The following is a 114,586-nucleotide window of genomic DNA, read 5'->3' as shown; positions in this document are numbered from 1 at the left end:
ATCGAGCTTCACTTTGGCCTGCGCGCGGATCGCGGCTTTCGGATCGTTCAGGTCGGCGGCGATGCGCTGCGTGTCGCCATCCAGCTCGATGCGGATCGGTCCGGCGAAATCCGTCGGGCGCAGCGTCGGCTCGATCGCGTTCAAATCGAGCTTCGCGACCTTGAGGTCGAACTTGCCCTTGCCGCTTTTGAGCGCGCCGCCGCCCGTCACCGACGCGTTCTTCAGGAGCCGCACATCGAGATCGGTGATGCTTTGCTCGGACGCGTCGAGCCGCACGTTCGCGTGCGCGTCGATGAGCGGCAGCAGCTTCTTGTCGATGGAACCGGGCTTCGCGTTCACGATCGACACCGGCCCGGCGACGACGAACGCGTTCGGGTCCGCGCCTTCGACGGGCTTCACTTCGGCGCGCACGGCGAGGTCGGCCTCGGGAGCGCCCGGCGCGAACGCCTGCGGATTGACGTGATCGAACGTGACGAGCGCCGACTTGAGCGGCACGTCCGCGAACGGCAGCGCCTCGACGTGCGCGCGTCCGTTGAGTTTCAGGCCGCTCGCATCGACGTCGGCGATCAGGTCTTCGAGCGAGCCCGAGAGCCGCGCGCTCACGTTCACCGTTTCGTCGTTGACCTTGCCGGCATAGCCCGCATCGCCGGAAAGCGGAAACGGACGCGCGCCGCCATCGAGCTTCGCCGACGCCGTCACCGCGCCGAACGGCGTGTCGAGCCGCTCTACCGCCGCTTCGTGATGCTGGCCGTCGCTTCGGCCGTGGAAAAGCAGGCGCGAGAATTCGGTCGTCGCCGTGCCCTGATGCAGACGCAGTTTCCCGACGGAAAGATCGTTGATCGCAAGTTGAATCGGAATGCGCAGATCCTTGGGCAGTTCCGTTTTCTTGCTCGGCTCGTTCGACGGCGCAATGCGCGCATCGACCGTCCCGATGTGCAGATAATCGATCGTGAAGCGCAGCGGCTCGCGTGTGAGCGCCCAGCGGCCCGACACGCTATCCACTGCGATATCCGTGCCCTTGCCGTCCTTCCAGCGCACGTCGCGCAGTTGCAGGCCGGTCGCGATGGCGCCGCCGTCGAGCTTGCCGGTAAGTTGCCCCTTGAGCAGCTTCGTTGCCGCGTTCCATGCGTAGCGCGTGCCGCGCTCGGTCGTCAGCACGTAAAAGACCGTGCCGATGGCGATCCCGGCGATCAGCACGACGACGAGCACGAGCGCGCCGATCCACCGCGCCAAACGGCGCCAGCCGCTTTTGCGCGGCGGCGGTTTCTGCGCGCCGCCGTCGCCGCCGCCAACGTTTTCGGGCGGCGGCGCTTCGGCGTCCGCCTGCTTGTTCGGGTCCGTCATGCCGATTCAATGTCCTTCATCGTTCTCACGCATCAGAACGCGATGCCGAGCGTCAGATACGGTTTGATGCTCTTGTTCTTCAGCCCATACGCCAGGTCGACGTTGACCGGGCCGACGGGACTGCGCCAGCGCGCGCCGACGCCCACGCCCGGATCGAACACGCGCTCGCTCCAGTTGTCGGTCGCGGTGCCGATGTCGAAGAACACCGCGCCGCCCCAGTCGTGCGTGAACCAGTGCTGATATTCGCTGCTGGCCGTCACCATGTATTTGGTCGGCAGGATCGAGCCGGCCACATTGTTGCCGATGCTCAGATAGCTATAGCCGCGCACCGAATTCGCGCCGCCCGCGCGGAACAGCAGCGAAGCCGGCACGCCGCTCGACGGCCCGCTCGTGAACACGCCGCCAAACTCCGCGCGAAACACGAGCAGATCGTTCTTGCCGAGCGGCACGTATTGCAGCGCGTTGGTGTACAGGCGCGCGAAAGTCTGATCGGCCATCACGCCCTTGACGGCGAAACCCGCCTCCGCGCGGATGATGTTGCCGCGGCGCGGAAACAGCGGATCGTCGACGTCGCGGCGCACCCAGCTCCACGCGGGCACGAGCGCACGCGCCGTCGACGGATTCGGCTCGTTCTGCGTCAGGCGGTCGTCGTAGAAGGTCAGCGAATACGTCGTGTCGATGTTCTGACGCGAGCGCGAACGCTGCACGCCGACGCGCCCGCTATAGATCTTCGTGCTCGAGACGTCGGTGATCGTGTACGAGCCGAACACGGCGTTGACCCAGCCGGACGAATCGGGCGGCATCGCGAGTTGCACGCGGCCGTATTGCTGCGTCTGGTCGAGCCGCCCGGAAATCGTGAACGGGTACGCCGCGCCAAACGTATTGAGATAGCTGTAGGCGCCCTGAATGTGGAAACCCGTGTCCGTCGCGTAACCCACGCCGTAGCGGATGCTGTTGTACGGATACTCGCTCACCTTCACATGCAGCGGTGTGTCGACCGGCTTGTTCACGTCGCTGTCCGCATCGATCGCGACGCTCGCGTAATACGGCGTGTTCTGGATCTGGCGCTGCAACTCGTTCAGGCGCGCGATGTCGTAGACCTCGCCTTCGCGGATCGGATTCACATGGTCGATGATCCACGCGGGATAGCGCTTCGGGCCGCTCACCTCGAGCTTGCCGAGCGTGAAGGTCGGGCCGCTGTCGAACGTCACGGAGAGATCGGCCAGATGCGCGCGCGGATTGATGCGCGCCTGCGAACGCACGATCTTCGCGCCGAGATAGCGTTTCGATTGCAGGGCCCGCAGCGCGGCGTTTTTAGCGTCGTCCCAGCCGCTTTGCGTGAAAGGATCGCCTTCGCTGACCGAAAAAGCGAAACGCGCCGCGTTCTCCTGCGCGCGATCTTCGGTCGTCACCGCGCCCGTGAAATTGAGTTGCACCGAGGCGACCATCGTGCGCGGGCCGGGATCGACGCTCACCTTGACGTTGCGCTTGTCGTCGACGGTCGTGACGTCCGTACGCACGATGGGCGTGAAATAGCCTTCCGTCGCGACGAGATCGCGCACGTCCTTCGGCGTCGCGGTGACGAGGAACTGGAACTGGTCGTCGCTGACGTCGTCGCGCTTGGCGAAACGGGAGAGATCGAGGTTCTCCTTCAGCAGCTTCTTGATGCTGCGCGGCGCGTCGATGTCGACGTCGTACTTGGCGCAAGCGGGCGCAGCGAAGCCGAACGCGACGAGCGCCACAATCAGGGCCGGCCAGCGGCTCATGCCGCGCGGCCTTACGCGCCACGCGCGCAGCGGATCAAACGAACGCCCCGCCAAACGTGACCTCCGGCATCGGGAAAAAGTGGGATTCGAGGTAAAACTTGCAGCCGACGCAATCGGACGCAGGCGCTATTTCACCACATCGGCATGGACGCACGCCGCAAAAGCGGCCATCTCGCGCCGGACGTGCGCCGTTGGACGGCTGCGCGCCGCGTGGGTTCCGCGAAAGCTGCACGCGCGTGCGCCTTCCGGGCGACGAAACTGCCGCGCGCTTGCGGTAAAATTGCGCGCACAGGCAAAATCACAGGCTCACGCCTCGACCTCAACGGAAGCCGGATCATGTATCAGTCGGATATCACCCAGTTCATCAATCAGTTGAAAGAGCAGAAGCCCTCGCTGGAAGAAGAACAGCGCCGCGGCCGCGCGCTACTGTGGGACAAGCAGCCGATCGACCTCGACGAGCGCACCACGCAGCAGCAATCGCGCGTGAACCAGACGCCCTACGTCTATTACCAGAACTTCTGAACGTGAGCGCAGCAGGCCGCGAGCCGCAATCGTCCGCGCATTCGCCGTCTGAGGCAAAGCGCGACGAAGCCCGGGAAGACCGTGCCGTGGCGCTCGCCACGCCCGCAACCGATTCGACGCCCGACACCATCGACGGCGTCGCGATCGCGCACCTGTACGGCGAGCCGCTCTGGAAGCTGCCGACCGACCTGTACATCCCGCCCGACGCGCTCGAGATCTTTCTCGAAGCCTTCGAAGGCCCGCTCGACCTGCTGCTCTATCTCATCCGCAAGCAGAACTTCAACGTGCTCGACATCCCGATGGCGGATGTCACCGCGCAATATCTCGGCTACGTCGATCAGATTCGCGAATCGAATCTCGAGCTGGCGTCGGAATATCTGCTGATGGCCGCGATGCTGATCGAGATCAAGTCGCGCATGCTGCTGCCGGTCAAGAAGGCCGACACCGGCGAAGAAGCCGAAGATCCGCGCGCGGAACTCGTGCGGCGTCTGCTCGAATACGAGCAGATGAAACTCGCCGCGCAGAAGCTCGACCAGTTGCCGCAACTCGGCCGCGACTTCCTGCGCGCGGACATTTACATCGAGCAGTCCGCCGAGCAGCGCTTCCCCGACGTCGACATGAACGACCTGCGCGCCGCGTGGGCCGACGTCATCAAGCGCGCGAAGCTCGTGCAGCATCACAAGATCACGCGCGAAGAGCTTTCGGTGCGCGAGCACATGAGCGTGATCCTGCGGCGTCTGCAGAACGCGCGCTTCATGGAGTTCACGGAACTCTTCGACACCACGCGCGGCGTGCCGGTAGTCGTCGTGAACTTCATCGCGATGCTGGAGCTGTCGCGCGAATCGCTGATCGAAATCACGCAGGCCGAACCCTACGCGCCGATCTACGTGCGGCTCGCGTATTCTCCTGCCTAGTCTTTCTTATCTTTTTCCGCGTGGCGGCGCACCGGCCGCTCGACAGGAGACACCCGCTCGATGAAAGTCATCAGCTCCATCCACGAACTGCGCGACCAGTTGCGCGGCCAGAACCGAACCGCCTTTGTCCCGACGATGGGCAACCTCCACGAAGGCCATCTCTCCCTGATGCGTCTCGCGCGCCAGCACGGCGATCCCGTGGTCGCGAGCATTTTCGTGAATCGTCTGCAGTTCGGCCCGAACGAAGATTTCGACAAATATCCGCGCACGCTGCAGGACGACATCGAAAAGCTGCAGAAAGAGAACGTCTACGTGCTGTTCGCGCCGACCGAGACGGACATGTATCCGGAGCCGCAGGAGTATCGCGTGCATCCGCCGCACAATCTCGGCGACATTCTCGAAGGCGAATTCCGCCCCGGCTTTTTCACGGGCGTGTGCACCGTCGTCATGAAACTGATGTCGTGCGTGCAGCCGCGCGTCGCGGTGTTCGGCAAGAAGGATTATCAACAGTTGATGATCGTGCGCGCCATGTGCCATCAGTTCGCGCTGCCGACGGAAATCGTCGCGGCGGAAACCGTGCGCGATGAAGACGGCCTCGCGCTGTCGTCGCGCAACCGCTTCCTGTCCGCCGACGAGCGCGCCGAAGCGCCGCAGCTCGCCGCCGCGTTGCAGCGCGTGCGCGAAGCCGTGCTGTCGGGCAATCGCGATATCGCCGCACTCGAACGCGACGCGATGAACGCGCTCGCCGACCGCGGCTGGAAGCCGGACTACATCAGCGTGCGCAAACGCTCGAACCTGATCGCGCCGGGCGCCGACGAAAGCGACGCGCCGCTCGTCGTGGTCGCGGCGGCCAAGCTCGGCGCGACGCGTCTCATCGACAATCTGGAAATCTGAAGGAAGGAAGCATCATGCAGCGCACCTTGTTGAAATCGAAGATTCACCGCGCGACGGTCACGCATTGCGAATTGCATTACGAAGGCTCGTGCGCGATCGACGAAGACCTGCTCGACGCCGCGAACCTGATGGAAAACGAGCAGATCGACATCTGGAACGTGAACAACGGCGAGCGCCTGACCACGTACGCGATCAAGGGCGAGCGCGGCAGCGGCATGATTTCGCTGAACGGCTCGGCGGCGCGCCGCGCGCAACTCGGCGATCTCGTCATCATCGCGGCGTTCGCGCAAGTCGACGAGGAAGAGATCAAGGCGGGCTGGAAGCCGAACCTCGTGTTCGTCGACGAGGACAATCGCATCAAGGGCAGCCGCGATCACGTCCCGACGCAGAACTGGACCTGATTTCCGGGCGGTTTTCGTCCGACGAAGCCGGCGTTCCTCAACGGACGCCGGCTTTTTTCATTTCTTCGACACCCAGTCGATGATCGGCTCCCACTGCTCCAGATCCTTTTCGACGCGGCTTTTGGCCACGTCCCAGATCGTGAGGCCGTGCGCGGCGAGCTGCACGTAGTTCTGCGTATCGCGCAAGAAGCCGAGCACCGGCAAATCGAGTCCTTCGACGAAACGATGCAACTGTTCGGCCGAGCGCGTGCGTGCATCGACGCGCATGCCGACCACGCCGACCTGAATCGCGCCCTTCCTCACCGCCTTCTCCTTCGATAGCCGCGTGAGAAAGTCCTGCGTCGCGAGGATATCGAACATCGACGGCTGGAGCGGCACGATCACTTTATCGGCGAGATCCAGCGCGAGCGACAGGCGGTTGCCGTGCACGCCGGCGGGCGTATCGACGACGGCTTTCTCCAGACCTTTGGGCGGCTTCGCGGGAGAATCGACGTCGACGGCCCATTCCTCGATCTTCGGCAGCATATCGACGCGCAGCGAAAGCCACGCGTGCGACGAGCGCTGCTTGTCGAGATCCGCGAGCGCGACCCATTCGCCTTGCGCCGCGAAATAGCCGGCCAGATTGGTTGCGAGCGTGCTTTTGCCGACGCCGCCTTTAGGATTTGCCACCACGATCACGGTCATGAAGTGTCCTGGATTTTGTTGGGCGCGCTCGCGCAGTGTTTCCGCGCCGCGCAGGATTTCGTCTTGACTAGAACAGGTGCATGATTTCGAGCGTTGATATTATCGGCAAAACTCGCGCGGCCGGCATCTCTCCCGAACGGCCGTACGCCTTCCTCCATTTCAACCGACCGAACGCTCATGACGCCCCTTCGCCCCGATGTCACGCTCGATTTTCTTCGCAATCGCCAGAAAGGCCGCCTGCCCGAGCTGCTTGGCGTGCAACTGATCTCGCTCGATCAGGGCCAGTTGAGCGGCGAACTCACGATCCGCCCGGAATTGCTCGCGCCGAATGGCTTTCTGCATGCGGCGACGGTCGTCGGCCTCGCGGATACGTGTTGCGGCTACGCGTGCATCGCGCATCTGCCGGAGAAGGCGCAGAACTTCACGACGCTCGAACTGAAGAGCAACCACGTTTCGACGGCGCGCGAAGGCAGGATCGTCGCGAAGGCGACGGCCGTGCACCTCGGGCGCAGCACACAGGTGTGGGACGCGACGGTCACGAACGGCGACGGCAAGCTGATCGCCATGTTCCGTTGCACGCAGATGATTCTTTATTGACCGAAGGCAGCTTGTAGCGCGTCCAGATCGAGCGACTGCGCGAACGAATCGGCGAGGCGATCCAGCGACGCCTCGCGCAGCGCCGGATAATCGAGCAGCTCGGCGTCTTTTACGCCCGCCCATGCGAGCAGCGCGGCGCAGGCTTCGGGCGTATCGAAAACGCCGTGCAGATACGTCGCGGCGATCTGGCCGTCATCCGATACCGCGCCGTCGACACGCCCGCCGTCCAGCGCGACCAGCGGCCGCGCGAGCGCCGGTCCGCGCGTGCGGCCCATGTGGATTTCATAGCCGCGCACGGGCGCTTTGGCATCGCCGATGGTCAACCGTCCGGTGACATTCTCCAGTTGCTTCTGCGGCGTTAGCACGGTCGAGAGATCGAGCAGCCCGAGCCCGCCCACGCACCCCGCCGCGCCTTCGACGCCATCGGGATCGTCGATCTCGCGTCCGAGCATCTGCATGCCGCCGCATATGCCGAGCACCTTGCCGCCGTATCGCAGATGCCGTTCGATCGCGCGATCCCAGCCGTTTTCGCGCAGCCATGCGAGATCGCGCTGCACGCTCTTCGAACCGGGCAGCACGATCAGATCGGCGGGCGGCGGCGCAACGCCCGCGCGCACATAGCTGAAGTCGATCTGACGATGCGCCCGCAGCGCATCGAAATCCGTGTGATTGCTGATGCGCGGCAGCGCCGGCACGATCACCTTCAGCGCGGGTGCATCGCCCCGCGTGTGCGGCTGGCTCGGCAGCATGTCCTCGGCGTCGAGCGTCAGGCCGTGCAGATACGGCAGCACGCCGAACACCGGCTTGCCCGTCTGCGCTTCCAGCCAGTCGAGCCCCGGCTTCAACAAGCCGATATCCCCGCGAAACCGGTTGATGACGAAGCCGCGAACGCGCGCCCTTTCGCTCTCCGACAAACACGCGAGCGTGCCGACGAGATGCGCGAACACGCCGCCGCGATCGATATCGGCGACGAGCACGACCGGGCAATCGACGCGCTCCGCGAAGCCCATGTTGGCGATATCGCCGTCGCGCAGATTGATTTCGGCGGGACTGCCCGCGCCTTCGACGATCACCGCGTCGAAGTCCTTCTGCAAGCGCTCGTACGACGCGAGCACGGCGTCGAACGCGATGCGCTTGTACGCGTGATACGCGCGCGCGTCGAGGTTCGCGTGCGCGTGACCGTGGATGATGACCTGCGCGCCGCGATCGCTCGTCGGCTTGAGCAGGACCGGATTGAAGTCGATGCGCGCATCGACGCCCGCCGCGATCGCCTGAAGCGCCTGCGCGCGGCCGATCTCGCCGCCATCGACGGTCACTGCGCTATTGAGCGCCATGTTCTGCGGCTTGAACGGCGCGACGCGCACCCCGCCGCGCCGGGCGAGGCGGCACAATCCGGCGACGAGCGTGCTTTTGCCGGCATCGGACGTCGTGCCCTGAATCATCAGCGTGCCGCGTGGCGTGAATGGCATCGGAGGATTCCCATGAAGAGCGACGCGCTATCTTAGCCCGTCAGTACAATATCGCGATGACCCCCGACCTCACTTTCATCCTCGGCGGCGCACGCTCCGGCAAGAGCGCGCACGCCGAACGGCTCGCCGCCGAAAGCGGCCTGCCCGTGACGTATATCGCGACTGCGCGCGTCGGCGACGCGGAGTTCGCCGAACGCGTGAAGCTGCATCGCGGGCGCCGGCCCGCACACTGGGCGCTCGTCGAAGCGCCGCTCGATCTCGCGGGCGCGTTGCGCGAAGCGGATCGCGCGGGACATTGCGTGCTGATCGACTGCCTGACGCTGTGGCTCGCGAATCTGCTTTTCTCGAAAGAAGCGATGAGCGACGAAATCGCCGTTCTGCCCGACAGCGCCCGCGATGCCTTCGCGCAATTCGACGCGGCGCTCGGGCAGACGAAAGGCAAAGTGATCGTCGTGAGCAACGAAATCGGGCTGGGCGTCGTGCCGCTCGGCTCCGTCACGCGTCTTTATGTCGATGAACTCGGCCGGCTGAATCAACGCGTCGCGGCCGCGAGCACACGCGCGACGCTGATGGTCGCGGGCCTTCCGCTCGCGCTCAAGGGTTAGCGCGATGCTCCTTCTTTCCGCCTACGCAATGGCGCTTCTCGCCGTGCTCGGCGTGATCGTCGATCGCATCTTCGGCGAGCCGCGCGCGCGGCATCCGCTCGTCGGCTTCGGCAATCTCGCGACGAAGCTCGAAACGCGCGTGAACACCGGCTTTCGCGCGCGGCCGGCGGGCATCCTCGCGTGGTTCGCGCTGGTCGCGCCGCCGGTCGGCATCGCGTGGTTTCTGGTCGGCGCGCTGCCGTTGGCGTATGCGTGTCTCGTGCATGTTCTGCTGCTCTGGTTCGCCCTCGGCGCGAAAAGCCTGCGCCAGCACATCGCGCCGATCGCTCGCGCGTTGAGTTTCGGCGATATCGATCACGCGCGCGTGCTGACGTCGCGCATCGTGTCGCGCGATACATCCCAAGCCGATGAAAACGCGCTCTCGCGCGCTGCGGTCGAATCGGCGCTGGAAAACGGCAACGATGCGATCTTCGGCGCGCTCTTCTGGTTCGCGGTCGCGGGCGGCCCCGGCGCGCTGATGTTCCGCCTCGCCAACACGCTCGACGCGATGTGGGGTTATCGCACGCCGCGCTTTCTGCGTTTCGGCTGGGCGGCCGCGCGCTTCGACGATGTGCTCAACTTCATCCCCGCGCGCCTCACGGCCGCGACCTACGCGCTCGCCGGCGACACCCACATGGCGTGGCACTGCTGGCGCACGCAGGCGCGCTCGTGGGACAGCCCGAACGCGGGGCCGGTGATGGCCTCGGGCGCCGGCAGTCTCAACGTGCTGATCGGCGGCGCGGCGGTGTATCACGGCGTGCTCGAAACGCGTCCGACGCTCGGCGCGGGCCATCCGGCGACGGCGAAGCATGTCGTCGCGGCGTTGCGGCTCGTCGAGCGCGCGACATTGATGTGGCTCGCGGTGCTATTGATGATCGCGGTTCTGAGCGTAACGACGAGTGGCTGACTGACATGACGCAATCCATCCGGCACGGCGGCAATCTGCGCGAGGCCGCGCGCCGCTACGCGATATCTCTCGATGACTGGCTCGATCTGTCGACCGGCATCAATCCGCACGGCTATCCGGTGCCGCCCGTCGCGCCCGATGCGTGGCGGCGCCTGCCCGAAGACGACGACGGCCTCGCCGAAGACGCCGCGCGCTACTACGGCGCGCCGCTCGCGTTGCCGGTGGCGGGATCGCAGGCGGCGATACGCGCGTTGCCCGCGCTTTTGCGCCGCGGCACGGCGGCCGTCGCGCCGCTCACGTACGGCGAATACGCGCCCGCGTTCGCACGCGCGGGCCACGCGATCGCCACGCTCGACATCACGAAGCACGATTTGCCCGATACGTTCGATCACGTCATCGTCGCCAATCCGAACAATCCGACGGCCGAGCGCGTCGCGCGCGACACGCTGCTTTCCTGGCACGAACAGCTCGCCTCGCGCGGCGGCACGCTGATCGTCGATGAAGCGTTCGCCGATACCGATCCCGCATCGTCGCTGGCGAGCGAGACGGCGCACGACGGGCTCGTCGTGCTGCGCTCGGTCGGCAAGTTTTTCGGGCTCGCGGGCATTCGCGCGGGTTTCGTGCTGGCCGCGCCCGCGCTCGCCGACGCGTTGCGCGACGCGCTCGGCGCATGGACCGTGAGCGGCCCGGCGCGACATGCGGTCGCCGCCGCTTTCGCCGATATCGCGTGGCAGCGCGAAATGCGCGAGCGTCTGCATCGCGATGGCGCGCGCCTTGCCGCATCGATCGCGATCTACGGTTTCGACGTGCGCGCGACGCCGCTTTTCGCGTGGACAGCGACGCCGAAAGCGCCCGAACTGCAACACGCGCTCGCGTTGCGCGGCATCTGGACGCGTCTTTTCGATCTGCCCGGCATGACGCCGAGCCTGCGCATCGGATTGCCAGGCGCGGAAGGCGACTGGGCGCGCCTGTCGCTCGCGCTGCGGGAGATTTGCGCGTGAGGTTGCGCCGTGCGATTGCCCTGCTGATCGGCTTCGCGGTGACGCAAGCGCATGCGATCACCGTCGTCGATGACAGCGGCGCGTCCGTCACGCTCGCGAAGCCCGCCGAACGTGTCGTCAGTCTCGCGCCGCATGTCACCGAGTTGCTGTTCGCGGCGGGCGGCGGCGCGCGCGTCGTCGGCGCGGTGACGTATAGCGATTATCCGAAAGAGGCGCAGGCGATTGCCCGCGTCGGCGACAACAAGGCGCTCGATCTCGAGCGCATCGTCGCGTTGCATCCGGATCTGATCGTCGTGTGGCGGCATGGAAATGCGGCGCGTCAGATGGATCGGCTGCAGGCGCTCGGCGTGCCGATCTATTTCAGCGAGCCGAAGCATCTCGACGATATCGCGGCGAGCATCGGCAAGCTCGGCGCGCTGCTCGGCACGCAGAATGAGGCACGCGCCGCGTCCGATGCCTTCACGCGCGAGATTGCGCGATTGCGTGCGCGTTACGCGGAACGGCCGCGCGTGAGCGTGTTCTATGAGGTGTGGGACGATCCGTTGATGACGCTCAATCGCGACAACGTTTTCGACGAAGTGATCGGCTTGTGCGGCGGCGCGAACGTGTTCGCAGCTGAGAAACCGCGCGTGCCGACGATATCGACCGAAGCCGTGCTCGCGGCGAATCCGGAAGCGATCGTCACGGCGACGCCTGGCGCGACGAAGCCGGATCGCCCGTTGCCCGCGCTCGAAAGATGGCGGCGCTGGACATCGATGACGGCGGTGGCGCGCGGCAATCTTTTCGGCATCGACGGCGATCTCATCAATCGGCCGACGCCGCGGCTTGCGCTGGGCGCGGATGAGCTGTGCCGCGATTTGGAAATCGCGCGCGAGCGGAGGACGAAGTAGTCAGGCGTTCCACCGCACAAGCAGCCACTGCCCGCGCACGCGCCTGAACCACGCGATCCCGCCGAAATCGAGCGGCCATTGCAACGCCGATTCACGCGCGACGCCGAGCAGATGCGCAGCAAGCACGCGCACGACGCCCGCATGCGCGACGACATGCACGGCCCGTTCATCGACACACGTCGCATCGAACCACGCGATCACGCGATGCGCGAACTGCGCGAGACTCTCGCCGCCGTGCGGACGCGCATGGGCGATATCGTCGGCCCATGCATCGATCAGCGCGCGATCGATCGCGTCCCACGCGCGCCCTTCCCACGCGCCGAAGTGCATCTCGGCCAGACGTGCGTCGGGATGAACGTCGCCGCCCAGCGCACGCGCGATCGAAGCGCAACGCACGAGCGGACTCGCGTGCCATCCATCGACGCATGGGGGCACGTTCAGCGCCTTCATGCGCGCCGTCAACGCGCTCGCCGATTCGCGCGCATCGCGCTGCAAAGGCACATCGGTTTGCCCGTAGCAAACGCCCGCATCGACGGCGACTTCCGGATGCCGGATCAGGACGAGATCCATGCGAGCCCTATGAGATAGATCGCGATCTCGAACACTTGCTGCGCGAAACCGAGGCAATCGCCCGTGTAACCGCCAATGCGCCGCACGAAGTACCGTCCGATGAACAAGCGCAGAACGATCAGCGCGACGATCGTCACGCACGCGAGCTTCCAGTCGGTCACGAAGAGCCACGGCAGGCCGAACGCGAGCGCCAGCGCGAACGACGACACGCTCATGCGCTGCGCGACCGGCTTCGCCTTGCCTTCGGCGCGCACGTAATCGAGCGTGACGAGATAGCTGATTGCGAACGCGCGGCTCGCGGCGTGCGCGGCGATCATCGTCCACGCGACGCGTTGCGGCGGCAATGCGGCGAGCGTCTGCCATTTCAGCGCGAGAGCGATCATCAACGCAATCGCGCCGAACGCGCCGATGCGCGAGTCGTGCATGATGCGTAACGCGTCCTCGCGCGTGTATGCGCCGCCGAAGGCATCGACGCAATCGGCGAGTCCGTCTTCGTGAAACGCGCCGGTCAAGACGAGCGTCGCGGCCATCGAAAGCAGCACCGCGATGCCCGCCGGAAACACGCGCAACGCCGCGAGATACACCAGCGCCGCGACGCCGCCGACCATCGCGCCGACGAGCGGAAAATAGCGCGCCGCCGCGTTCAGATAGTCGCGCTCGAAGCCGACCCAGCGCGGCACCGGCACGCGCGTGAAATAGCCGAGCGCGGTGAAGAAATAGCGCAGTTCGTCGAGCGGGCGCATCTCAGTCGGCTTTATTCGAGACGCCCGCCGACTCGAAGCTCGCCATTTCGTCGACGAACGCGACGGCCGCGCGCAGGATCGGCAACGCGAGCGCCGCGCCCGTGCCTTCGCCCAGACGCAACTCGAGTTGCAGCAGCGGCGCGGCACCGAAATGCGCGAGCATCCGGCGATGCCCCGTCTCGTTCGATGCATGCGCGAACACGCAATAGTCGAGCACGTCAGGCGCGATCTTCGATGCAACCAGCAACGCGGAAGTCGCGATGAAACCATCGACGAGTATCGTCATGCCCGCGCACGCGGCGGCGAGATACGCGCCCGTCATCATCGCGATTTCGAAGCCGCCGAAGGTCGCGAGCGTGTCGATCGCATCGCCTTCATCGCGATGCAGCGCGAGCGCTTTAGACAGCACCTCGCGCTTGTGCGCGAGTCCTCGCTCGTCGAGACCGGTGCCGCGCCCGACGCATTCGTCGATCAGCAGATCGCACAGACGGCTCATCAGACATGCCGCCGCCGACGTATTCGCGATGCCCATTTCGCCGAAGCCGATCACGTTCGTGCCGAGCGACGCGTGATGCCGCACGCGCGCCGCGCCGCGCGTGATGCCTTCGAGCGCGGTCTCGCGCGACATCGCGCGTTCGTGCGCGAAGTTGCGCGTGCCGAGCCCGAGCGACAGACGCTCGTATCCATGATCGATGGGAATCGGCGTCGCGACGCCCGCATCGACGACTTCGAGCGTCATGCCGACCGAGCGCGACAGCGCGTTGATCGCAGCGCCGCCCGCCAGAAAATTCGCGACCATCTGCGCGGTCACTTCCTGCGGATACGAGCTCACGCCCTCTTTCGCGATGCCGTGATCGCCCGCGAAGACGATCATCGCGGGACGCTCGATGCGCGGCTTCGCCGTGCGTTGAATCAGGCCCATTTGCAGCGCGATGTCTTCGAGCCGCCCGAGACTGCCGGGCGGCTTCGTCTTCGTGTCGATGATGCGGCGCAGTTCGCCTTCGATGGCGCGGTCGAGCGCGCGGGGCATCGGGATGCCGTTATTCGTGGACATCGGAATTCCTTTCATGAGCGAGGGATGGAAGGCACGAGCGCTTCGTGCTCGCCATCGCGAATCAACGCGAGCGGATAGCCGAATGCGGCGCTCGCGCGTTCGGCCGTGAGCACGTCGGCGACGAGTCCCGCATGAGCGCCGCCGTTGCCGTCGAGCAGAAGCGCGTGCGTCGCGAAACGGCGCGCGAGATTCAGATCGTGGCACGAGAAGATTACGGTGCGCTTGTGCGCGCGCGCCGCGTCGCGCAACGCGTGCAGGCAATCGATCTGATGATGCAGGTCGAGATGCGAAAGCGGTTCGTCGAGCAACAGCAGCGGCGCGTTCTGGCACAGCACGGCGGCGAGCGCGACACGCTGGCGTTCGCCGCCGGAAAGCGTCAGCACGTCGCGCGACGCGAACGATGCGAGACCCAACGTTTCGAGCGCGGCGTGCGCGGCGGCGCGATCCTCGTCGCTCTCCCAGCCCCAGCCGGTGAGATGCGGAAAGCGGTTGAGCAGCACGGTATCGAGCACGCTCGCGCTGAAGGCGTCGTGCGCGGCTTGCGGCATCAAAGCGCGCGCGCGCGCGAGTTCCGTCGCGCGCCATGACGCGAGCGCGCGGCCGTCGAGCGACACGCTGCCCGATGCGGCTTTCGCAATCCCGGCGAGCACGTTGATGAGCGTCGTCTTGCCCGCGCCGTTCGGCCCGGCGATGCACCACATTTCGCCCGCTTCGATCGACTGCGTGAGCCCGTCGATGAGCGTGCGCTTACCCGCGCGAAGCACGATGGCGTCGAGCCGCAAAATCATCGCGGCCTCCGCAGCAGCATCCACAGGAACATCGGGACGCCGATCAATGCCGTGACGACGCCGACCGGCAATTGCGCGGGCGCGATCACCGTGCGCGCGACGAGATCGGCGGCCATCACCGCGAGTCCGCCCGCGAGCGCGGCGGCGGGCACGAGCATGCGCTGATCGTTGCCGAACGCGAGGCGCAGCAGATGCGGCACGACGAGCCCGACGAAGCCGATGGTGCCCGCCGTCGTCACGGCGGCCGCCGCCGCGATCGATGCGACGAGATACACGCGCAGACGCAAGCGCTCGACCGGCACGCCGAGCGCGCGCGCGGTCGTATCGCCGCGCAAGAGCACGTTCAGTTGCGGTGCGACGGGAACGATGACCGCGAGCACGACGGCGAGCGCGATCAGCGCGGGCCATGGCGCCGCCGCGCCGTTGAGATCGCCCGTCAGCCAGAAGATCATGCCGCGCAAACGGTTCTCGGGCGCGACGCTCAGGATCAGCGTGATGAGCGCGCCCCATCCCGATGCGATCACGACACCCGTCAGCAAGAGCCTCGGCGATGCGTCCTGTCCGCTTTGCCACAAGTCCTTGCGCGCGAGTCCGAGGACCAGAACGATCGATGCGAACGCGCCCGCGCAAGCCGCGATATCGACGCCCCACCACGGCAGCGACCCGAGCATCGCGGCAAGCGCGAAGGTCGCCGCGCCGCCGGATACGCCGAGCACGTACGGTTCCGCCAGCGGATTGCGCAACAGCACTTGCAGCAGCGCGCCGGCGAACGCGAGCAATGCGCCCGACGCGAAGCCCGCGAGCGCGCGCGGCAGACGCAAGGTCAGCACGATGTCATCGGCGATATCGGGCGTCGCCGAGTGCGCGTGAAAGAGCGCGCCGATCGCACGCGATACGGGCAACGCGACGCTGCCAATCGCGAGCGACGCGACCAGCACGACGAGCGTCGCTGCGCCGAGCGCGATCCAGATCGCGGTGGCGCGGCTCGCGTTCATCGCGCGCGGACGTTCAGCCACCCGGCTCACGACGGATGCCAGCCCAACGTGATGTACGCGCCGCGTCGTGGCGTGTTGTACGAGTACGCAAGTTCATAGTCCTTGTCGAACAGGTTGTCGATGCGCGCCGTGACGTACCACGACTTCGAGATGTCGTAGCGCGCCGACAGATTCACGATGCCGTAGCCCGCGAGCGTCGAATCGTAATCGCTGCGTTGACCGCTCACGATCCATTCGCCACCGACGCGCCACGGCCCGATCGTGCGATGCGCCGTCAGCGTCGCGAAATGCCGCGCGCGCCGCGTCAAATCCTCGTGATTCGTTTCGTCGACGGGATTCTGGAACGTGACGCCCGCGCGCACATCCGTTGCGCCGACGTGCCCCGCCCACGATCCCTCGATGCCCTGCACCTTCGCGCGCCCGACGTTCTGCGCGACATAGTAGAAGCCGCCGTCGGACACGTAATCGATCAAATTCGAATAGCGCGTCTGAAAAAGCGTCACGCGCACCACGCCGAGCGCATTCGATGCGTACTGCAACGCCGCCTCGACCGAATGACTCCGCTCCGGCTGAATCGACGGATTGCCGCTCAGCGGATAGTAGAGATCGTCGAAGCTCGGCGCGCGAAACGAGGCCGAATAGCTCGCGCTCGCCTTCCAGTGCGCGTCGAAGTCATACGCGTAGCCCAGATAGTAGCTGTTCGCGCCGCCGAAATCGGAATACTGATCGCGGCGCAGATTCGCCTGCAACTCGTTCGCGCCGATGTGCCCCACGTAACCCGCGAACATCGAATTCACATGACGGTCGGGCGCGCTGAACTGATCGGAATCGAGCGTCTGATCGAGATGCTCGTAGCCGAAGAGCAGCTTGTGCGCGTCGCTGATCCGCACGTCGTTCTGCCACGTATATTGCCGGTTCTCCGAATCGAAACGGCTCGTATAGACGCCGTTCTGCTCGATGTTCGCGCGGTCCTGCCCCTGCGCGATCGTGAAGTGCGCCGTCCAGTTATCCGTGACGCGGCCGTTCGCGAACACCGACGCCGAGCGCACGCGATCGTGCGTTTCGTTGATATCGGTCGGCTGGCCATAGGCATCGTCGAAACTGTTGATGCCGTTCGATTGCAGGAAGCGCACGCCCACGTCCCACTTGTCGCTGAACTTGTGACGCAGCGTCGCCGCGACGCTCTCGTTCAGATAGCCGTTCGCGTTCGGATTGGCGCCGGGCGCGATTCCCGGATCGATCGACGAGAAGCCGTCGGTTTTCTCGCGCGAGACGTTCACGCTGAAGGTCGTGCGGCCGTCCTTGTCGAGCGCGCCGCTCACGCCCGCCGATTGCCGCTGCGTGTGATAGCTGCCGTACTCGGCCTCGAAGTCGAAGCGCGGCGGATGCGCCTCGCCTTCCTTCGTGAAGATCTGCACGACGCCGCCAATCGCATTCGATCCATAGAGCGCCGACACGTTGCCGTTCACGACCTCGACGCGCCCGATCTGGTCGAGCATCAATTGCGATAGCTGTGCCGCGCCGAGCGACGCCGATTCGACGCGCACGCCGTCGATCAGCACGAGCGATTGCGACGACGCCGCACCGCGTATGAAAAGCCCCGAGTTCGAGCCCGGTCCGCCGTTGCGCGTGATCTGCACGCCGGGCGCGAGCGCGACGAGTCCGAGCGCGTCGCTTGCGTTTGCATCGGCGATGTCCTGCTCGTCAAAAAGCGATGTCTGCGGAATCGATTCGGCAAGCGGCTGCGGCGCGCGCGTCGATGTGACGACGACGGGCGCAAGCGTTTGCGTGCCGTCTTCCGTCTGGGCCGCCTGTGCAGCGCCGGCGAACGGCAAGGCGCCGATGGCCGCAACGAGCGCGCCATGACGGGAGAGACCGCTTCTGAGCGCGGCCAGTGGCAATACCATGTGTGAAGTGTTCCGTTTCGCGTGAGCGCAACCCCGCTCCCCGCGAGGACGATGCGCGACGAACGCACCGCGCCATGCGCGCCGATGCGTCGGACTCCGGCCGGTATCCGGGCTGGCGATCAATCGTCTCGCCTTCCCGCGCATGGCGCGCAGTGGCATCGACACGTTTCTTGCAGTCGCGCGCGTGCGACGAATTTCGACACGCTCGCGCGGCAAAAACGCGCATGAGACGACTTGCAACTTGCGTTGCGGTCGCTTACCGTTGCGGGGGCAGCACAGGTTGGCTCGTCGTCGATTGCGGCGACTTCGCTCCCTGTTTCCCGTTTGACTGCATCCACGAGATCGGCGGATGCGAGCACCAAAAGTGCGGCAAGTGTAGGAGCGCGGTTCGGGGCCGTCAAGAAAACCGCGCGGGCAGACTGGCGCGGCGCATGACGAATCGAACGAGAAGCGAAAGAGAAGCGGCCGGCCTGTCATCACGAGCGTTGCGGGGCGCTCGCGTTTTCTGCACACGAATGCATCGCGACATGCGCTTGATTCGAAGGATTAAGCGCTAGATCGCGTGTTGTTACGTCTCGAAACGAGACATTTATCGGAAGCTCCGTTGAACCGCGCTAAAATGCGAGGTCTTTAGAGGACGCAGCACATGCTCAACGAACTCGAATCACTGTCAGGAAACATCGGCCGGCTGATCCAGATCAGCGAGCGCCACAAGCAGGCGCATCAAGCGCTGCAGGAACAACTCGAACAGCTGCGCGCCGACTATGCGAACGTGCAGGCCGAGCTCGCGCAAGTGCGCGAAGAGCGCGATACGCTGCAGTCCGAACGCGATTCGCTGTCCGCGAAAATCGACGACGCGCAAATCCGCCTGAACGCGATTCTCGAAAAGCTGCCGCGCGGCAAGTCCGCGCAACATGCCGAGTCCGACAATCAACTCGATCTCCTCGAAGCCGATTCCCGGGAAGCACATGAAACGGAATTGCACGGCGAGCATCATCAGGGAGAGAAGGCATGACGACCACGCAGATCGAAGTATCCATTCTCGGGCAGCCGTATCGTCTCGCGTGCTCGCCGGAAACCGAAGGCGCATTGCGTGAAGCCGTCGCGCGCGTCGACGCCGAAATGAACAAAGTGCGCAATGCAAGCAGCGTGCGCGGCACGGATCGCATCGCGGTGATGGCGGCGCTTTCGCTGGCGTCGGAATTGCTTAAGCTGCAGGACAGCGTGCGTCACGGCGAGGCCTTCCCCGCCGAAGAAATCCGCCGCACGATGCATTCGATGAACGAGCAATTGGGCGCGGTCATTGCGCAACACGAAGCGCAATAAGGCAGATGCGCGTCGAGTCAATCAGCGCGCAATGTCAATCGAAAAAAGAAACTGCCGAAGTAGCGTGAAGAGGCTGCAGAAGGCAAACGATTGGTGTAGAGTGACGTTTCCCTGCCTGGTACGCCAAGGTCATATATTCCTTGAACCAATGCTACATTGGCACGGTTGCGGAACCTTGCAGCACGGGCGCGCGCGTCGCTAGTCCGATGTACCCGAAGTGTTGCTTACCGCGACCAATCTTGAACCCAGGTTCAGGATGCCGGCCTAGCGGCTGTGGCGGGGACCTCATTCAAGAAACGGCATCGGTTTTTCCGATGCCGTTTTCGTTTGTCCCTGCCGTTCGCTCTTCGATTCATGCACACGACCATGCGCTACTGGCTGATGAAGTCCGAACCGGACGAAGCGAGCATCGATCATCTCGCGCAGGCGCCGAAAAAAACCTTGCCGTGGACGGGCGTACGCAACTATCAGGCGCGCAACTTCATGCGCGATCAGATGCAGATCGGCGACGGCGTGCTCTTCTATCATTCGAGCTGCCCGGAGCCGGGCATCGCGGGCATCGCGAAAGTGTGCTCGACGGCATATCCGGATCCCACGCAATTCGATCCGAAGAGCGATTACTACGATCCGAAATCGACGCAGGAAACGCCGCGCTGGATGCTCGTCGACGTGAAGTTCGTGAAGAAGACGCCGCTCATATCGCTCGCCGCGTTGCGCGAACATCCAGAGCTTGCCGACATGCAAGTGCTCGCGCGCGGCAACCGGCTCTCGATCACGCCCGTGACCGAAGCGCAATGGCGATTTATTACCGAGCACCTCGTCTAACAAGGAACTTACGACTTCACGACTGCGACTAAATCCCGTCGCACGTACGCGATGTCACGGAGTCCTTCGATGCTCAATAAGAAAACCGCCGCCGCCTTCGCCCTGCTCGCGATGTCCGGTGCCGCGCTTACGTTGTCTCAAACCGCCGCTGCGCAGACGGTGATGACGCAGCCACAGCCCTCGGGCGTGCTCTCGCTCTCCGCACAAGCGAGCGCGCAAGTGCCGCAGGATGTCGTCAACATCACGCTCTTCTACGAACAGGAAGCGGCCGATCCGTCGTCGCTCACCAGCACGCTCAATCAGCGCGCCGAGGCCGCGTTACGCGAAGCCAAGGGTGTCGACGGCGTGACCGCGAAGAGCGGCTCGTTCACCGTCTATCCGTCGACGGATCGCGACGGCAAGATTTCCGCGTGGCGCGGGCGCACGGAAGTCGTGCTCGAATCGCATGACTTCGCGGCGGCATCGAAGCTCGCGGGCAAGATGAGTTCGTCGATGCAAGTGGGTAGCGTCGCGTTCTCGCTGTCGCCCGAAGCGCAGCGCGCGGCCGAGCAAAAGCTCGTCTCGCAAGCCATCGATTCGTTCCGCAAGCAGGCGCAAAGCGCCGCGCAAGGCTTCGGCTACAGCAATTTCACGATTCGGGAAGTGAATGTCGGACGGAGCGGCGCGCAGCCGCGTCCCGTCATGATGATGCAATCGCGCGCGATGAGCGCCGATGCGAAGATGGCCCCGATCGCGATGGAAGCCGGCACGACCACGGTGACCGTCGACGTTTCCGGCTCCGTACAAATGGGACGCTAAACGCCGTTCACGGTGTTCACGCGGGGCGGCGTTCGACCGCCCCGCTCTTTCCTCAAGCCTTTGCGGATTCGGGCGGCAGGCGCAGATTGCGCTTGTAGGCCCACACCATCATTACCACGCCGGCGACGATCATCGGCAGCGAAAGCCATTGGCCCATCGAGAGATTGAGCGCGAGCAAGCCGAGATAATCGTCCGGCTCACGCGCGAATTCCACGGTGAAGCGCGCGAGTCCATAACCGATCAGGAACAGCGCCGAAATCGCGCCGACCGGACGCTGCTTGCGCGAGAACGTCCAGATCACGATAAACAACACGAGCCCTTCCAGCGCGATTTCGTACAACTGCGACGGATGACGCGGCAGCATGTGGTAACGCTGAAAAATTTCCGTGAGGTGATACTGCGCGTCGAGCTGCGGATTCTTCGAGAGCCACACGGCGTCGTCGTTCGTCGAGTTCTGGAAGAGCATCGCCCACGGCGCGTTCGGGTCCGTCACGCGGCCCCACAGCTCGCCGTTGATGAAATTGCCGAGTCGCCCCGCCGCGAGACCGAGCGGCACCATCGGCGCGACGAAATCCGTCACCTGCAGCCACGTGCGCTTGCGGTGATACGCGAACAGCACCATCGCGAGCGTCACGCCGAGAAAGCCGCCGTGAAACGACATCCCGCCTTCCCATACCTTGAAGATATCGAGCGGATGCGCGGCGTAATAGCTGGCCTTGTAAAACAGCACGTAGCCGATGCGCCCGCCCAGAATCGTGCCGAGCACGCCGTAGAACAGCATGTCGTCGATGTCCTTCACGGTCCAGCCTTGCGCGGCGACATAAGGCAGCCGCAGCCGCAACCGGCCGATGACGATGGCCGACACGAACGCCACCAGGTACATGAGGCCGTACCAGCGCACGGCGAGCGGTCCGAGATGAATCGCGATGGGATCGAAATTGGGATGTATGAGCATTCTGATGTGGGAATCTTTAAGCGGGCTACAGGGGCGAATCATACAGAACCGGCGCTTTCGGCCCTCGAACGGACGATTTCGATGAACCCGGCGAGCACCGGACTCACTTCCGCGATCCGCCATACCAGCCCCGTTTCCACGAAAGGACCGGGATCGAGAAGCGGACGATACACGACGCCCGTGCGCCTTAGATGACGCAGCGATTGCGGCACGAGCGCGACGCCCATGCCGGCGGACACGAGGCTCACGATGGTCTGCATCTGGATCGCCTCCTGCCCGATACGCGGCGTGAGCCCGGCCGCGCCATAGCAGCCCATGATGATGTCGTGCAAGCCGGGCGCGAGACGCCTCGGAAAGACGACGAGCGGCGCGGCGGCGAGATCGTGCAGGTCGACGGGTTCGTCTTCGCCCGAGTTCAGCTCTTGCGCCTGCTTCTCGGACATCGCGATCATCAGCGGCTCGCGCGCGATCGGCACATACTCGAGCGACGACGCGTAACGCGGCGGCAGCGGCGGAATGACGAGGCCCGCATCGACGCGCCCGGCGACGAGTTCGTCGATCTGCACGTCGCTCGTCGCTTCGGTCAGTTGCAGACGCACGCCGGGATGACGCGCACCGAAATCGCGCAGCAGCGCCGGCAGAAGCCCGTAATCGGCGGTGGAGACGAACGCGAGCGACAGCACGCCCGCCTCGCCGCGCGCGAGCGATTGCGCGAGCGGACGCAGCGCATCGGCGGATGCGAGCAGGCGGCGCACTTCCGGCAACAGATCCTTGCCGACGGGCGTCAGCTCCACGGTCCGTTTCGTGCGCACGAAAAGCGCGACGCCGAGCGATTCTTCCAGCGCGCGGATCGCCTGCGAGAGCGGCGGCTGCGTCATCGCGAGGCGCGCGGCGGCACGGCCGAAGTGCATCTCTTCGGCGACCGTCACGAAATAACGCAGGAGTCGTAGTTCCATTGATATGTTTTGCGACCTAGTAAGCCCTGAATAATATATTGGACAGACACATAGCGCGGTTGCATTCTTGCTGCATCAAATCAAGAACATCCCCTCAGGAGCACACCATGGCCTTCAATCGCCGCTCGAAGCACATTACTCAGGGCGTCGCGCGCTCGCCCAATCGCTCGATGTATTACGCCCTCGGCTACAAGGAGGAGGACTTCGACAAGCCGATGATCGGCGTCGCCAATGGCCACTCGACGATCACGCCGTGCAACGCGGGCTTGCAGCGCCTCGCGGACGCCGCCGTCGAATCGATCAGGAAATCCGATGCGAATCCGCAGATTTTCGGCACGCCGACGATCTCCGACGGCATGTCGATGGGCACCGAAGGCATGAAGTACTCGCTCGTGTCGCGCGAGGTAATCGCGGACTGCGTCGAGACCGCCGTGCAAGGCCAGTGGATGGACGGCGTCGTCGTGATCGGCGGCTGCGACAAGAACATGCCGGGCGGCATGATCGGCATGGCGCGCATGAACGTGCCGTCGATCTATGTGTATGGCGGCACGATTCGCCCCGGCAACTGGAAGGGCAAGGATCTGACGATCGTGTCGTCTTTCGAGGCGGTCGGCGAGTTCACCGCGGGGCGCATGTCGGAGGAGGATTTCAAGGGCGTCGAGAAGAACGCGTGCCCGTCGACCGGCTCGTGCGGCGGCATGTACACGGCGAACACGATGAGCTCGTCGTTCGAGGCGCTCGGCATGTCGCTGATGTATTCGTCGACGATGGCGAATCCGGATCAGGAAAAGGTCGATTCCGCGGCCGAATCGGCGCGCGTACTCGTCGAAGCGGTGAAGAGGGATCTGAAGCCGCGCGACATCATCACGAAGAAGTCGATCGAGAACGCGGTGGCGCTCATCATGGCGACGGGCGGCTCGACGAACGCCGTGCTGCACTATCTCGCCATCGCGCACGCGGCGGACGTGGAATGGAGCATCGACGACTTCGAGCGCATGCGCAAGAAAGTGCCGGTCATCTGCGATCTGAAGCCTTCCGGTCAATATGTCGCGACGGACTTGCACAAAGCCGGCGGCATTCCGCAAGTGCTGAAGATCCTGCTCGACGCGGGTCTCTTGCACGGCGACTGCATCACGATCACCGGCCGCACGATGGCCGAAGAACTGAAGGACGTGCCGAGCAAGCCGCGCGCGGATCAAAAGGTCATCTTCCCGATCGAGCAGGCGCTTTACAAGGAAGGGCATCTCGCGATCCTGCGCGGGAATCTCGCGGAAGACGGCGCGGTCGCGAAGATCACGGGCCTGAAGAATCCGGTCATCACGGGTCCTGCGCGCGTGTTCGACGACGAGCAAAGCGCGATGGACGCCATTCTCAGCGACAAGATCAAAGCTGGCGACATTCTCGTGCTGCGCTATCTGGGGCCGGTCGGCGGTCCGGGCATGCCGGAGATGCTCGCGCCGACATCGGCGATCATCGGCAAGGGGCTGGGCGAATCCGTCGGCTTCATCACCGACGGGCGTTTCTCGGGCGGCACCTGGGGCATGGTGGTCGGCCACGTCGCGCCGGAAGCGTTCGCGGGCGGCACCATCGCGCTCGTGCAGGAAGGCGATTCGATCACCATCGACGCGCACAAGCTGCTTCTGCAACTGAACGTGGATGACGCCGAACTCGCGCGCCGCCGCGCCGCGTGGAAGCAGCCCGCGCCGAAGTACACGCGCGGCGTGCTGGCGAAATTCGCGGCGCTCGCGGGGCCGGCGAACAAGGGCGCGGTGACGGGTTGACGCGCAACCGGCGCGCGCGTCACCAGATGTAGCGCGCGCCGAGCAGCCCTTCGTAGCTCCGATAACCGCCGTCGCCTTGCTGATAGCCGAGATTGCCCCACACGCGCCACTGTTTCGCGATCTGGCCTTGCGCGCCGAGCTTGAACTCCATGCGATTTCTCGGGCCGTCCTGCGACACGCGCGCGTCGTTGAACGAAACCGAGGAAAGCTGCGTGTCGTGCCACCAGTTGATTTCCGCGTACGGCAGCCATCCGGGCGACGCCGCCGAGCCTGGCGCGTGAAAGATCCGCACGCCGACGCGCGTCGTGAATCCGCCGCCATCGTCGCTGTGAATCACCGTTCCGTTGTGCTCGACGTGATCGCCGGCGTGATAGTTCGTGTAGATCAACTGAAGCTGCGGCTCGACGAGCACCGGTCCCGTCGATGTCTGCCCGAGCGCAAAGGCCCAGCCGCCTTCGAGCGATCCCGCCCACACGCTGCTCGAATAATTCTCGCCCGGCAGATCCGCGCCCTTCACGGTGTTGTCGAAATGGGCGTACTGCAGCCAGGTGTCGACGTACGGGCCATCGGCTGACCAGGCATTGCCGCGCCACGTCGCGTAGACGCCCGCGCTCGCCCCGTTGACGTTGCCGCGCGCGGTCGCGGAACTGTTCTGCGCGGTCGCATCGGTGGTGGACGAGCCGTAGCCCGCCATCACGCCCGCCTGCCAGCGATGCCCGTCCGACACCCGATGCAGCAGGTCGATGCCCGCCTGCACGAGCGCGGTGTCCGTCGATTCGCCGATACGCCCGCTGGCCGCGTCGCTGTCGGTATGCGCGCCTCTCGTGCGCGCCCAGGCCGTCGCGTTATCGGCGTCCGGCGGCAGCGCGGCGTAGGAATCGGCGAAGCCTGCGCGATCGTGCAGTGTCATCGTGAACATCGTTTCGGCCGAGCGCTGATTGCCGAGGTAAGCGCCCGGCTCCGGGCGCGGCGTCGGCGCCGAACGCAGATACCAGTCGCCATCGCCCGGCGTCGCCAGGCCGCCTTGCCGCAGACTGTATTCGTACGGACCCGCGACCACGCGGCCGTCAAGCGTGAACACGCCGTTCGATTGCCCGTCCACCTGGACGATCTCGATGCCGTTCGCCGTTTGCGCGCCCGCGCCGCCCGCATTTGCGATTGCGACGCGCGTCTGCCCCGCCGTGCCGCCGTGTACGACAAGTCTGTCGGTCGCCGATCCGTCGCCCGCGAGCACCGTGGAGAGCGCCATCCGGCCGTTGTTGCCGGTGTAATCGCCCGCGACGGTCAGCGTGCTCGCGGGCGCGGCGCTCGCCATGCGAATCTCGCCGTTGTTCGTGAGCGCGCCGCCGATGAGGAATTGTCCCGCCGGACCGCCCGCGAAACCCGGCGCGGCATCGGCTATGGCCAGCACGCCGTTGTTGAGCACCGCGCCGCCCACCGAGCCATAGCCGCCGAAGGTCGCGCTCGGAGCCACGCTTACCTGAGACGTATTCGCGAGCCGCGCGCCGTCGGTCAACACCAGCGCGCCGGCATCGACGCGCGTGGCGCCGCTGTAGGTTTGCGCGTTGGTCAACGTGACGACGCCGCTGCCTTGCTGAACGACATCGCCCGTGCCGCTGATCGTGTTGCGGAAGATCACGTTGTCGGCGCGGTCGAAGACGAGCGCGCCGTCATCGACGACGTTCCCGGCGACGCTGCCCGTCGTCCCGCCCGCGCCGAGCCGCAGCGCGCCCGAAGCGATCGTCGTCGTGCCGGTGAACGTGTTGTCGCCGCTCAGCGTCAGCGTGGCCGCGCCGCTCTTCGTCAAACTGCCTGCGCCGCCGATCGTGCCGCTGAACGTCGAATCGGCCGCGCTGTTCACGCTCAGCGCACCGCCGGCGAGCGTCACATTGCCCGCGCCGGCGAGATCGCTGACGTGCTGATCGAAGCCGCGCAGATCGAAGGTCGCGCCCGCCGCCACCGCGAGCTGCGAACTTCCCGCGATCACGTCGCGCGCGCCTGCGGCGAGCGTGCCGGCATCGATCAGTGTCGCGCCGGTATAGCCGTTCGCCGCCGACAGGATCAACGTGCCCGCGCCCTTCTTCGTCAACGTCCGGCCGTCCCAGCCGCTCGCGAACCGGCCAGTCTGGTCGTTGAGCGCGACATCGGCATTGAAGGTATCCGCCGCGCCTGCGAGCGTGAACGCGCCGTCGCCCTGTGCCGCGCCTGCGAGCCAGCGCAGGCCGAAGCCGACTTCGTAGTCGAGCCCGTTGTTGGTCTTCGCGCCGGCGAGCGTCAGATAATCGACGGGACTCGCCGTGCCGCCGAACCCGACGCTCGCGAAATCGCCTGCGATACCGCCGCTCGTATGGATGATGTCAAAGCGCGTGCTCGTGAGCGCGCTCGCGGAATCCGGCGCGCTCGCGCCGAAGCCGCTCACGTTCAGCGCGCCGCCGAGACTCGCGCTCGCCGCCGTGATGATCGGCTGGGCCTGTCCGATGGCGATCGTCAGCGCTGCGCCCGGCGCCTGGCTGAAGTTCGTCGCGACGTTCAGCGTCGAATCCGCGGCGATGGCGGTCGTCGCGCCCGGCTGCGTCGCATAGCTGCCCGCATTGAACGCGCCCGGCTGATTCAGCGCGAGCGTGCCCGCTTGCGCGTTTACCGCGCCTTGCGACGATCCCGCTGCTGTCAGCGCGGCGGTGCCGCTGCCCGCCTGCACGAGCGTGCCCGTTCCCGTTATCGCGCCGTCGAACGAAAAGGCGTCGCTGCGATTGAACCGAAGCAGGCCGTCATTGACGACATTGCCCGTCACGATGCCGGCCGCGCCGCCCGTGCCGAGCGTGAGCGAGCCCGAAGACCTTACCGTCGTGCCGCCGCCGTTCTGAATGACCGCGCCGCCGAGCGTCAGCGCGCCTTCGACATCGAGCGCCGCTGAGGATGTCCCGCCCATCAGCACCGTGCCGTTGAGCGTCCAGTCGCTGCCCGCGCGCGGGTTCAGCCGGATGAAGCCATGTTCGGGACTTGCGAAGAAGTTCCCCGACTCCGTGTTGGTGCCCGTCAGGATGATCGAATTGTCTGTGCTCTGGCTGGTGATGGCGTTGCCATTGCCGCTTATCAGCCGCGAACCCGCGCCGAGCGTCACGACGTTGTGCGGGCCGAATAGCAGAATGGCCGTTTCCGACCCGCTGGCAATGACGCCGGCGTTATCGAGCGTGCTCCCGCTTTGGAGCCGCACGCCCGCCCCGATCGTGCTGCGGATCACGCCCGTGGCGCCATTGCGTACCTCCATGGGAAGGCGGCTTCTGCCGAGAATGCCTTCGTGATAGGCATCGATGAGTCCGTCATTGCCAATCAGCGCCGTTCCGGCACTCACGAGGATCCCGCTGCCGTTATCGTGATCGCCCATACCCGAGCGGATGACCGCCCCGGCGTGATTGTTCACGGTCACGTTGCCCGTCGATCCGAGGAGAATGCCGTCCGTGCTGGCCGTCACCGCCGAGTTGGCGTTGAGCGTTCCGAAGTTGTCGACGGTCCCGCTCGCCGCGCCCAAGTAGGTAATTGCATGGCTGATACGCGCGCTGACATCGCCGCGATTGACGATATTGTTGGCTGCACCGTTGTTGTTGAAGAGGATGCCGTGCGTATGGCCCAGCGCCGCGCCGGACACCTGATTGACGAGCGATCCGGGCACGTCGAACACAACTGCCGCCGCGATGTTGTCCGTAGAACTGATGATCGAACCCGCGTTCGACATGGTTACGGGCGCAATGCCCTCGACGTTGATGGCGTTGCCCGATGAGGTCGTGATCGCGGTGCCGGGCTTGATCAGGTAGGACGTGTCGGTGGAAACCGTCTGCGTGGCCGAGCTTGGCCCGAGTGTCGTGACGGCGTGCGCCGACATCGCGAAAAGAAGGAGCACGGCGGCGGAATGAGGACGCCGTTCAGTAAAGAATTGCCGGTCCCGCCCGCGATATCGTTGTTTGCTCATGCGCTGGACGACTCCGTTCCACCGACGTCCCAAGGCGTGCATCACGACTGCGAGTCACGCGCTCATCGCTGTATCTGGTCGAAGCATTGGCAGTATAGGTAAACGCCCGTCGAATTCCGGCGTCATCCTCTTTGTAACGATATGCGTGGCAGGCGAACATGATCAGTTCGCCAAAAGAAATAGCGCAACAATCGAACGCGCGCGTTCGACTGGAGAAACAGGGTGTCGCCGGGATCAGGTTATCGCGTGCCGGGCGGAGATACCGTCGCCGCGATAGAACTCATTCGCCGCGCTGACGGCGCAACTCTTCCTCGACTGCATCGCGCACCCATTCGCTCATCCGGCCTTCGAGCGCCATCGCGACTTCGCGCGTGATCGCCGAGACGAGTTGCGTCGAATGTTCGCGCAGCACTTCGCGGCAGCGTTCTTCGATGAGCGCGCGCGCATCGCCTGTCAGGAAGTTCGTGAAGCGGCCGCGCAGCCGCTCGGCGATCTGGTCCGCGTCGTATTCGATCGCGGCGTTGATCGACGGCGCGCGCGCGTATTCCGGCTTGCCGGGCACGACGACATCGGTCAGCGTCGGAATGGAGGAATCGAAGGATTCGGGCTTGTCGGTCATCTCGGGTGGTCTCCTTTGTCACTGCCAGCGTAGCGCACGCAACGCGCGCTTTCTGTTCGCTCAACCGCCCTGATTGTGCGTCTCGATCGCATAGCCGCGATCGCGATAGAAGCGATAACGCTCGCGGCCCGCGGCGAGTTCGTCGCCCTCGCTGCCGACGATCTCGACGAGCCGCTCGAAGCGCGCGAACTGCGCGGACACCGGCGCGCCGAGATTCACCAGCACCTGATGATGCGGCGCTTCATCCAGATTCGACGTGAGCACGACAGGCGTGTCCTGCGCGAGCGCGCTCTTCGCCATGCAGTGCGGCACGAATTCGAGCGGCTGGAAGGTCCACAACTGCTCGTCGAACGCGGCGAGACGCTGCGGTTCGGCGAGCACGACGAGCGGCTTGCCGCTCGCATACACCTTGCGCGCGAGGCGGCAGGCGTAGGCGAGCGGATCGCCGACATTCGTATGGAAGTCGATGCGTGTCATGCGCCCGCGCGATCGATCAGGAACTGCGAAAGCAGCGGCACGGGACGGCCCGTCGCGCCCTTCGCCGCGCCGCTCTTCCACGCGGTTCCGGCGATATCGAGGTGCGCCCACGGATACGCCGTCGCGAAGCGCGACAGGAAGCACGCCGCCGTCACGCTGCCGGCCGGACGTCCGCCGATATTCGCGACATCCGCGAAATTCGACTTGAGCTGGTCCTGATACTCGTCGTCGAGCGGCAGGCGCCATGCCGGATCGGACGCTTCGCGCGATGCGTCGAGCAACTCGCCCGCGAGCGCGTCGTCCTTCGAGAAGAGACCGGTGTTGTGATGCCCGAGCGCGATGATGCACGCGCCCGTGAGCGTCGCGATATCGACCACGGCGGCGGGCTTGAAGCGCTCCGCGTAGGTCAAGGCGTCGCACAGGATCAGGCGGCCTTCGGCGTCGGTGTTGAGCACTTCGATGGTCGTGCCGTTCATCGCCGTGATGATGTCGCCCGGCTTCACCGCGTTGCCCGCGGGCATGTTCTCGCAAGTCGGGATCACGCCGATCACGTTGAGCTTCAGGCCCATTTCGGCGACCGCGCGCATCGTGCCGAACACGGAACCCGCGCCGCACATGTCGTACTTCATCTCGTCCATCGCCTCGCCCGGCTTGATCGAAATGCCGCCCGAGTCGAACGTGATGCCCTTGCCGACCAGCACGATCGGCGCATTCTTGCCCTTCGTCTTGCTCGCTTCGACGCCCGCGCCCTGGTAATGCATGACGATGAACTGCGGCGGCTCGACCGAACCCTTCGCCACCGACAGGAACGAGCCCATGCCGAGCGCCTCGATCTGCTTCTGGCCGAGCACCTCGACCTTCAGCTTGAAGTCGCGGCCAAGCTTCTTCGCGGTCTGGCCGAGATAGGTCGGCGTGCAGACGTTCGGCGGCAGATTGCCGAGATCGCGCGTGAGATCCATGCCGTTCGCGATCGCGACGCCCTGCTTCACCGCGACCCTGGCGGCTTTCTCGTCCGCGGAATCGATGCTGAACACGATCTTCCTGAGCGAGCGCGCACCGTTGTCGGGCTTGCTCTTCATCTGCGTGAATTTGTAGGTCAGCTCGCGCAGCGCGAGGATCGCGGCGCGCACGGCCCACACGCCGTCGCGCTCCTGGACCGGCAGTTGAGCGAGCGTGAAGGTCGCCTGGCCGATCTTCGAGCCGAGCAGCACGCGCCACGCGGCGCGCACGGCTTCGCCATAGGCTTTCTGATTGAAGGCGTCCTGCTTGCCGAGCCCGACGAGCAGCACGCGCGATGCGCCGATGCCGGTCACTTCGGGCACGAGCAGCGTCGTGCCGGCGCGGCCGCTCATGTCGCCGGCTTTCACGACGCGCGAAATGAGGCCCTTGGTGGCGACGTCCATGTCGCGCGCGGCGCCCGTGAGCGTCTGCGCTTCAAAGATGCCGAGCACGATGACATCCGACTTTCCGGTAAGGAAACCATTTGCCTCGCCTTTGCTCCAATCACAGGCTTTTATGCTAAAGTCCATCGCGCTTATCCTCGGATAAAATCTAGGCTGAAGGATGAAAGCCGCAATTATCCGCTATTTTTTCCGCGGCGGTCACAGGCGCAAAGCGAGGATGAGCACGATGCCCTTCCCCTTCGCCACAAGATGCGTGCATGATTCCGCATCCCCGCCGGCAAATCGCAAAATTCAATGATCTTCGAACGCTCCCTGCAGCGCGAACTCGCGTATACGGCCGGCGCCGTGTTCATGGTCCTGCTCACGATCATGCTCACGACGATGATGATCCGCATCGTCGGCTTCGCGGCGCAAGGTCAGATCGACCCGAAAGACGTCGTCGTGCTGATCGGGCTCACCGTCATCGGCTATCTCGCGGTCATGCTGATCGTGACGCTGTTCGTCTCCATCCTCTTCGTGCTCACGCGCTGGTATCGCGACTCGGAAATGGTCGTGTGGCTCGCGTCGGGCGTGAGTCAGACGCAGCTCATCAAGCCGATCGCCGTGTTCTCGACGCCGATCATCATCCTCATCATGTTCTTCGCTTTCGTCGGCTGGCCGTGGTCGAATCAGCAGAGCAAGCTCATCAAGCAGCGCTTTCAGCAGCGCGATGAAGTGTCGCTGCTCGCGCCGGGCCAGTTCCGCGAATCGCCGGCGAGCCATCGCGTGTTCTTCATCGAGAAGATGTCGCAGGATCAGGGGCACGTCGAGAACGTGTTCGTCACGAGCACGGAAGGCGGCAAGGTCAACGTGATCGTTTCGAAGAACGGGCACACCGAAACGCGTCCCGACGGCGACCGCTTCATCGTGCTCGACAACGGCCGCCGCTACGACGGCGAGCCCGGCCAGCCGAACTTCCGGATCATGGAATTCGAGCGCTATGGTGTGAAGATAATGAGCCGCCAGGTCGTCAACACGCCGACGACCACGGGCATCTACACGCCCGATCTGCTCGCGGATCCGACCAAGGAAAATCTCGCGGAGTTCGCGTGGCGCGCGGGCTTGCCGATCATCGCCATCAATCTGATGCTGCTCGCCATTCCGCTTTCGTATCAAAACCCGCGCCGCAGCCGCACGATCAATCTCGTGATGGCCGTGCTCATCTATCTCACGTATTCGAACCTGCTGAACGTCGTGCAGTCGTGGATCGAGCAAGGCAAGCTGTCGTTCGGCGTGGGACTCGTCGGGCTGCACCTCGTCGTGGGGGCGCTCGTCGCGTTCATCTTCTGGCTGCGGATTCGCAACCGGCCGCTCTTCAGGCTCTCGTCGCTGACGGGTTCAAAGGGGGCCTGACATGTTGCGCATCTACGAACGATACTTCGCGCGCCAGATCTACCTCGCGTTCATCTTCATCCTGTTCGCCTTCTCGGGGCTGTTCTTCTTCTTCGACCTGATCAACGAGCTGAACACGGTCGGGCACGGCAAATACAACTTCATGCTCGCGGTGCTGCGCGTCGGGCTGCAGACGCCTTCGCGCTTCTACGAGATCATTCCCGTCGCCGCGCTCATCTCGGCCATTTACGTCTTCGCGCAGATGGCGGCAGCCTCGGAATTCACGATCTTCCGCGTGTCGGGGCTTTCGACCGGCGCGGCGCTGCGCTCGCTGATGAAGATCGGCATTCCGCTGGTGTTCATCACGTACCTCATCGGCGAAGTGATCGGGCCATACACGGACCAGTTGTCCGAGCGCGTGCGGCTTGAGGCGCTCGGATCGTCGGTGTCATCGAATTTTCAGTCGGGCGTGTGGGTCAAGGACACGTTGACGGCGAAAGAGAACGGCGAACAGGTCACGCGTTTCGTCAACGTCGGCACGCTGAACCCCGATACGACGATCGCCAACGTGCGAATCTACGAGTTCGATTCGAAGTTCCGCCTGACCAACGTACGCATCGCGAAGACGGGTGTGTACGCGCCGCCCGGCCACTGGAAGCTCACCGGCGTGACCGACACCCGCCTGAACGACGCGCCGCCGCAGGCCGTCAATCCCGGCGACACGTTGAATCCGGTGTATCGCGCGACGCAGACCACGCTGCCGGAGTACTCGTTGCGCTCCGAGCTGACGCCGCAGATTCTGTCGGTGCTGCTCGTGTCGCCGGACCGGATGTCGATGTTCAACCTCTTTCGCTATATCCAGCATCTGACGGAGAACCATCAGGACGCGCAGCGCTATCAGATCGCGTTCTGGCGCAAGATTCTTTATCCGTTCGCGGTGTTCGTGATGCTGATTCTGTCGCTGCCGTTCGCGTACCTGCATACGCGCGCGGGCGTGGTCGGCGTGAAGGTGTTCGGCGGCATCATGATCGGCATGAGCTTCCAGTTGTTCAACACGCTGTTCTCGCATATCGGCAATCTGAATACCTGGCCCGCGCCGCTCACGGCGGCCGCGCCCGCGCTCGCCTATCTGGCGGTCGGGTTGATCGGACTGAAGTGGGTCGAGCGGCACTGACGTTTCTTCTCTGACGGAGAACGCGCGATGAAGAAGCACGGCATCATCCTGTTCGGTCACGGCGCGCGCGATCCGCGCTGGGCCGAGCCATTCGAGCGGCTCGCGCAGAAGTTGCGTGGTTCGCGCGGCGATCAGCCGGTGGCGCTGGCGTTTCTCGAGTTGATGTCGCCGGATTTGCCGGCCGCAGTGGCGCGGCAAGCCGCCGATGGATGCGATGCCATTACAGTCGTGCCCGTGTTTTTCGGACAAGGCGGGCATGTGCGTCGCGACTTGCCGGAGATCGTCGAGAAGTGCCGGAAGGCACATCCCGACGTTGCGATTTCCTGCGCGACGGCAGTCGGGGAAGATGACGCGGTGCTGGAAGCGGTCGCGGGGTATTGTTTGCGGCAGATGGGCGCGTAGATCAACGCTGGCCGTTCGGCCGAATGGCACCCTCCGAATCGAGCGCCTCTACTTGGATTGACTTTTCCGTATATCCGATTGGGCTCCGTATGAATCTGCTCATTTCCAAGTGGGCAATAGCCTCGCAGTACGCATTCCCGCGCCAGCAACTCGAAAAAGAAGAAAATCAAGCTCGTCGACTTTTGAATTCCGAGATCCAAAGCAAAAGGAGCGCACCGTCTCCGGTGCGCTCCTTGCTTTGAGCCTGTCGAACGACATCAAGCCGCCGCCTGCATCCCCTTCAAATGCACCTTCGGCTTCACCGCCGACGCCCGTTCGCGAAACGCCTCACCGATCATCAGCAAGCTCGGCTGCGACGGATCCAGCCACTCCTGCGCCTCACCCAGCGCCATGCGCGCGAGCGTCAACGTCAGCGTGCGTTCGCGCGGCGTGCTGCACGCCTCGACGATCGCCACCGGCGTCGAGCCCGGACGTCCCGCATCGATCAACTGCTGCGCGATGTCCGGCGCGCTGTCGCGGCCCATGTAGAACACGAGCGAATCGGCCTTCGCCTGCTCGCGAATCTCGTCGCTGTCCGCCGCACGCGAATGCGTCGCCAGTGCGACGCTGCGCGCCACACCGCGCAAGGTCAGCGAGCGCTTCAGCGTCGCCGCGCTCGCGAGCGCCGCCGTGATGCCCGGCACCACTTCGAACTCGATGCCCGCAACTTCGAGCGCGCGCATTTCCTCGTCGGCGCGGCCGAAGAGCATCGGATCGCCGCCCTTCAGACGCACCACGACACCGTGTTCCAGCGCAGCATCGACGATCTGCTTGTTGATGAAGTGCTGCGCCGTCGAACGCTGTCCGCAGCGCTTGCCGACAGCAATCTTCTTCGCGTTGGGCGCGTAGTCGAGCATCGCCGGTTCGACGAGCGCGTCGTGCAGCACGACGTCCGCCTGCTCGAGCAAGCGCATGCCGCGCACGGTGATGAGATCCGCCGCGCCCGGCCCCGCTCCGATCAGATAGACCTTACCCATTGCAATCATCCGTCGCTAAATGTCGATCAAGCCGCGATCGAACGAATCATGCCGGCGGCGACCGTGTGATGCGTCGCTTCATCGATCAGCACGAACGCGCCGGTGCCCTGATGCGTATCGTACTCGTCCGCGACGATCGGCTTCTGCAACGTGAGCGCCACGCGGCCGATGTCGTTCATCGCGAGCGTGCTGCGATCGACCGAATGCGACAGCGTATGCACGTCCAGCACCTGCTTCACCGCGCCGATGCGCGCGAACACCGTGTTCGTCGTCTGTTTCAGCAGATATTTGCGCTGCGGCGAAAGCGGCTCTTCGTCGAACCAGCAGAGGTCCGCTTCGAGCTTCTTCGCCGGCTCGACCTTCGCCGCGGCGGGCACGAAGGTATCGCCGCGCGACACGTCGACGTCTTCCGTCAGGCGAATCGTCACCGTCTGGCCAGCGAACGCGCGATCCACCGGCGCGACACCACCCGGCACCGGCGCGATGATCTCGGCAACCGTCGCTTCGCGGCCGGCGGGCAGCACGGTCAGCGCATCGCCGACGCGCACTTCGCCCGCTTCGACGCGGCCCATGTAGCCGCGGAAATCGTCGGCTTGCGAGCCGTCCTGACGCGCGACCCATTGCACCGGGAAACGCAGCGCCTGATCGTTCGGCTGCGCGACCGGCAGCGATTCCAGCAGATCGAGCAGCGGCTCGCCTGCGTACCACGGCATGCGCTCGCTCGCCGTCACGATGTTGTCGCCCTTCAGCGCCGACACCGGCACGAAGCGCACGTTCGACAGCCCGAGCTGACGCGCGAGCACGACGTACGCATCGCGAATCTCGTTGAAGCGCGCTTCGCTGTACTCGACCAGATCCATCTTGTTGATCGCGACGATCACGTGCTGCAGACCGAGCAGCTTGACGATCGCGCTGTGGCGCTTCGTCTGCGGCAGCAGTTGCGCGACGCCGTCCTCGAACGTGACGCGCGTTGCGTCGACGAGAATGATCGCCGCATGCGCCGTCGACGCGCCCGTCACCATGTTGCGCGTGTACTGCTCGTGGCCCGGCGTATCGGCGATGATGAACTTGCGCTTCGCCGTGGCGAAATAGCGATACGCGACGTCGATGGTAATGCCCTGCTCGCGCTCGGCTTCGAGGCCGTCCGTGAGCAGCGAGAGGTCGATTTCATCGCCGACCGTGCGCTTGTTCTTCGCGCGCGAAATCGCCGACAACTGATCCGACAAGACGGCCTTGCTGTCATACAGCAGACGGCCGATCAGCGTGCTCTTGCCGTCGTCGACGGAACCCGCGGTGATGAAGCGCAACACGCCCAGATCTTCAGCTTGATAGATGCTCATGACTCGTTTCTTCCTGTGGCGTGATGCTTAGAAATAACCTTGCTTCTTGCGCTGTTCCATCGCGGCTTCGGAAGCCTGATCGTCCATGCGCGTCGCGCCGCGTTCCGTGATTTCCGTCACGGCCGTTTCCGCGATGATCTTCTCGACGTCATCGGCATCGCTCGCGACCGGGCACGTGCAACTGATATCGCCGACGGTGCGGAAACGCACTCGCGCGATCTCGGCGGTCTCGCCTTCGCGCACCGGCGTGAGCGGCGTTACCGGCACGAGCAGGCCGTTGCGGCGCACGATCTCGCGCTCATGCGCGTAGTAGATGTTCGGCAGTTCGAGCTTTTCGCGCGCGATGTACTGCCACACGTCGAGCTCGGTCCAGTTCGAGATCGGGAACACGCGCAGATGCTCGCCGTTGTGCAGACGCGCGTTGTAGATGCTCCACAGTTCCGGACGCTGCGCCTTCGGATCCCACTGGCCGAATTCATCGCGGAACGAGAAGATGCGCTCTTTCGCGCGCGCCTTTTCTTCGTCGCGGCGCGCGCCGCCGATCATCGCCGTGTAGCCGTATTGCTCGATGGTTTCGAGCAGCGTCACCGCTTGCGCGGCATTGCGCGAATCCGTCTCGCGACGCAGACGCACCGTGCCCTTCTTGATCGAATCCTCGACATGACCGACGACGAGCTCCGCGCCGATCTCGGCCGCGCGGCGATCGCGGAAATCGATCACTTCCTGGAAGTTGTGACCCGTGTCGATGTGAACCAGCGGGAACGGCAGCGTCGTCTTGCGGCCCCCGCCGAGGCCGAACGCCTTGAGCGCGAGCGCCAGCACGACGACCGAATCCTTGCCGCCCGAGAACAGGAGCGCGGGCTTGCTGCATTCCGCGACCAGTTCGCGAATGATGTGGATCGACTCGGCTTCGAGCCAATCCAGGTGATCCATGCGAGTCGCCTTGTTGACGACCGGTGCGGTGACGTTAGAGTCGAGCGTCGTGCTCATGTTCGTCGATCCTTTTTCTAGCGGCGCTTCTATGAGCGCCGCGTTCAGTGACAGGGGGTAGTGCCTTAGATCGCGGAGCTTGGTGCTGCTTCGACGATCTTGATATTCGTGATGTGCAAGCCGCATTCCTTCGTATCGCGCGATTCCCACCACCAGCGTCCGGCGCGGCTGTCTTCGCCGGGGCGCACCGCGCGCGTACAAGGCTCGCAGCCGATGCTCGGATAGCCGCGCGCGTGCAGCGGATTCACGGGCACATCGAAGGCTTTCAGGTAATCCCACACATCGGTTTCGGTCCAGTCCGCGAGCGGATTGAACTTGGCGATGTTGCGCGGCTCGTCGCGCTCTTCCTCGTGCAGCTCGGCGCGCGTCACCGATTGTTCGCGGCGCTGTCCCGTCACCCACGCGGAGACATCGGAAAGCGCGCGATTGAGCGGCTCGACCTTGCGGATATGGCAGCAGCTCTTGCGCAAATCAATGCTTTCGTAGAACGCGTTCAGACCGTGATCGCGCACGTAGGCATCGACCGCGTCCTGTTGCGGATGAAACTGCTCGATGTCGTAGCCGTAGCGCGCTTTCACGGTATCGAGCATGCCGAGCGTTTCCGCGTGCAAACGGCCCGTATTCAGCGAGAAGATGCCGATCTTCACATCGCGCGAAAGGATGGCGTGCGTCAGCACCATGTCTTCGGCGGCGAGACTGCTGGCTAGCTTGACGTTCTGGTGGCGCGCCGCGATCGAATCGAGCAGCGCATCCAGGCGTTCAACCTTGGCTTGCAATTCAGGCGTCATACATCAGGCTCCGAGCGCTGCGACGAGCGCCGCGCGACGACGGAACAGCGGTTCCGGATTGTCGGTCGCGCCCTGATACAGATTCGTGAACTCGGTGAACGCGTTGAGCGCGTCGTTGATGTCCTTGTCCGCGCGCACGGCGAACGCATCGAAGCCGCAGCGCGCGTGGAATGCAACCTGATCGCGCAGCACGTCGCCGATTGCGCGCAGTTCGCCCGTCCACTGATAGCGCTCGCGCAGCAAGCGGCCGATGGAAAAGCCGCGGCCATCGCGGAACACCGGGAAATCGACGGCGATCACGGAAATCTGCGCGAAATCCGCGACGATGTCGGCGGGTTCGTCGTCCGGCGCGAGCCACACGCCGATGTCTTCTTTCGCGCGCGACGCGACGATCGCCGGCTTGTGCTCTTTCCACAGCGCAAACGGCACGATGATCTTGCCGGTCGGCAGCGCATCGACGGCGGGCAACGTACCGTCTTCGGCGGCGCGCACAACGGTGAAACTGTCTTCGACGACCGCGCGGTTCTTGATAATCAACGTCATTTGCAGATCCTTAAGCGTGAGCCTGGCGCGATGCGTACACGCGCTCCTTGAACGGCGCCATGCCGATGCGGCCGAACGTCTCGATGAAGCGCTCGCCTTCGATGCGGTTATCGACGAAAGTGTCGATCACTTGCGCGATCACGTCGGGCATCTCTTCGGCCGAGAACGACGGGCCGATCACCTTGCCGAGATGCGCGCCGGTCGCGCCCGAGCTTTGCTCGCCGCCGAGCGTCACCTGATACCACTCCGAGCCGTCCTTATCGACGCCCAGAATGCCGATATTGCCGACGTGGTGATGACCGCACGCGTTGATGCAGCCCGAGATGTTCAGCGAAAGGTCGCCGAGGTCGTGCACGTAGTCGAGATCGTTGAAACGGTCCTGAATGGCGAGCGCGATCGGGATCGACTTGGCATTCGCGAGCGAGCAGAAATCGCCGCCCGGGCACGCGATGATGTCCGTCAACAGGCCGATGTTCGCCGTCGCGAAACCGAGCGCCTTCGCGCGTTCCCACACCGTGTGCAGATCGCGCTTCTTCACGTTCGCGAGAATCAGGTTCTGCTCGTGCGACACGCGGATTTCGCCGAACGAGAATTCATCGGCGAGCGCGGCGACGTCGTCCATCTGCTGATCGGTGGCGTCGCCCGGCGCGATGTGGCGCTGCTTGAGCGAGAGCGTCACGGCGGCGTAGCCCGGCACCTTGTGCGGACGCACGTTGCGCTCGACCCAGCGCGCGAACGGCTTGCTGTCGATCAGATGCTTTTCATAGGAAGCGTCGGTGTCCGCGAGCTTCTCGTAGACGGGCGGCGCGAAGAACTTCGACACGCGATCGACTTCTTCCTGCGTGAGCGTCGACGGGCCGTCCTTCAAGTGTTGCCACTCTTCCTCGACCTGCTTGCTGAACTTCTCCGGCGACAGCGCCTTAACGAGAATCTTGATACGCGCCTTGTACATGTTGTCGCGACGGCCGTAGCGGTTGTACACGCGCAGCACGGCTTCGCAATAAGTAAGCAAGTGTTGCCACGGCAGATCGCGCTTGATGATCGCGCCGACGATCGGCGTGCGGCCGAGGCCGCCGCCCGCGAGAATGTCCATCACGACTTCGCCTTGCGCGTTCTTCTTCAGATACACGCCGAGATCGTGGACTTGCACGGCCGCGCGGTCTTCCGCCGAGCCGTTCACCGCGATCTTGAACTTGCGCGGCAGCCACGCGAATTCCGGATGGAACGTCGACCATTGACGCAGAACTTCCGCCCACGGACGCGGATCGACCTGCTCGTCGGGCGCGACGCCCGCGAACTGATCGGCGGTGATGTTGCGGATGCAGTTGCCCGACGTCTGGATCGCGTGCATTTGCACCGACGCGAGCTTGCGCAGGATTTCCGGCGTCTCTTCGAGCTCGACCCAGTTGAACTGGATGTTGGTCCGCGTCGAGAAGTGACCGTAGCCGCGGTCGTGCTCGCGCGCGATGGTGGCCAGCATGCGGAGCTGGTCGCTGCGCAGGTTGCCGTACGGGATCGCGATGCGGTGCATGTACGCGTGGCGCTGCATGTACAGGCCGTTCTGCAAACGCAGCGGACGGAATTCTTCTTCGCTCAATTCGCCCGACAAACGTCGGCGGACCTGGTCGGCGTACTGCGCGACACGTTCGTCGACGATGCGTTGGTCGATCTGATCGTATTGGTACATTCGGGGGCCCCAAGTTCTTGTGTAAAGCGCAGCGTCCTAGGTTACGCGGCGCGTCTCGTCCATCGAATATCCATTGAGTCGCTATTGCCCGAGCCGTTCAGACTGAACGCTCATTTGCTTATGACAGATGGAGATATGGATATTGGAAAAATTGGACTGATAGTAAAGAACCTGCTATATATTGCAAACGACTGAAAAATTACTTTGATATGCCCGGTAGTAATAAACAAAGGCTATAAATGAATCTGCATCAGTTTCGCTTCGTGCGCGAGGCCGTCCGGCAGAACTTCAACCTGACGGAAGCCGCCAAGGCGCTGTATACGTCGCAGCCGGGCGTCTCGAAAGCGATCATCGAATTGGAAGACGAGTTGGGCGTCGAAATCTTCACGCGGCACGGGAAACGCGTGAGGTCGCTCACCGAGCCGGGGCGCATCATTCTCGCGTCGGTCGAGAAAATCTTGCAGGAAGTGGAAAGCCTGAAGCGCGTCGGTAAGGATTACGCCGCGCAGGATCAGGGCAATCTCGTCATCGCCGCCACGCATACGCAGGCGCGTTATTCGCTGCCGTCCGCCATCGCAGAATTCAAGAAGCGCTTCCCGAAGGTCCACCTTTCGATTCTGCAAGGCAGTCCGACGCAAGTCGCCGAAATGGTCATCCACGATCAGGCCGATATCGCCATCGCGACGGAAGCGATCGCCAACTATAAGGAACTGGTGTCGCTGCCCTGCTTCCAGTGGCAGCATCTGGCCGTCATGCTGCCGGATCATCCGCTGTTGGAGCGCAAGACGCTGACGCTCGACGATCTCGCGCAATTCCCGATCATCACTTACGAGGCGTCGTTCGCCGGGCGCACGAAGATCAATCAGGCGTTCGCGCTGCGCAATCTGACACCGGACATCGTGCTCGAAGCCATCGATGCCGACGTCATCAAGACTTACGTCGAACTGGGGCTCGGCGTCGGAATTCTGGCGGATATCGCGTTCAATCCGGAGCGCGATCGGCATTTGCGCGCGATGCCGGTCGGACATCTCTTCGGCACGAACGTCACGCGGCTCGCGCTCAAACAGGGCGCGTACCTGCGCAGCTATGTGTATACGCTCGTCGAACTGCTGTCGCCGTCGCTGAATCGCAAGCTGATCGAACAGGCGCTGTCCGGCGAGCACGAGAGTTACGAGCTTTGAATATCGGCGGCGCCCGCCGCCTAGAAAATCCTGCCCATTTGGAGACCATCCGATGACGTTGTCGAAGTTCACGCGCCGGCTCGCTGCCGGCGTCGCCTTGTCCGTAGTTGCCGCCGCCGCGCACGCCCAGTTGAAGGTCGGCATCGATCTGTCGAGCACCGGTCCGGCCGCCGCCATCGGCATCACCAGCAAGAACGCGATGCTCATGTGGCCGAAAACCATCGCCGGGCAGAGCGCGGAGTACATCATCCTCGACGACGGCTCGGATCCGGGCGCGGCCGTGCGCAACATCCGCAAGCTCATCAGCGAAGATCACGTCGATGTGATCGTCGGGCCGAACATCACGCCGGCGGCGCTCGCCGCGCTCGATCCCGTCGCCGAATCCGAAACGCCGATGATCACGCTGATCGGCTCGGCATCGGTCGTGGAGCCGCAGGAAGGCAAGAAAGTGTGGGCGTTCAAGATGGCGCAGACCGATCGCGCGATGGCCGACGTCATGACGCGCTACATGGCCAATCACGGCGTGAAGACGGTGGGTTTCATCGGCTTCGCGGACAGCTACGGCGATAGCTGGCTCAACGAGTTCACCAAGTTCGCCGATCTTCGGCATATCAAGATTGTCGCGAGCGAGCGTTTCAATCGCACCGATGCGAGCGTCACCGGCCAGATTCTCAAGCTGATGGCAGCGAAGCCCGACGCGGTGCTGATCGCGGGCGCGGGCACGCCGACGGTGTTGCCGCAGCGCACGCTCGTCGAGCGCGGCTACAAGGGCGCGATCTATCAGACGCACGGCATCGCGACGCCCGAGTTCATCAAGCTCGGCGGCAAGGACGTCGAGGGCACCCTGTTCCCGACGCAGCCGGTCGTCGTCGCGCGGACGCTGCCGGCGGATCATCCGTCGAAGAAGGCTGCGCTGGCGTTCGCGAATGCGTATGAGGAGAAGTACGGCAAGGGCACCGTGACGCAGTTCGCGGGCGATGCGGCGGGCGTGTATCCGCGTCTTCAGGACGCCGTGGCGCGCGCGCTGAAGACGGCCAAGCCGGGCACGAAGGAGTTTCGCGTGGCGCTGCGCTCGGAACTCGAGCATGCGCACGAACTGGTCGTGCCGAACGGCGTCGTCAATACGAGCGCGACGGATCACGTCGGTCTGGATCAGCGCGCGAGCGTAATGGGCGTCATCAAGAACGGCGCATTTACGTATCTCGCGCAGTAATGTCCTTTGTTCTGAAAACGCTGCTGTCGATGCTTGCCGGCGACGGCGTTTTCGGTCATAATCGCCGACTCGATTGGCTCGTTGGTTCGCTCTGTTCCGCTACGAGTCGATTCAGGCCCAGGTGGTGAAATTGGTAGACGCAGGGGACTCAAAATCCCCCGCCGCAAGGCGTGCCGGTTCGATTCCGGCCCTGGGCACCAGGATTGTTGAAAAAGCCGCTCCGTTGTGAGCGGCTTTTTTGCGTTTGGGGCACGGCTTCGGCGTCATTTCGGCATCTCGCCGGGTTTCGCGGCAATCTGCGTTTGAACGTTGCCTGAACCGCGCCCGACTTCGACGCGCGGCTCATCGCCCGCAGTCTTCCGATAAATCCAGCCCACGACGGGCGGAACGACGAACCTGGCGATCGCGTAAGCCAACACGACAGGCCAATACTCTCGAAAGAAACCCAGCACGAAGTTCAACATTTTTCCACCCACGCCTTCCATTCATTCACCGCGATCGAAAATACATAGTAGACCAGAGCATCCCGAAGAGGATGCATAGGCAGAATCGCCCGAACTTCCTCACTGAACGAAGCGACGAGCAAGTATATCCAGAGAAGCATCCCGATTAGAGAGGCGAAAATTCCCAGATTCGCGACAAGAAACGCCTCAGCGATTCGTCGCTCGGAGAACCATCGAGAATAGGCGCCGCGGCGAAGCTCACCCGGCAGCACCGTCAACGCAAGATTCAGACTGACGCTCGACGCGACGAGCGAAATCGGAAAGAAGTCATCCCTGCCCGGCTGCTTCAGCGCCACCCTCCAGATGTATTCGATCGCGCCCATGAATAGCGGCAGTCCGACGATCAGTTGCCGCGCCGTCGCGTCGAAGCCCTTCGATTGCATTGTCATCGTCCTTATGTGCGTGATGACACGCAATTTCGCCGATGACGCGAGCGCGCGTACGTCGTCCGTCCGGCTATGTGCGCTCTCGCGTAGACGCGCACTGCCGCGTCAGCAAAAAATGGCCTCCATCGGCATTCGGAACCCCGGCGCGCGGAGCATCGCGGGGATGCTCGCACGCGCAGCGCCCGCATTTCGGGTTGCTTAGGACCCTCTCGATGTCGTGACCCGCTCGCGCGACGCGCCGAGCCATAACTCGAAGAAAGGTACGACATGAATCGACCTGATCACTCGCTGTCTCTCGACTCCGTCATCTGCAAGCGCTGCAACACCGTTTCCCCTGCCTCGGAAGACACCTGCCCCGCGTGCGGCGCCGATCGTCAGGGCGCGATTTTCACGAGCCGCGCGGCCGAAGCCGCCGCGGCCGCCGCGGCGCCGGTGCCCGCGCCGCTCGACATTCTCGACTGGGACGATAGCCACTGGCTGCAGCGCCTCGTGCGCCGCAGGATGCTGACGTCCTATCCGAACTTCGTCGAGCCCGATGCGCAGGATCAGCGCAAGCCCGCCCGCACCGGCATGGCGATGCTGGTCGGCGGGGTGATCGCCAGCATCGCGGTCGGCGGATACTTTTATGCGCGTCTGGACGACAACGCGCCGTCGCCGAGCGCGGAGCCCGGTATCAGCGCGGCGGGATCGATTCGCGACGGCGCCTCCGGCGCGTCCAAGGCCGATGCCGCGCGGCACGCATCGTTGGCGCGCTCCAAAGCGGATACGCCGAGTGCGCAGCCTGTCCCGTCAGCGACGACGACAACGACGATCGCGAAGAAGCCCGCGCCGATAGCGGAAACCGCGTCTGTCGCGCCGCGCGTCACGGCATCGAGCATGTTGCCGACGACGCCGCACGTTGCGGCGAACGCGGCTCCGGCGAGCAACGCGTCGCCAGCCATGATCGCAACTGCGAAGCCCGCGACGCCCGTTCCCACGACGAACGCAGCCGCAGCGACAGCCGCATCGGTCGCTGCCGTCGCGCCGCCGACCAAGCCGACGACACCGGTCGTCGCATCGCTGCAGAAGCCTGAACCGCGCGTGGTCGCGACGATCGCCGCAGCGGCGCCGGTGCCGCCGAAACCGGTGACGCAAGCGCCCGCGCCCGTCGCCCGCGCGATCGAGCAGCCTCGAAATACCGCGCCCGTCGCCCGACAATCCGAACAGCCGCGCAGCACCGCGACGGTCGCCTCGATCGACAAACCGCCCACGCCCGCCACGCCCGCCGTTCAGCCTGCGCCGGAGCCGCTTCCCGCAGCCGTCGCGCGGAGCATCGCGGCGGTTCAGCAAGCGCTCGCCGGGCGCGACCTCGCGGCGGCGCGCCGTCACATGCGCGGCCTCTCGGCGAGCGAGCCGCGCAGTCCGGAAATCCAGCAGCTCGCGGCCGAATTGTCGCGTCAGGAACGTGCGCGCGACGGCGCGATAGCGAACGCGCGCGCCTGCGCCGCCAACATGGAAGCGGCGTGCGCGTTGCGCAACGCACGCCGCGCGGTCGCGCTCGACCCGCGCAACGGCCAGGCGCAGGCGACGCTGCGCCGCGCGCTCGCTGTGCAGAACGAGAGCAACACCGAGTACTTCCGCCAGGCGAGCGGCATCCCGAAGCCGGTCGTCCCGACGATGACCTACGACGGCCGTTGGAACGCGCACGCCCATCATTCGGGGATACCGGATGACGACGATTCGCGCTTCACGCTCTTCGGCCTGGGCGTGCCGGCCGTATCGAAGGGACGCGGCGACGCGCATTGATGTACTGACGCGCCATTCAGCATGATGCAAACGGAATAAGCCGCAACGCACATCCGTTTAAAGGTGACGAACGAGCTGCCGGCGAACCGCGCCGAAGGAGTCACCATCATGCAAACCGGATTGTTGCGCCGTCTGGTGGTTTGCGCCGCCGCGGTCGTCTCGCTCGCGGGCATCGCCTCGTGCGGCGGCGGCTCGGACGACAACATGCCGACGGCGACACGTTTCAAGATGTCGATCGTCGTCTCCGATGGCGCCGTGTCCGCGCCTCACACCGACCCGAATCTGAAGAACGGCTGGGGCGTGGCGTTCAACCCGAACGGCTTCGTTTGGGTCGCCGACAACGGCACGCAGACGGCCACGCTCTACGACGGCAACGGCGTCGTTCAGTCGCTGGTCGTATCGATCCCCCCGAGCGCGTCCGGGCCCGCCAAACCGACCGGAATCGTCTTCAACAAGGGACCGGATCTCACGCTCTCGCGCAACGGCAAGTCGGGCGTCGCCGCGTTCGTCTTCGCGGGAGAAGGCGGCTCGATCACCGCGTGGGCGCCCGCCGTCAACATGACGCACGCGTTCACCGCCGTCGATTCGAGCGCGTCGGGCGCGATCTACAAGGGACTCGCGATCGCCACGACGTCGACGGGCGCGCATCGCCTTTACGCGACCGATTCCATAACAACAAGGTCGACGTCTTCGACGGCACGTTCACGAAGATCGCCGTGCCCGGCGGCTTCAGGGACGCGCAGATTCCGGCGGGTTTCGCGCCCTTCGGCATTCAGACGATCGGCTCGAAGATACTCGTCACCTACGCGAAGCAGGACGGCGACGCCGAGGACGACGTGCCGGGCGCGGGCCTGGGCTTCGTCGACGTGTTCGACATCGACGGCAATCTGACGCAGCGCTTCGCGGCGAACGGGCCGCTCAACGCTCCGTGGGGCATCGCGCAGGCGCCCGGAAACTTCGGCACGTTCAGCAACGATATCCTCATCGGCAATTTCGGCGACGGCACCATCAACGCGTTCGATCCGAATACCGGCGCGTTCGTCGGCGCGCTCACGGATACCGGCGGCGCGCCGCTCGTGCAGCACGGTCTGTGGGGCATCGCGTTCGGCAACAACCTGAACGCGCAGCCGTCGAACACGCTGTTTTTCGCCGCCGGGCCGAACGACGAAGCCAACGGCGTGTATGGCCGCATCGACATGCAATGACGAGCACGCGACGATTCCCTGGGCGATGACGCTGGCCGCGGACGCATGGCCGTCCGAAAGCGCATCGCCACGCTCGGCGCCGCCCGCGGTTTGGGCGGCGCTTTTTTTGGCGATGCGAAGCGCGCCGGCGCGCGCGGACCGAAAGCGCGGCTTGCTAGAATGCGCGCTTCAACTCCGCTCATCCGATGGACCTCGAAACCCTCCTCTTCTCCCAAGGCTTCGGGTCGCGCCGCCAGTGCCGCGGCATCGTGGCCGAAGGCCGCCTGCGCATCGCGGGCATCGTGCGCGACGATCCGCACGCCCATCTCCCCGTCACGCCCGGTCTCGAATTCGAAGTCGACGATCATCTCTGGACGTATCGCGAGAAGGCGTACATCGCGCTCAACAAGCCCGCGGGCTACGAATGCTCGCGCGATCCGCAGCATCATCTGAGCGTGTTTCATCTGCTGCCGCCGCAACTCGCCGAGCGCGGCGTGCAGGCCGTCGGCCGGCTCGACCAGGACACGACCGGCCTGCTGCTGCTTTCCGACGACGGCGCGTTCGTGCACGCGTTCACGTCGCCCAAGCGCAAGGTGCCGAAGGTCTATCTCGCGACCGTGCGTCATCCGCTCGACGGTCTGCAACTCGCGAAGTTGCGCGAAGGCGTGCTGCTGCACGGCGAGCCGAAACCGAGCGCCGCGCTCGCCGCCAAACAACGCGGCGAACGGCTGCTCGAACTCACCGTGCTCGAAGGCAAATACCATCAGGTCAAGCGCATGGTCGCGGCCGCGGGCAACCGCGTGGAGAAGCTGCATCGCGAGCGGGTCGGCGGTTATGCGTTGCCCGACACGCTCGTCGAAGGCGCATGGCGCTGGCTCGAAGACGCCGATCTCGCCGCGTTGCGAAACACTTCGCATTGAGCATGCAAATCGGTGAATCCCCTCACCGGCGGACGCTGCGATGCAGCATGCCTTCCACGTTTCGTACTCTTATACTGGTCTAACGGATACCAAAATGATTACGAAAAAAGCAGGAGGGCATCATGGTCTCCCAATCGGCCGTTGCGCTGGTAGCGTTCGTCGCGCTGTGCGCAGTCCTCATCGGGGTGCTGGGCTTCGTCATGCACATGCGCCACAAGTATTCGCCGAATCTCATCGGCGCATTGATCGGCGCGTTGATGTGCTTCGTTCTGCTCGAAACGATTCCGGCGCTGATCTAACGCCGCGCGTTCTGCTTTAGGAACGCGTCGACCGTCGGATGGCGCAGCACGTAGCCCAGTTCGCGCTTCAGGCGCGTGTTGGCGAGCCGCCGCGATTCGCGCATGAACGAAAGCGTGACCGGCTCCAGGCGCGTTTGCGCTTCGCTGCGCGAAATGCGCGGCACGCGCGTCAGGCCGTAGGCATCGGCCACGCGGTCGAAGTAATCCGCCATGCGCAAATCCGTGTCGTCCGACGCGTTCACGACGCGCTGCGCACGCCCGCGCGCGAGCGCACGCACGAGAATGGCCGCGAGATCGTCGGCGTGAATGTGGTTCGTGTAGACGTCGTCCGGTTCGGCGAGCGCGGGCATGCCCTTTTCGATGCGCGCGATCGGCAGGCGGTTGGCCGCGTAAATGCCCGGAATCCGCACGATCGACACCCGCCAGCCGCTTTTCACGCCCGCCGCGCGCAACTGCCGCTCCGCCGACACGCGCCGCCGCGCGCGTTCGTTCGCAGGCCGCGCAGGCCGCGTTTCGTCGATCCACGCGCCGGCGCAATCGCCATAAACGCCGGTCGTGCTCGCATAGACGAAACGCGTGCGCTGCCCGTCCCGGCGCTTCGCGGCCGCACGAAGACCGTCGGGTACAATGAAAGATGTTTTTCCGGCGCGATCCGCATGCAGCCAATGGCTTGCGGCGGCGCGCGCCACCGAGCGGCGCGGTCTGCGCAGCGCGGCGATCAGCGCGCGCGTGCGGCGGTCCGAATCGCCGTCGCGCTGAGGCGGCGCGAGATGCAGCACGTCGCGTGCGAGGCCGGCGAGCCTTGCGAGGCTGCGGCGCACATCGAGATCGCCGGAAATGGGCGTCGCGCCGGCCGCGCGCAATTCGCCGGCGCGTTCGGGATGATGCGTGAGCGCGACGACGCGGGGCGCGGCGGCGCGCGCCTGCAGAAGCGGCAACGCGCGCATGCCGACATCGCCGCATCCGACGATCAGGACGCGCGCGCGGCGAAGGTTTCGAGTGGCGATCATCGGAGCATTTTATCCGTCGCCTGAAACCCGCGTGCGGCGTCCGAAAAGACTCACGAGACAACTCCACACATCGCAGAAATCGATCTATGGCTTTCAACGTAACGCTCCGGCAAAGCGGCCGGCAGTTTCAAGTAGAACCCGACGAACCGGTGCTGACCGCCGCGCTGCGCCAGGGCATCGGCCTGCCGTACGGCTGCAAGAACGGTGCGTGCGGTTCGTGCAAGGGCGCCGTCGTGAGCGGCGAGGTCGAGCAGGCGCCGCATTCGTCGTCGGCACTGTCGAACGACGAAAAGACGCGCGGCATGGCCCTCTTCTGTTGCGCGACCGCGCAGACGGATTTGACCATCGACGTGCGCGAAGTCGCGGGCGTCGGCGACGTCCAGGTGAAAAAGCTGCCGTGCCGCGTGAACGCGCTCGAACGCAAAGCCGACGACGTCATCGAACTGAAGCTGCAACTGCCCGCGAACGAACGCCTGCAGTATTACGCGGGCCAGTACATCGAATTCATCCTCAAGGACGGCAAGCGCCGCAGCTATTCGATGGCGAGCCCGCCGCATCACGAAGGGCCGCTCGAACTGCACATTCGCCACATGCCGGGCGGCACGTTCACGGATCACGTCTTCGGCGCGATGAAAGAGCGCGACATCTTGCGCTTCGAAGGCCCGCTCGGCACGTTCTTCCTGCGTGACGAGTCCGACAAGCCGATCGTTCTGCTCGCTTCGGGCACGGGTTTCGCGCCGATCAAGGCGATCATCGAACATGCGGTCTTCAAGAATCTGAATCGCCCGATGACGCTTTATTGGGGCGGCCGCCGCAAGAAGGATCTCTACATGATGTCGCTCGCCGAACAGTGGGCGCGCGAGGTTCCGAATTTCAAGTTCGTGCCGGTGCTCTCCGAACCCGACGCCGGCGACGCCTGGACGGGCCGCACGGGCTTCGTTCATCGGGCTGTCATCGAAGATCTGCCAGACTTGAGCGGCTATCAGGTGTACGCGTGCGGCGCGCCCGTGATGGTGGAATCGGCGCAGCGCGACTTCACGCAGCATCATCGGCTGCCGGAGGACGAGTTCTACGCGGATTCGTTCACGAGCGCGGCAGATCTCGCGCATCCCGTGTGAGCTTGCACACAACGTGCACGCGGACAAAAAATCCGCGTCCACGGTTTACAGGCGGCAACCGCTTAACGTATCCTTCGCGAATGCTCAAAACGCTGAACGCACTTCGACGTCGCCGCTCGCCGCTTCCCTAGGGATGCCGCTGGCTCGTCACGCACTGCGCTCACGGTTCGGTCTTGTCGAAGCGTACGAAATGAAGCCACGGAAATCCGTGGCTTTTGTTTTTTCCGCATCGTTTTCCTCTTTTTCTCGCACTAGCCTTCGTGGAGCCCGCTGTCATGAATTTCAATGAGTACCCCGTTGATTCGCTGATGTACATCACGAACCGTCCCGAGATCGTGTTCACGCATGGCAAGGGTTCCTGGCTCTACGACAACACGGGCAAGCGCTATCTCGACTTCATCCAGGGCTGGGCGGTGAACTCGCTCGGCCACTGCAACGAAGGCATGATCGAGGCGATGGAAAAGCAGGCGCGCACGCTGATCAACCCGTCGCCCGCGTTCTACAACGCGCCGATGGCGCAGCTCGCCGGCCTGCTCACCGCGAACAGTTGCTTCGACAAGGTGTTCTTCGCCAACAGCGGCGCGGAAGCGAACGAAGGCGCGATCAAGCTCGCGCGCAAGTGGGGCAAGAAGTTCAAGAACGGCGCGTACGAGATCATCACGTTCGACCACAGCTTCCACGGCCGCACGATCGCGACGATGTCCGCGAGCGGCAAGGCCGGCTGGGACACGATCTACGCGCCGCAAGTGCCGGGCTTTCCGAAGGCCGATCTGAACGATATCGCGTCGGTCGAGAAGCTCATCAACGAGAAGACCGTGGGCGTGATGCTCGAGCCGATTCAGGGCGAAGGCGGCGTGATTCCCGCGACGCGCGCATTCATGCAGCAACTGCGCGAATTGACGAAGAAGCACAACATCCTGCTCATCGTCGATGAAGTGCAAAGCGGATGCGGCCGCGCGGGAACGCTGTTCGCGTACGAGCTGTCGGGCGTCGAGCCGGACATCATGACGCTCGGCAAGGGCATCGGCGGCGGCGTGCCGCTCGCGGCGCTCCTGTCGAAGGCGGACGTCGCGTGCTTCGATGCGGGCGATCAGGGCGGCACCTACAACGGCAATCCGCTGATGACGGCGGTCGGCTACTCGGTGATTTCGCAACTCGTCGCGCCGGGCTTTCTCGAAGGCGTGCGCGAGCGCGGCGAGTATCTGAAGCAGGAACTGCTGAAGCTGTCGGACGAGCGCGGCTTCAAGGGCGAGCGCGGCGAAGGTTTGCTGCGCGCGTTGCTGCTCGACAGCGACAAGGGTCCGCAAATCGTCGAGAAGGCGCGTCTGATGCAGCCCGACGGCCTCCTCCTCAACGCGGCGCGCCCGAATTTGCTGCGCTTCATGCCCGCGCTCAACGTGACGAAGGACGAGATCGACCAGATGATGACGATGCTGCGTTCGGTGCTCGATTCGCTGTGATCATCCGCACTTTCGATGCAGGCGATCGCGACGCCGTGATCGCCCTGTGGCGCGATGTGTTTCCGGAGTACGCGGACGCATCGCGGCCGCAGCGCGATCCGGCGCTGTCGATCGAGAACAAGATGCGCGCGCAACCGGAGCTGTTCTTCGTCGGCTCGATGGATGGCGAAGTGATCGGCACGGTGATGACCGGTTACGACGGGCATCGCGGCTGGGTGTATTCGCTTGCTGTCACGCCTGCGCTGCGCGGCCGCGGATACGGCAGTGCGTTGATGAAGCACGCGGAAGCGGCGTTGACGAAGCTCGGCTGCCCGAAGGTGAATCTGCAGATTTTGTCGTTCAAGACGGAGCTGCGCGGGTTCTATGAAAGGCTCGGGTATCGGATGGATGAAGTGGTGAGTTTGGGGAAGCGGCTTTGACGCGCGAACTCAGGCTGAACGCTTCGACAAGGCCGCTATCTTTCTCAGATGTCGACCAGGTTCAACAAGAAAAGCAGATTTGAGGCATCTCGTCGACGGCCGCTGCGCGTCTTTGCTTTCTTTGCGGATTGCGCGCCGCATCTTCTACCGACGAGCCGCGCACCTTGAACGACGGATTGGGTTCGATCGAAATGTTGCGAAAGACCACGTCCGTTGTGCCGCTTTCTTCCCTGTATTTCAGCGTCAGGTCTACGTTGTAATCAGTGAGCCAAACGCCGTCGTACTCCACGACGAATCCGCTCTGCGTCGCTACTGAGCAGTGGGTTTCGACTGCGGAGCCGGTGAGCGAAGCAAACACGTCGAACGCCGGTTTTGTGTTTCCGACCCGGCACTGCATGCGCTTTTCGCCCTTTCGGGAAGGCTGAGGAACGGACATATCAAATTCCGCCCCTTTGACCAGGGTCTGTGGGGTCGCGCGGATCGCAGTGCTATCCTTGAGGTTCGCCATGCCGATCTGGCTATCGCCCCACAGTTCCTGCGAACGCAGGTCCGCCATTCGGTAGTAGGTCCGGAAATAGGCCCATGTAACCGCACTATCTCCAGCGGTCGTGACGCTTTGCTCCGAAACGACACCATTGTCGTGACGGTTCACAAGAGTTGACGTGAAGGGCACACGCTTCAGTGGTGAGCGTGAATCGACCCAATCTGCTTCGATGATCAGTCGCTTGTAGGGAAGAATCTGGCTGCCCTTAGCGGGAAGACCGCGTTGCACCACCTCGCCATAGCTTCGAAAAGTATTGGCGCAGCATCGCGCCCTGCGGCGAATCCGGGTCGATACCTGATGATGCAAGCCGCGAGTTGAAGTCCGCCAAGTCTCTCGTCTCGGCGGATACGGGTGCGATCGGTTGAGTCTGTCCTGTCGCCGTCGCTATCGAGAGGAAAGCGAAGGCAGCCAAGAGCCAACGTATGATTTTCAAGCGTTGCATATATTCTTATCTGATCTGAGAGGTTCGAATGTGAATGGCCGAGCGAAAGGCGATGCAAGGCTCGCGATCATTGCGAAGTTGAATTCGAATCCGTGTCAACTCTCGCGTCGGCACATTTGGCAGCGCGTGTCACAGCGACGGGTTCATCCATGTCATGGCCGTCGATAAGACGAACGGATATCCAGCACTGCCTGCCCCTCATCTCGAGAAACGCATCGTAGTCACGGCCCGCAACCGGACTGAAAGTCACACGCGGTGGAGTACACCACCAATGGGCGTTACCCGCACTGCCGCTCGTTCCCATGCTCAGGACAATCGGCTGGCCGCCCGCCACCACATACTCTCTGATGGAATCCTTGAACTCCAGGCCGTCGACTCGCATGAACTCGCGCGGGCTCGGCGGCATGCCGATAACCTCGCTCCGCGACGAATATTTCCAATTGGCAAAAAAACCGTCGTCACCGGCCACCCATTCAGCTCCCTCGACGGAACCGCCATAACAGGCGTGATTGGGAAGGTACGAGGCAGTGCGCGTTCCGTTGCCGGAGAGAAGTCTGATACGCGCAGAGACCGCGCTATCGTATTCCGGCGCCGCGACGGTCACGTTATGACTGGGCTGCGGAAACAATCCGCAGCCCGTCAGTGCCATCGTGGCTGCGATGAGGAGGTGGCCGCGCTTCGGCAGCTGGCTGAGACTGGAGGTGAACATCGCGCAAAATCCCCGATTCTTGATCGGCATCCTGAGCTTCGATAGTGGGAAGAATCTGAGAAAGCGGGTAATGCGACAGATGACAAGAAAGCGAGAACGATTTGGCGAAGCACCCGTAATCCCGGAAAAGAAAAAAGCCGACTGTCTCGCGACAGTCGGCTCCCTTTCGAGCATCGGACGGTTAAGTCTTCACTCACCCAAATACGCCGCCCTGACCTTCGGATCATCGAGCATGACCTTCGCGTCGCCGGACATCGTCACCGTGCCTGAATCCATCACGTAACCGCGATTCGCCGCCTGCAACGCGAGACGCGCGTTCTGCTCCACGAGCAGCACCGTCAGCCCTTCCTTCGAGATTTCCCGCACGACTTCGAAGATCTTCTCGACCATGATCGGCGAGAGACCCATCGACGGTTCGTCGAGCAGCAAGAGCTTCGGGCGCGACAGCAGCGCGCGGGCCATCGCGAGCATCTGCTGTTCGCCACCCGACAGCGTGCCCGCGTACTGCGACGCACGTTCCTTCAGACGCGGAAAGAAGCCGAACATGCGCTCCGTGTCCTTCTGAATGCCGTCCGAATCGTTGCGCAGATACGCGCCCATCTGCATGTTCTCGAGAATCGACATGCGCGCGAAGATGCCGCGGCCTTCCGGCACCATCGCGAGGCCGCGCTTGAGCAGTTCGTGCGTCGGCACGCCCTTGATCGACTGGCCCATGTACTCGATATCGCCGCCCGAGTACGGCTTGAGGCCGGTGATGGCCTTCATCGTCGTCGTCTTGCCCGCGCCGTTCGCGCCGATCAGCGTAACCAGTTCGCCCTGCCCGACTTCGAGATCGACACCCTTCACCGCCTGGATGCCGCCGTAATTCACCTGCAGACCCTTGACCTTCAACATTGCGCTTGTGGTCGCCATTTAGTGCACCCCCGCACCCAGATATGCCTCGATCACCTTCGGGTCCTTCTGCACGTCCTGCGGCAGACCTTCGGCGATCACCTTGCCGTAATCGAGCACCGTCATGCGGTTGCACAATCCCATCACGAGTTTCACGTCGTGTTCGATCAGAAGAATCGTCTTGCCGTCCGCGCGGATCTTGTCGAGCAGACGCGTGAGCTCGACCTTCTCCGTCGCGTTCATGCCGGCGGCGGGTTCGTCGAGCGCGAGCAGCTTCGGATCGGTCGCCAACGCGCGCGCGATCTCCAGACGGCGCTGATGCCCGTACGACAGATTGCGCGACGTGTAATCCGCGTATTGCAGCACGCCGACGTATTCCAGCAGTTCGAGCGCGCGCTCCTTGATCTCGCGCTCTTCGCGGCGTTCGGCGGGCGTCTGGAACACCGCGCCGACCAGACCGTGCTTCGTGCGAACGTGACGTCCGACCATCACGTTCTCCAGCGCCGTCATGCCGCCGAAAAGACGAATGTTCTGGAACGTGCGCGCGATGCCCGCCTTCGCCACCTGATAAACCGCCGTCGGGGTGTACGCCTGGCCGTCGAGCTTGAACTCGCCCGAATCCGGCGTGTAGAGACCCGTGATCACGTTGAAGAACGTCGTCTTGCCTGCGCCGTTCGGGCCGATCAGACCGTAGATTTCGCCTTCCTTGATTTCGAGGCGTACGTCGGACAACGCCTGCAAGCCGCCGAAACGCTTGTTGACGCCCGTGACGGAAAGTCGTGTTTGCTTATCGCTCATCTTTCAATCCCCCGCCTTTAAGCACGCACCGGCTTCTTGCCGTTGCGCTTCGCGATCTTCGCGATCTTGTCTTCGTGTTTCGCGGCGGGCCACAGGCCTTCCGAGCGATACAGCATGATCAGCACCATCGCCAGACCGTACAGCAACTGGCGGATGACTTCGGTATCGACAAGCTGATGACCGAAGATGGCGTTCTGCAGCGGACCCATTGTCGTGCGCAGGAATTCGGGGAACACGGCGAGCAGCACCGCGCCGAGAATCACGCCCGGAATATGGCCCATGCCGCCCAGCACCACGCACGCCAGCACGACGATCGACTCCCAGAACGTGAACGATTCCGGCGACACGAAGCCCTGGAACGCACCGAACATCGCGCCCGACAGACCGCCGAACGACGCGCCCATCGCGAATGCGAGCAGCTTCACGTTGCGGGTGTTGATGCCCATCGCCTTCGCGGCGATTTCGTCTTCGCGGATAGCGGCCCACGCGCGGCCGATACGCGAATGCTGAAGGCGCGTACACACCCAGATCACGAACAGCGCGCACAGCACGAACAGGTAGTAGTACAGGTACACCGACGGGAATTTGAAGCCGAAGAACTCGTGCGTCTGCGCGAGGCTGTAGCCGCCGACGTGCACCGGATCGATACCCGTGATGCCCTTCGGACCGTTCGTGATGTTGACCGGACGATCGAGGTTGTTCATGAAGATCCGGACGATTTCCCCGAAGCCCAATGTCACGATCGCGAGGTAGTCGCCGCGCAGACGCAGCGTCGGTGCGCCGAGCAGCACGCCGAAGGTCGCGGCGAGCGCCATCGCGATCGGCACGATGATGAGGAACGGCACATGCAATCCGTTCGGCGCGAGCGCCGCGATCCACTCGAATTGCGTCGACAGTTGCGGCGACGACAGCAACGCCGCCGTGTAAGCGCCGACCGCGTAGAACGCGATGTAGCCCAGGTCGAGCAGGCCGGCGAAGCCGACCACGACGTTGAGACCCAACGCGAGCATGACGTAGAGCATCGCGAAGTCGAGCACGCGGACCCAGTAGTTGCCGCCCGCTGCGCCGATGACCATCGGCGCGGCAATCACGAACACAGCGGTGAGAATGCCGATGACGAGCGTCTTCGTCATGTTCTTCTCGGGGATGAGCGTCGTGGACGGCTCAATCGGTTGAATCGAAGTCATTTTTTTGAGCTCCTCACACGTTCTTTAAGCGCGGTCCGCGACACGTTCGCCGAGCAGACCCGACGGACGGAACACGAGCACGATGATCAGCACGACGAAGGCGAAGACGTCCTGGTAGTTGGAACCGAAGACCCCGCCCGTCAGATTGCCGATGTAACCGGCGCCCAACTGTTCGATGAGACCGAGCAGCACGCCGCCCACCATCGCGCCGCCCAGGTTGCCGATGCCCCCCAGCACCGCCGCCGTGAACGCCTTCAGGCCGGGAATGAAGCCCATGTAGAAGTGCGCGTTGCCGTATTCCGACGCGATCATCACGCCCGCCAACGCAGCCAGCGCCGAGCCGATCATGAAGGTCGCGGAAATCACGAAGTTCGGGTTCACGCCCATCAGCGACGCGACGCCCGGGTTCTCGGCGATCGCGCGCATCGCGCGGCCGAGCTTGGTCTTGTGCACGAGGAGCAGCAGGCCGCCCATCACGAGGAACGCGACGACGATGATGACGATTTCGGTCATCGAGATCACCGCGCCCGGACGGGTTTCGTCGGCGGCGATCACGTTGATCGGATCGGTCGGCAGAAGCTGCGGGAAGGCGAGCGGATTGCGGCCCCAGATCATCATCGCGATGGTCTGCAAGAGGATCGAGACGCCGATCGCGGTAATCAGCGGCGCGAGACGCGGCGCCTTGCGCAGCGGCCGGTACGCGACGCGTTCGATGGTGTAACCGACGATCGCGCAGACGATCGCGGCGATAACGAGCGCGATCGTCAGCATGATCGGCCCGGGCAAGCCGGGCGCGTGATTCTGCATGACGCCGATGGCGGAGAGCGCGACCATCGCGCCGACCATCAGCACGTCGCCGTGCGCGAAGTTGATGATGCCGAGAATGCCGTACACCATCGTGTAACCCAACGCGATGATGGCGTAGACGCTGCCAAGCACCAGACCGTTGAGGATCTGCTGGATGAAAATATCCATTTAAAGCTCCTTAGCCCCGTGCGATTCGATAACGCCTTTATCACCGGCCGATAAACCGGTGTGAAGTGAAATCTGAAGCGGCACTGCGCGTACTTTTAAAAAACCGGTAAGGGTTGAGCGCCGATCGTCCGCCCGCGGCCGGATGAGGCTGCGAGCGGTTCACGGACGGATACGAAAACAGCGCCGCCGGATAGCTGGCGCCGCCAGACTGCCTACTGCTTGACGACGTCGAGTACGTCCTTCTTCTTGTCCTTGAAGTCGTACAGCGTGATGGTCCCCGCCTTCAGATCGCCCTTGTCGTCGAATGCGATATGCCCCGTCAGACCGTTGTAGTCGGTCGTGGCAATCGCAGCGAGCACCTTGGGCGCTTCGATGGAGTTCGCACGCTTCATTGCATCGACGATCACGTACATCGCGTCATACGTGAACGGCGCGTAAATCTGCACCGGCGTGTGAAAGCGCGCTTCGTACTTCTTCTCGAAGTCGGCTCCCTTGTCCATCTTCGAAAGCGCGAGCCCCGCCTCCGAGCAGACGATGTTCTGCACCGCGTCGCCCGCGAGCTCGGCCACCTTGTCGGTGCAGACGCCGTCGCCCGCCAGAATCTTCGCCTTGATGCCGAGCGCCGCCGCTTCCTTGGCGAACGGGCCGCCCGTCACGTCCATGCCGCCGTACATCACGACGTCCGGCTGGATGCGCTTGATCTTCGTGAGAATCGCTTTGAAGTTGCGCGCCTTCTCGGTCGTTGCTTCGCGCGCGGCGATCTTCACGCCGCCGGCCTGCGCGCTCTTCGTGAATTCGTCGGCGAGGCCGCGGCCGTAGGCACTCGCGTCGTCGACCACGACGATCTTCTTCGCGTGCAGCGTCTTCATCGCGTAGCCGGCGAGGACCGGGCCCTGCAACGCATCGGTCGCGACGACGCGAAACGTCGTCTTGTAGCCCTGCTTCGTGTACTCGGGATTCGTCGTCGACGGCGAAATCTGCGCGATGCCCGCATCGCTGTAGATCTTCGACGCCGGAATCGACACGCCCGAATTCATGTGGCCGATCACCGCAACCACGTGGTCATCGACGAGCTTCTGCGCGGCTTCGGTGCCGACGCGCGGATCGGCTGCATCGTCCTGGGCGTCGAGCTCGAGGCGGATGGAACGCCCGTCGATGGTCAAGCCTTGCGCGCTGATCTCCTCCAGTGCGAGACGCGCGCCGTTTTCGTTGTCCTTGCCGAGGTGAGCCTGCAGGCCCGTGAGGGGCGCCACATGACCGATCTTCACGACAGTTGCTTCGCTCGCGGGCGCTGGCGCCGGCGCGGACGCAACGGGCACGGCGGCGGAACTCGCTGCCGATGCCGCTGTGCTCGCCCCGCCTTCATCCTTCTTGCCGCATGCGGTTGCCATTGCAACCGCAGCCGCGATGGACACGGCGTGAGCAAACTTGAATCGCATCAAATAGGTCTCCTGCGCCTCTAAAAACTGTCGTCGTGAACCCTTCTGGCCTCAAGACGCGCGCATTGTAACGCTAAATATGAGACGAGCAATATTCTTGCGTGGCGGGGTTTTCCAGCATTGCAACCAGCATTTTCGAGCGATTTTCCGGCTAGAGCGCAACCGGGTTGCGATCCGCATTTGTGCAGCAGTTGCACCACAACGGGAACAGGTTTAATCGATCGGTTCCGACGGTTACGTTTGCTTATCCGATTTACGGGGAAACCCTGAAGGCTTTCGGCGAAATTGCTCGTCGCGGCGCGCGCCCCATATCGGTGCTTACGCTTGGTGTCATCTCTCGCGTGAGGGTTCCGTTTCGATGGCGCCCGATGGGTTTCAAGCGCGAAAAAAAAGCGCCCGCAGGCGCTTTTTTAGAGGAAGGCCGCTAGTTACTGCGGCAGCGACAGTCCGCGCGGCAGCGGAAACGAGATCGTCTCTTCGATGCCTTCGAGCGAGCGCACGTTGCGCACGCCGAGTTCACGCAGACGCGCGATCACGGCCTGAGCCAGCACTTCCGGCGCCGATGCGCCCGCCGTCACGCCGATGCGCTTCTTGCCTTCCACCCACCGCGGATCGATCTGCGTCGGCGAATCGACCATATAAGAAGGGATGCCGCGCTTCTCAGCGACTTCGCGAAGACGGCTCGAATTCGAGCTGTTCGGGCTGCCGACGACGATCACGACGTCGCACTGCGGCGCGAGAAATTTCACCGCGTCCTGGCGATTTTGCGTCGCGTAGCAGATGTCCTGCTTCTTCGGCTCCTTGATCTCGGGATACTTGCTCTTGAGCGCGTCGATGATCGCGGAGGCATCGTCGACCGAAAGCGTCGTCTGCGTCACGTACGCGATGCGCTGCGGATCGGGCAGATCGAGCTTCAGGACGTCGTCGATATCCTCGACGAGATGCATGCCCTCGCCCGACTGGCCCATCGTGCCTTCGACTTCCGGATGACCCTTGTGGCCGATCATCACGATGTCGAAGCCTTCCTGACGCATCTTCGCGACTTCGATATGCACCTTGGTCACGAGCGGGCACGTTGCGTCGAACACGCGCAGGCCGCGCGCCTCCGCTTCGCTGCGCACCGCTTTCGAGACGCCGTGCGCGCTGAAGATCAGTGTCGCGCCTTCGGGCACGTCGGACAGCTCTTCGATGAAAATCGCGCCCTTCTTGCGCAGATCGGCGACGACATATGCGTTATGCACGATCTCGTGGCGCACGTAGATGGGCGCGCCGAACAATTTGATCGCGCGCTCGACGATCTCGATCGCGCGATCGACGCCCGCGCAAAACCCGCGCGGCTGCGCGAGCAGGATTTCGACGTCGGTCTGAACTTCGTTGAGGCTTTCAATCATGGTTACAGAATCCCGATGATTTTCACTTCGAAGACGAGCGCCTGGCCCGCGAGCGGGTGATTGAAATCGAACAGTGCCGCCGTTTCGCCGACTTCCTTCAGCACGCCGGCGTAGCGTCCGCCGTTCGGCGCGTTGAATTCGACGAGATCGCCGGGAGAAAAATCCTCGCCGATCATGCTGTTTTCGCGCAGCGTCGCGAGCGACACCCACTGGACCAGTTCCGGATTGCGCGGCCCGAACGCCTGATCCGGCGTTAGCTGAAAGGTCGAATGGTGGCCGACCTTCAGTCCCAGCAAAATCTCTTCCAACGGTTCGGCGAGTTGCCCTGCGCCTAGCAGAAGCGTCGCGGGCTTGTCGGCGAACGTATTGACGATGTCAGCACCATCGGCAAGCGCGAGCCGGTAATGAAGCGTGACGTGCGAACCGGGTTTCACCTCGGAGATATCGATGATGCTCATGAGTATTGGATGTGGCCGTTCGTTTGAAGGCAGGGCGCAGGCCCCGCATGGGGCGGCTCTTCGGCGCGTGGCAGCGAACCGCACGGCGCCCGTGCGAACCGGACGCCAAAACCGCTATTGTAAGACAGAGTTGTGGCAGCACGCGTCACGCGGCTCAGTCCCGTGTGCGCTTGCCCGCACGACACGCGGTCCGGGAGCACCGCGATGAGCGCCGATCTGCGGCTCGTGCCGCCGCTCGTCGCACCCGACGGCGACAGTTTGTCCGCGATCGCGCCTCTCCTGCCGATCCGCAAGTGGGCGCGCGCGGACCGGCCGCGCGAACGCCTGCTCGATACAGGCCCGGCGTCGCTGTCGGACGCGGAACTGTTCGCCTTGTTCCTGCGCACCGGCCTTCCGGGGGCCACGGCCGTCGATGTGGCGCGTCAGCTTCTGCTGCGTTTCGGGTCGCTGCGCGGCGTGCTGGACGCGTCGGCGGCGGAATTGCGCGAACTGCGCGGCATCGGGCCGGCGCGGGCGGCGACGCTCATCGCCGTATCGGAATTGTGCCGGCGCGCGCTCGCCGAGAAGGCGCGCGATCGCGAACTGCTGAACGCGCCGGGCGCGGTGGAAGACTATCTGCGGCTCTTGATCGGCACGCGGCCCTACGAGGTGTTCATCTCTCTGTATCTGGATGCGCGCCATCAGTTGCTGCATGTCGAGGAGTCGGCGCGCGGCTCGCTGACGCGCGTGGCCGTGTATCCGCGTGAGATCGTGCGGCGCGCGCTCACGCTGAACGCGGCGGGGCTCATCGTCGCGCATAATCATCCGTCGGGCGGCGTCGAGCCCAGCGCGAACGACCGGCGACTCACCAAGACGCTGCAGGACGCGCTGACGCTCATCGACGTGCGGCTGCTCGATCACATCGTCGTGGCGGCGAACGAGGTCTTCTCGTTCGCGCGGCATGGCTGGCTGTGACGGCATAAAACGTTTGATATTGCAGCGTTTTTCCTGTTAGAATCCTCGTTTGCTTTTCTCAACCCGCCTGTTCTGAACGAATGCGGCCCTCATTGGCATAACCGTGCTGCCAAGTCCCCGATCGGCAAATTGGGCGATAAGAGGCATCGAAGCTGAAAGCGAGTGCTTTCGATTCGAGCGTTCGTCTCGGACTCAACGTGTATTAGGAGTGTCACCATGGCACGCGTATGCCAAGTAACTGGGAAAGGCCCGATGTCGGGCAACAACGTTTCCCACGCAAACAACAAGACCAAGCGTCGCTTCCTGCCGAACCTGCAGAATCGCCGTTTCTTCGTTGAAAGTGAAAATCGCTGGGTGCGTCTGCGCGTTTCGAACGCCGGCCTGCGCCTGATCGACAAGAACGGTATTGACGCCGTGCTCGCAGACCTGCGCGCACGCGGTGAAATCTAAGGAGCACGCACATGGCCAAGGGCGCACGCGACAAGATCAAGCTGGAATCGACCGCAGGCACGGGTCACTTCTACACGACGACCAAGAACAAGCGCAACATGCCGGAAAAGATGCTGATCAAGAAATTTGATCCGGTCGTCCGCAAGCACGTTGAGTACAAGGAAACCAAGATCAAGTAAGCCGCTTGATTTTTGAGTAGCCTGCACGAAGACAGCAGAAAGCCCCGCACCTCGCGGGGTTTTTTGTTTTCCGGCGCCGCTTTAACACGCTTTGCACACGATCGTGCGGGGGTTTTCGCTGTCACGGAATGTTCGTGCGCGTTATGCTTGCCGGCTATCGACGAAGAACACGGACGGAGAACCGGCAGCATGAATTTCGATGTGGCGATCGTAGGAAGCGGCCTCGCGGGTCTGAGCGTCGCGCTCAATCTGGCCGAGACGCGGCGCGTCGCGATTCTCGCGAAGCGCGCGGCGAGCGTCGGCGCAAGCGATTGGGCGCAAGGCGGCATCGCGGCGGTGCTGGACTCCGCCGACAGCGTCGACAATCACGTCGACGATACGCTCGTCGCGGGCGGCGGACTGTGCGACGAAGCCGCGACGCGCTTCATCGTCGAAAACGGGCGCGCCGCGATCGAATGGCTCATCGACGAAGGCGTGCCCTTCACGCGCGATGTCTCCGCCGAACTCGGCTTCCATCTGACGCGCGAAGGCGGTCACAGTCATCGCCGCATCATCCACGCCGCCGACGCGACCGGCCACGCGGTGGTCACGACGCTTTCCGAACGCGTGCGCAACCATCCGAACATCACCGTCCTCGAAGATCACTACGCGATCGACCTGATCACGTCCGACCGTCTCGGGCTGCCCGGCCATCGCTGTCACGGCCTCTACGCGCTCGATCTGAACTCGGGCCGCACCGTGACGATCCAGGCGCCGCACACCGTTCTCGCGACAGGCGGCGCGGGCAAGGTCTATCTCTATACGACCAATCCCGACACCGCGACCGGCGACGGCATCGCAATGGCGTGGCGCGCGGGTTGCCGCGTCGCGAACATGGAGTTCATCCAGTTCCATCCGACGTGCCTCTTCCATCCGTATGCGAAGTCGTTTCTGATCTCCGAAGCGGTGCGCGGCGAAGGCGGCGTGCTGCGTCTGCCGGACGGCACGCGCTTCATGCCCGCGCACGACGAGCGCGCCGAGCTCGCGCCGCGCGATATCGTCGCGCGCGCGATCGACTTCGAGATCAAGAAGCGTGGCATCGATTGCGTGTATCTCGACATCAGCCACCAGCCGCGCGCGTTTCTCGAAGAGCACTTTCCGACGATCCTCGCGCGCTGCGCCGAATTCGGCATCGATATCGCGAAGGAGCCGATTCCCGTCGTGCCCGCCGCCCATTACACCTGCGGCGGCGTCGTCACGGACCTCGCGGGGCGCACGGATCGTCCGGGGCTGTATGCGGTCGGCGAGACGTCGTACACGGGTCTGCACGGCGCGAACCGGCTCGCGAGCAATTCCCTGCTGGAATGCCTCGTGATCGGGCGCGCGGCGGCGCAGGCGATCGAAGCGGACGGCTTCTCGAATGGTTGTCACGCCCAACTGCCCGACTGGGACGAAAGCCGCGTGTCCGATCCGGACGAGGAAGTCGTCGTCGCGCACAATTGGGACGAGCTGCGCCGCCTGATGTGGAATTACGTCGGCATCGTGCGCACGGACAAGCGCCTTGCGCGCGCGCAACATCGCATCGCGCTGCTGCGCGACGAGATTCACGAGTACTACGCCAACTTCAAGGTGAGCCGCGATCTGCTGGAACTGCGCAATCTCGTCGATGTGGCGTCGCTGATCGTCGAAAGCGCGTGCTCGCGCCGCGAGAGCCGCGGCCTGCACTACAGCCGCGACTGGCCCGCGACCTTGCCGAAAGCGCTGCCGACGGTGCTGATGCCGCCGGCCGCGCGCCGCACGAGCCTTTAGAGCAGACGCATCGAGAAATCGGTCGCGCGCAGGTCTTTTGTGAGCGCGCCGATGGAAATGCGATCGACGCCCGTGTCCGCGATCGCGCGCACCGTGTCGAAGTTCACGCCACCCGACACTTCGAGCAACGCGCGCCCGGCCGTGATGCGCACCGCGTCGCGCATCATGTCGAGCGTGAAGTTGTCGAGCAGGATCGATTCGGCCCGATGTGCGAGCGCCGTCTCGAGTTGCTCCAGCGTTTCGACCTCGATCTGAATCGGCACGCCCGCCTTCAGCGCGAGCGCCGCATCCATCGCCGCGCCGACGCCGCCCGCCGCTGCGATATGGTTTTCCTTGATGAGAATGCCGTCGTAGAGCGCGAGGCGCTGATTCGCGCCGCCGCCGACGCGCACCGCGTATTTCTGCGCGAGCCGCAAGCCCGGCAGCGTCTTGCGTGTGTCCAGAATCCGTGCGCGCGCGCCTTCGATCGCGTCGACATAGCGGCGCGTGGCGGTCGCGACGCCCGACAGCAATTGCAGGAAGTTGAGGCCGTTGCGCTCCGCCGTCAGAAGCGAGCGCGCCGGGCCGTGCAGCAGTACGACCGTGGAGTTGGCCGCCATGCGATCGCCTTCGCGATACTGCCATTCGACTTCGATCGTCGGATCGACGCGGCGCATGACTTCGTCGAACCAGGGCGCGCCGCACAGCACCGCTTCCTCGCGCACGATGATGCGCGCGGTGCGGCGGGCGTCGGCGGGCACGAGGCGCCCGGTGTGATCGCCCGTGCCGACGTCTTCTTCGAGCGCATCGACGACATTGCGTGCGAGCGCATCGTCGAATGCTTCGCCGTATTGCTTGCGGACTTCCTCGAAAATCGCCCGATACGTCATCACGCGGCTCCCACGTTCGAAAACAGCGTTCCGTCCTTGGCGAGATCGCCGCTCGCCTGCACGCGTTTCTTGTGACGCGCCGCGAAGTCGAGCATGCGATCGATCGGCACGCGCGCGCGCTGCCCGATGGCCGGATCGACGTGAATCTCGTTGTGACCGCGTTCGAGCACGTCGGCGAGATTGGCGAGACCGTTCATCGCCATCCAGGGACAGTGCGCGCAGCTCTTGCAGGTCGCGCTGTTCCCGGCGGTCGGCGCTTCGATGAAAATCTTGCCGGGCGCGGCGAGCCGCATCTTGTGCAGGATGCCGAGGTCCGTCGCGACGATGAAGCGCTTCGCGTCCAGCTTCACCGCGGCGTCGATGAGTTGCGTGGTCGAGCCGACGACATCCGCGAGCGCGACGACGCCTTCCGGCGATTCCGGGTGCACGAGGATTTTCGCGTCGGGATATTCGTTGCGCAGCAAATCGAGCTCGATGCCCTTGAACTCGTCGTGGACGAGACATGAACCTTGCCACAGCAGCATGTCCGCGCCGGTCTTCTTCTGGATATAGCTGCCGAGGTGACGATCCGGCGCCCACAGGATTTTTTCGCCGCGCGCGTGCAGATCGGCGACGATTTCAAGCCCGATCGACGATGTGACCATCCAGTCCGCGCGCGCCTTCACGGCCGCGCTCGTGTTCGCGTACACGACGACCGTGCGGTCCGGATGCGCGTCGCAGAATGCTGAGAATTCGTCGGCCGGGCAGCCGAGGTCGAGCGAGCAGGTCGCGTCGAGGTCGGGCATCAGCACGCGTTTGTCCGGACTCAGAATCTTGGCCGTCTCGCCCATGAAACGCACGCCCGCGACGACCAGCGTTTTCGCAGCATGATCGCGGCCGAAACGCGCCATTTCGAGCGAGTCGGCAACGCAGCCGCCAGTTTCGTCGGCGAGTTCCTGGAGCTCAGCGTCGACATAATAGTGCGCGACGAGCACGGCTTCTTCGCGCTTGAGCAACGCGCGAATGCGCTCCTTCAACTCGCGCTTCCGTTCGGCCGACGGTGCGTCCGGCACGCGCGCCCACGCTTCGCCCACTCCACACGTCAGGCCTTGCGGCCGGTCGTACTCGACGCTCCTGATCGCTTCCATGTCCCTGTCCCCTGCTCCGTGCCAACAACGTAACGCAAGAATCGGCTGCACAAAAACAAAGACCCCGCCAGAGCGGGGTCTTGTGACGTCCTTAAATTTTAACGGATATCGCGCGTCAGGCGTAGCGGCGCAGACGCAACGCGAAGTCTTGCAGCGCCTTGATGCCGCTTTCTTCCGCGCGATGGCACCAGTCCTGCAATTGCGTGACGAGTTGCTCGCGCGATGCGTTGGAGCGATCCCACATCGCCGACAGATCCTTGCGCAGCTCGATGAACGTGCGCAGCTTCTGATTATCCGAAGTCAGCTCCGGCAGTTGCTTCAACTGCGGCTCGTTCAGGCCGTCTTCTTCCTTGTGGAACCACTTGCGCGCACCGCGCATCAACTGATACTTCTCGCGCGCGCCGGCCTCCTTCAGCTTCGCCAGTTCCTGCGCGTAGGCGTGCTTGAGCGCCTTGCCGTAGCGCGCCATCACTTCGTAGCGGTTGGCGAGCACGGCCTGCAGCGTGTCCTGATCGACGACGGCCTTGCTGGCGGCGAGCTTCGGCGTCGGCGCGACCTTCTTGACCTTCGCGAGGCCGACCATCGACATCATGCGGATGTACAGCCAGCCGATGTCGAACTCGTACCACTTGCTCGACAGCTTCGCGGACGTCGCGAACGTGTGATGGTTGTTATGCAGTTCTTCGCCGCCGATCAGAATGCCGAGCGGGAAGATGTTCGTCGATGCATCCGACGAATTGAAGTTGCGGTAGCCCCACCAGTGCGCGAGACCGTTGACGACGCCCGCCGCCCAGAACGGGATCCAGATCATCTGCACGGCCCAGACCGACAGACCGACGATGCCGAACAGCGCCACGTCGATGACCATCATGATGCTGATGCCCAGGATCGGATAACGCGTGTAGACGTTGCGTTCCATCCAGTCGTTCGGCGTGCCGTGACTGAACTTGCGCATGGTTTCTTCGTTTTTCGCTTCCGCGCGATAAAGCTCCGCGCCTTCGAGCAGCACCTTCCAGATGCCGCGCGTCTGCGGGCTGTGCGGATCTTCTTCGGTTTCGCACTTCGCGTGGTGCTTGCGGTGGATCGCCGCCCACTGGCCGGTCAACATGCCGGTGGTCATCCACAGCCAGAAACGGAAGAAGTGGCTCGCGACCGGATGCAGATCCAGCGCGCGATGCGCCTGGCAACGGTGCAGGTAAATCGTGACGCCGGCGATCGTGACGTGAGTCATCGCAAGCGTGAACAGCAGAATCTGCCACCAGGAGAAGTCCAGCAATCCGTTGGCGAGAAATTCAAGGGAAGAATTCAGCAAGGCAGTTACCTGTGTAGCTGTGAAATTCGGGAAAAATGGCCGGTCGAACAGACTTCGAACAACGCGTTGGGCACATGAAAGGAACGTGCGCAAGTTCGATCGCATTTTACTGCATGCGTTCCAAGTCTTTGTCCTAAAGGTGAAATTTTTTGAATCGTACCAAAACGAGGAAAAACTCACGCCCCGAATTGGGGTTGATTCCGACGCCAAATCGAAAGATTGGTTCTGACGATCAGCGATCAGGCGGCAGGCGCAGCGCTTTCACCGCCGCTTCCGGCATTAAGTACCGATTCGCCGCCCGGGCGGGGCACGCCATCGATAATCCTTATCTCGCGCTGAGCGTACGGGATTTCAATGCCATGCTCGCAGAATAACCGCCAAACCGCCCGATTTACGTGCGACTTTACGCCGCCTGTACCTTTGGCGGCCTCTTCGATCCAGAAGCTCAGTTCGAGGTTGATTCCGTCCGCGCCGAAGCTCGCAAGCAGCGCCGCGGGCGCCGGGTCCTGCAACACGCGCTCGACGCCCTGCGTTGCTTCGACGAGCAACTGCATCGCGCGTTCGACGTCGCAGCGATAGCTCACCTGCACCGCGATCTTCGCGTTGCCGCGCGTGAGAAACGACGAATGGTTCTGCACCACGTCGGTGATGAGCTTTTCGTTCGGAATCAGCGTTTCGATGCCGTCGAGGCCGCGCACCACCGTGTATCGGGTGCGAATCTGCGTGACCGTGCCCTGATTTCCGCTGACATTGATCATGTCACCGAGCCGCAAGGAGCGGTCCAGCAGAATGATGAAGCCCGATACGTAATTGCTCGCGATCTTCTGCAAGCCGAAGCCCAGCCCGACGCCGAGCGCGCCGCCGAACACGCCGAGCACCGTGATGTCGATGCCGACGATCGACAAGCTCACCAGAATGGCGGCGAGGATCATCAGCGCCCGGCCGACGCGCGCGAGCACCACTTTGAGATTCGCGTCGAGCGAGCGGGCGCGCATCAGGCGGTCGTCGAGCAGCGCGCCCGCCCACATCGCGACGATCAGCGTCACGCACACCCACAGCACGCCCGAGGCGAGCGAGAGCAGCGTCATGTGCGCGTTCGCGAAGTTGAAGCGCACGCTCGCCATCCAGTGGACGACGTCGTCCTGAATGCCCATGACGGTGAGCACCATCGTCACCCAGACGATCACGGTGACGAGTTTCTCGAAGAGATACAGCAGCGCGTTCGCCTCGTGCTCCGTCTGGCCGCGGCTGAACACGCGCCGCGCGACGTAGAGCATCGTGTAGATGACGGTGATGCCGCACAGCGGCACGAGCGCGAGCCGCAACAGCGACGTATGGATGAACGGCGCGAGCACGACCTGCGCGATCGACACGAAAACCGTGCCGAGCAACGGAAACAGCGCCTTGTTGAGACTTTCCGCGCCGAAGCGCACGGCTTCGAAACGCGACTGGCGGCGCGCATCGAGCTTCTTGCGAAGCAGACGCGCGCACCACCACGCCACTACGAGCAGGCCGACGAGCGCGGCCACCTGCCAGATCACTTCCGGCTCGCCGAAATCGCGGAAGAGCCGCGCGGAGAGTTCGTTCAGGAAGTGGTTCTGCATTGCTTAAGCGGTTTCTTCGGCCGCTTTGGGCGCTTTTGCGGCGTCCGGCACGCGCTCCAGCACCGCCGCGAAGAAGCCGTCGGTGCCGTGCTTGTGCGGCCACAGCGACAGGAATTCGCCCGTATCGAGATCGATGCGCTGTTCCGCCAGCACGTCGCGCGCGGGCACGACGCGGAAGTTCGGATGCGTCTCGAGGAACTGCTTCACGACGTCTTCGTTCTCCGCTTCGAGCATCGAGCAGGTCGCATAGACGAGACGGCCGCCGGTCTTCACGAGGCGCGCGGCGCTCGACAGGATCGAGAGCTGCTTGGGCGTGAGTTCCGCGACGGTCGCGGGCGACTGGCGCCACTTCAGATCCGGATTGCGACGCAGCGTGCCGAGGCCCGAGCACGGCGCATCGACGAGCACGCGGTCGATCTTGCCCGCGAGACGCTTGATCTTCGCGTCGTGCTCGCTGTCGATCAGCACCGGATTCACGTTCGACAGACCGCTGCGCGCAAGCCGCGGCTTGAGCTTCGCGAGCCGGCGATCGGACACGTCGAAGGCGTAGAGACGGCCGGTCGAGCGCATCATCGCGCCGAGGGCGAGCGTCTTGCCGCCCGCGCCCGCGCAGAAATCGACGATCATTTCGCCGCGGCGCGGGGCCATCAGCGAGCAGAGCAACTGGCTACCCTCGTCCTGCACTTCGATCCAGCCTTCCTGGAACGGCGCGAGACGCGTGAGCGCCGGCTTGCCGTCCACGCGGATGCCGAACGGCGCGAACGGCATTTCGCCGGCGTCGATGCCCGCTTCGGTCAGCGCCTTCAGCACGACCTTGCGATCCGCCTTGATCGGATTCGAGCGCAGATCGAGCGGCGCGGGATAGTTCAGCGCGGCGGCGAGCTGCGCGAGTTCCTCCGGCTCGAAGCGCTTGCCCATCGCGTCGTAGATCCACTGCGGCAGGTTGGTCCGCACGCGCACCGGCAAGCTCGCCGGATCGATCTTCGAGACTTGCGAGAGCCATTGATACTCATCGGCCGAGACGAACGGCTTCAGCGCGGAGAGCCCGGCCGTCTGCATCAGCCCGAGCAGCGCCAGACGGCGCGCCTGGTTGCCGCTGCCGCTTTCCGCGAGATGCGAAAACTCCATCTTCCGGCGCAGCACCGCGAAAACCGCCTCGGCGATCACGCCGCGCTCGCCGTGCCCGAGCTTCGGATGCGCGCGGAAAAAGCGGCTCGTCGCGGCATCGGCGGGGCCGGAAAAGCGGAGCACGTCCGCAAGCAGCGTTTCGGTTTGTCCGATCAGAAATCCATGCAGCCTCATACGCCCTCCCCGGCAATGTCGGCAAAGAGCCATTGCGGCTCAGACGGCGTGAGCGCGACGCGCTCCCCTTCGATAGAAAGACGCCCTTCGATAAACCAGCGCACCGCGCGCGGATAGATGTCGTGCTCGACCTTGAGCACGCGCGCGGCGAGCGCGGCGGCATCGTCGCCGGCGACGACCGGCACCGCGCCTTGCGCGACGATCGGCCCGTGATCGAGCGTCGGCGTCACGAAATGCACGCTTGCGCCGTGCACGCGCACGCCTGCGTCGAGCGCCTGCTGATGCGTACGCAAGCCCGGAAAACACGGCAGCAGCGACGGATGAATGTTGAGCATGCGCCCGGCATATTTCCCGACGAAGGCGTCGGTCAGCACGCGCATGAAGCCGGCCAATACGACGAGATCGGGCTCGAAGCGATCGATTTCACGCGCGAGCGCGGCATCGAACGATTCGCGACCGTCGAACTGACGATGATCCACCACGTTCGTTTCGATGCCGTTCGCGGCCGCGAAGCCTAGCCCGGCGGCATCGGGCCGGTTTGAAATGACCGCGCAGACGCGAGCCGGCCAGCCTTCGCGCGCGCATGCACGCACGACGGCCTCCATGTTGCTCCCGCGTCCGGAGATCAGAATGACGATTTTTTTCATCCGCGGATTTTATCATTCGAAGGGTGCGAAAATCGTGCCATACGGGTTCGGTCAGGCATCGCGCCGGGGCGCTCGCGCCCGTCCTCCTTGCGAGCGTTTATAATCTAACGCTTTGCAGCATCAGCCCCTCCCACCGACCATCGCCTATCGTGAGAGTCTTTCGCGGCCTCCCCAATGCCGAAAGCCGGGCGCCCTGCGCACTGACCATCGGCAATTTCGACGGTGTCCATCGCGGCCACCAGGCGCTGCTCGCGCACGTGCGGGCAGCCGCCGACGCGCGCGGCCTGCCGGTCTGCGTGATGACTTTCGAGCCGCATCCGCGCGAGTTCTTCAATCCGGCGGGCGCGCCGCCGCGCATCGCGATGCTGCGCGACAAGCTCGAAGCGCTGCGCACCAACGGCGTCGATCGCGTGGTGGTCGAGCATTTCAACAAGACGTTCGCGGGACAATCGCCGGATACGTTCGTGAAGAACGTCATCGTCGATGGCCTGCACGCGCGCTGGGTCATGGTCGGCGACGACTTCTGCTACGGCGCGAAACGCGCGGGCAATTTCGAGTCGTTGAAAGCCGCCGGCGAGAAATACGGCTTCGAAGTCGAGCAGATGGCAACAGTCGCGCATCCGAACGGCACGCGCATATCGTCGTCGTCGGTGCGGGCGTCGCTCGTCGCGGGCGATCTCGACGCGGCGCAAGTCGCGCTCGGGCGCCCGTATGTCATCAGCGGTCACGTCGTGCACGGCGCGAAGCTCGGACGCGATCTCGGCTTTCCCACGCTGAATCTGCCGATCGCGCACAAGCGGCCGGCGCTCGCGGGCATCTTCGTCGTGCGCGTGCACGGCCTCGCCGATGAACCGCTGCCCGCCGTCGCGAGCCTCGGCCTGCGCCCGACCGTCGACGATTCCGGCCGCGTGCTGCTCGAAGTGTTCGTGCTCGACTGGCACGGCGACGCCTACGGCAAGCTCGTGCGCGTCGAATTCCTGAAGAAGCTGCGCGACGAGGAAAAGTACGTCGACCTCGAAACGCTCGGCCGCGCCATCGCGAAAGACGTCGACAACGCGCGCGCGTACTTCGGCCTGCCGCCCGCGAGCAACGCCGGCAGCCGCGCGACGGGCTTCGCCATCTCGGCGACCGACCGAATTAGGTGAGCGTGCGGCGCGTTCTTGTGCCGTCCGCTGCCCCGCTTCCGAATCACCGCGCGCTAAAAGACGAGCGCCGTCTCACCGAATTCACTGAGTCACCCATGAGCGACAAGAAAGAAAAAGCCTCCTCGAAGTATCCCGTCAACCTGCTCGACACGCCCTTCCCGATGCGCGGCGACCTGCCCAAGCGCGAACCCGCGTGGGTCAAGGAGTGGCAGGACAACAAGATCTACGAGAAGATCCGCGCGGCGTCGAAGGGCCGCAAGAAGTTCATCCTGCACGACGGCCCGCCGTATGCGAACGGCGACATCCACCTCGGTCACGCCGTCAACAAGATCCTGAAGGACATGATCGTCAAGGCGCGCAATCTCGCGGGCTTCGACGCGGTCTACGTGCCGGGCTGGGACTGCCACGGCATGCCGATCGAAATCCAGATCGAAAAGCAGTTCGGCAAGACGCTGCCCGCCATCGAAGTGATGCGGAAGGCGCGCGCCTATGCGGGCGAACAGATCGAAAAACAGAAGGTCGGCTTCCGGCGCCTGGGCGTGCTCGGCGACTGGGACAATCCGTACAAGACGATGAACTTCGCCAACGAAGCGGGCGAGATCCGCGCGCTCGGCAAGATCATGGAGAAGGGCTTCGTGTTCCGCGGCCTGAAGCCGGTAAACTGGTGCTTCGACTGCGGCTCGGCGCTGGCCGAAGCGGAAGTCGAATACAAGGACAAGACCGATCCGACCATCGACGTCATGTTCGCGTTCGCCGAACCGGAGAAGACCGCGCAGGCGTTCGGCCTGCCCGCGCTGCCGAAGACGGAAGGCGGCATCGTCATCTGGACGACGACGCCCTGGACCATTCCCGCGAACCAGGCGCTGAACGTGCATCCGGAGATCGTCTACGCGCTCGTCGATACGCCGCGCGGTCTCCTGATCCTCGCGCAGGAGCGCGTCGAAGCGTGCCTGCAGAACTACGGCCTGACGGGCGAAGTCATCGCGACGACGACCGGCGAAAAGCTCGCGAACCTGCGCTTCCACCATCCGCTCGCGGCAGCGCATCCGGGCTACAAGCGCACGGCGCCGGTCTATCTCGGCGATTACGTGACGACGGAAAGCGGCACGGGCATCGTGCATTCGTCGCCGGCGTATGGCGTGGAAGACTTCGTGTCGTGCAAGGCGCACGGCATGCCGGACTCGGACATCATCAACCCGGTGATGGGCGATGGCCGCTATATCGAATCGTTGCCGCTGTTCGGCGGGCTCTCGATCTGGAAGGCGAATCCGCAGATCGTCGAAGCGCTCGAAGGCGCGGGATCGCTGCTCAAGAGCGAAAAGTACACGCACAGCTACATGCACTGCTGGCGCCACAAGACGCCGATCATCTATCGCGCGACCTCGCAATGGTTCGCCGGCATGGACGTGAAGCCGAAGGACGGCGGCCGCACGCTGCGCGAGATCGCGCTGGAAGGCGTCGAGAACACGGCGTTTTATCCGTCATGGGGCAAGCAGCGTCTTTACAGCATGATCGCGAATCGCCCGGACTGGACGCTTTCGCGTCAGCGTCAGTGGGGCGTGCCGATGGCGTTCTTCGTGCACAAGGAAACCGGCGAGCTGCATCCGCGCACGCTTGAGTTGCTGGAAGAAGTGGCGAAGCGTGTGGAGGAAGGCGGCATCGAAACGTGGCAATCGCTCGATCCGCGCGAACTGATCGGCGACGAAGCCAACATGTACGAGAAGAACCGCGACACGCTCGACGTGTGGTTCGATTCCGGCACGACGCACTGGCACGTGCTGCGCGGCTCGCACAAGGATTCGCTGCAGTTTCCGGCCGATCTCTATCTCGAAGGCTCGGACCAGCATCGCGGCTGGTTCCATTCGTCGCTGCTCACCGCGTCGATGCTCGACGGCCGCGCGCCCTACGACGCGCTGCTCACGCACGGCTTCACCGTCGATGGCGAAGGCCGCAAGATGTCGAAGTCGCTCGGCAACGGCATCGATCCGCACGAAGTGTCCAATCGCCTTGGCGCGGAAATCATCCGTTTGTGGATCGCATCGACGGACTATTCGGGCGAGCTCGCGATCTCCGAGGAAATCCTGAAGCGCGTGACGGAGACGTATCGCCGTATCCGCAACACGCTGCGCTTCCTGCTCGCGAATCTGTCGGACTTCGATTTCGACAAGAACGCGCTGCCGGTTCAGGACTGGCTCGAAATCGATCGATACGCCATCGCGCTCACGCGCAATCTGCAGGACGACGCCCTCGCGCACTACGAGAAGTACGAATTCCATCCGGTCGTCGCGAAGATCGCGACATTCTGCTCGGAAGACCTCGGCGGCTTCTATCTCGACGTGCTGAAGGATCGCCTCTACACCACGAAGCCCGATTCGCGCGAGCGCCGCAGCGCGCAAACCGCGCTGTTCCATATCGCGCACGGCTTGTTGCGTCTCGTCGCGCCGTATCTGTCGTTCACGGCCGAAGAAGCGTACAAGGTGCTCAAGCCCGGTCAGGAAACGATCTTCACGGAAGTCTTCGCGACGTATCCGGAGATCGCGAACGGCGGCGATCTGCTCGACAAGTGGACGCTCATCCGCAGCGCGCGCGGCGACGTCACCAAGGCGCTCGAAGAAGCGCGCACGGCCAATCAGATCGGTTCGTCGCTGCAGGCGGAAGTCGTGGTTCGTGCGAGCGGCGCGCGTTACGACGCACTCGCGAGTCTCGGCGATGCATTGCGCTTCGTGCTGATCACGTCGTCGGCGCAAGTGGAAAAGGTGGCGAGCGAAGCAGAAGAAGGCGTCGATGTCGCCGCGTCGAGCTACATGAAGTGCGAGCGCTGCTGGCACTATTGCGCCGATGTCGGCTCGCACCCGGAACATCCGGGCCTCTGCGGCCGCTGCTTCTCCAATCTCTTCGGCGCAGGCGAAACGCGAGGCGCGGCATAAATGGCTCGAACGATGGCAAAGCAAACTTCCGTTAGAACCGCGAGCAGCGGTTCGCTCGCGCCGTGGCTCGGCGTCGCGCTGATCGTCATTCTGTTCGACCAGTTGACGAAGATCGCCGTGCAGCGCGTGTTCGCCTATGGCGATCCGCATGCGCTCACGCCCTTTTTCAATCTGCTGCTCGTCTACAACCGCGGCGCGGCGTTCAGCTTCCTCGCGATGGCGGGCGGCTGGCAGCGCTGGGCGTTCACGGCGTTGGGCGTCGTCGCGGCGATCGTGATTTGCTATCTGCTCAAGCGCCATTCGGGGCAGCGCATGTTCTGCACGGCGTTGTCGCTCATCATGGGCGGTGCGATCGGCAATGTCATCGACCGGATTGCGTACGGGCACGTCATCGACTTTCTGGATTTTCATGTGAACGCGTGGCACTGGCCGGCGTTCAACCTCGCCGATAGCGCGATCACCGTCGGCGCGGTCCTGCTGATTTTCGACGAACTGCGGCGCGTGCGCGGTTCACGTTGATATTCACGACGCGGCTCCTCTCACGGAGCCGTGTTCTTTTGCGATGGAGGCAAGTTGGAACTCGCGGGCAAACATCTCGTTTTAGGACTGACCGGCGGCATCGCCTGCTACAAGATCGCCGAACTGACGCGCCTGCTCGTCAAGGCCGGCGCAACCGTGCAGATCGTGATGACCGAAGCGGCCACGCAGTTCATCACGCCCGTCACGATGCAGGCGCTGTCGGGCCGTCCCGTGTACACGTCGCAGTGGGATGCGCGCATGCCGAACAACATGCCGCACATCGATCTTTCGCGCGAAGCGGATGCGATCGTCATCGCGCCCGCCTCGACCGACTTCATGGCGAAGCTCGCGCATGGCATGTGCGACGACCTGCTTTCGACGCTGTGCATCGCGCGCGATTGCCCGCTGCTCGTCGTGCCCGCGATGAACCGCCAGATGTGGCAAAGCCCGCCGACGCAGCGCAATGTCAGCCAGCTTCGCGCCGATGGCGTCGAAGTGCTCGGTCCGGATTCGGGCTCGCAGGCGTGCGGCGAAGTCGGCGACGGCCGCATGATCGAGCCGGAAGCCGCGTTCGAAGCGATCTGCGCGTTCTTTCAGCCGAAGATTCTGCGCGGCCAGCGCGTGCTGATTACCGCCGGTCCGACCTTCGAGCCGCTCGATCCGGTCCGCGGCATCACCAATCGTTCGTCGGGCAAGATGGGCTTCGCGCTCGCACGCGCGGCGGCGCAGGCGGGCGCGGACGTGCATCTCGTCGCCGGTCCGGTTTCCCTGCCGACGCCGTGGGGCGTGTATCGCGAAGACGTGCAGACCGCGCAGGAAATGCACGATGCGGTGATGGCCGCGACCCCTGACACCGACATCTTCATCGCGGTCGCCGCGGTGGCGGACTGGCGCGTCGATCACGTCAGCGAGCAGAAGATCAAAAAGACCGCCGACGCGTTGCCGACGTTCAACTTCATCGAGAATCCGGACATTCTCGCGTCGGTGGCGAAGCTGCCGAATCCGCCTTTTTGCGTCGGCTTTGCGGCGGAAAGCGGCAATCTCGAGGTTCATGGCGATGAGAAACGCAAGCGCAAGAACGTGCCGCTGCTGATCGGCAATATCGGACAGCTCACGTTCGGACGCGACGACAACGAAGTCGTGCTGTTCGAAGAAAGCGGCACGACACCGCTGCCGCGCGCCGGCAAGCAGGAACTCGCGCGCACGCTGATCGCGGAGATCGCAAAACGCGCGCCGAAGACCGGCGGCACGCTGTTGTCGTGACCGAACTCGACGCCGCGCGCACGCGCTCCTATCGACTTCCCGCCGATGCTTTCGAGCTCGGCCATTCCATTCAATAACGCCTCGATTTATGAAACTCGACGTCAAGATTCTCGATGCGCGCATGCGCGACTTCATGCCCGCCTACGCCACGCCCGGCAGCGCGGGCCTCGATCTGCGCGCGTGCCTCGATGCGCCGCTCGTCATCGAGCCGCATCAGACCGTGCTCGTGCCGACCGGCCTCGCCATTCATCTCGCCGATCCCGGCTATGCCGCGATGATCCTTCCGCGCTCGGGTCTGGGTCACAAGCATGGCATCGTTCTCGGCAATCTCGTTGGGCTGATCGATTCGGATTATCAAGGCCAACTGATGGTTTCGACGTGGAATCGCGGCGACACCGCGTTCACGCTGAACCCGATGGAGCGTCTCGCACAGATGGTGATTGTGCCGGTCGTGCAGGCGCAGTTCAATATCGTCGATGATTTCGAAGCGAGCGAGCGCGGGCTTGGTGGATTTGGAAGTACCGGGAAACACTGAAAGCGAATGCACTCGCGCTGGGACGAGACATAGATCGTCCCACTGATCAGTTCCATTACCGATGAAACGCGGATTATCTTTTAGATAATCCGCGTTTTTGTTTAACGATCCAAAATATCGAACTTTCAAATAGGAAAATTCTCGCAATCAAATCGCTTTCGCGTATTACAAACCTTCACAGTTATTTTGACATTACAAACCTATAACTCCCTACAGCAAAAGAACGCGCGGACTATCTCCATCAACATAACTGCAGCTATCTCGGCGCGTTGCTCGAGACAGAATCGAGTTCATCGCTTGACGATGAGCCCAATGTTTTCACGCACGTCTCCGCTGCGAAATTCCGATTTATATGTTTGTTGTCGACTCTGACTTAATAAACCCGTGGAGGTAGCCATGTAGACCGCTTCAATACTCGATCCAATTGGATTAATCCGCGCCGCTTTATTTAGGATTCACAGTCATATCTCTAGGAGTGCATCATGGCCCAAGAATGTATGTTTTCAGACAACTACCAGCTCGCACTGGAATTTCCCAACGTCTCGCTGTCCGGCCTTGCACCGCCTGCCAGCGGATTCAAATTCTATGACCACTGGTTTTACTCCAATGACGCTGGCGTCCAATCAGTCTGCAACCCCGGCCGTGATGGGCAGGCGCTTCTGGGCGAAACAACTTCTACCGTAGTAAGTAAGCTCGATGTGGCCCAAGTGAGTTTCTACTCCAACACCTACACCGCGCAAATGTTTCCGACGTCGTATAACGGCCTGTTCTACCTTGTCGCCATTCAAGTAGATGCAGACATACACGGCAATGACTGCGAGGAAATCATCCTTGGCCCGCTTCCGCCCCCGCCTCTGGAAACCGTACTGGCGAGCCCCGACGATCACCACGATTCGTCATGCATGCAAGGAATCGGCTGGAGATTTTTCACCATATTCGGAGTGTCGCCGGACTTCGTAAAACCCTCATCGGCAGTCTCGTTTCACAGCAATAACGGGGAACACGGCAAGTTTCGGCTCTCAGGTACAACTGGAGATAAAGACTTGCGCATCGTAACCATCAGCTCGATCAACATCATGGTCGGAACGCTCAACCCGTGAGGACGCAAACAGAAGACGCGCTTGCTCGTTTCCGCGCATCATCTGGACTTCGAGACTGATGGGATGGGACACGGATACATTAAACATGCTTGAGCAAGGAACGGCTTGTTGTGAAACGCGCAAAAAAAAAGCGTGGGCTCTTTCGAGTCCACGCTTATCGTCCCGCCTTAAACGCGTTAATCCACTTCGATCGCTTCCGGATTCGGATTGCGCGGCGGCGCCGAGTTTTCGTCGAACGTCAGCTGCACCTTGTCGTCCGCATCGACATCGACCGTCACGCGGCCGCCGTTGACCAGCTTGCCGAACAGGAGCTCGTCGGCCAAAGCGCGACGGATCGTGTCCTGAATCAGACGCTGCATCGGACGCGCGCCCATCAGCGGATCGAAACCGTGCTTCGCCAGGTGCTTGCGCAGCGAATCGGTGAAGACCGCATCGACCTTCTTCTCGTGCAACTGATCTTCCAGTTGCATGAGGAACTTGTCGACCACGCGCAGGATGATTTCCTCGTCCAGCGAACGGAAGCTGATGATCTGGTCCAGACGGTTGCGGAACTCCGGCGTGAACATGCGCTTGATGTCGGCCATTTCGTCGCCCGACTCGCGTCGCGACGTGAAGCCGATCACCGCCTTGCCCATTGCCTCGGCGCCCGCGTTCGTCGTCATGATGATGATGACGTTGCGGAAATCCGCCTTGCGGCCGTTGTTGTCCGTCAGCGTGCCGTGGTCCATGACCTGCAAGAGCACGTTGTAGATGTCCGGATGCGCCTTCTCGATTTCGTCGAGGAGCAGCACGCAATGCGGCTTCTTCGTGACGGCTTCGGTCAGCAAACCGCCCTGATCGAAACCGACATAGCCCGGCGGCGCGCCGATCAGACGGCTGACCGCATGGCGTTCCATGTACTCCGACATGTCGAAGCGCAGCAGTTCGATGCCCAGCGTGAACGCCAACTGCTTCGCGACCTCCGTCTTGCCGACGCCCGTCGGGCCGGAGAACAGGAACGCGCCGATCGGCTTGTCCAGCTTGCCGAGACCCGCGCGCGCCATCTTGATCGACGCCGACAGCGCGTCGATCGCCGGATCCTGACCGAACACGACGGCTTTCAGGTCGCGATCGAGCGTCTGGAGCTTGCTGCGGTCATCCTGTGACACGCTCTGCGCCGGCACGCGCGCGATCTTCGAGATGATCTCTTCGATCTCGCTCTTGCCGATGGTCTTCTTCTGCTTCGACTTCGGCAGGATGCGTTGCGCCGCGCCCGCTTCATCGATCACGTCGATGGCCTTGTCCGGCAGATGACGGTCCGTGATGAATCGTGCCGACAGTTCCGCCGCCGCCGACAGCGCACCCGACGAATACTTCACGCCGTGATGCTCTTCGAAGCGCGTCTTGAGGCCGCGCAGAATCGCCACCGTCTGTTCGACGGACGGCTCGGTGACATCGACCTTCTGGAAACGCCGCGACAACGCCGCGTCCTTCTCGAAGATGCCGCGATATTCCGTGAACGTGGTCGCGCCGATGCACTTCAACTGACCCGACGACAACGCCGGCTTCAGCAGGTTCGATGCGTCGAGCGTGCCGCCCGATGCCGCGCCCGCGCCGATCAGCGTATGAATTTCGTCGATGAACAGAATCGCGTGCGGACGCTCTTTCAGTTCCTTCAACACCGTCTTCAGACGTTGCTCGAAATCGCCGCGATACTTCGTGCCGGCGAGCAGCGCGCCCATGTCGAGCGAGTAGACCTGTGCATCGGCGAGGATGTCCGGCACTTCGCCGCGCGTGATGCGCCATGCGAGGCCCTCGGCGATCGCCGTCTTGCCGACGCCGGCTTCGCCGACGAGCAGCGGATTATTCTTGCGACGGCGGCACAGCACCTGCACCACACGCTCGACTTCGAGTTCACGGCCGATCAGCGGATCGATCTTGCCGTCCTTCGCGAGCTGGTTGAGGTTCTGCGTGAACTGCGCGAGCGGCGTTTCCTTCTGCGCAGCGGCGTCTTCCGATTCCGGATTCGCTTCGCTGCTCGCCTTGGCGGCGTCGCCGCTATTCGTCTTCGCAATGCCGTGCGAAATGAAATTCACGACATCGAGACGCGTGACGCCCTGCTGCTGCAGGTAGTACACCGCGTGCGAGTCCTTCTCGCCGAAGATCGCGACCAGCACGTTCGCGCCGGTCACTTCCTTCTTGCCATTCGAAGTCGATTGCACGTGCATGATCGCGCGCTGGATCACGCGCTGGAAACCAAGCGTCGGCTGAGTATCGACGTCGTCCGTGCCGGGCACGGTCGGCGTGTTGTCATGAATGAAATTGCGCAGGTTCTGACGCAAATCTTCAATGTTGGCTGCGCAGGCGCGCAACACTTCAGCCGCGGTCGGATTGTCCAACAGGGCGAGCAACAGGTGCTCGACCGTTATGAACTCATGCCGCGCCTGACGTGCTTCCATAAACGCCATGTGCAGACTGACTTCCAGTTCCTGGGCAATCATGCTTCCTCCATCACGCACTGCAGCGGATGCCCCGCTTGCCGTGCATGGCTAACGACTTGCTCAACTTTGGTCGACGCAATGTCTCGCGTGTAGACCCCACAAACTCCCCTGCCTTCGCGATGAACCTTGAGCATGATCTGCGTCGCGGTCTCACGATCCTTATTGAAGTATTCCTGCACGATCATCACGACGAATTCCATCGGCGTGAAGTCGTCATTCAGCAGCACCACCTTGTACATGGCCGGCTTCTTGAGCTTCTGCTCCTGCCGCTCCAGTACCGTGCCATCCTGCTTGTTGGGATTGATCGCCATACACCCATTCTAAACATCACGGACGTCCTCGCAATCGCCGCTCCAGCACCGACCGCCCGGTCGGAATGTGTCGCTGAAAACCGCACTCGCACAGGTGTCGTCCATCGAATCCTGCCGCTGCCCAACATTTCGGCGCGGCCCGCTTGCACCTCGTCGAAACCAGTATCGCACAGCTTCAAAAAAAACAAACCGAGCACCAAGCGCTGCGGGCCGCCGGGTATCACACAAGTGAGTCGATTATGCGACTTTTCAAGATGACTTGCTTGGACGGCAGCACACACGCAAAGCAGGAATTACCCTACGAATGCGCTCTTTGCAACGAGCTTAACGGCTATCCCAAAAATTCCTTGACACCCGATTTAAGAGATTTAACAATCAAACTGGCACTTTTTTCCGGGGGCCAACCACGGACGAAAAAAGAGGCCGAGGTGAGCTTGTGAGGAGGGGGCGGTTCACATTGTGGGGTGTGCCGTCGAGCTTTTCGAGCGTGCTCTGGGTGCGACAAGAGTTAGAGGGGAAGTACGAATGTCTACTGGTACGGTCAAATGGTTCAACGACGCGAAAGGCTACGGATTCATCACGCCCGATGAAGGCGGCGAGGATCTGTTCGCACATTTCTCGGCGATTCAAATGAACGGTTTCAAGACGCTCAAGGAAGGCCAGAAGGTCAGCTTCGAGATCGTCCAGGGACCGAAAGGCAAACAAGCTTCGAACATTCAGGACGCTGCCTGACCGTTCGATCGACTTAGCCTCGTGAAACCCGGCCTTCGCGCCGGGTTTTTTCATGCCTCGCGCGTTGCACGCATATGAGGCATGTGCACGAAATAAAAACCCCGGAAGGCGTAGGCCTTCCGGGGTTTTTATTTACCACATCGAATCGAGGTGAGTCCTCACATATTCTCGATCATCACCTCTCCGAAACCCGAACACGATACTTGCGTCGCGCCTTCCATCAAACGCGCGAAGTCGTACGTGACGCGCTTCGAAAGAATCGACTGCTCCATCGACGAAATGATGCGGTCCGCGGCCTCGAACCAGCCGAGATGGCGCAGCATCATTTCGGCGGACAAAATTTCCGAACCGGGATTCACGTAGTCCTTGCCCGCGTATTTCGGCGCCGTGCCGTGCGTCGCCTCGAACATCGCGACGGAATCCGACATGTTCGCGCCCGGCGCGATGCCGATGCCGCCCACCTGCGCCGCGAGCGCGTCCGAGATGTAGTCGCCGTTCAGGTTGAGCGTGGCGATCACGTCGTATTCGGCGGGACGCAGCAGGATTTGCTGAAGGAACGCATCGGCGATCACATCCTTCACGACGATATCGCTGCCCGACTTCGGATTCTTCACCTTCATCCAAGGGCCGCCGTCGATCAGTTCCGCGCCGAACTCCTTCTGCGCGAGCGCGTAGCCGTAATCGCGGAAGGCGCCTTCGGTGAACTTCATGATGTTGCCCTTGTGCACGAGCGTCACCGAGCGGCGATCGTTGTCGATCGCGTACTGGATCGCCTTGCGCACGAGCCGCTCCGTGCCCTCCCGCGAAACGGGCTTGATGCCGAGTCCCGACGAATCAGGGAAGCGGATCTTCTTCACGCCCATTTCTTCGCGCAGGAACTTGATGACCTTCTTCGCTTCGGGCGAATCCGCCGGCCATTCGACGCCCGCGTAGATGTCTTCCGAATTCTCGCGGAAGATCACCATGTCGATCTTCTCCGGTTCGCGCACCGGCGACGGCACGCCCTTGAAGTAGCGCACCGGACGCAGACACACGTAGAGATCGAGTTGCTGACGAAGCGCCACGTTCAGCGAGCGGATGCCGCCGCCGACGGGCGTCGTGAGCGGCCCTTTGATCGACACGATGAAATCCTTCACCACTTCGAGCGTTTCGTCCGGCAGCCACACGTCGGGGCCGTAGACGCGCGTCGCCTTTTCGCCCGCGAAAATTTCCATCCATTGAATCTTGCGCTTGCCGCCGTAGGCCTTCTCGACCGCCGCATCGACGACCTTGATCATCACCGGCGTGATGTCGACGCCCGTGCCGTCGCCCTCGATATACGGGATGATCGGCTGATCCGAGACGTTGAGCGAGAAGTCCGCGTTGACGGTGATCTTGTCACCGCCTTCCGGAACCTTGATGTGCTGATACGGCATGGTCGACTCCAAATAAGGCCGGGCTTGAATGGAAGCAAGCAAACTGGATAGAGAGCGATGCGATGCAGCATGCGCGAGCGATGAACCCGCGCGATGAAGTTCACTTCATCATTCTAACCATGCTGGCTTGTCCCGGCGCGCCCGAAAGCCGCCGCGCGCATGCTTTAAGATGCCGCATCCGATCACGCCGCGCGCCTCGCATGTCACTTATCGCCCTGAACAAGCCCTTCGGCACCATCTGCCAGTTTTCGGCGCACGAGACGCGCGCGTCGCTCGGCGACTGGGTGAAGACGCCGGGCGTGTATCCCGCGGGCCGGCTCGACGCCGATAGCGAAGGCCTGCTCCTCCTCACCGACGACGGCGCGCTCCAGGCCCGCATCGCGGAGCCGCGTCACAAGCTGGTAAAGCGCTATTGGGCGCAAGTCGAAGGCGCGCCCGACGAAGCCGCGCTCGCGCGTCTTGCGAAAGGCGTCGATCTCGGCGATTACGTGACGCAGCCGTGCCGCACCGCATTCGTCGACGAACGCGACATCGAAGCGCTCTGGCCACGCAATCCGCCGATCCGCTATCGCGCCGCCATCCCGACGACGTGGATCGAGCTCGCCATCACCGAAGGCAAGAATCGGCAGGTGCGGCGCATGACGGCTGCAGTCGGCTTTCCGACCTTGCGGCTCGTACGCGTCGCGATCGGCGCGCTCGATATCTTCACGCTCGGACTCGCGCCGGGCGAGACTGTCGAGGTCGCCCCGCGCGCGCCGTGGCAGCGCGTTCGTTGAATCGCATTCAACTATCCTGAATATCGGCCGTGTGCATCGCCGTGTGCATCGTTTAGTGCGATGTGTTTAAACGTGCTGTCATCGAGATCGAGTAGCGCATATCGCGCCGCCGATATTTTTTTGTCGCCGCGCAATTTTCTCTGTAAATCGCGTCAACCGACTCTTCACGCGACGCGTTAAGGGCGTCAGATGCCGCATAAAGCTATCCGGCATGAGCGAATAACTGATTACAACTACCTGTGTGCTCCAGGGAGTTTGAAAGGTTCAAGCGTTCACAGTCGCATCGAATTTGAATTATCGATGTCGAGTGTCAACCGAAAGGTAGGTGGCTCGTTTACCGACATGACTCAATGACCGGGTCGTTTGGTTAATTAACTCAAGCTGAGGATTCACAGATGAACAAACTGATCGCTGCTCTCGTCGCTGGCCTGTTCGCAACCGCTGCTTTCGCACAAGAAGCTTCGGCACCGGCCGCTGCTGCTCCGGCAGCTGCTTCGTCGGCTCACAAGTCGGCTCACAAGAAGACGTCGCACAAGTCGTCGAAGTCGCACAAGAAGGCAGCCGCTGCGTCGGCTCCGGCAGCCGCTTCGGCAGCTCAGTAAGTTTTTTGTAAGAGGCGGTATAGCGAAGTCAAGAACGAGCATTACCGCCGTCCTTACGGCGTTCAAAGGGCAGATGGCCGCAAGGCGTCTGCCCTTTTGTTTTGTGCCTGCGCATCGAGTAACATGCGCGGGGTTTGTCCGGCTCAGGCGCAAGCCATCGATCAGAAAGGGAGCTTTGCCGTGAATCTCGTCTCGCGCTTCTTCAATCAACAAATCAACCTCGGCAAGCTCGCGCGCGCATGCGTGATCGCGCTTGCCCTGCCCTTCGCCGCACTGCCGCTCGCACAGGCGCAGACGATGCCGCCCGGCGCCAAGCAGCCGTCCGACTTTCCGCGCGCAAAGCTGACCGCGGGCATGTATGTGATCGACGCCGCCGTCGCCGCGAACGATGCCGATCGCGAGCAAGGTCTCATGTATCGCACGCAGCTCGCACCGAACGAAGGCATGCTCTTCGTGTTCAATGAAAACGCCGTGCATTGCTTCTGGATGAAGAACACGCTGATCCCGCTGTCGATCGCGTTCATCCGCGCGGACGGCACGATCACCGACATCGACGAGATGCAGGCCGAAACCGAGAACAACCACTGCCCGCGCAACAACGGCGTGTATGCGCTCGAAATGCCGAAGGGATGGTTTGCCGCGAAAGGCATCAAGCCGGGCACGCAGATCAAAGGCTTGCCGCGCGCGCAGTAACGCGCTTCTTGCCCGCCCGAACAACCGGCGTCGTCGCACGACACGCCGGTTTTTTTGCGTCCGGGAAGTCGCTTGCGCCGGGCTGGCAGGATTCCTGCAAAGAGCCTGCCGACGCGCTATCCTAAAAAGATTCGGCGCGACGCATTCGCGTTGGCTTCACACGCCGCGCCGACTCAAACCACAGGAGGTTCACGTGCCCCGCAAGACTCCCATCGAGCGCTATCGGAATATCGGAATCAGCGCTCACATCGATGCCGGCAAAACTACGACTACCGAGCGCATCCTTTTCTACACCGGCGTGACGCACAAGATCGGCGAAGTGCACGACGGCGCGGCCACGATGGACTGGATGGAGCAGGAGCAGGAACGCGGCATCACGATCACCTCCGCGGCAACGACGGCCTTCTGGAAAGGCATGGCCGGCAATTATCCGGAACATCGCATCAACATCATCGATACGCCGGGGCACGTCGACTTCACGATCGAAGTCGAGCGCTCGATGCGCGTGCTCGATGGCGCGTGCATGGTCTACGACTCGGTCGGCGGCGTGCAGCCGCAATCGGAAACCGTGTGGCGTCAGGCGAACAAGTACAAGGTGCCGCGCATCGCGTTCGTCAACAAGATGGACCGCGTCGGCGCGGACTTCTTTCGCGTGCAGCGGCAGATCGGCGACCGGCTGAAGGGCGTCGCGGTGCCGATCCAGATTCCGATCGGCGCGGAAGATCACTTTCAGGGCGTCGTCGACCTCGTGAAGATGAAGGCGATCGTCTGGGACGACGAGAGCCAGGGCATCAAGTTCACCTACGAGGAAATTCCCGACAACCTCAAGGATCTCGCGCACGAGTGGCGCGAGAAGATGGTCGAGGCCGCCGCCGAAGCGAGCGAAGAGCTGCTCGAGAAGTATTTGGAAGACCACAACAGCCTGACCGAGGACGAGATCAAGGGCGCGCTGCGCAAACGCACGATCGCCAACGAAATCGTACCGATGCTCTGCGGCAGCGCGTTCAAGAACAAGGGCGTCCAGGCGATGCTCGACGCCGTGATCGACTACCTGCCCTCGCCCGTCGACGTGCCCGCGATTCTCGGCCACACGGAAGACGACGAGGAAGCGGAGCGTCATCCGAGCGACGACGAGCCGTTCTCCGCGCTCGCGTTCAAGATCATGACCGACCCGTTCGTCGGGCAGTTGATCTTCTTCCGCGTGTATTCGGGCGTCGTGAATTCAGGCGACACGGTCTTCAATCCGGTGAAGGACAAGAAGGAGCGCCTCGGCCGGATTCTGCAAATGCACGCGAACGAGCGCAAGGAAATCAAGGAGGTGCGCGCGGGCGACATCGCGGCGGCCGTCGGTCTCAAGGAAGCGACGACCGGCGACACGCTTTGCGATCCGCAGAACGTCATCATCCTCGAACGGATGATCTTCCCTGAACCGGTGATCTCGCAGGCCGTCGAACCGAAGACGAAGGCCGATCAGGAAAAGATGGGCATCGCGCTGAACCGTCTCGCGCAGGAAGATCCGTCGTTCCGCGTGACGACCGATGAGGAATCGGGCCAGACGATCATCTCCGGCATGGGCGAGCTGCACCTCGAGATTCTCGTCGACCGGATGAAGCGCGAGTTCGGCGTCGAGGCGACGGTCGGCAAGCCGCAGGTCGCGTATCGCGAGACCGTGCGCAACAAGGTCGAGGATGTCGAAGGCAAATTCGTCAAGCAGTCGGGCGGACGCGGGCAGTACGGTCACGCCGTGATCGCGCTGGAGCCGGACCCCGGCAAGGGCTACGAGTTCGTCGACCAGATCAAGGGCGGCGTGATTCCGCGCGAGTTCATCCCCGCCGTCGACAAGGGCATTCAGGAAACGCTGAAGGCCGGCGTGCTCGCGGGCTATCCGGTCGTCGACGTGAAAGTGCGGCTCACCTTCGGCTCGTATCACGATGTCGATTCGAACGAAAACGCGTTCCGCATGGCGGGCTCGATGGCCTTCAAGGAAGCGATGCGCAAGGCGAAGCCCGTGCTGCTCGAACCGATGATGGCCGTCGAAGTCGAGACGCCCGAGGACTTCATGGGCAACGTGATGGGCGATCTCTCGGGCCGGCGCGGCATCGTGCAGGGCATGGAGGACATCGCGGGCGGCGGCGGCAAGCTCGTGCGCGCGGAAGTGCCGCTTGCCGAGATGTTCGGCTACTCGACGTCGCTGCGCTCGCTGACGCAAGGCCGCGCGACCTACACGATGGAGTTCAAGCATTACGCGGAGACGCCGTCGAACGTGTCGGAAGCGATCATCAATTCGAAAGCGAAATAATCGCGATCGAACCGTGTAGTATCGGAAGTCCGTTGCTCGCTTCCTTGATGGCGGCAACGGACTTTTTCATATCCGCAGACCATACACGGGCATGAGCGACATGAGCGATCCACATCAGCACATCGATTGGCGCGAACACGGCGTCAAGGTCATCAAGGGCGATCAGCTCGACACCAACACGCCGCAGACGCCCGGCATGAACCGCGCGGCTGCCATCAACGCGGCGCGCGTCGGCGCCCAGAAAATCTGGGCCGGCACGGTCACGATCCATCCGAATGCGAAAACCGGCGCGCATCATCACGGCGCGCTCGAAAGCGTCATCTATGTCGTGCGCGGCCAGGCGCGCATGCGCTGGGGCGAGCATCTGGAGTTCACGGCCGAGGCCGGTCCCGGCGACTTCATTTTCGTGCCGCCTTATGTGCCGCACCAGGAAATCAACGCGAGCACCGCCGATCCGCTCGAATGCGTGCTCGTGCGCAGCGACAACGAAGCGGTGGTGGTGAATCTGAACATCGATGCCGTCGAGAAGCCCGAGGAAGTCTATTGGGTCGATCCGATTCACAAGCATCCACACGATCACTGAAAAGCGCACGGGCGCGTCATGGAGCGGCGCGTTCCTTGCTAGCGATGCCCGAATGCACCTCGACGGCGCGGTCGAGCCGATCGCGCGTGGGCGACGGCCAGCAAACAACGACAACGGAAAAGCACACGATGAAGAAACCTTCGACCGACGCGCATCTTCTGGAACTGGCCCGCCCTCGCGCGGGCGAACTGGGCAATCACGCGATCGACGAGTTCATGGCCGGACGCCTCACGCGCCGCGAGTTGCTGCGCCATGCGAGCGTGCTCGGCATCGCGCTCACGGCGGGCGGCATCTTCGGTATGCCGGGCGCGCGGGCGCAAGGCGCGGGCAAGCCGGGCGGCACGATCCGCGTCGCGCATCTGATGCCCGCGGGCGCCGTCGATCCGCTCACCGTGACGGATGCGTCGGGGCTTGCGCTCATCAATCAGACCGGCGAATTTCTCGTCGACGACGACAGCGAACATCTGACGCTCAAGCCGGCCCTCGCGCTGTCGTGGTCGTCGAATGCCAAGGGCGACGTGTGGACGTTCAAGCTGCGCCCGAACGTGAAGTTCCACGACGGCCAGCCGATGACCGCGAAGGACGTCGTCGCGACCTTCAACCGCCTGTCCGATCCGGCGACCGGCTCGGCTGCGCTTTCGGTGCTGAAGGGCGTGCTGTCGAAGGATTCGGCGAAGGCCGTCGACGATCACACCGTCGAGTTTCATCTCGACGCGCCCAATGGCAATTTCCCGTATTACGTTTCCTCGGATACGTATAACGCCGTGATCCTCCCGGCGAATTTCAGCGGCCCTTACGAGAAGACGTTCATGGGCACGGGCGCGCTGAAGCTGGAGAAATACACGCCGAAAGTGGGCGCATCGTTCGTGCGCAATCCCGACTACTGGGGCGAGAAAGCGCTGCCCGATCGCGTGCAGTTTTCCTTCTACGCGGATCAACAGGCGCAGCTTCTCGCGATGCAAGGCCGCCAGGCCGACGTGATGGGCGACTTCACGGTGCAAGGCGGGGTCGCGATGCTGACGAATCCGCAATTCAAGGTGCTCGGCACGAAGTCGAGTTCGCATCGGCAATTGCACATGCGCTGCGACATGGCGCCGTTCAAGGACAAGCGCGTGCGTCAGGCGCTCGCGCTCGCGATCGATCGCGAAGTCATCGTGAAGGGCCTGTTCCGCGGCCGCGCGCAAGTCGGCAACGACAGCCCGTTCGCGCCGGTTTTTCCGTCGAGCGATCTCAGCGTGCGGCAACGCAAGATCGACATCGCGCAGGCGAAGAAGCTGATGAGCGATGCCGGCGTCGCGAACGGCTTCGACGTCACGCTCACGACCGAAAAGTACATGGAGATTCCCGATCTCGCAGTCGTCGTGCAGAACGCGGCGAAGGCGATCGGCATACGCATCCAGTTGAAGGTCGAGAGTCAGGACCTCTATTACGGCTCGGGCACGTTCGGCAAGTCGGACTGGCTCGATTCGCCGCTCGGCATCACCGATTACGGGCATCGCGGCGTGCCGAACGTGTTCCTCAACGCGCCGCTGACGAGCGGCGGCACCTGGAACGCGGCGCACTTCAAGAATCCCGAATACGACAAGCTCGTCGCGCAGTTCGTCGCGGCGCTCGACGTCGCGTCGCAGAAGAAGCTGTCCGCGCAGATTCAGCATTTGCTGCTCGACGAAACGCCGGTCGTCATCCCCTACTTCTACGACCAGCTGATCGTCACGCGCGCCAATGTCTCCGGCGTGCGCTTCAACGCGATTTCGCAGATGTGGTTCGACCGCGCGACGATCTCGGCGTAAGCGAATGAGCACGATCACGCCCACGGCGCACGTCGCCGACTTCGCCCGAATGAAGCGCATCGCGCGCTTCGTCGGCGTGCGGGTCTTGCTCGCGCTCGTCACGCTGTGGCTTCTGTCGATGATCGTGTTCGCGGGCGGCCAGTTGCTGCCCGGCGACGTCGGCCGCGCGATTCTCGGCCCGCTCGCCGACGCGCGCGCGGTCGCCGCGCTCAACCATCAGCTTGGCGTCGACCGGCCGCTTCTCACGCAGTATTCGAGCTGGATCGGCCATTTCCTGCGCGGCGACATGGGCGAGTCCTACGCGTTTCGCGCGCCCGTGGCGCCGTTCATCGGCAACGCGCTGTGGAATTCGGCGAAGCTCGGCGCGCTCGCGTTCGTCGTCGTGGTGCCGCTCGGCATCGCGGGCGGCGTGTACGCGGCGCTGCATTCGGGACGATGGATCGATCGCGTCATCAGCATCGGCGGATTGACGGCGACGGTGGTGCCGGAATTCGTCTCGTCGATCGTGCTGATCCTGATCTTCGGCGTCTGGCTGCAATGGCTGCCGATCGAAGCGACCGCGCCTGCCGACGCGGGCTTCTTCACGCAACTCGAACATCTGATCCTGCCAGTGCTGCCGCTCGTCTTCGTGTTCTTCGGCTACATCGCGCGGATGGCGCGCGCGGGCACCGTCGAAGCGCTCGACGCCGATTACACGCGCACCGCGATCCTGAAGGGCTTGCCGCAGCGCGTCGTGATCGTGCGCCATGTGCTGCGCAACGCGCTTTTGCCGACCGTCACCGTCGCCGCGACGCAGCTCGGCTACATGATCGGCGGACTCGTCGTCGTGGAAACGCTGTTTCACTACCAGGGCATCGGCTCGCTGATCTACAACGCCGCAAAAGCGAAGGACTTTCCGATGCTCGAAGCGGGCGTGTTGACCATCGGCGTGATCTATACGGCGGCGAATCTGATCGCCGATGCGCTCTACGTCGTGCTCAATCCGCGCCTGCGCACCGGGGAAGCGAAATGAGCACGGCGGCCGCTATCGCACCGAAATCGCGCCGCTTCGAAGCGTTGAGCGCGCTCGTGCGTTCCGCGACCTTCGATATCGGCGTGCTGATCCTGCTCTTCTGGGTGCTGTGCGCGCTCTTCGGCCACTGGCTCGTGCCGCACGATCCCTACGCGTCCGATCCGCTCAACTCGCTCGTCGCGCCTTCGGGCGATCACTGGTTCGGCACCGACCAGCTCGGTCGCGACGTGTTCGCGCGCGTGATCGTCGGCTCGCGCGACATTCTGACGATCGCGCCGCTCGCGACCTTGCTCGGCACGGCGGCGGGCACGGCGCTCGGGCTCGTCGTCGGCTATTTCGACGGCTGGGTCGACGCCGCCATCGGCCGCGTGATCGATGCGCTGCTCGCGCTGCCGCTCGTGATCGTCGCGCTGCTCGCGCTCGCCGCCGTCGGCGCGAGCAACACGACGGTGATCCTCGTCATCGGCCTCACCTTCGCGCCGATCACCGCGCGCACCGTGCGCGCCGCCGTGCTGAGCGAGCGCCATCTCGACTACGTGCTCGCGGCGCAATTGCGCGGCGAGAACGCGCTCTACATCATGTTCGCGGAGATTCTGCCGAACGTGCTGCCGCCGATCATCGTCGAGGCGACCGTTCGTCTCGGCTACGCGATCTTCGCCGTCGCGACGCTGTCGTTTCTCGGCTTCGGCATTCAGCCGCCGTCCGCCGACTGGGGTCTCGCCTTGTCCGAAAGCTATACGCTGATGGCGGGCGGCGCGTGGTGGACCGTCGTCTTCGACGCCGCCGCGATCGCGTCGCTGGTCGTCGCGGTGAATCTCGTCGCGGATGCCGTGCAAGGAGTGCTCGACCGATGAACGGACCGCCGCCATCGGCTTTTCCCACGTTCGGCGCCGCGAAAGGCGATCAGGCCGACGCGCTCACGGTCGTCGGCCTCACGGTCGCGTACCGTTCGCGCGGACGCGAACGTGAAGTGCTGCAGGACGTCACGTTGCGCGTCAAGCGCGGCGAGGCCTACGGGCTGGTCGGTGAATCGGGCTGTGGCAAGTCGACCGCCGCGCTCGCGGTGCTGCGCTACTTGCCGCGCAACGGGCGCGTGAAGGCTGGCCGCATGTCGATCGCCGGGCGCGACGTCGCCGCGCTCGACGCCGACGCGCTGCGCGGCATGCGCGCGACCGCCGTGTCGATGGTCTATCAGGATCCCGGACGCGCGCTGAATCCGTCGCTGACGATCGCGCGGCAAGTCTCCGAAGCGTTCGAAGTCACGGGCGCATCCGCCGACGAAGCGCTGTCGCGCACGGCCGACATGCTGAGACGCGTGCGCATCGCATCGCCCGAACGCGTGATGGAGAGTTATCCGCATCAGCTTTCGGGCGGGATGCAGCAACGCGTGGTCATCGCGATGGCGCTCGCGTGCAATCCCGAACTGCTGATTCTCGACGAACCGACCACCGGTCTCGACGCCACCGTCGAAGCCGAAGTGCTCGATCTCATCGCGCAATTGCGTGCGGAGTTGGGCACGGCCGTGCTCTTCATCAGCCACAATCTCGCGGTGATCGGGCGCATGTGCGATCGCGTTGGCGTGCTGTACGCGGGCAAGCTCGTCGAGGAAGGCACGACCGCCGACGTGTTCGCCAAGCCGCGTCATCCGTACACGGTCGGCCTGCTGCGCTGTCTGCCGCGTGCGGGGCGCGCCAAGGAAACGGGCCGGCTCGACACGATTCCAGGCTCCCTCCCGCTGCCCGGATCGATCACGCAGGGCTGCATTTTCGCGCCGCGCTGCAAGCTCGCCGACGAGCGTTGTCTGAAGGACGCGCCGCCGCCGTATCGCGTGGCGTCGGCGCACGGCGATCAGATGGCGCGCTGTCACTATCACGAACGCGCGGAAACGCTGCCGCGCTCGGCCGACGAAGCGCCGGTGCCCGTCGCCGATGCCGACGGTGTCGATCAGCCGCTCGCGCTATCCGCGCGCAATCTCTCGAAGACATTCCGCGTCGGCGATGAAGACGTGCGCGCCGTCCACGATGTCTCGCTCGATCTCGTGCAGGGCGAAACGCTCGGGCTCGTCGGCGAATCGGGCAGCGGCAAGACGACGCTCGCGAAGCTGCTGCTCGGCCTCGTATCGCCCGACAAAGGCGCGTCGCTCGAACTCGACGGCGCCGCGCTGCCCGAGCGCGTGACCCGGCGCAGCGAAGAACAGGTGAAGTCGCTGCAGATCGTCTTTCAGAACCCGGATTCCGCGCTGAATCGCGCGCATTCCGTGCGGCAACTGATCGCGCGTTCGCTGTCGAAGCTCGCCGCGTTGCACGGCGAAGCGAAGGAACAGCGCCTGCACACGCTGACCGAAGCGGTGCGTCTGCCGGAGCGCTATCTGAGCTCGCGCACGCGGCAACTGTCGGGCGGATTGAAGCAGCGCGTCGCGATCGCGCGCGCGTTCGCGGGCGATCCGCGCGTCGTCGTGTGCGATGAACCGACTTCCGCGCTCGATGTCTCCGTGCAGGCCGCGATCCTCAATCTGCTTGCCGATCTGCAGCGCGAGCGCCGCGTCTCCTACGTGTTCATCTCGCACGATTTGCATGTCGTGCGCTATCTGTCGGACCGCATCGCCGTGCTGTATCTCGGGCGCATCATGGAGATCGGGCGCGCGGCCGCCGTCTTCGACGGACCGCAGCATCCGTACACCGAAGCATTGCTGTCGTCGGTGCCGTCGATCGACGGGACGCACGCGAAGCGCATCCGGCTGTCGGGCGAGTTGCCGAGCGCGGCGAATCCGCCTTCGGGCTGCGTGTTCCATACGCGCTGTCCGCGCAAGATCGGCGAAATCTGCGAAACCGAAACGCCGCCGTGCCGCGACGCCGGAGACGGTCACGCGATTCATTGCCACATTCCCGTCGACGAATTGCGCACGCTGCAGCGTCAGGCGCGCTGAGGCTTTCGTCGGAACCAAAGCGGCGTTGCGCGCCTCTCATCGGTTCAACCTTCAAAACAACGAGGATTCAACCGATGAAACCCGCCCTCTCCGCCGCGCTTTGCGCACTGACTTTCGGCGTCGCGACGGCCGCGCAGGCGCAGACCGCACCACAGGCTCCGGCGCCCGGCGCGTCCGATCCGACTTTCTCGGCCTACGCGCTCGCGCAGCAATGCGCCGCGAAGTCCGACAACACGGCGCAAGGACAATGCGTGGGCGCGGTACGCGGAATCGTGCGCGGTTATCAGTACGGCGTGCTGTTTCTGTCGCAGCGCACGTCGCTGCCCGATGGCGAGACGAAGCGCGTATCGCTGTGTCTCGCGGACACGACCGTGTCGTCGATCGTCGACGACTTCCTCGCCGATGCGAAGCAGGTCAACGAAGCCGATCTGAGGCGCACGCCCGCGGAAGTCGCGGTGCTCGGCTCGGTGCACGCGCATCACGCGTGTACGTGATCCGGCGCGTCGTCACAGCATTTCGAGCGGGCGCTTCGACTTCGGCGGCTTGAACTGTCGATCGATGTCCGCGAGCTCGTCGGCGGACAGGTGAAGATCGAGCGCCGCGCGATTCTCGCGAACGTGCGCGACATCCGACGCTTTCGGAATCGCGAATACCTGCGGCTGCTGCAGCACCCACGCGAGCGCCACCTGAAACGCCGACACGCCGCGCGCCGCCGCGATCTGTTCCAGCGCGCCGCCGCGCGGCAGACGCGCGTGATCGACGGGGCTGTACGCCATCGCGGGCATGCGGTGCTCACGCAGCCACGGCAACAGATCGAACTCCGCCCCGCGCCGCGCGACGTTGAAGAGAATCTGATCGGTCGCGCAGGCGTCGCCGCCATCGAGCGATAAGAGTTCTTTCATGTCGTCCGTGTCGAAGTTGCTCACGCCCCAGTGGCGAATCTTGCCGTCGTCCTTCAGTTTTTCGAAACCCGCGATCACGCCTTCGAGATCCTCGCCGCCGCGCCAGTGCAGCAAATACAGATCGATGCGATCGGTCTTCAGGCGTTTCAGGCTGCGCTCGCATGCGCTCTGCACGCCGCGCTCGCTGCCGTTATGCGGATACACCTTGCTGACGATGAAAAGCTCGTCGCGCCTGTCGCCGAGCGCTTCGGCGATGAGCTTCTCGCTTTCGCCTTCGCCGTACATCTCGGCGGTATCGACGAGCGTCATGCCGAGATCGACGCCCTCGCGCAAAGCGGCGATCTCGCTCTTGCGCGCGTTCGGGCGCTCGCCCATTTCCCAGGTGCCCTGGCCGAGTTTCGGAATCGCTTCGCCGGACGGAAGCGTGACGGTTGCCGCATTGGATTGAGCCATGAAGAAGTCTCCTTGCAGGTCCGCCGATTATGGCGCAAGGAGCACGCCCGCCGCTTCAGACGAGCCCGACCACCAAAGGTCCGAGCAAGGTCAGCAGCACGTTCGCCAACGCATACGTGATCGCGAACGGCACCGTCGGCGCGGCGCTTTCGGCTTTGTCGAGCACGCCGCCGAACGCCGGATTCGCACTGCGCGAACCGGTGAGCGCGCCCGCGAGCAGCGCCGCGTTGTCGTAACGCAGGACGTAGCGGCCGAAGAGCATCGTCAGCACGAGCGGAAACAGCGTGACGAACACGCCGAGCAGGAAGATCGTCAGCCCGCTCTGTTTCACCGTGACGACCGCCTGCAAGCCGGAATTCAGCCCGACCACCGCGACGAACGCCGCCAGTCCGAAATCCTTCAGCAATTGCGATGCGGCCGGCGGCATCACGCCGTACATCGGATGCTTGCCGCGCATCCAGCCGAACAGCAAACCGGTGAGCAGGCAGCCGCCGCCCGAGCCGAGCGTGAGCGGCACGCCGCCTGCATCGACGACGATCAGCCCGATCAGCAACCCGAGCACGATACCCACGCCCATGTAGATGAAATCGGTCTTGTCGGAATACGGCAGTTCGTAACCGGCGGCATCGACGGCGCGCTTCGTGTCCTGCGGCGCGCCGTAGAACGTGATGACATCGCCGTGATCGAGCGTCGTCTCGGGCAGCACCGGCAACGGATGCCCCGCACGCGTGATGCCGTGGATATACACGCCGTGCCGAATGTCGCGATCGACCGTCGCGCGCACGTCGGCGATGCTCACGTGGTTCATCCCGCGCTTCGTGAACACGCCCTGACGCTTCTGCATGACGACGCTGCTGCCATCGGCGTCCGCGATTTCCTCGCCGATGTGCGCCGTGGCGCCCGCCATCGCCTCGCGCCGCCCGACGACGAGCACGATATCGCCCGCTCGCAATACGAAGTCCGCGGCAGGCTCCAGCGCGCGCACGCCGCGCCGGATGCGCTCGACGGTGATCATGTCCCGGTCGTCGACTTCGACGTGCGCGACCGTGCGCCCCGCCGCGCCATCGTGCGTCACGCGATACGTGCGTCCGACGAGCGCGGGCAACGCCGAAATCTGCCCTGGTCCGGGACCGGACGCCCCGCCCGCGAGCGCCTTCTCCGCTTCGATCGACGCATCCCTGAGACTCTGCCCCATGAACTTCGGCAGGATGTTCACGCATACGATGATCGCGCCGAGCGAGCCGAACACGTACGTTACCGCGTACGCGACCGCGACGTCGGCCTGCAACGCCTTGGTCTGATCGGCGGGCAATCCGAGCCGCGCGATCGCATCGCCCGCCGTGCCGATAATCGCCGATTGCGTCAGCGCCCCGCCCGCGAGTCCGGCCGCTAGCCCCTTGTTGAGCCCGAACAGCTTCGCGCAGACGATCACGCTCGCGAGCGCCGTCACCGCGAGGAACAGCGCCATCGCGATTTCGCGCAGCGTGCGGCGGTTGATCGAGCTGAAAAACTGCGGGCCGGAGTCGTAGCCGACCGCGTAGATGAACACGGCGAACATCACCGATTTCACGCCGTTGTCGATCTGCACGCCCGCCTGGCTCACGATCACCGCCGCGATCAGCGAGCCGCCCACGCCGCCCAGTTGAAACTTGCCGAAGCTGATCTGGCCGATCAGATAACCCGCCGCGAGCGAAAGAAAGAGCGCCGATTCCGGCGCTTTCTGGAAGATGTCGTGGAGCCATTCCATACGGTCAGCCCAGTTTGCTCGCGAGCCCGACGATCACCGGGCCGAGCAGCGGCAACAGCACGTTCGAGAGCGCATACGTGATCGTGTAGCCGATCATCGGCGTCGCGTTGCCCGTCACGCCGACGAGCGCGCTGATCGCGGGCGTGCTGCATTGCTGACCGGCGATCGCGCCGAGCAGCATCGGCACGTCGAGCTTGAGCAGCCATCGTCCGATGAAGAGCGACGCGAGCGCCGGCACGAGCGTGATGACGATGCCCGCGACCGGCAGCGCGATGCCGTATTCGCGAACGAGCCGCAACGCGTCCGGGCCCGCCGACAGCCCGACCGCCGCGATGAACGTGCACAGGCCGAAGTCCTTCAATATCTGCGCCGCCGCCGAGGGCAGCGAGCCGATCAGCGGATAACGCGAGCGGATCCAGCCGAACAGCAGCCCCGCGAGCAGGCAGCCGCCGCCCGTCCCGAGCGTGAGATCGATGTCGCCGGCATGTACCCACAGCCGCCCGACCGCGATGCCGAGCAGCACGCCGAGCCCGAGGAACACGAAGTCGGTTTTCTGCGTCGCGCGGATGATGTAGCCGAGCCTGGCCGCGCCGCGCGCGACATCCTCCTTGTTGCCGATGAGCGTCAGCACGTCGCCGCGATGCACCTGCGTGCCGGCGAGCGCGGGAATCGTGCTGTCGAGACGCGTCACGGCCGCGACGAAGACGCCGTGGGCGTCGGCGGGCGCGGCGCGGGCGCGCACCTGGGCGAGCGTGAGGCCGTGCAGTTCGCGCCGCGTGAGCATCACATCCGTGCGTTCGACATAGACATCGGAGACGCCGTTGCCGAAAACTTCCTCGCCGATCGCGGGAATCGCCTCGACCAGCGCCTCGCGCCGCCCGCCGACCACGACGAGATCGCCCGCCTTCAGCATGACCGCCGCTTGCGGCTTGATGACCGAGCGGTCGCGCTGCACGCGCTGCACGCTGATGTTGTCGCGAAAGCGCTTCTCCAGGTCGCCGACGGTGAGGCCCGCGGCGGCCGTCACCCTTAGCTCGCGGCCCGCGAGCGGCGGCGTGGCGGGCGTCTGCCCGGTGCCGAGCGCGCCGTCGCCGCCCAGCTTGCGCCACACGCGCTCCGCTTCGTCGCGCAGATTCACGCGCAGGATGAGCGGCGCGAACTGGCTCGTGAACAGCACGATCGTGACGAGGCCGAACAGATAGCTCACGCTGTAAGCGGTGACGATGTTCGCCTGCAGCCGCGCGGTATCTGTCGTGGACAGGCCGAGCCGCCCGATGGCCTCCGACGCCGTGCCGATCACCGCGGATTCCGTCGCGCCGCCGGCAAGCAAGCCGGCCGCCGTTCCCGCGTCGAGTTTCAATATGACGGCGGCGCCGAGCACGAGCGCGACCACGACGACGATCTCGACGATCGACAACGCGCCGTAACGCCAGCCGCGCCCGATGTTCGCGAAGAACTGCGGGCCGCCGGTGAAACCCAGCGCGAAGATGAAGAGCGCGAATGCGATGTTCTTGAGATCGGGTGAAATGCGCGCGCCGCTTTGTCCAAGAATCAGCGCGACGACGAGTGTGCCGCAAACGCCGCCGAGCTGAATGGGGCCGAGCTTCACGGACCCGACGAGATAACCAATAGCGAGGCTCGAAAATAGGGCGATTTCAGGATGCGCCGCAAGCAGAGTCCAAATCATGACGTCAACCCGTGTTTTCGAATTTCGAACGTAATCGCGGCATCGATATATCCATCAATATCCGAAAAGAGAAACGGGTTTGCACCAAAAGTTTTTATCGGCATTTACCGGGCGATATATAAAATCTCTTTCGGCCTTGAGTGTTACTTCGATGCGTTCGCACGCGGAAAGCGCGCAAAAAATGCCGTTTTTTAAGCAAATTAACCATACAGTCCTAATCCGCGAAAGATTTACGAAATACATGCATTTCGTACATATCGCATTTCGAACAGCGCTAAATTAGTTTTCGAAACATGCGTCTTCGCTATTAACAGCGGCAATAACGATGCGGTAAATTTATCGCTCAATGGAAATTTGATATTGCAAATTTGGTTAGCCCTAAATATTATCGACTTAACGCGAGATTCAAGAACCGGACACAAAGTTGTCCTAGAACAACATGTCCGGCCCGTGTGGTAAAACCTGAGAGGGCTAAATGATGAATCAGATCCATGCAATGCGTGTGTTCGTGCGCGTGGCAGACACGGAGAGTTTTCGCCGCGCTGCTCAACAACTCGATGTCTCGAATGCGCTCGTGACTCGGGCAATCGCGATGCTCGAAGCGCATTTGCGAACACGTCTCATCAACCGCACTACCCGCAATCTGTCTCTCACGGAAGCGGGCACACGCCATCTCGAGGGCTGCCGCGCGTTGCTGGAGGAACTGGATCATCTGGAATCCACAGTCACGCACACCGAAGGCGAGCCGAGCGGCACTTTGCGCGTCGTTGCATCCAGCGCGCTTTCGCTGCTCACGCTGACGCCGCTCATCGACGGCTTCCGCAAGGTGTACCCGAAGGTCAACGTGCGGCTCACGCTCGCCGAGCGCCATGTCGATCTCGTCGAGGACGGCTATGACGTCGGCATCGTCACGGCGTTCATGGTGTCGAGCACCGCGCTCATCGAGCGGCCGGTCGGCACCAGCGCGCTCGTGACGGTCGCGACGCCCGCGTTCGTCGCCGAGCACGGCACGCCCGCCACGCCGACCGATCTGCAAACGTTGCCGTCCGTCGGGCTGCCGAACGAAATGCGCAGCCAGACCTGGCATTTCCGGCATCGTCACGGCGCCGCCGATCAGGTCACGCTCGCGCCGGTCTACACGGTCAACAACGCGCTGATGGTGCGTCTCGCCACGCTGAAAAGCATGGGCTTCTCGATTCTTCCCGAAGGCATCGTGCGGGCGGACATCGAAAGCGGCACGCTCGTCGGCCTGCTCGACGGCTATTCGATCGACGACCCCGACATGAAAGTGTCGATCGTATATCCGGGGCGGCAATATCTGCCCGCGAAGACGCGCTTTTTCATCGACTATGCGCTGGACTATCTCGGCCGGGAATTCACCGCGCAAGGCGGCACGCGTCCCGACGAAATCATCCGCCCGACCATGCCGGCGATGATGCCGATGCAGGCGTTGCGCAACGCGACCGCGACCGCCAACTGAAGCCATAGCAAGCACAAGGGCCAGCACGGCGTTTTACCGCCGTCTGACCCAATCTCCCGATCGCACCGCACAACTAAGCTTCGTCCAGCGCCGAATCGGGCGGCGCTCAACCCTCCCCGTACTCCGCATTCGACGCATCCGGCGCCGCGCACATCTCGCGCAGCAAGGACGCCTCGCGCTCGTGCACTTCAACCGGCATCAACAAGGCGCCGGCATAGGCCATGTAGCGCGCGCGATGCTGGCCGTTGCGAAACGCCACGACACCTTCCCGATGCACGCCCAGCAACCCGAGCAGCCCGGGCGAGCGGCGCACGCTGATCGTCACGTAGGGCATTTCGGGCACGCGCGGATTGTCCGGATCGAGAAACTCGCGGATGCCGCGCACCTTGCCCGCGTGCCAGTCGTCGACGGCCTTGAGCACGTAGTCGGTGTCGTCGCGATCGGCGCACGCGAGGAGCTTCCTCACGTCGACGAGCACGACCTGATGACGCGAGCCATGGTCGGTGAACACCCGCTTCAGCCGCACGAAGTCGTACTGCGGATGGCTCTGCAATCTGACGATCCAGACCGCTTCTGCGGCGGTCGGCGCAACCATCGTGTCCATGTTCGGCATAGGAGGAAGACTGCGGCGCGCGCGCCCCGTGCGCGCGTGTTTCGCTGACAAGCAGCCTGAACGACCGCCGCTGAACAGGCGCTCGGGCTAAACAAACTTTTACACCCTAGACGCAATTCGTGAAAGCGCCATGACGGGCACGGCATGTGCTTTTGTTGCCAGAATCGAACACATGGACATAGCCTGCGAGATCGCTTGTCATGTGACTTTCATTCACGGCACCGATCAACGACTCGTGGACACTTCTTCCGATCTCATCGTCGCGCGGCCCGAGGGTCTTTTCTGTGTGCCGGGCAACTTCCATATCGACCCGTGGCGGCCTGTCGAACGTGCCGTCATCACGCACGCGCATGCCGATCACGCGCGCTTCGGGCACACGCATTACCTGGCGGCCGAGCCGGGCGTCGGCGTGTTGCTGTCGCGGCTGCCGGGCATCGATGTTCAAGCGCTCGCTTACGGAGAAGCAATCGTCGTGAACGGTGTGCGCGTGTCGCTGCATCCTGCCGGGCACGTGCTCGGATCGGCGCAGGTGCGCGTTGAACACAAGGGCCGCGTGTGGGTCGCGTCCGGCGATTACAAGGTCGAGCCCGATCCGACCTGCGCGCCGTTCGAGCCGGTGCGCTGCGATACGTTCATCACCGAATCAACGTTCGGGCTGCCGATCTATCGATGGGACAGCTCGCGCGATGTCTTCGACGGCATCGACTCATGGTGGCGGCATAACGCGGCGCAAGGCCGCGCGTCGGTGCTGTTCTGCTATTCGTTCGGCAAGGCGCAGCGCGTGCTCGCGGGCGTCGATGCCGCCATCGGTCCGATCTTCTGTCACGGCGCGGTCGAGCCGCTCAATCGCGCGTATCGCGAATCGGGCGTCGCGTTGCCGCCGACGCGCCTCGTCAGCGAGATCGCCGCGAAAGACAAGGCCGCGTTCAAGGGCGCGCTGATCGTCGCGCCGCCGTCCGCGCAAGGCAGCACCTGGATGCGCCGCTTCGGCGAATACAGCGATGCCTTCGCGTCCGGCTGGATGCGTCTGCGCGGCACGCGGCGCCGCAAGGGCGTCGATCGCGGCTTCGTGCTCTCGGATCACGCGGACTGGCCCGGCCTGCAGCTCGCCATCGGTGCGAGCGGCGCCGAGCGCGTGATCGTCACGCACGGACAGATCGAGCCGATGGTGCGCTGGCTCAACGGGCAAGGCCTCGATGCGGGCGCGTTCACGACCGAATACGGCGACGACGCCATCGAAGCCGATATGGCGCAAACATCATGAAGCGCTTCGCGACGCTCTACGCCGCGCTCGACGCGACGACATCGACGAACGAAAAGCTCGAAGCGCTGATCGCGTATTTCTCGGGCGCGCAAGCCGAAGACGCCGCGTGGGCGTCGTACTTTCTCGCAGGCGGCAAGCCGCGCCAGTCGGTGCCGACGCGCCTGCTCACCGAGTTCGCCCGCGAACGCGCGGGCTTGCCGGAGTGGCTCTTCGAAGAGTCGTATCAGGCGGTCGGCGATCTCGCTGAAACCATCGCGCACGTTTTGCCGCCGGCGTCGGGAGAATCGTCGCTCGGACTCGCGCAATGGATCGAGGAACGCATCCTCACGCTGCGCGGCGCGGATCCGTCCGAATTGCGCGAGCGGCTTCTGAGTTACTGGGACGAACTCAACTGGAGCGAGCGTTTCCTGCTGACGAAGCTGATCGGCGGCGGCTTTCGCGTCGGCGTCGCGCGGCAGCTCGTCGTGCGCGCGCTCGCGCAGGTCGCGGGCGTCGATCATAAGCGCATCGCGCAACGGATGGTCGGCTGGACCGATTCGCGGGAGAAGCCGAGCGCCGCGCGCTATCTTCGGCTGATCGCACCGGCAGCAGAAGGCGATGACGTCGACACGCCGCACGAAAGCGATATCGGCCTGCCGTATCCGTTCTTTCTCGCGCATCCGCTGCAGGCCGATCCGGCGACGCTCGGCTCGCCCGACGACTGGATCGTCGAATGGAAATGGGACGGCATACGCGCGCAGCTCGTGAAGCGCGCGGGCCGCGTATGGATCTGGTCGCGCGGCGAGGATCTCGTCACGGAGCGCTTTCCGGAGCTCGCGTCGCTCGGCGAAGCGTTGCCCGACGGCACCGTGATCGACGGCGAAATCCTCGCGTGGGAACCGGGCGCGGACGCGCCCTTGCCCTTCGCGCGACTGCAGCCGCGCATCACGCGCAAGTCGCTCACGAAGAAAGTGCTGGCCGATTCCCCCGCCGCGCTGCTTGCCTACGATCTGCTCGAAATCGATGGCCGCGATCTGCGCATGGAGCCGCTGCACACGCGGCGCGCGCAACTCGACGCGCTCGCGTCGTCGCTTGCGGTGAATGTCTTGCGCGTGTCGCCGGTCGTGACGGCATCCGACTGGACTGCACTGGCGAAATTGCGCGACGAAAGCCGTGCGCGCGGCGTCGAAGGATTCATGCTGAAGGAACGCGCGTCGATGTACGGCGTCGGGCGCACGAAGGCGTCGGGAACGTGGTGGAAGTGGAAGATCGATCCGTATTCGATCGACGCCGTGCTGCTCTATGCGCAGCGCGGTCACGGCCGGCGCGCGAGCCTGTACACGGATTTCACCTTCGCCGTCTGGGACGAAGCCGACGGCATGCGCACGCTCGTGCCCTTCGCAAAAGCGTATTCAGGACTGACCGACGAAGAAATGCGCCAGGTCGATGCGATCGTGCGCAAGACGACCATCGAGAAATTCGGGCCGGTGAGAAGCGTCACGCCGACGCTCGTCTTCGAGATCGGCTTCGAAGGCATACAGGCGAGCCCGCGTCACAAATCGGGCATCGCCGTGCGCTTTCCGCGCATGCTGCGCTGGCGCACCGATAAAAAAATCGAAGACGCCGATACGCTCGACATCCTCAAGGGCTTTCTGAACGAGGCCACGGCATGAGCGAGTCCGAATCGGCCGGCGAGCGCAGGCACCGCGCGCCGCGACCTCGACGCGTGCCGCGCACGCGTGCGGCGCAGGCAAAACTCGATGCCGCCGCCGAATCCTTCACGCCCGCGCCTTTCGCGTACGACGCGAACGAAGCTGCAAAGCCAATCGACGAACGCATCGCGCGCTGGTTCGACGAGCGCGGCTGGCAGCCGTTCGAATTTCAGCGCGAAGCGTGGCGTGAGATCGAGCGTGGCGCGAGCGGCCTGCTGCACGCGACGACGGGCGCGGGCAAAACGTGGGCCGTGTGGCTCGGGGCGCTCGCGGCTTTCGCGCGGTCATCGAAAGCCGATAAAAATCCCGCGCCGCTCACCGTCCTCTGGATCACGCCAATGCGCGCGCTCGCCGCCGACAGCGCCCGCGCGCTGCAAAGCGCCGTCACTGCGCTGAACGTGCCGTGGACGGTCGGGCTGCGCACCGGCGACACGTCATCGACGGAACGCGCGCGTCAGAGTCGCCGGATGCCGTCCGCGCTCGTCACGACGCCCGAAAGCCTCACGCTGATGCTCACGCGCGCCAACGCGCAAGAAGAACTTAAGCATCTGCGCATGATCGTCGTCGATGAATGGCACGAACTGCTCGGCAACAAGCGCGGCACGCAGACGCAACTGGCGATCGCGCGGCTCGCGCGCTGGCGTCCCGATCTGCAGATCTGGGGCTTGTCCGCGACGCTCGGCAATCTCGCGCTCGCGCACGATGCGTTGCTGCATCCGGTGAAGACGCCGCGCGTCGTGGTGCGTGGCGCGCAGCCGAAAACGCTCGTCGTCGATACGCTGATTCCCGAAACCATCGAGCGCTTCCCGTGGGGCGGCCATCTCGGCGTGCGGCAAGTCGGTCCCGTCGCCGACGAAATCGAGCGCGCGCAAAGCTCGCTCGTCTTCACCAACACGCGTTCGCAATCGGAAATCTGGTATCGCGCGCTGCTCGAATTGCGGCCCGACTGGGCCGGCTTGCTCGCGCTGCATCACGGATCGCTCGACAAGGAAGTGCGCGACTGGGTCGAACTCGGCTTGAAGAACGGGCAACTGAAGGCGGTCGTGTGCACGTCGAGTCTCGATCTGGGCGTCGATTTTCTGCCGGTCGATCGCGTGTTTCAGATCGGCTCGCCCAAAGGCGTCGCGCGTCTGATGCAGCGCGCGGGACGCTCGGGGCACGCGCCGGGGCGCGTATCGCGCGTGACGATCGTGCCGACGCATGCGCTCGAACTCGTCGAAGCGGCCGCGGCGCGCTGGGCGATCGAAGAGCGGCGCATCGAAGGACGCGACATGCCGTTGAAGCCGCTCGACGTGCTCGTCCAGCATCTCGTGACGGTGGCGATCGGCGGCGGCTTCACGCCCGCCGACATGCTCGACGAAGTGAAGAGCGCGTATGCGTATCGCGATCTGACGCAGCGGGAATTCGACTGGGCGCTCGCTTTCGTCGAGCGCGGCGGCGCATCGCTCGCGGCGTATCCGGACTTTCATCGCGTAGTGAAGGACGATGACGGCGTGTATCGCGTGCCGCGCGAAGACCTCGTGCGCAGGCATCGCAACAACGTCGGGACGATAGTTGCAAACGCAACCATCAACGTCGCCTATATGACGGGCGGGCGCATCGGCGCGATGGAGGAGTCGTTCATCTCGCGCTTGAAGCCCGGCGATGTCTTCACCTTCGGCGGACGCGCGCTCGAACTCGTGCGCGTGCGCGACATGACCGCGTATGTGAAACGCGCGACTTCATCGCGCGGGGCGATGCCGCAATGGGCGGGCAGCAAGATGCCGCTGTCGTCCGAACTGGCCGATGCCGCGCTCGTGATGCTCGCGCGCGCCAACGACGGCATCTACGACGAGCCGGAAATGCGCGCCGTCAAACCGCTGCTCGATTTGCAGGCGAAGTGGTCCGCGCTGCCGGGGCCGGGCGTGCTCGTCGTCGAACGCGTGCGCTCGCGCGAAGGTCATCACTTCTTTTGCTATCCGTTTGCTGGGCGCATGGCGCATATCGGCCTGGGATCGCTGATCGGATGGCGCGTCGCACGCGATCAGCCGAGCACGTTTTCGATTTCGATGAACGATTACGGCTTCGAACTGCTGTCGGCAAAACCGTTCGACTGGGAGACGCTCATCGCGGAAGGGCTTTTTTCCCCGGAGAATCTGGAGCACGACATTCTCGCGAGCCTCAACGCATCCGAATTGTCGGCGCGGCGTTTTCGCGAAATCGCGCGCGTGTCGGGGCTGATTTATCAGGGGCATCCGGGACAGCAGAAAAGCGCGAGGCAATTGCAGGCGTCGAGCGGATTGTTCTACGAAGTCTTTCGCAAGCACGACAGCAGCAATCTGCTGCTTGCGCAGGCCGATCAGGAAGTGATGCTGCAGGAACTCGAACTCGGCCGCATCCGCGCGGCGCTCGAACGCATGAGCGCGAGCCGCCTCGCGCTGCATGCGCCGAAGAAGCCCACGCCGTTCGCGTTTCCGCTGATCGTCGCGCGCTTGCGGGAAAAGGTGAGCACGGAGAAGCTCTCGGATCGCGTCGAGCGCATGCTCGCGGATCTGGAGAAGGCGGCGAAGACATAAATGGAAGCTTTGACCATCGATGTGAATGGCCACGCGCTCGTCCTATCCGCCGATCGCGCGGCGTTCGATCCGCACGCCCGAAGCCTTTTCATCGCCGATGCGCACTTCGGCAAGGACGCCGTGTTCCGCGCGCGCGGCATTCCGGTGCCCGTCGGCACGACCGGCGAGAGCCTCGCGCGGCTCGATGCGCTCGTCGCGGCGCATCGGCCGGAATCGATCGTCTTTCTCGGCGACTTGCTGCACGCGCGCGAATCCCACGCCGACGAGACGCTCGACGCCCTCGCCGCGTGGCGCGCGAAGCATCGCGAACTCGCGCTCGTGCTCGTCGAAGGCAATCACGACAGGCACGCGGGCGCGCTGCCCGCGCTGTACGGCGTCGATGTCGTGAAGGAACCGCACGCGCTCGGACCGTGGGCGCTTTGCCATCATCCGCAGACGGTCGATGGCGCTTACGCGCTCGCGGGACACGAGCATCCGGTGTACCGGCTCGCGACGCGCGTCGACAGCGCGCGTCTGCCGTGCTTCCGCTTCGGCCCTCGCGCGGGCGTGCTGCCGGCGTTCGGCGCGTTCACGGGCGGCTTCGAAGTCAACGGCGGCGTGCGCGGCGAAGCGCTCTACGTGATCGCGGGCGAGCGCGTGTTCCCGCTCAGTGATAGACGTTCGTCGACGATTGCAGCTTCGTGAGCTTGCCGCGCTGCAAGCGGTACCAGCCGAGATTCGACTGCATCACCACCTCCTCGCCTTGCCAGAACACGCGCTTGACCGTCATGCGCTGGCCGGCGCGCTGCACGAGCGGCGGATGGCGGCGGAAATCGTAGAGGATCGGGCCCGAACCGGTCTGCACGAGCATGCGCGTGACGGTGTCGCTCGTGCCGGAAGTTTCATCGAAATGGACGACGCGCTTCGCGTCGAAGCGATCGAATACCTCTTTGTCGATGACCGCGGCCATGCCGGATTCATCGCGGAGAAAGTGCAGCGTTCCCGCCTGCGTTGCGATGGGCCCGGCGGCGTCGCTCCGGGCGAACGCAAGCGTAGCGATGAACAGCGTGCCGGCGGCTGCCGCGTGAATACAGAATTTTGTCAGTGACATCTTTCGTTCAAAAAGTTGCTGCGTTTTACCAACACTGCGACCAACACTGCGCGGCGCCCCCGACGCGCAAGGAATGCGAGGCCGCGAGCGTGTTACCGGAAACATCTGACGCATGGCGGCGCAGCGTTTGCAAGAGTCGTGCGCCGCTGCCGCGTCAGAAAGAATATCCGTTCGGGCCGGAGCATGGATCGGCCGATCGGAATAAGGGTTTATACCAGCGTCGAAAATGACGTTTCGGTACAATTCGAGCCTTCAACTCCGCCTCGGCGCCTGCATCGCTCAATCCGACGATGCGCCCAGACGTGACATCTCCTTCTCTTCCGCCATGCCTCTGCCTCTTTTCGCTCTCGCCATTGCCGCGTTCGGCATCGGCACGACGGAATTCGTCATCATGGGCCTGTTGCCCAACGTCGCGCGCGATCTCGCGGTGACGATTCCGGCGGCGGGCATGCTCGTGTCCGGCTATGCGCTCGGCGTGACGGTCGGCGCGCCGATTCTCGCCGTCGTCACCGCGAAGATGCCGCGCAAGAAGGCGCTGATGAGCCTGATCGGCGTGTTCATCGTCGGCAATCTGCTGTGCGCGCTCGCGCCGAACTACTGGGTGCTGATGGGCGCGCGCATCGTCACCGCGTTCTGTCACGGCGCGTTCTTCGGCATCGGCTCGGTGGTCGCGGCCGATCTCGTCGCGCCGAACCGCCGCGCGCAGGCCATCGCGCTGATGTTCACCGGCCTCACGCTCGCCAACGTGCTCGGCGTGCCGCTCGGCACCGCGCTCGGCCAAGCGGCCGGCTGGCGCTCGACGTTCTGGGTCGTCACGCTGATCGGCGTCGCGGCGGCGGGCGCGCTGCATGTGTGCCTGCCGAAGCACATCGAGATGCCGGAAACCAGCATCCTGCGCGAATTCGACGTGCTCAAGAACCCGCAAGTGCTGATGGTGCTCGGCATCAGCGTGCTCGCGTCGGCCAGTCTTTTCTCGGTGTTCACGTATATCACGCCGATTCTCGAAGACGTGACGGGCCTTTCGCCGCACGCGGTCACGTATGTGCTGCTGCTGTTCGGTCTCGGCCTGACGGTCGGCAGCACGCTCGGCGGCAAGCTCGCGGACTGGAAGCTGCTGCGTTCGCTGCTGTCCTTCCTGCTCGCGATCGTCGCCGTTCTGACGATCTTCGCCGGCACGATGCATCAGCCGGTCGCCGCGATGATCACGATCTTCTTCTGGGGCGTGCTCGCCTTCGCGATCGTGCCGCCGCTGCAAATGCTGATCGTGAACCGCGCGAGCGATGCGCCGAATCTCGCATCGACGTTGAACCAGGGCGCGTTCAATCTCGGCAACGCGACGGGCGCGTGGCTCGGCGGCTGCGTGATCGGCGCGGGCGCACCGCTCACGTCGCTGCCGTGGGTCGGCGTACTGATGGCGGTGAGCGCGTTCGGCCTGACGCTGCTCTCGGCGACGCTCGACAAGCGCGCGCGCCGTCTTTCGATCGGACAACCCGCCTGAGTTGCTTCGGGCGGTACGTTGCATGAAAGGCATTCTCTCGCGCGATTTTCTCGCGCTGATTCTGAGCGTCGCGGTTGTCGGCCTGGGGCTCGGCGCGACGCTGCCGCTGACGTCGCTCGCGCTGACGCAATCGGGTTATGGCACGGACATCGTCGGCTGGATGACGGCGACGCAGGCGCTCGGCGGGCTCATGGTCGCGCCGGTGGCGAGCCGCTTCGCGGGGCATTTCGGGGCGCGCGAGACGATCGTCGGCACGGTGATCGTCGCGGCGTTCTCGACTATCGCGATGCAGTTCACCGTGAACCTGTGGCTGTGGGCCGTGCTGCGTTTTCTGTGCGGCGCGGCGCTGATGCTGCTTTTCACGATCGGCGAAGCATGGGTCACGCAACTCGCCGACGACTCCACGCGCGGCCGCGTCGTCGCGATCTACGCGACCAACTTCACGCTCTTCCAGATGACGGGCCCGGTGCTCGTCAGCGTGATCGGCGGCTTGCCGTCGATGCGCTTTGCCATCTGCGGGGCGATCTTTCTGCTGGCGTTGCCCGCGCTCGCATCGATACGCGGCGCGCCGCACGCGCTGGCATCGGAAGAAGGCGAGCACGGCGACTGGCGCAGCGTGTTGCCGCGCATGCCCGCGCTCGTGATCGGCACGGGCTTTTTCGCGCTCTTCGACACGCTCGCGCTCTCGCTGATGCCGCTTTTCGCGATGTCGCACGGCGTCGGCGAGGATATCGGCGTGCTGTTCGCATCGGCGATCCTGCTCGGCGATACGACGATGCAGTTCCCGATCGGCTGGCTCGCCGACCGCATCGGGCGCGCGAAGGTGCATGCGGGCGCGGGCGTGGTCGTCGCGCTGCTGCTGCCGCTTTTGCCTTGGGCGATCGCGTATCCGTGGATCTGCTGGCCGCTGCTCTTCGTGACCGGCGCGGCGGCGGGCAGCGTGTACACACTGTCGCTCGTCGCGTGCGGCGAACGCTTTCGCGGACCGTCGCTGGTCTCGGCGACGGCGATTGTCGGGGCTTCGTGGAGCGTCGCGAGTTTCGGCGGACCGATCGTCGCGGGCACGCTGATGCAGCGCGTCGGCGCCGATGCGCTCATCGGCGTGCTGACGGCGGCCGCGTGCGCGTTTCTCGCTGCGGCGTGGTGGGAGCGGCGCGGTTAGGAGTTCGAGCGTGTCGTTCGGCGCGAGGTCGGCGGTATACTTTTCCGGCCTTCAATTCCGCTACGAGGCATCAAGGAAACGTATGAGCGCTTTACCTCCCTGTCCGCAATGCCAGTCGGCATTCACCTATGAAGATGCGGGCATGTACATCTGTCCCGAATGCGCGCACGAATGGTCCGCGCAGACAGATACCGCATCGGAGCCCGCCGCGAAGGTCTATCGCGATTCCGCGGGCAACGTTCTTCACGATGGCGACACCGTCACCGTCATCAAGGATCTGAAGCTCAAGGGCGGCGGTGGCGTCGTCAAGATGGGCACCAAGGTCAAGAACATCCGGCTCGTCGACGCCGATCACGACATCGACTGCAAAATCGAGGGCTTCGGCGCGATGAGCCTCAAGACCGAGTTCGTCAGGAAAGCCTGACCCGCAACGACCGGCCGCGGTGTTTCACCCGCGCGCCGGCAAAATCCGCCCCGCGCATTCGCCGAAGCCCACGCGATATCCCTCGCCCTGGCACCATCCGCGCAGGGTGATTTCATCGCCGTCCTGTAGAAACGCGCGCTCGCCGCCCTCTTCCAGCTTCACGGGCCGCTGGCCGTTCCAGGTGCTTTCGAGCAGGCTGCCGCACGAATCCGGCGTCGGCCCGCTTATCGTGCCCGATCCCATCAGATCGCCGACGCGCGTATTGCATCCGCCAACCGTGTGATGCGCGAGCTGCTGCGCCATCGACCAGTACATCAGCTTGAAGTTGGTGCGTGAAATGGTCGTCGGCGTGTGCGCGCCTTCCGGACGCAGCGTGACTTCCAGTTCGATATCGAACGCGTGATCGCCTTCGTGACGCAGATACGCGAGCGGCTGCGGATCCTGCGCGGGCGTCGCGGTGCGAAACGGTTCGAGCGCATCGAGCGTGACGATCCACGGCGAGATCGTCGTCGCGAAGCCCTTCGAGTTGAACGGGCCGAGCGGCACGTACTCCCATTGCTGGATATCGCGCGCGCTCCAGTCGTTGAGCAGCACCATGCCGAAGATATGCGCCTCCGCATCCTCACACGCGATCGGCTCGCCAAGCGCATTGCCGCGCCCGATGATGAAGCCCGTCTCCAGTTCGATATCGAGCTTGCGGCACGCGCTGAAGATCGGGCGCTCTTCGTTCGGCAGCTTGATCTGACCGTTCGGGCGGCGCACGGGCGTGCCGCTCACGACCACCGACGACGCGCGCCCGTTATAGCCGACCGGCAATTCCGACCAGTTCGGCAGAAGCGCGTTCTTCGGATCGCGGAACATCGAGCCGACGTTCGTCGCGTGCTCCTTCGACGAATAAAAATCCGTGTAGCCAGGAATCTCGACCGGCAGATGCATCGTCGCATCGGAGCGCGGCACGAGCGCGCGGCGGCGCAAGGCTTCGTCGTCGCGCAACGTCGCATTGCCGTGCGCGAGCAACGCGGACAGCGCGATACGCACGCCTCGCCACGTCTCGCGTCCGAGCGCGATGAAGTCGTTCAGGCGCGATGCGTGGAACGTGCCGCGCGCATCGATCAGACGCGCGTCTTCGAGCACGGCGAGATCGGCGATCCAGTCGCCTATCGCGACGCCCGCGCGCGGCTGCGCGTTCACCGCGTCGCTGAATATGCCGAACGGCAGGTTCTGAATCGGGAAGTCGCTCGCGGGATCGTTCGCGGATTCGATCCAGCTCTTCAAAGTGGGCGCGAGTGTGGCCTTCAGCGCGTCGATCATCGTTGCTCCGGGTTGAAGTGTTTCGTGAGACCTTGCCAGCACTCGTAATAATTCGCCTGCAACTGCGCGGTTTCGAGCGCGAACTGAGTCGGCTTGATGAGCGTGCGCGTCTCGAACATGAAGGCCATCGTGGCGTCGACTTTCGCGGGCTTCGACGTATCGCTCTTCGATGCCTTCTCGAACGTTTCCGCATCCGGCCCGTGCCCCGACATGCAGTTGTGCAGGCTCGCGCCGCCGGGCACGAAGCCTTCGGCCTTCGCGTCGTAGACGCCGTGCACGAGTCCCATGAACTCGCTCGCGACATTGCGATGAAACCACGGCGGCCGGAACGTATCTTCCGCGGCGAGCCAGCGCGGCGGGAAGATCACGAAGTCGATGGAATCGACGCCCGGCGTGTCGCTCGGCGATTGAAGCACGAGAAAGATCGACGGATCCGGATGGTCGTAGCTGATCGAGCCGATGGTGTTGAAGTGGCGCAGATCGTACTTGTACGGCGCGTAATTGCCGTGCCACGCGACGACATCGAGCGGCGAATGACCGATGTCCGCGCGCCAAAGCACGCCGTTCATCTTCGTGACGAGTTCGAACCTGCCTTCGCGGTCTTCATACGCGGCGTTCGGCGTGAGGAAGTCGCGCGGATTCGCCAGCCCGTTCGAGCCGATCGGACCGAGATCGGGCAATTGCAGCAGCGCGCCGAAGTTTTCGCAGATGTAGCCGCGCGCTTCGCCATCGGGCAGCGTCACCGAAAAGCGCACGCCGCGCGGAATCACCGCGATTTCGTGCGGCTCGATATCGAGCTTGCCGAGTTCCGTGAAGATCGCGAGACGTCCCTGCTGCGGCACGATCAGCAATTCGCCGTCGGCGTTGTAGAAGAAGCGGTCCTGCATCGAGCGGTTCGCGGCGTAGAGATGGATCGCGCAACCGGACATCGATTCCGCGGCGCCGTTGCCGGCCATCGTCACCCAGCCGTCGATGAAATCGGTCGGCGCGGCGGGCATCGGCAGCGGATCCCAGCGCAACTGGTTCGGCGGCGTCGGCGGAACATCGGCGAAATTGGCCACGAGTTTGGCGCGCAGCATGTCGGCGGGAATGCGCGTGAACGGCTTGTGCACGGCCGCCGGACGTATCCGATAGAGCCACGAACGGCGATTGTGCGCGCGCGGCGCGGTGAACGCGGTGCCCGAAAGCTGCTCGGCGTACAGGCCGTAAGCGGCGCGTTGCGGCGCGTTGCGGCCGATCGGCAACGCGCCCGGCAGCGCCTCCGTGGCGAAGTCGTTGGCGAAACCCGATTGATAGTGCTGGTTCGCGTCCGTGTGCGTCTCGAACGTTGGCATGGTCGGAATCCTCGACGAAAAGTGCGACGGTTCAGGCGACGGCGCCGTGCGCGGCATGTCGTCGCTGCAATTTACGGATGGTAAAACCAATTACGATTAGTGAAATTCATCGTATACCCTTAATCGACGGGCCTCGCCGCGCATATCAATATGTGAATTTGGTGCTGGACGCGGCGTTGCGCGCTGATACCATCGACCATTCGAATGAAAATTGCCCGGTACGGCACGCCTCACGAACTCGACGCTCCATCCATGATCGCCCCGTCCTTGCCTGAACTCGTCGCCCGCGCCGCGGAACATCCGTTTCTCGGCGCGCATGTCGTGCTTGGCGAGAACGAGCACGCCGGTCAGGCGATCGCGCATTACCGCGATCTGTGCATTTCGAGCGCCTACGAGCCGATCTTCGATGTCGGCACGCACAGCTTTCCGCAGACTTTGAGCGCATCGCCGGAGAGCGCGGAGCGTTTCGGCGACGAACTCGGCGTGCAGGCGTTGACGCTCATTCAGGGCGATGCGCCGCGCGATCCGTTCGGACAACTGGAAGACGATCGCGAGCTGGTCGTGCTGGACCGGCTGTCGCGCGCGCTGCATGCGTTCAATTTCTTCGGGCCGCATCGGCCGGGGCTTTTGTTTCTGCGCGTGCATGAGCGGCTATTGAAGAGCGTGAAGTATGACCACGGACTGCACTTCTCTTCCGTCCTGATGGAGTTCGGGATGAACCCGTCGCGGGTGGTGATCGAATTGCCTGCGGCGGCGGTCGCGCACAAGACGTTTCTTGGGTATCTCACGAAGAGCTATCAGCATTACGGATTCAAGGTCGCGGGGAATCTGCCGAATGCCGGGCAGATCATGGCAGTGTCGGATATGGCGCGGCTCGATTTCATCAAGATGGATGCGGCGCAGGCTTTACGGGATTCGGTGGTGAAGCATCTCGTGGCGTATGCACATCGGTTGAGGATTCCGCTCATCTTTTCGAATGTCTGCGATGAGGCGCAATTCAATGCGCTTCAGCAGTTCGATGTGCATTTCGTGCAAGGACCGGTGTTTGATGCGCATCCGAGTTTGCATGCGCGGTGACGTGTTTTTTTCGGGGTCTTGGTTGTCGTTGGATCCCGTTTTCGTGTCGGTCTATTAGCACTGCCCCTGTGCGGGGCGGCACTCACTTTCTTTGCTGCTGCAAAGAAAGTAAGCAAAGAAAGCAGCTTCCGATACGCC

The 114,586-nt window shown here is 63.8% G+C and carries 105 protein-coding genes, 1 tRNA gene, 1 other RNA gene, 1 pseudogene and 1 riboswitch (1 of these 109 running past the window's edge); of the genes and pseudogenes, 58 read left to right on the top strand and 50 right to left on the bottom strand.

Annotated features, from left to right (window positions below; genetic code table 11):
* Positions 1-1,344, bottom strand: partial view of a translocation/assembly module TamB domain-containing protein gene (locus QCE49_RS02990; RefSeq protein WP_250458221.1) — the beginning only. It extends 2,814 nt beyond the left edge of the window; 1,344 of the gene's 4,158 nt are visible here — the first part of the coding sequence; it begins with the start codon at positions 1,342-1,344; its stop codon lies beyond the left edge, outside the window.
* 32 nt (positions 1,345-1,376) lie between these two features.
* Complete coding sequence (locus tag QCE49_RS02985; protein ID WP_239295371.1) at positions 1,377-3,110, bottom strand: autotransporter assembly complex family protein; 1,734 nt, start codon at positions 3,108-3,110, stop codon at positions 1,377-1,379.
* 333 nt (positions 3,111-3,443) lie between these two features.
* On the opposite strand from QCE49_RS02985, the gene QCE49_RS02980 reads away from it, so the two are divergent.
* The 4 genes from QCE49_RS02980 to panD all read left to right on the top strand — a co-directional run bounded on the left by QCE49_RS02980 (position 3,444) and on the right by panD (position 5,841).
* Entirely contained in the window at positions 3,444-3,632 is a 189-nt protein-coding gene (locus tag QCE49_RS02980; RefSeq protein ID WP_174447747.1) for a DUF3460 family protein, read from the top strand.
* Between the two features lie 86 nt (positions 3,633-3,718).
* Positions 3,719-4,546: a ScpA family protein gene (locus QCE49_RS02975; RefSeq protein ID WP_034472990.1), complete on the top strand. Its 828-nt coding sequence runs from the start codon at positions 3,719-3,721 to the stop codon at positions 4,544-4,546.
* 60 nt (positions 4,547-4,606) lie between these two features.
* Positions 4,607-5,440, top strand: a complete 834-nt coding sequence (panC, locus tag QCE49_RS02970) for a pantoate--beta-alanine ligase (protein WP_175982788.1) — start codon at positions 4,607-4,609, stop codon at positions 5,438-5,440.
* 14 nt (positions 5,441-5,454) lie between these two features.
* Positions 5,455-5,841 carry an aspartate 1-decarboxylase gene (gene panD / locus QCE49_RS02965; RefSeq protein WP_008351073.1) on the top strand — a complete coding sequence of 129 codons (387 nt, stop codon included), beginning with the start codon at positions 5,455-5,457 and terminating at the stop codon, positions 5,839-5,841.
* A gap of 57 nt (positions 5,842-5,898) precedes the next feature.
* Here the strand turns inward: panD and QCE49_RS02960 are convergent, their stop codons facing one another.
* Positions 5,899-6,525, bottom strand: coding sequence for a ParA family protein (locus tag QCE49_RS02960; RefSeq protein WP_008351074.1), 627 nt, complete (start codon positions 6,523-6,525; stop codon positions 5,899-5,901).
* A 177-nt stretch (positions 6,526-6,702) separates the two neighbouring features.
* On the opposite strand from QCE49_RS02960, the gene QCE49_RS02955 reads away from it, so the two are divergent.
* Complete coding sequence (locus tag QCE49_RS02955) at positions 6,703-7,122, top strand: PaaI family thioesterase (RefSeq protein ID WP_034472911.1); 420 nt, start codon at positions 6,703-6,705, stop codon at positions 7,120-7,122.
* Here the strand turns inward: QCE49_RS02955 and QCE49_RS02950 are convergent.
* Positions 7,116-8,591 carry a cobyric acid synthase gene (locus QCE49_RS02950; RefSeq protein WP_244807771.1) on the bottom strand — a complete coding sequence of 492 codons (1,476 nt, stop codon included), beginning with the start codon at positions 8,589-8,591 and terminating at the stop codon, positions 7,116-7,118. The two genes, QCE49_RS02955 and QCE49_RS02950, sit on opposite strands and share 7 nt — an antisense overlap.
* Positions 8,592-8,647: 56 nt before the next feature.
* Between QCE49_RS02950 and cobU the strand changes: the two genes are divergently transcribed.
* The 4 genes from cobU to QCE49_RS02930 are packed head-to-tail and all read left to right on the top strand — an operon-like array spanning position 8,648 to position 12,033.
* Positions 8,648-9,196, top strand: coding sequence for a bifunctional adenosylcobinamide kinase/adenosylcobinamide-phosphate guanylyltransferase (gene cobU, locus QCE49_RS02945; RefSeq protein ID WP_250458220.1), 549 nt, complete (start codon positions 8,648-8,650; stop codon positions 9,194-9,196).
* 4 nt (positions 9,197-9,200) lie between these two features.
* A complete protein-coding gene (cbiB, locus tag QCE49_RS02940) occupies positions 9,201-10,142 on the top strand; it encodes an adenosylcobinamide-phosphate synthase CbiB (RefSeq protein ID WP_250458219.1) in 942 nt (313 codons plus the stop codon).
* 5 nt (positions 10,143-10,147) lie between these two features.
* Positions 10,148-11,143: a threonine-phosphate decarboxylase CobD gene (gene cobD, locus QCE49_RS02935; protein WP_250458218.1), complete on the top strand. Its 996-nt coding sequence runs from the start codon at positions 10,148-10,150 to the stop codon at positions 11,141-11,143.
* Positions 11,140-12,033 carry a cobalamin-binding protein gene (locus QCE49_RS02930; RefSeq protein WP_250458217.1) on the top strand — a complete coding sequence of 298 codons (894 nt, stop codon included), beginning with the start codon at positions 11,140-11,142 and terminating at the stop codon, positions 12,031-12,033. Before cobD ends, QCE49_RS02930 begins: the two co-directional genes overlap by 4 nt.
* Here the strand turns inward: QCE49_RS02930 and QCE49_RS02925 are convergent, their stop codons facing one another.
* From QCE49_RS02925 to QCE49_RS02900, 6 genes are read right to left on the bottom strand one after another with little or no spacing between them, the layout of a single operon-like run.
* Positions 12,034-12,603: a histidine phosphatase family protein gene (locus tag QCE49_RS02925; protein WP_008351088.1), complete on the bottom strand. Its 570-nt coding sequence runs from the start codon at positions 12,601-12,603 to the stop codon at positions 12,034-12,036.
* Positions 12,588-13,346: an adenosylcobinamide-GDP ribazoletransferase gene (locus tag QCE49_RS02920; RefSeq protein WP_244807765.1), complete on the bottom strand. Its 759-nt coding sequence runs from the start codon at positions 13,344-13,346 to the stop codon at positions 12,588-12,590. Before QCE49_RS02920 ends, QCE49_RS02925 begins: the two co-directional genes overlap by 16 nt.
* A gap of 1 nt (position 13,347) precedes the next feature.
* A complete protein-coding gene (gene cobT, locus QCE49_RS02915) occupies positions 13,348-14,400 on the bottom strand; it encodes a nicotinate-nucleotide--dimethylbenzimidazole phosphoribosyltransferase (RefSeq protein WP_250458216.1) in 1,053 nt (350 codons plus the stop codon).
* A gap of 11 nt (positions 14,401-14,411) precedes the next feature.
* Complete coding sequence (locus tag QCE49_RS02910) at positions 14,412-15,188, bottom strand: ABC transporter ATP-binding protein (RefSeq protein WP_034472993.1); 777 nt, start codon at positions 15,186-15,188, stop codon at positions 14,412-14,414.
* Entirely contained in the window at positions 15,185-16,213 is a 1,029-nt protein-coding gene (locus tag QCE49_RS02905) for a FecCD family ABC transporter permease (RefSeq protein ID WP_409017135.1), read from the bottom strand. Before QCE49_RS02905 ends, QCE49_RS02910 begins: the two co-directional genes overlap by 4 nt.
* Positions 16,210-18,090: a TonB-dependent receptor domain-containing protein gene (locus QCE49_RS02900; protein WP_250458215.1), complete on the bottom strand. Its 1,881-nt coding sequence runs from the start codon at positions 18,088-18,090 to the stop codon at positions 16,210-16,212. Before QCE49_RS02900 ends, QCE49_RS02905 begins: the two co-directional genes overlap by 4 nt.
* Before the next feature lie 80 nt (positions 18,091-18,170).
* Positions 18,171-18,468, bottom strand: a riboswitch (cobalamin riboswitch).
* A 268-nt stretch (positions 18,469-18,736) separates the two neighbouring features.
* Here QCE49_RS02900 and QCE49_RS02895 point away from each other — a divergent pair.
* From QCE49_RS02895 to QCE49_RS02875, 5 genes are all read left to right on the top strand, one after another.
* The gene (locus QCE49_RS02895) at positions 18,737-19,105 is read left to right on the top strand and encodes an ATPase (protein ID WP_008351100.1); all 369 of its coding nucleotides are present in this window, start codon (positions 18,737-18,739) and stop codon (positions 19,103-19,105) included.
* A complete protein-coding gene (locus QCE49_RS02890; protein WP_008351102.1) occupies positions 19,102-19,416 on the top strand; it encodes a cell division protein ZapA in 315 nt (104 codons plus the stop codon). The genes QCE49_RS02895 and QCE49_RS02890 overlap by 4 nt, the downstream gene beginning before the upstream one ends.
* 105 nt (positions 19,417-19,521) lie before the next feature.
* Positions 19,522-19,703, top strand: a non-coding RNA gene (gene ssrS / locus QCE49_RS02885) — 6S RNA.
* 79 nt (positions 19,704-19,782) lie between these two features.
* Positions 19,783-20,241: an EVE domain-containing protein gene (locus QCE49_RS02880; RefSeq protein WP_250458229.1), complete on the top strand. Its 459-nt coding sequence runs from the start codon at positions 19,783-19,785 to the stop codon at positions 20,239-20,241.
* A 69-nt stretch (positions 20,242-20,310) separates the two neighbouring features.
* Complete coding sequence (locus QCE49_RS02875; protein WP_034472932.1) at positions 20,311-21,039, top strand: SIMPL domain-containing protein; 729 nt, start codon at positions 20,311-20,313, stop codon at positions 21,037-21,039.
* 52 nt (positions 21,040-21,091) lie between these two features.
* Here the strand turns inward: QCE49_RS02875 and lgt are convergent, their stop codons facing one another.
* The gene (gene lgt / locus QCE49_RS02870) at positions 21,092-21,994 is read right to left on the bottom strand and encodes a prolipoprotein diacylglyceryl transferase (protein ID WP_008351107.1); all 903 of its coding nucleotides are present in this window, start codon (positions 21,992-21,994) and stop codon (positions 21,092-21,094) included.
* A gap of 38 nt (positions 21,995-22,032) precedes the next feature.
* Positions 22,033-22,950, bottom strand: coding sequence for a LysR family transcriptional regulator (locus QCE49_RS02865; protein WP_175982797.1), 918 nt, complete (start codon positions 22,948-22,950; stop codon positions 22,033-22,035).
* A 107-nt stretch (positions 22,951-23,057) separates the two neighbouring features.
* On the opposite strand from QCE49_RS02865, the gene ilvD reads away from it, so the two are divergent.
* The gene (gene ilvD / locus QCE49_RS02860; RefSeq protein ID WP_008351111.1) at positions 23,058-24,731 is read left to right on the top strand and encodes a dihydroxy-acid dehydratase; all 1,674 of its coding nucleotides are present in this window, start codon (positions 23,058-23,060) and stop codon (positions 24,729-24,731) included.
* A 19-nt stretch (positions 24,732-24,750) separates the two neighbouring features.
* Here ilvD and QCE49_RS02855 read toward each other — a convergent pair whose 3' ends face one another.
* From QCE49_RS02855 to QCE49_RS02840, 4 genes are all read right to left on the bottom strand, one after another.
* Positions 24,751-28,698: an autotransporter outer membrane beta-barrel domain-containing protein gene (locus QCE49_RS02855; RefSeq protein WP_250458214.1), complete on the bottom strand. Its 3,948-nt coding sequence runs from the start codon at positions 28,696-28,698 to the stop codon at positions 24,751-24,753.
* A gap of 280 nt (positions 28,699-28,978) precedes the next feature.
* Positions 28,979-29,317, bottom strand: a complete 339-nt coding sequence (locus QCE49_RS02850) for a DUF2486 family protein (protein ID WP_008351113.1) — start codon at positions 29,315-29,317, stop codon at positions 28,979-28,981.
* A 60-nt stretch (positions 29,318-29,377) separates the two neighbouring features.
* The gene (locus QCE49_RS02845) at positions 29,378-29,794 is read right to left on the bottom strand and encodes a DNA polymerase III subunit chi (RefSeq protein ID WP_034472941.1); all 417 of its coding nucleotides are present in this window, start codon (positions 29,792-29,794) and stop codon (positions 29,378-29,380) included.
* The gene (locus QCE49_RS02840; RefSeq protein ID WP_034472942.1) at positions 29,791-31,323 is read right to left on the bottom strand and encodes a leucyl aminopeptidase; all 1,533 of its coding nucleotides are present in this window, start codon (positions 31,321-31,323) and stop codon (positions 29,791-29,793) included. Before QCE49_RS02840 ends, QCE49_RS02845 begins: the two co-directional genes overlap by 4 nt.
* A gap of 168 nt (positions 31,324-31,491) precedes the next feature.
* Here QCE49_RS02840 and lptF point away from each other — a divergent pair, with 168 nt between their 5' ends.
* The 3 genes from lptF to QCE49_RS02825 are packed head-to-tail and all read left to right on the top strand — an operon-like array spanning position 31,492 to position 34,144.
* Positions 31,492-32,589, top strand: coding sequence for an LPS export ABC transporter permease LptF (gene lptF, locus QCE49_RS02835; RefSeq protein WP_008351116.1), 1,098 nt, complete (start codon positions 31,492-31,494; stop codon positions 32,587-32,589).
* A 4-nt stretch (positions 32,590-32,593) separates the two neighbouring features.
* Positions 32,594-33,742, top strand: coding sequence for an LPS export ABC transporter permease LptG (lptG, locus tag QCE49_RS02830; RefSeq protein WP_008351117.1), 1,149 nt, complete (start codon positions 32,594-32,596; stop codon positions 33,740-33,742).
* 27 nt (positions 33,743-33,769) lie between these two features.
* Positions 33,770-34,144: a sirohydrochlorin chelatase gene (locus QCE49_RS02825; protein ID WP_008351118.1), complete on the top strand. Its 375-nt coding sequence runs from the start codon at positions 33,770-33,772 to the stop codon at positions 34,142-34,144.
* Between the two features lie 257 nt (positions 34,145-34,401).
* Here QCE49_RS02825 and cobA read toward each other — a convergent pair whose 3' ends face one another.
* From cobA to QCE49_RS02795, 6 genes are all read right to left on the bottom strand, one after another.
* Positions 34,402-35,160, bottom strand: coding sequence for a uroporphyrinogen-III C-methyltransferase (gene cobA, locus QCE49_RS02820; RefSeq protein WP_008351119.1), 759 nt, complete (start codon positions 35,158-35,160; stop codon positions 34,402-34,404).
* A gap of 26 nt (positions 35,161-35,186) precedes the next feature.
* The gene (locus QCE49_RS02815) at positions 35,187-36,500 is read right to left on the bottom strand and encodes a sulfate adenylyltransferase subunit 1 (RefSeq protein ID WP_008351120.1); all 1,314 of its coding nucleotides are present in this window, start codon (positions 36,498-36,500) and stop codon (positions 35,187-35,189) included.
* Positions 36,501-36,527: 27 nt separating this feature from the next.
* Positions 36,528-37,490 carry a sulfate adenylyltransferase subunit CysD gene (cysD, locus tag QCE49_RS02810; protein ID WP_250458213.1) on the bottom strand — a complete coding sequence of 321 codons (963 nt, stop codon included), beginning with the start codon at positions 37,488-37,490 and terminating at the stop codon, positions 36,528-36,530.
* A 65-nt stretch (positions 37,491-37,555) separates the two neighbouring features.
* Positions 37,556-38,278 (bottom strand): phosphoadenylyl-sulfate reductase, encoded by a 723-nt coding sequence (locus QCE49_RS02805; RefSeq protein ID WP_244807757.1) that lies wholly within the window; start codon positions 38,276-38,278, stop codon positions 37,556-37,558.
* A 3-nt stretch (positions 38,279-38,281) separates the two neighbouring features.
* Positions 38,282-38,821, bottom strand: coding sequence for a DUF934 domain-containing protein (locus QCE49_RS02800; RefSeq protein ID WP_250458212.1), 540 nt, complete (start codon positions 38,819-38,821; stop codon positions 38,282-38,284).
* A 10-nt stretch (positions 38,822-38,831) separates the two neighbouring features.
* Complete coding sequence (locus tag QCE49_RS02795; protein ID WP_034472944.1) at positions 38,832-40,508, bottom strand: nitrite/sulfite reductase; 1,677 nt, start codon at positions 40,506-40,508, stop codon at positions 38,832-38,834.
* A 239-nt stretch (positions 40,509-40,747) separates the two neighbouring features.
* Here QCE49_RS02795 and QCE49_RS02790 point away from each other — a divergent pair, with 239 nt between their 5' ends.
* From QCE49_RS02790 to QCE49_RS02780, 3 genes are all read left to right on the top strand, one after another.
* Entirely contained in the window at positions 40,748-41,689 is a 942-nt protein-coding gene (locus QCE49_RS02790) for a CysB family HTH-type transcriptional regulator (RefSeq protein WP_008351128.1), read from the top strand.
* Between the two features lie 52 nt (positions 41,690-41,741).
* Complete coding sequence (locus QCE49_RS02785; RefSeq protein ID WP_008351129.1) at positions 41,742-42,902, top strand: ABC transporter substrate-binding protein; 1,161 nt, start codon at positions 41,742-41,744, stop codon at positions 42,900-42,902.
* A gap of 115 nt (positions 42,903-43,017) precedes the next feature.
* Positions 43,018-43,102 (top strand) — tRNA-Leu (locus QCE49_RS02780).
* 63 nt (positions 43,103-43,165) lie between these two features.
* On the opposite strand, the gene QCE49_RS02775 is transcribed toward QCE49_RS02780, so the two are convergent.
* Together QCE49_RS02775 and QCE49_RS02770 are read right to left on the bottom strand one after the other, a co-directional pair.
* Positions 43,166-43,387, bottom strand: coding sequence for a hypothetical protein (locus QCE49_RS02775; RefSeq protein ID WP_152563226.1), 222 nt, complete (start codon positions 43,385-43,387; stop codon positions 43,166-43,168).
* Entirely contained in the window at positions 43,360-43,788 is a 429-nt protein-coding gene (locus tag QCE49_RS02770; RefSeq protein ID WP_250458211.1) for a hypothetical protein, read from the bottom strand. Before QCE49_RS02770 ends, QCE49_RS02775 begins: the two co-directional genes overlap by 28 nt.
* A 270-nt stretch (positions 43,789-44,058) precedes the next feature.
* Here QCE49_RS02770 and QCE49_RS02765 point away from each other — a divergent pair, with 270 nt between their 5' ends.
* The 4 genes and pseudogenes from QCE49_RS02765 to QCE49_RS02750 all read left to right on the top strand — a co-directional run bounded on the left by QCE49_RS02765 (position 44,059) and on the right by QCE49_RS02750 (position 47,979).
* Positions 44,059-45,576, top strand: a complete 1,518-nt coding sequence (locus tag QCE49_RS02765) for a hypothetical protein (protein ID WP_250458210.1) — start codon at positions 44,059-44,061, stop codon at positions 45,574-45,576.
* A 108-nt stretch (positions 45,577-45,684) separates the two neighbouring features.
* Positions 45,685-46,781 (top strand): annotated as a pseudogene (locus QCE49_RS02760) (TIGR03118 family protein).
* A gap of 185 nt (positions 46,782-46,966) precedes the next feature.
* Complete coding sequence (locus tag QCE49_RS02755) at positions 46,967-47,680, top strand: pseudouridine synthase (protein ID WP_008351140.1); 714 nt, start codon at positions 46,967-46,969, stop codon at positions 47,678-47,680.
* A gap of 122 nt (positions 47,681-47,802) precedes the next feature.
* Complete coding sequence (locus tag QCE49_RS02750; RefSeq protein WP_008351142.1) at positions 47,803-47,979, top strand: hypothetical protein; 177 nt, start codon at positions 47,803-47,805, stop codon at positions 47,977-47,979.
* Here QCE49_RS02750 and QCE49_RS02745 read toward each other — a convergent pair.
* The gene (locus tag QCE49_RS02745; RefSeq protein ID WP_250458209.1) at positions 47,976-48,989 is read right to left on the bottom strand and encodes an NAD-dependent epimerase/dehydratase family protein; all 1,014 of its coding nucleotides are present in this window, start codon (positions 48,987-48,989) and stop codon (positions 47,976-47,978) included. The genes QCE49_RS02750 and QCE49_RS02745 overlap by 4 nt on opposite strands.
* Before the next feature lie 86 nt (positions 48,990-49,075).
* Between QCE49_RS02745 and QCE49_RS02740 the strand changes: the two genes are divergently transcribed.
* From QCE49_RS02740 to QCE49_RS02730, 3 genes are all read left to right on the top strand, one after another.
* Positions 49,076-50,107, top strand: coding sequence for a CDP-6-deoxy-delta-3,4-glucoseen reductase (locus tag QCE49_RS02740; RefSeq protein ID WP_008351145.1), 1,032 nt, complete (start codon positions 49,076-49,078; stop codon positions 50,105-50,107).
* Positions 50,108-50,382: 275 nt separating this feature from the next.
* On the top strand, positions 50,383-51,567 hold the full coding sequence (locus QCE49_RS02735; RefSeq protein WP_244807751.1) for an acetylornithine transaminase: 1,185 nt from the start codon (positions 50,383-50,385) through the stop codon (positions 51,565-51,567).
* Entirely contained in the window at positions 51,564-51,986 is a 423-nt protein-coding gene (locus QCE49_RS02730; protein ID WP_008351148.1) for a GNAT family acetyltransferase, read from the top strand. Before QCE49_RS02735 ends, QCE49_RS02730 begins: the two co-directional genes overlap by 4 nt.
* 61 nt (positions 51,987-52,047) lie before the next feature.
* Here the strand turns inward: QCE49_RS02730 and QCE49_RS02725 are convergent, their stop codons facing one another.
* The 9 genes from QCE49_RS02725 to QCE49_RS02685 form a co-directional block, all read right to left on the bottom strand.
* Entirely contained in the window at positions 52,048-52,758 is a 711-nt protein-coding gene (locus QCE49_RS02725; protein WP_175982809.1) for a hypothetical protein, read from the bottom strand.
* Between the two features lie 281 nt (positions 52,759-53,039).
* A complete protein-coding gene (locus QCE49_RS02720; RefSeq protein WP_008351152.1) occupies positions 53,040-53,711 on the bottom strand; it encodes a hypothetical protein in 672 nt (223 codons plus the stop codon).
* Positions 53,712-53,870: 159 nt separating this feature from the next.
* On the bottom strand, positions 53,871-54,575 hold the full coding sequence (locus tag QCE49_RS02715; RefSeq protein WP_008351154.1) for an ABC transporter ATP-binding protein: 705 nt from the start codon (positions 54,573-54,575) through the stop codon (positions 53,871-53,873).
* A gap of 18 nt (positions 54,576-54,593) precedes the next feature.
* On the bottom strand, positions 54,594-55,370 hold the full coding sequence (locus QCE49_RS02710; RefSeq protein WP_008351156.1) for an ABC transporter ATP-binding protein: 777 nt from the start codon (positions 55,368-55,370) through the stop codon (positions 54,594-54,596).
* Positions 55,371-55,387: 17 nt separating this feature from the next.
* Positions 55,388-56,557 (bottom strand): ABC transporter permease subunit, encoded by a 1,170-nt coding sequence (locus tag QCE49_RS02705; protein WP_008351157.1) that lies wholly within the window; start codon positions 56,555-56,557, stop codon positions 55,388-55,390.
* Between the two features lie 24 nt (positions 56,558-56,581).
* Positions 56,582-57,532, bottom strand: coding sequence for a branched-chain amino acid ABC transporter permease (locus QCE49_RS02700; protein WP_008351160.1), 951 nt, complete (start codon positions 57,530-57,532; stop codon positions 56,582-56,584).
* A gap of 212 nt (positions 57,533-57,744) precedes the next feature.
* Positions 57,745-58,971, bottom strand: a complete 1,227-nt coding sequence (locus QCE49_RS02695) for a branched-chain amino acid ABC transporter substrate-binding protein (protein WP_008351162.1) — start codon at positions 58,969-58,971, stop codon at positions 57,745-57,747.
* 428 nt (positions 58,972-59,399) lie between these two features.
* A complete protein-coding gene (gene ispH / locus QCE49_RS02690; protein ID WP_008351164.1) occupies positions 59,400-60,362 on the bottom strand; it encodes a 4-hydroxy-3-methylbut-2-enyl diphosphate reductase in 963 nt (320 codons plus the stop codon).
* A 2-nt stretch (positions 60,363-60,364) separates the two neighbouring features.
* Positions 60,365-60,820: a peptidylprolyl isomerase gene (locus tag QCE49_RS02685; RefSeq protein WP_008351167.1), complete on the bottom strand. Its 456-nt coding sequence runs from the start codon at positions 60,818-60,820 to the stop codon at positions 60,365-60,367.
* 204 nt (positions 60,821-61,024) lie between these two features.
* Here QCE49_RS02685 and radC point away from each other — a divergent pair, with 204 nt between their 5' ends.
* The 4 genes from radC (at position 61,025) to nadB (ending at position 64,191) form a co-directional block, all read left to right on the top strand.
* Positions 61,025-61,774, top strand: coding sequence for a RadC family protein (radC, locus tag QCE49_RS02680; RefSeq protein WP_008351169.1), 750 nt, complete (start codon positions 61,025-61,027; stop codon positions 61,772-61,774).
* Between the two features lie 216 nt (positions 61,775-61,990).
* Positions 61,991-62,224 carry a 50S ribosomal protein L28 gene (gene rpmB / locus QCE49_RS02675; RefSeq protein WP_008351171.1) on the top strand — a complete coding sequence of 78 codons (234 nt, stop codon included), beginning with the start codon at positions 61,991-61,993 and terminating at the stop codon, positions 62,222-62,224.
* 11 nt (positions 62,225-62,235) lie between these two features.
* The gene (gene rpmG / locus QCE49_RS02670; RefSeq protein ID WP_007180630.1) at positions 62,236-62,403 is read left to right on the top strand and encodes a 50S ribosomal protein L33; all 168 of its coding nucleotides are present in this window, start codon (positions 62,236-62,238) and stop codon (positions 62,401-62,403) included.
* Between the two features lie 189 nt (positions 62,404-62,592).
* Positions 62,593-64,191, top strand: a complete 1,599-nt coding sequence (gene nadB / locus QCE49_RS02665; RefSeq protein ID WP_008351184.1) for an L-aspartate oxidase — start codon at positions 62,593-62,595, stop codon at positions 64,189-64,191.
* Here the strand turns inward: nadB and nadC are convergent.
* The 6 genes from nadC to purN form a co-directional block, all read right to left on the bottom strand.
* Positions 64,188-65,060: a carboxylating nicotinate-nucleotide diphosphorylase gene (gene nadC, locus QCE49_RS02660; protein ID WP_250458208.1), complete on the bottom strand. Its 873-nt coding sequence runs from the start codon at positions 65,058-65,060 to the stop codon at positions 64,188-64,190. The two genes, nadB and nadC, sit on opposite strands and share 4 nt — an antisense overlap.
* Positions 65,060-66,187, bottom strand: a complete 1,128-nt coding sequence (gene nadA, locus QCE49_RS02655) for a quinolinate synthase NadA (RefSeq protein ID WP_034472958.1) — start codon at positions 66,185-66,187, stop codon at positions 65,060-65,062. Before nadA ends, nadC begins: the two co-directional genes overlap by 1 nt.
* A gap of 115 nt (positions 66,188-66,302) precedes the next feature.
* Positions 66,303-67,499 carry an acyl-CoA desaturase gene (locus QCE49_RS02650; protein ID WP_008351187.1) on the bottom strand — a complete coding sequence of 399 codons (1,197 nt, stop codon included), beginning with the start codon at positions 67,497-67,499 and terminating at the stop codon, positions 66,303-66,305.
* A 239-nt stretch (positions 67,500-67,738) separates the two neighbouring features.
* Positions 67,739-69,103, bottom strand: coding sequence for a mechanosensitive ion channel family protein (locus QCE49_RS02645; RefSeq protein WP_175982812.1), 1,365 nt, complete (start codon positions 69,101-69,103; stop codon positions 67,739-67,741).
* 3 nt (positions 69,104-69,106) lie between these two features.
* Positions 69,107-70,405 carry an RsmB/NOP family class I SAM-dependent RNA methyltransferase gene (locus QCE49_RS02640; protein WP_008351189.1) on the bottom strand — a complete coding sequence of 433 codons (1,299 nt, stop codon included), beginning with the start codon at positions 70,403-70,405 and terminating at the stop codon, positions 69,107-69,109.
* Positions 70,402-71,052, bottom strand: a complete 651-nt coding sequence (gene purN, locus QCE49_RS02635) for a phosphoribosylglycinamide formyltransferase (RefSeq protein WP_244807745.1) — start codon at positions 71,050-71,052, stop codon at positions 70,402-70,404. The genes QCE49_RS02640 and purN overlap by 4 nt, the downstream gene beginning before the upstream one ends.
* A 149-nt stretch (positions 71,053-71,201) precedes the next feature.
* Here purN and QCE49_RS02630 point away from each other — a divergent pair, with 149 nt between their 5' ends.
* The 6 genes from QCE49_RS02630 (at position 71,202) to QCE49_RS02605 (ending at position 78,541) form a co-directional block, all read left to right on the top strand.
* Positions 71,202-72,197, top strand: coding sequence for a bifunctional riboflavin kinase/FAD synthetase (locus QCE49_RS02630; protein WP_008351191.1), 996 nt, complete (start codon positions 71,202-71,204; stop codon positions 72,195-72,197).
* Between the two features lie 95 nt (positions 72,198-72,292).
* Positions 72,293-75,124, top strand: a complete 2,832-nt coding sequence (gene ileS / locus QCE49_RS02625) for an isoleucine--tRNA ligase (protein WP_008351192.1) — start codon at positions 72,293-72,295, stop codon at positions 75,122-75,124.
* The gene (lspA, locus tag QCE49_RS02620; protein WP_033537118.1) at positions 75,125-75,643 is read left to right on the top strand and encodes a signal peptidase II; all 519 of its coding nucleotides are present in this window, start codon (positions 75,125-75,127) and stop codon (positions 75,641-75,643) included.
* Between the two features lie 54 nt (positions 75,644-75,697).
* The gene (gene coaBC, locus QCE49_RS02615) at positions 75,698-76,906 is read left to right on the top strand and encodes a bifunctional phosphopantothenoylcysteine decarboxylase/phosphopantothenate--cysteine ligase CoaBC (protein WP_034472998.1); all 1,209 of its coding nucleotides are present in this window, start codon (positions 75,698-75,700) and stop codon (positions 76,904-76,906) included.
* Positions 76,907-76,994: 88 nt separating this feature from the next.
* Entirely contained in the window at positions 76,995-77,441 is a 447-nt protein-coding gene (gene dut, locus QCE49_RS02610) for a dUTP diphosphatase (RefSeq protein ID WP_008351195.1), read from the top strand.
* Between the two features lie 482 nt (positions 77,442-77,923).
* The gene (locus tag QCE49_RS02605) at positions 77,924-78,541 is read left to right on the top strand and encodes a hypothetical protein (RefSeq protein ID WP_008351196.1); all 618 of its coding nucleotides are present in this window, start codon (positions 77,924-77,926) and stop codon (positions 78,539-78,541) included.
* A 176-nt stretch (positions 78,542-78,717) separates the two neighbouring features.
* On the opposite strand, the gene clpA is transcribed toward QCE49_RS02605, so the two are convergent.
* Entirely contained in the window at positions 78,718-81,021 is a 2,304-nt protein-coding gene (gene clpA / locus QCE49_RS02600; RefSeq protein WP_008351197.1) for an ATP-dependent Clp protease ATP-binding subunit ClpA, read from the bottom strand.
* Positions 81,018-81,332: an ATP-dependent Clp protease adapter ClpS gene (clpS, locus tag QCE49_RS02595; RefSeq protein ID WP_008351199.1), complete on the bottom strand. Its 315-nt coding sequence runs from the start codon at positions 81,330-81,332 to the stop codon at positions 81,018-81,020. Before clpS ends, clpA begins: the two co-directional genes overlap by 4 nt.
* Positions 81,333-81,857: 525 nt before the next feature.
* Here clpS and cspD point away from each other — a divergent pair.
* Positions 81,858-82,064: a cold shock domain-containing protein CspD gene (gene cspD / locus QCE49_RS02590; RefSeq protein ID WP_008351201.1), complete on the top strand. Its 207-nt coding sequence runs from the start codon at positions 81,858-81,860 to the stop codon at positions 82,062-82,064.
* A 158-nt stretch (positions 82,065-82,222) separates the two neighbouring features.
* Here the strand turns inward: cspD and icd are convergent, their stop codons facing one another.
* On the bottom strand, positions 82,223-83,479 hold the full coding sequence (icd, locus tag QCE49_RS02585) for an NADP-dependent isocitrate dehydrogenase (protein WP_008351202.1): 1,257 nt from the start codon (positions 83,477-83,479) through the stop codon (positions 82,223-82,225).
* Between the two features lie 200 nt (positions 83,480-83,679).
* Here icd and QCE49_RS02580 point away from each other — a divergent pair, with 200 nt between their 5' ends.
* From QCE49_RS02580 to QCE49_RS02535, 10 genes are all read left to right on the top strand, one after another.
* Positions 83,680-84,255 carry a pseudouridine synthase gene (locus QCE49_RS02580; RefSeq protein WP_250458207.1) on the top strand — a complete coding sequence of 192 codons (576 nt, stop codon included), beginning with the start codon at positions 83,680-83,682 and terminating at the stop codon, positions 84,253-84,255.
* Positions 84,256-84,650: 395 nt separating this feature from the next.
* The gene (locus QCE49_RS02575) at positions 84,651-84,857 is read left to right on the top strand and encodes a hypothetical protein (RefSeq protein WP_075583544.1); all 207 of its coding nucleotides are present in this window, start codon (positions 84,651-84,653) and stop codon (positions 84,855-84,857) included.
* A gap of 123 nt (positions 84,858-84,980) precedes the next feature.
* Positions 84,981-85,550 (top strand): DUF192 domain-containing protein, encoded by a 570-nt coding sequence (locus QCE49_RS02570; protein WP_008351215.1) that lies wholly within the window; start codon positions 84,981-84,983, stop codon positions 85,548-85,550.
* Between the two features lie 193 nt (positions 85,551-85,743).
* Positions 85,744-87,849 (top strand): elongation factor G, encoded by a 2,106-nt coding sequence (fusA, locus tag QCE49_RS02565; RefSeq protein WP_008351216.1) that lies wholly within the window; start codon positions 85,744-85,746, stop codon positions 87,847-87,849.
* A gap of 100 nt (positions 87,850-87,949) precedes the next feature.
* Complete coding sequence (locus QCE49_RS02560; protein WP_033537126.1) at positions 87,950-88,432, top strand: cupin domain-containing protein; 483 nt, start codon at positions 87,950-87,952, stop codon at positions 88,430-88,432.
* 128 nt (positions 88,433-88,560) lie between these two features.
* Entirely contained in the window at positions 88,561-90,222 is a 1,662-nt protein-coding gene (locus tag QCE49_RS02555; RefSeq protein ID WP_250458206.1) for an ABC transporter substrate-binding protein, read from the top strand.
* 4 nt (positions 90,223-90,226) lie between these two features.
* Positions 90,227-91,234: an ABC transporter permease gene (locus QCE49_RS02550; protein WP_250458205.1), complete on the top strand. Its 1,008-nt coding sequence runs from the start codon at positions 90,227-90,229 to the stop codon at positions 91,232-91,234.
* Positions 91,231-92,088 carry an ABC transporter permease gene (locus QCE49_RS02545; RefSeq protein WP_008351220.1) on the top strand — a complete coding sequence of 286 codons (858 nt, stop codon included), beginning with the start codon at positions 91,231-91,233 and terminating at the stop codon, positions 92,086-92,088. Before QCE49_RS02550 ends, QCE49_RS02545 begins: the two co-directional genes overlap by 4 nt.
* Complete coding sequence (locus QCE49_RS02540) at positions 92,085-94,160, top strand: ABC transporter ATP-binding protein (protein WP_250458204.1); 2,076 nt, start codon at positions 92,085-92,087, stop codon at positions 94,158-94,160. Before QCE49_RS02545 ends, QCE49_RS02540 begins: the two co-directional genes overlap by 4 nt.
* A 74-nt stretch (positions 94,161-94,234) precedes the next feature.
* A complete protein-coding gene (locus QCE49_RS02535; protein WP_008351222.1) occupies positions 94,235-94,654 on the top strand; it encodes a Rap1a/Tai family immunity protein in 420 nt (139 codons plus the stop codon).
* A gap of 12 nt (positions 94,655-94,666) precedes the next feature.
* Here the strand turns inward: QCE49_RS02535 and QCE49_RS02530 are convergent, their stop codons facing one another.
* The 3 genes from QCE49_RS02530 to aspT (QCE49_RS02520) are packed head-to-tail and all read right to left on the bottom strand — an operon-like array spanning position 94,667 to position 98,949.
* Positions 94,667-95,515, bottom strand: a complete 849-nt coding sequence (locus QCE49_RS02530) for an aldo/keto reductase (RefSeq protein ID WP_250458203.1) — start codon at positions 95,513-95,515, stop codon at positions 94,667-94,669.
* Between the two features lie 55 nt (positions 95,516-95,570).
* Positions 95,571-97,262, bottom strand: a complete 1,692-nt coding sequence (gene aspT, locus QCE49_RS02525) for an aspartate-alanine antiporter (protein ID WP_250458202.1) — start codon at positions 97,260-97,262, stop codon at positions 95,571-95,573.
* A gap of 4 nt (positions 97,263-97,266) precedes the next feature.
* On the bottom strand, positions 97,267-98,949 hold the full coding sequence (gene aspT / locus QCE49_RS02520; protein ID WP_250458201.1) for an aspartate-alanine antiporter: 1,683 nt from the start codon (positions 98,947-98,949) through the stop codon (positions 97,267-97,269).
* A 475-nt stretch (positions 98,950-99,424) separates the two neighbouring features.
* On the opposite strand from aspT (QCE49_RS02520), the gene QCE49_RS02515 reads away from it, so the two are divergent.
* Complete coding sequence (locus QCE49_RS02515) at positions 99,425-100,429, top strand: LysR family transcriptional regulator (RefSeq protein ID WP_250458200.1); 1,005 nt, start codon at positions 99,425-99,427, stop codon at positions 100,427-100,429.
* Positions 100,430-100,535: 106 nt separating this feature from the next.
* Here the strand turns inward: QCE49_RS02515 and QCE49_RS02510 are convergent, their stop codons facing one another.
* Positions 100,536-101,042, bottom strand: a complete 507-nt coding sequence (locus QCE49_RS02510) for a plasmid fertility inhibition factor family protein (RefSeq protein WP_008351228.1) — start codon at positions 101,040-101,042, stop codon at positions 100,536-100,538.
* A gap of 235 nt (positions 101,043-101,277) precedes the next feature.
* Here QCE49_RS02510 and QCE49_RS02505 point away from each other — a divergent pair, with 235 nt between their 5' ends.
* Genes QCE49_RS02505 through pdeM form a run of 4 tightly spaced genes read left to right on the top strand, consistent with a single transcriptional unit; the run spans position 101,278 to position 107,236 of the window.
* Complete coding sequence (locus tag QCE49_RS02505) at positions 101,278-102,306, top strand: ligase-associated DNA damage response exonuclease (RefSeq protein ID WP_250458199.1); 1,029 nt, start codon at positions 101,278-101,280, stop codon at positions 102,304-102,306.
* On the top strand, positions 102,303-103,958 hold the full coding sequence (locus QCE49_RS02500; RefSeq protein ID WP_309805679.1) for an ATP-dependent DNA ligase: 1,656 nt from the start codon (positions 102,303-102,305) through the stop codon (positions 103,956-103,958). The genes QCE49_RS02505 and QCE49_RS02500 overlap by 4 nt, the downstream gene beginning before the upstream one ends.
* Positions 103,955-106,552 carry a ligase-associated DNA damage response DEXH box helicase gene (locus tag QCE49_RS02495; RefSeq protein WP_250458197.1) on the top strand — a complete coding sequence of 866 codons (2,598 nt, stop codon included), beginning with the start codon at positions 103,955-103,957 and terminating at the stop codon, positions 106,550-106,552. The genes QCE49_RS02500 and QCE49_RS02495 overlap by 4 nt, the downstream gene beginning before the upstream one ends.
* Positions 106,553-107,236, top strand: coding sequence for a ligase-associated DNA damage response endonuclease PdeM (pdeM, locus tag QCE49_RS02490; protein WP_250458196.1), 684 nt, complete (start codon positions 106,553-106,555; stop codon positions 107,234-107,236).
* Here the strand turns inward: pdeM and QCE49_RS02485 are convergent.
* Positions 107,199-107,642, bottom strand: a complete 444-nt coding sequence (locus QCE49_RS02485) for a hypothetical protein (RefSeq protein ID WP_250458228.1) — start codon at positions 107,640-107,642, stop codon at positions 107,199-107,201. The two genes, pdeM and QCE49_RS02485, sit on opposite strands and share 38 nt — an antisense overlap.
* 325 nt (positions 107,643-107,967) lie before the next feature.
* Here QCE49_RS02485 and QCE49_RS02480 point away from each other — a divergent pair, with 325 nt between their 5' ends.
* From QCE49_RS02480 to QCE49_RS02470, 3 genes are all read left to right on the top strand, one after another.
* Positions 107,968-109,140, top strand: a complete 1,173-nt coding sequence (locus QCE49_RS02480; protein WP_033537120.1) for an MFS transporter — start codon at positions 107,968-107,970, stop codon at positions 109,138-109,140.
* 22 nt (positions 109,141-109,162) lie between these two features.
* Positions 109,163-110,302, top strand: a complete 1,140-nt coding sequence (locus tag QCE49_RS02475; RefSeq protein WP_175982825.1) for an MFS transporter — start codon at positions 109,163-109,165, stop codon at positions 110,300-110,302.
* Positions 110,303-110,384: 82 nt separating this feature from the next.
* Entirely contained in the window at positions 110,385-110,726 is a 342-nt protein-coding gene (locus tag QCE49_RS02470; RefSeq protein WP_008351239.1) for a zinc ribbon domain-containing protein YjdM, read from the top strand.
* 24 nt (positions 110,727-110,750) lie between these two features.
* On the opposite strand, the gene fahA is transcribed toward QCE49_RS02470, so the two are convergent.
* Both fahA and hmgA read right to left on the bottom strand, forming a co-directional pair.
* Entirely contained in the window at positions 110,751-112,037 is a 1,287-nt protein-coding gene (gene fahA / locus QCE49_RS02465) for a fumarylacetoacetase (RefSeq protein WP_175982827.1), read from the bottom strand.
* Positions 112,034-113,371 carry a homogentisate 1,2-dioxygenase gene (hmgA, locus tag QCE49_RS02460; RefSeq protein WP_250458195.1) on the bottom strand — a complete coding sequence of 446 codons (1,338 nt, stop codon included), beginning with the start codon at positions 113,369-113,371 and terminating at the stop codon, positions 112,034-112,036. Before hmgA ends, fahA begins: the two co-directional genes overlap by 4 nt.
* A gap of 252 nt (positions 113,372-113,623) precedes the next feature.
* Between hmgA and QCE49_RS02455 the strand changes: the two genes are divergently transcribed.
* Complete coding sequence (locus QCE49_RS02455) at positions 113,624-114,448, top strand: EAL domain-containing protein (protein ID WP_008351242.1); 825 nt, start codon at positions 113,624-113,626, stop codon at positions 114,446-114,448.
* The last annotated feature ends 138 nt before the right edge of the window (positions 114,449-114,586 follow it).

The sequence above is a fragment of the Caballeronia sp. LZ008 genome (assembly GCF_031451435.1).
Classification (GTDB): Bacteria; Pseudomonadota; Gammaproteobacteria; order Burkholderiales; family Burkholderiaceae; genus Caballeronia; species Caballeronia zhejiangensis.
The sequence above is the reverse complement of the archived record's forward strand: the minus strand, read 5'-3'. Positions and strand labels throughout refer to the sequence as shown.

Bases quoted from the DNA above. Each gene is read 5' to 3' on its own strand.
- QCE49_RS02720 (WP_008351152.1), bottom strand. From the start codon at position 53,711: ATGCCGATCAAGAATCGGGGATTTTGCGCGATGTTCACCTCCAGTCTC.
- cobU (WP_250458220.1), top strand. From the start codon at position 8,648: ATGACCCCCGACCTCACTTTCATCCTCGGCGGCGCACGCTCCGGCAAG.
- QCE49_RS02775 (WP_152563226.1), bottom strand. From the start codon at position 43,387: ATGGAAGGCGTGGGTGGAAAAATGTTGAACTTCGTGCTGGGTTTCTTT.
- QCE49_RS02910 (WP_034472993.1), bottom strand. From the start codon at position 15,188: ATGATTTTGCGGCTCGACGCCATCGTGCTTCGCGCGGGTAAGCGCACG.
- ileS (WP_008351192.1), top strand. From the start codon at position 72,293: ATGAGCGACAAGAAAGAAAAAGCCTCCTCGAAGTATCCCGTCAACCTG.
- QCE49_RS02540 (WP_250458204.1), top strand. From the start codon at position 92,085: ATGAACGGACCGCCGCCATCGGCTTTTCCCACGTTCGGCGCCGCGAAA.
- QCE49_RS02750 (WP_008351142.1), top strand. From the start codon at position 47,803: ATGGTCTCCCAATCGGCCGTTGCGCTGGTAGCGTTCGTCGCGCTGTGC.
- QCE49_RS02755 (WP_008351140.1), top strand. From the start codon at position 46,967: ATGGACCTCGAAACCCTCCTCTTCTCCCAAGGCTTCGGGTCGCGCCGC.
- panD (WP_008351073.1), top strand. From the start codon at position 5,455: ATGCAGCGCACCTTGTTGAAATCGAAGATTCACCGCGCGACGGTCACG.
- QCE49_RS02790 (WP_008351128.1), top strand. From the start codon at position 40,748: ATGAATCTGCATCAGTTTCGCTTCGTGCGCGAGGCCGTCCGGCAGAAC.
- cobD (WP_250458218.1), top strand. From the start codon at position 10,148: ATGACGCAATCCATCCGGCACGGCGGCAATCTGCGCGAGGCCGCGCGC.
- ispH (WP_008351164.1), bottom strand. From the start codon at position 60,362: ATGATTGAAAGCCTCAACGAAGTTCAGACCGACGTCGAAATCCTGCTC.
- lptF (WP_008351116.1), top strand. From the start codon at position 31,492: ATGATCTTCGAACGCTCCCTGCAGCGCGAACTCGCGTATACGGCCGGC.
- QCE49_RS02545 (WP_008351220.1), top strand. From the start codon at position 91,231: ATGAGCACGGCGGCCGCTATCGCACCGAAATCGCGCCGCTTCGAAGCG.
- QCE49_RS02685 (WP_008351167.1), bottom strand. From the start codon at position 60,820: ATGAGCATCATCGATATCTCCGAGGTGAAACCCGGTTCGCACGTCACG.
- aspT (WP_250458202.1), bottom strand. From the start codon at position 97,262: ATGGAATGGCTCCACGACATCTTCCAGAAAGCGCCGGAATCGGCGCTC.
- cobT (WP_250458216.1), bottom strand. From the start codon at position 14,400: ATGTCCACGAATAACGGCATCCCGATGCCCCGCGCGCTCGACCGCGCC.
- QCE49_RS02795 (WP_034472944.1), bottom strand. From the start codon at position 40,508: ATGTACCAATACGATCAGATCGACCAACGCATCGTCGACGAACGTGTC.
- QCE49_RS02805 (WP_244807757.1), bottom strand. From the start codon at position 38,278: ATGACGCCTGAATTGCAAGCCAAGGTTGAACGCCTGGATGCGCTGCTC.
- hmgA (WP_250458195.1), bottom strand. From the start codon at position 113,371: ATGCCAACGTTCGAGACGCACACGGACGCGAACCAGCACTATCAATCG.
- QCE49_RS02845 (WP_034472941.1), bottom strand. From the start codon at position 29,794: ATGACACGCATCGACTTCCATACGAATGTCGGCGATCCGCTCGCCTAC.
- QCE49_RS02840 (WP_034472942.1), bottom strand. From the start codon at position 31,323: ATGGACTTTAGCATAAAAGCCTGTGATTGGAGCAAAGGCGAGGCAAAT.
- QCE49_RS02865 (WP_175982797.1), bottom strand. From the start codon at position 22,950: ATGGAACTACGACTCCTGCGTTATTTCGTGACGGTCGCCGAAGAGATG.
- QCE49_RS02705 (WP_008351157.1), bottom strand. From the start codon at position 56,557: ATGACTTCGATTCAACCGATTGAGCCGTCCACGACGCTCATCCCCGAG.
- QCE49_RS02700 (WP_008351160.1), bottom strand. From the start codon at position 57,532: ATGGATATTTTCATCCAGCAGATCCTCAACGGTCTGGTGCTTGGCAGC.
- QCE49_RS02715 (WP_008351154.1), bottom strand. From the start codon at position 54,575: ATGTTGAAGGTCAAGGGTCTGCAGGTGAATTACGGCGGCATCCAGGCG.
- QCE49_RS02850 (WP_008351113.1), bottom strand. From the start codon at position 29,317: ATGACCGACAAGCCCGAATCCTTCGATTCCTCCATTCCGACGCTGACC.
- QCE49_RS02555 (WP_250458206.1), top strand. From the start codon at position 88,561: ATGAAGAAACCTTCGACCGACGCGCATCTTCTGGAACTGGCCCGCCCT.
- fahA (WP_175982827.1), bottom strand. From the start codon at position 112,037: ATGATCGACGCGCTGAAGGCCACACTCGCGCCCACTTTGAAGAGCTGG.
- QCE49_RS02895 (WP_008351100.1), top strand. From the start codon at position 18,737: ATGCTCAACGAACTCGAATCACTGTCAGGAAACATCGGCCGGCTGATC.
- QCE49_RS02770 (WP_250458211.1), bottom strand. From the start codon at position 43,788: ATGCAATCGAAGGGCTTCGACGCGACGGCGCGGCAACTGATCGTCGGA.
- cysD (WP_250458213.1), bottom strand. From the start codon at position 37,490: ATGAGCACGACGCTCGACTCTAACGTCACCGCACCGGTCGTCAACAAG.
- QCE49_RS02580 (WP_250458207.1), top strand. From the start codon at position 83,680: ATGTCACTTATCGCCCTGAACAAGCCCTTCGGCACCATCTGCCAGTTT.
- QCE49_RS02485 (WP_250458228.1), bottom strand. From the start codon at position 107,642: ATGTCACTGACAAAATTCTGTATTCACGCGGCAGCCGCCGGCACGCTG.
- clpS (WP_008351199.1), bottom strand. From the start codon at position 81,332: ATGGCGATCAATCCCAACAAGCAGGATGGCACGGTACTGGAGCGGCAG.
- QCE49_RS02560 (WP_033537126.1), top strand. From the start codon at position 87,950: ATGAGCGATCCACATCAGCACATCGATTGGCGCGAACACGGCGTCAAG.
- QCE49_RS02710 (WP_008351156.1), bottom strand. From the start codon at position 55,370: ATGAGCGATAAGCAAACACGACTTTCCGTCACGGGCGTCAACAAGCGT.
- QCE49_RS02800 (WP_250458212.1), bottom strand. From the start codon at position 38,821: ATGACGTTGATTATCAAGAACCGCGCGGTCGTCGAAGACAGTTTCACC.
- ilvD (WP_008351111.1), top strand. From the start codon at position 23,058: ATGGCCTTCAATCGCCGCTCGAAGCACATTACTCAGGGCGTCGCGCGC.
- lgt (WP_008351107.1), bottom strand. From the start codon at position 21,994: ATGCTCATACATCCCAATTTCGATCCCATCGCGATTCATCTCGGACCG.
- QCE49_RS02510 (WP_008351228.1), bottom strand. From the start codon at position 101,042: ATGCCGAACATGGACACGATGGTTGCGCCGACCGCCGCAGAAGCGGTC.
- QCE49_RS02550 (WP_250458205.1), top strand. From the start codon at position 90,227: ATGAGCACGATCACGCCCACGGCGCACGTCGCCGACTTCGCCCGAATG.
- QCE49_RS02500 (WP_309805679.1), top strand. From the start codon at position 102,303: ATGAAGCGCTTCGCGACGCTCTACGCCGCGCTCGACGCGACGACATCG.
- panC (WP_175982788.1), top strand. From the start codon at position 4,607: ATGAAAGTCATCAGCTCCATCCACGAACTGCGCGACCAGTTGCGCGGC.
- cspD (WP_008351201.1), top strand. From the start codon at position 81,858: ATGTCTACTGGTACGGTCAAATGGTTCAACGACGCGAAAGGCTACGGA.
- QCE49_RS02950 (WP_244807771.1), bottom strand. From the start codon at position 8,591: ATGCCATTCACGCCACGCGGCACGCTGATGATTCAGGGCACGACGTCC.
- QCE49_RS02495 (WP_250458197.1), top strand. From the start codon at position 103,955: ATGAGCGAGTCCGAATCGGCCGGCGAGCGCAGGCACCGCGCGCCGCGA.
- QCE49_RS02470 (WP_008351239.1), top strand. From the start codon at position 110,385: ATGAGCGCTTTACCTCCCTGTCCGCAATGCCAGTCGGCATTCACCTAT.
- cobA (WP_008351119.1), bottom strand. From the start codon at position 35,160: ATGGGTAAGGTCTATCTGATCGGAGCGGGGCCGGGCGCGGCGGATCTC.
- QCE49_RS02855 (WP_250458214.1), bottom strand. From the start codon at position 28,698: ATGAGCAAACAACGATATCGCGGGCGGGACCGGCAATTCTTTACTGAA.
- nadB (WP_008351184.1), top strand. From the start codon at position 62,593: ATGAATTTCGATGTGGCGATCGTAGGAAGCGGCCTCGCGGGTCTGAGC.
- QCE49_RS02890 (WP_008351102.1), top strand. From the start codon at position 19,102: ATGACGACCACGCAGATCGAAGTATCCATTCTCGGGCAGCCGTATCGT.
- nadA (WP_034472958.1), bottom strand. From the start codon at position 66,187: ATGGAAGCGATCAGGAGCGTCGAGTACGACCGGCCGCAAGGCCTGACG.
- QCE49_RS02640 (WP_008351189.1), bottom strand. From the start codon at position 70,405: ATGAGGCTGCATGGATTTCTGATCGGACAAACCGAAACGCTGCTTGCG.
- QCE49_RS02920 (WP_244807765.1), bottom strand. From the start codon at position 13,346: ATGCGCCCGCTCGACGAACTGCGCTATTTCTTCACCGCGCTCGGCTAT.
- QCE49_RS02735 (WP_244807751.1), top strand. From the start codon at position 50,383: ATGAATTTCAATGAGTACCCCGTTGATTCGCTGATGTACATCACGAAC.
- QCE49_RS02645 (WP_175982812.1), bottom strand. From the start codon at position 69,103: ATGCAGAACCACTTCCTGAACGAACTCTCCGCGCGGCTCTTCCGCGAT.
- QCE49_RS02900 (WP_250458215.1), bottom strand. From the start codon at position 18,090: ATGGTATTGCCACTGGCCGCGCTCAGAAGCGGTCTCTCCCGTCATGGC.
- QCE49_RS02960 (WP_008351074.1), bottom strand. From the start codon at position 6,525: ATGACCGTGATCGTGGTGGCAAATCCTAAAGGCGGCGTCGGCAAAAGC.
- QCE49_RS02765 (WP_250458210.1), top strand. From the start codon at position 44,059: ATGAATCGACCTGATCACTCGCTGTCTCTCGACTCCGTCATCTGCAAG.
- QCE49_RS02875 (WP_034472932.1), top strand. From the start codon at position 20,311: ATGCTCAATAAGAAAACCGCCGCCGCCTTCGCCCTGCTCGCGATGTCC.
- QCE49_RS02535 (WP_008351222.1), top strand. From the start codon at position 94,235: ATGAAACCCGCCCTCTCCGCCGCGCTTTGCGCACTGACTTTCGGCGTC.
- QCE49_RS02530 (WP_250458203.1), bottom strand. From the start codon at position 95,515: ATGGCTCAATCCAATGCGGCAACCGTCACGCTTCCGTCCGGCGAAGCG.
- QCE49_RS02985 (WP_239295371.1), bottom strand. From the start codon at position 3,110: ATGAGCCGCTGGCCGGCCCTGATTGTGGCGCTCGTCGCGTTCGGCTTC.
- rpmG (WP_007180630.1), top strand. From the start codon at position 62,236: ATGGCCAAGGGCGCACGCGACAAGATCAAGCTGGAATCGACCGCAGGC.
- QCE49_RS02955 (WP_034472911.1), top strand. From the start codon at position 6,703: ATGACGCCCCTTCGCCCCGATGTCACGCTCGATTTTCTTCGCAATCGC.
- QCE49_RS02825 (WP_008351118.1), top strand. From the start codon at position 33,770: ATGAAGAAGCACGGCATCATCCTGTTCGGTCACGGCGCGCGCGATCCG.
- QCE49_RS02815 (WP_008351120.1), bottom strand. From the start codon at position 36,500: ATGAGCATCTATCAAGCTGAAGATCTGGGCGTGTTGCGCTTCATCACC.
- nadC (WP_250458208.1), bottom strand. From the start codon at position 65,060: ATGACGTATCGGGCGATTTTCGAGGAAGTCCGCAAGCAATACGGCGAA.
- QCE49_RS02515 (WP_250458200.1), top strand. From the start codon at position 99,425: ATGATGAATCAGATCCATGCAATGCGTGTGTTCGTGCGCGTGGCAGAC.
- QCE49_RS02605 (WP_008351196.1), top strand. From the start codon at position 77,924: ATGGCCCAAGAATGTATGTTTTCAGACAACTACCAGCTCGCACTGGAA.
- QCE49_RS02475 (WP_175982825.1), top strand. From the start codon at position 109,163: ATGAAAGGCATTCTCTCGCGCGATTTTCTCGCGCTGATTCTGAGCGTC.
- QCE49_RS02745 (WP_250458209.1), bottom strand. From the start codon at position 48,989: ATGATCGCCACTCGAAACCTTCGCCGCGCGCGCGTCCTGATCGTCGGA.
- pdeM (WP_250458196.1), top strand. From the start codon at position 106,553: ATGGAAGCTTTGACCATCGATGTGAATGGCCACGCGCTCGTCCTATCC.
- clpA (WP_008351197.1), bottom strand. From the start codon at position 81,021: ATGATTGCCCAGGAACTGGAAGTCAGTCTGCACATGGCGTTTATGGAA.
- dut (WP_008351195.1), top strand. From the start codon at position 76,995: ATGAAACTCGACGTCAAGATTCTCGATGCGCGCATGCGCGACTTCATG.
- QCE49_RS02455 (WP_008351242.1), top strand. From the start codon at position 113,624: ATGATCGCCCCGTCCTTGCCTGAACTCGTCGCCCGCGCCGCGGAACAT.
- QCE49_RS02695 (WP_008351162.1), bottom strand. From the start codon at position 58,971: ATGCGATTCAAGTTTGCTCACGCCGTGTCCATCGCGGCTGCGGTTGCA.
- purN (WP_244807745.1), bottom strand. From the start codon at position 71,052: ATGAAAAAAATCGTCATTCTGATCTCCGGACGCGGGAGCAACATGGAG.
- QCE49_RS02480 (WP_033537120.1), top strand. From the start codon at position 107,968: ATGCCTCTGCCTCTTTTCGCTCTCGCCATTGCCGCGTTCGGCATCGGC.
- lspA (WP_033537118.1), top strand. From the start codon at position 75,125: ATGGCTCGAACGATGGCAAAGCAAACTTCCGTTAGAACCGCGAGCAGC.
- QCE49_RS02570 (WP_008351215.1), top strand. From the start codon at position 84,981: ATGCGCGGGGTTTGTCCGGCTCAGGCGCAAGCCATCGATCAGAAAGGG.
- radC (WP_008351169.1), top strand. From the start codon at position 61,025: ATGAGCGCCGATCTGCGGCTCGTGCCGCCGCTCGTCGCACCCGACGGC.
- aspT (WP_250458201.1), bottom strand. From the start codon at position 98,949: ATGATTTGGACTCTGCTTGCGGCGCATCCTGAAATCGCCCTATTTTCG.
- QCE49_RS02575 (WP_075583544.1), top strand. From the start codon at position 84,651: ATGAACAAACTGATCGCTGCTCTCGTCGCTGGCCTGTTCGCAACCGCT.
- icd (WP_008351202.1), bottom strand. From the start codon at position 83,479: ATGCCGTATCAGCACATCAAGGTTCCGGAAGGCGGTGACAAGATCACC.
- QCE49_RS02925 (WP_008351088.1), bottom strand. From the start codon at position 12,603: ATGGATCTCGTCCTGATCCGGCATCCGGAAGTCGCCGTCGATGCGGGC.
- cbiB (WP_250458219.1), top strand. From the start codon at position 9,201: ATGCTCCTTCTTTCCGCCTACGCAATGGCGCTTCTCGCCGTGCTCGGC.
- QCE49_RS02785 (WP_008351129.1), top strand. From the start codon at position 41,742: ATGACGTTGTCGAAGTTCACGCGCCGGCTCGCTGCCGGCGTCGCCTTG.
- QCE49_RS02880 (WP_250458229.1), top strand. From the start codon at position 19,783: ATGCGCTACTGGCTGATGAAGTCCGAACCGGACGAAGCGAGCATCGAT.
- QCE49_RS02740 (WP_008351145.1), top strand. From the start codon at position 49,076: ATGGCTTTCAACGTAACGCTCCGGCAAAGCGGCCGGCAGTTTCAAGTA.
- rpmB (WP_008351171.1), top strand. From the start codon at position 61,991: ATGGCACGCGTATGCCAAGTAACTGGGAAAGGCCCGATGTCGGGCAAC.